At 58.4% G+C, this 115343-nt stretch carries 98 protein-coding genes and 5 pseudogenes (1 of these 103 running past the window's edge); 62 read left to right on the top strand and 41 right to left on the bottom strand.

From position 1 onward, the window contains the following. Together AC07UI_RS14810 and AC07UI_RS14805 are read right to left on the bottom strand one after the other, a co-directional pair. Positions 1–458 carry the 5' end (the start) of an NAD(P)/FAD-dependent oxidoreductase gene (locus AC07UI_RS14810; RefSeq protein WP_494993192.1) on the bottom strand. Its footprint begins 787 nt before the window's first position, so the window shows 458 of its 1245 coding nt (coding positions 1–458); its start codon is at positions 456–458; its stop codon lies beyond the left edge, outside the window. Positions 459–462: 4 nt separating this feature from the next. Continuing rightward, positions 463–1881, bottom strand: a complete 1419-nt coding sequence (locus tag AC07UI_RS14805) for an aminotransferase-like domain-containing protein (RefSeq protein WP_494993191.1) — start codon at positions 1879–1881, stop codon at positions 463–465. Positions 1882–2229: 348 nt separating this feature from the next. On the opposite strand from AC07UI_RS14805, the gene AC07UI_RS14800 reads away from it, so the two are divergent. From AC07UI_RS14800 to AC07UI_RS14780, 5 genes are all read left to right on the top strand, one after another. After that, positions 2230–3663 carry an amino acid permease gene (locus AC07UI_RS14800; protein ID WP_494993190.1) on the top strand — a complete coding sequence of 478 codons (1434 nt, stop codon included), beginning with the start codon at positions 2230–2232 and terminating at the stop codon, positions 3661–3663. Positions 3664–3747: 84 nt separating this feature from the next. After that, positions 3748–4713, top strand: a complete 966-nt coding sequence (locus AC07UI_RS14795; protein ID WP_494993189.1) for an ABC transporter substrate-binding protein — start codon at positions 3748–3750, stop codon at positions 4711–4713. Between the two features lie 48 nt (positions 4714–4761). Next, complete coding sequence (locus AC07UI_RS14790; RefSeq protein ID WP_493136926.1) at positions 4762–5538, top strand: amino acid ABC transporter ATP-binding protein; 777 nt, start codon at positions 4762–4764, stop codon at positions 5536–5538. A gap of 3 nt (positions 5539–5541) precedes the next feature. Then, complete coding sequence (locus tag AC07UI_RS14785) at positions 5542–6222, top strand: amino acid ABC transporter permease (protein WP_493136927.1); 681 nt, start codon at positions 5542–5544, stop codon at positions 6220–6222. Between the two features lies 1 nt (position 6223). Continuing rightward, positions 6224–6871, top strand: coding sequence for an amino acid ABC transporter permease (locus AC07UI_RS14780; protein WP_494993188.1), 648 nt, complete (start codon positions 6224–6226; stop codon positions 6869–6871). Between the two features lie 66 nt (positions 6872–6937). Here the strand turns inward: AC07UI_RS14780 and AC07UI_RS14775 are convergent, their stop codons facing one another. Next, positions 6938–7852, bottom strand: a complete 915-nt coding sequence (locus AC07UI_RS14775; RefSeq protein ID WP_494993187.1) for a LysR substrate-binding domain-containing protein — start codon at positions 7850–7852, stop codon at positions 6938–6940. Positions 7853–7961: 109 nt separating this feature from the next. Between AC07UI_RS14775 and AC07UI_RS14770 the strand changes: the two genes are divergently transcribed. The 3 genes and pseudogenes from AC07UI_RS14770 to AC07UI_RS14760 form a co-directional block, all read left to right on the top strand. Continuing rightward, positions 7962–8774 carry a phytanoyl-CoA dioxygenase family protein gene (locus AC07UI_RS14770; protein ID WP_494993186.1) on the top strand — a complete coding sequence of 271 codons (813 nt, stop codon included), beginning with the start codon at positions 7962–7964 and terminating at the stop codon, positions 8772–8774. Positions 8775–8861: 87 nt separating this feature from the next. After that, positions 8862–9830 carry an ABC transporter substrate-binding protein gene (locus AC07UI_RS14765; RefSeq protein WP_494993185.1) on the top strand — a complete coding sequence of 323 codons (969 nt, stop codon included), beginning with the start codon at positions 8862–8864 and terminating at the stop codon, positions 9828–9830. A gap of 138 nt (positions 9831–9968) precedes the next feature. After that, positions 9969–10382: pseudogene (locus tag AC07UI_RS14760) on the top strand (alcohol dehydrogenase catalytic domain-containing protein); the annotation flags it as partial. 1105 nt (positions 10383–11487) lie between these two features. Here the strand turns inward: AC07UI_RS14760 and AC07UI_RS14755 are convergent. After that, positions 11488–12225 carry a UTRA domain-containing protein gene (locus AC07UI_RS14755; protein WP_494993184.1) on the bottom strand — a complete coding sequence of 246 codons (738 nt, stop codon included), beginning with the start codon at positions 12223–12225 and terminating at the stop codon, positions 11488–11490. A 396-nt stretch (positions 12226–12621) separates the two neighbouring features. On the opposite strand from AC07UI_RS14755, the gene AC07UI_RS14750 reads away from it, so the two are divergent. The 6 genes from AC07UI_RS14750 to AC07UI_RS14725 all read left to right on the top strand — a co-directional run bounded on the left by AC07UI_RS14750 (position 12622) and on the right by AC07UI_RS14725 (position 18336). After that, complete coding sequence (locus AC07UI_RS14750) at positions 12622–13677, top strand: ABC transporter substrate-binding protein (RefSeq protein WP_494993183.1); 1056 nt, start codon at positions 12622–12624, stop codon at positions 13675–13677. Positions 13678–13879: 202 nt separating this feature from the next. Continuing rightward, positions 13880–14740: an ABC transporter permease gene (locus AC07UI_RS14745; RefSeq protein WP_494993364.1), complete on the top strand. Its 861-nt coding sequence runs from the start codon at positions 13880–13882 to the stop codon at positions 14738–14740. Continuing rightward, positions 14730–15500: an ABC transporter permease gene (locus AC07UI_RS14740; protein WP_494993182.1), complete on the top strand. Its 771-nt coding sequence runs from the start codon at positions 14730–14732 to the stop codon at positions 15498–15500. Before AC07UI_RS14745 ends, AC07UI_RS14740 begins: the two co-directional genes overlap by 11 nt. Before the next feature lie 9 nt (positions 15501–15509). Beyond that, positions 15510–16538 (top strand): ABC transporter ATP-binding protein, encoded by a 1029-nt coding sequence (locus tag AC07UI_RS14735; protein WP_494993181.1) that lies wholly within the window; start codon positions 15510–15512, stop codon positions 16536–16538. Beyond that, on the top strand, positions 16535–17242 hold the full coding sequence (locus AC07UI_RS14730; protein ID WP_494993180.1) for an HAD family hydrolase: 708 nt from the start codon (positions 16535–16537) through the stop codon (positions 17240–17242). Before AC07UI_RS14735 ends, AC07UI_RS14730 begins: the two co-directional genes overlap by 4 nt. After that, the gene (locus tag AC07UI_RS14725) at positions 17233–18336 is read left to right on the top strand and encodes a sugar phosphate isomerase/epimerase family protein (protein ID WP_494993179.1); all 1104 of its coding nucleotides are present in this window, start codon (positions 17233–17235) and stop codon (positions 18334–18336) included. The genes AC07UI_RS14730 and AC07UI_RS14725 overlap by 10 nt, the downstream gene beginning before the upstream one ends. A 110-nt stretch (positions 18337–18446) precedes the next feature. Here AC07UI_RS14725 and AC07UI_RS14720 read toward each other — a convergent pair whose 3' ends face one another. From AC07UI_RS14720 to AC07UI_RS14670, 11 genes are all read right to left on the bottom strand, one after another. Next, positions 18447–19340, bottom strand: coding sequence for a polysaccharide deacetylase family protein (locus AC07UI_RS14720; protein ID WP_494993178.1), 894 nt, complete (start codon positions 19338–19340; stop codon positions 18447–18449). 61 nt (positions 19341–19401) lie between these two features. Next, positions 19402–20310, bottom strand: coding sequence for an NAD-dependent epimerase/dehydratase family protein (locus AC07UI_RS14715; RefSeq protein ID WP_494993177.1), 909 nt, complete (start codon positions 20308–20310; stop codon positions 19402–19404). An 89-nt stretch (positions 20311–20399) separates the two neighbouring features. Then, a complete protein-coding gene (locus tag AC07UI_RS14710; protein WP_494993176.1) occupies positions 20400–21134 on the bottom strand; it encodes an SDR family NAD(P)-dependent oxidoreductase in 735 nt (244 codons plus the stop codon). A gap of 97 nt (positions 21135–21231) precedes the next feature. Continuing rightward, on the bottom strand, positions 21232–22662 hold the full coding sequence (locus tag AC07UI_RS14705) for an APC family permease (RefSeq protein WP_494993175.1): 1431 nt from the start codon (positions 22660–22662) through the stop codon (positions 21232–21234). Positions 22663–23285: 623 nt separating this feature from the next. Then, positions 23286–24263 (bottom strand): lipoyl synthase, encoded by a 978-nt coding sequence (gene lipA / locus AC07UI_RS14700; protein WP_494993174.1) that lies wholly within the window; start codon positions 24261–24263, stop codon positions 23286–23288. Positions 24264–24309: 46 nt separating this feature from the next. Beyond that, a complete protein-coding gene (gene gcvT, locus AC07UI_RS14695; RefSeq protein ID WP_494993173.1) occupies positions 24310–25431 on the bottom strand; it encodes a glycine cleavage system aminomethyltransferase GcvT in 1122 nt (373 codons plus the stop codon). Positions 25432–25510: 79 nt separating this feature from the next. Further along, positions 25511–26767 (bottom strand): serine hydroxymethyltransferase, encoded by a 1257-nt coding sequence (gene glyA / locus AC07UI_RS14690; RefSeq protein ID WP_494993172.1) that lies wholly within the window; start codon positions 26765–26767, stop codon positions 25511–25513. Between the two features lie 44 nt (positions 26768–26811). Beyond that, entirely contained in the window at positions 26812–29667 is a 2856-nt protein-coding gene (gene gcvP, locus AC07UI_RS14685; RefSeq protein ID WP_494993171.1) for an aminomethyl-transferring glycine dehydrogenase, read from the bottom strand. Positions 29668–29676: 9 nt separating this feature from the next. Then, positions 29677–30060, bottom strand: coding sequence for a glycine cleavage system protein GcvH (gene gcvH, locus AC07UI_RS14680; protein WP_494993170.1), 384 nt, complete (start codon positions 30058–30060; stop codon positions 29677–29679). 302 nt (positions 30061–30362) lie between these two features. Further along, a complete protein-coding gene (gcsR, locus tag AC07UI_RS14675) occupies positions 30363–31871 on the bottom strand; it encodes a transcriptional regulator GcsR (RefSeq protein WP_494993169.1) in 1509 nt (502 codons plus the stop codon). Between the two features lie 86 nt (positions 31872–31957). Continuing rightward, on the bottom strand, positions 31958–32872 hold the full coding sequence (locus AC07UI_RS14670) for a LysR family transcriptional regulator (RefSeq protein ID WP_494993168.1): 915 nt from the start codon (positions 32870–32872) through the stop codon (positions 31958–31960). A 152-nt stretch (positions 32873–33024) separates the two neighbouring features. Between AC07UI_RS14670 and speB the strand changes: the two genes are divergently transcribed. From speB to betA, 4 genes are all read left to right on the top strand, one after another. After that, the gene (gene speB, locus AC07UI_RS14665; RefSeq protein ID WP_494993167.1) at positions 33025–34023 is read left to right on the top strand and encodes an agmatinase; all 999 of its coding nucleotides are present in this window, start codon (positions 33025–33027) and stop codon (positions 34021–34023) included. A gap of 67 nt (positions 34024–34090) precedes the next feature. After that, positions 34091–35599: an aldehyde dehydrogenase family protein gene (locus tag AC07UI_RS14660; protein WP_494993166.1), complete on the top strand. Its 1509-nt coding sequence runs from the start codon at positions 34091–34093 to the stop codon at positions 35597–35599. 136 nt (positions 35600–35735) lie between these two features. After that, a complete protein-coding gene (locus tag AC07UI_RS14655; RefSeq protein WP_494993165.1) occupies positions 35736–37304 on the top strand; it encodes a purine-cytosine permease family protein in 1569 nt (522 codons plus the stop codon). A 2-nt stretch (positions 37305–37306) separates the two neighbouring features. Next, a complete protein-coding gene (betA, locus tag AC07UI_RS14650; RefSeq protein WP_494993164.1) occupies positions 37307–38995 on the top strand; it encodes a choline dehydrogenase in 1689 nt (562 codons plus the stop codon). 214 nt (positions 38996–39209) lie between these two features. On the opposite strand, the gene AC07UI_RS14645 is transcribed toward betA, so the two are convergent. Both AC07UI_RS14645 and AC07UI_RS14640 read right to left on the bottom strand, forming a co-directional pair. Beyond that, on the bottom strand, positions 39210–39587 hold the full coding sequence (locus AC07UI_RS14645; protein ID WP_494993163.1) for a universal stress protein: 378 nt from the start codon (positions 39585–39587) through the stop codon (positions 39210–39212). Between the two features lie 378 nt (positions 39588–39965). Then, on the bottom strand, positions 39966–40196 hold the full coding sequence (locus AC07UI_RS14640; RefSeq protein ID WP_494993162.1) for a hypothetical protein: 231 nt from the start codon (positions 40194–40196) through the stop codon (positions 39966–39968). A 163-nt stretch (positions 40197–40359) separates the two neighbouring features. On the opposite strand from AC07UI_RS14640, the gene AC07UI_RS14635 reads away from it, so the two are divergent. Continuing rightward, complete coding sequence (locus tag AC07UI_RS14635; RefSeq protein ID WP_494993161.1) at positions 40360–42018, top strand: SulP family inorganic anion transporter; 1659 nt, start codon at positions 40360–40362, stop codon at positions 42016–42018. A 61-nt stretch (positions 42019–42079) separates the two neighbouring features. On the opposite strand, the gene AC07UI_RS14630 is transcribed toward AC07UI_RS14635, so the two are convergent. The 8 genes from AC07UI_RS14630 to AC07UI_RS14595 all read right to left on the bottom strand — a co-directional run bounded on the left by AC07UI_RS14630 (position 42080) and on the right by AC07UI_RS14595 (position 49463). Beyond that, positions 42080–42265, bottom strand: a complete 186-nt coding sequence (locus tag AC07UI_RS14630) for a ribbon-helix-helix protein, CopG family (RefSeq protein ID WP_216742500.1) — start codon at positions 42263–42265, stop codon at positions 42080–42082. 233 nt (positions 42266–42498) lie between these two features. Beyond that, positions 42499–43752, bottom strand: coding sequence for an organoarsenical effux MFS transporter ArsJ (gene arsJ / locus AC07UI_RS14625; RefSeq protein WP_494993160.1), 1254 nt, complete (start codon positions 43750–43752; stop codon positions 42499–42501). Between the two features lie 9 nt (positions 43753–43761). Then, positions 43762–44766 (bottom strand): ArsJ-associated glyceraldehyde-3-phosphate dehydrogenase, encoded by a 1005-nt coding sequence (locus AC07UI_RS14620; RefSeq protein ID WP_494993159.1) that lies wholly within the window; start codon positions 44764–44766, stop codon positions 43762–43764. After that, complete coding sequence (locus AC07UI_RS14615) at positions 44763–44894, bottom strand: hypothetical protein (protein ID WP_494993158.1); 132 nt, start codon at positions 44892–44894, stop codon at positions 44763–44765. The genes AC07UI_RS14620 and AC07UI_RS14615 overlap by 4 nt, the downstream gene beginning before the upstream one ends. 558 nt (positions 44895–45452) lie before the next feature. Continuing rightward, positions 45453–45914, bottom strand: a complete 462-nt coding sequence (locus AC07UI_RS14610) for a DUF411 domain-containing protein (RefSeq protein ID WP_494993157.1) — start codon at positions 45912–45914, stop codon at positions 45453–45455. 145 nt (positions 45915–46059) lie between these two features. After that, the gene (locus AC07UI_RS14605) at positions 46060–47040 is read right to left on the bottom strand and encodes a copper resistance protein B (protein ID WP_494993363.1); all 981 of its coding nucleotides are present in this window, start codon (positions 47038–47040) and stop codon (positions 46060–46062) included. A 109-nt stretch (positions 47041–47149) separates the two neighbouring features. Then, complete coding sequence (locus tag AC07UI_RS14600; protein WP_494993156.1) at positions 47150–49036, bottom strand: copper resistance system multicopper oxidase; 1887 nt, start codon at positions 49034–49036, stop codon at positions 47150–47152. A 220-nt stretch (positions 49037–49256) separates the two neighbouring features. After that, positions 49257–49463, bottom strand: a complete 207-nt coding sequence (locus tag AC07UI_RS14595; RefSeq protein WP_494993155.1) for a co-regulatory protein PtrA N-terminal domain-containing protein — start codon at positions 49461–49463, stop codon at positions 49257–49259. A gap of 347 nt (positions 49464–49810) precedes the next feature. Between AC07UI_RS14595 and AC07UI_RS14590 the strand changes: the two genes are divergently transcribed. From AC07UI_RS14590 to dapF, 4 genes are all read left to right on the top strand, one after another. Beyond that, positions 49811–50515: a heavy metal response regulator transcription factor gene (locus AC07UI_RS14590; RefSeq protein WP_494993362.1), complete on the top strand. Its 705-nt coding sequence runs from the start codon at positions 49811–49813 to the stop codon at positions 50513–50515. Positions 50516–50883: 368 nt separating this feature from the next. Further along, positions 50884–51267 (top strand): copper homeostasis periplasmic binding protein CopC, encoded by a 384-nt coding sequence (gene copC, locus AC07UI_RS14585; RefSeq protein ID WP_494993154.1) that lies wholly within the window; start codon positions 50884–50886, stop codon positions 51265–51267. A 3-nt stretch (positions 51268–51270) separates the two neighbouring features. Then, entirely contained in the window at positions 51271–52209 is a 939-nt protein-coding gene (gene copD, locus AC07UI_RS14580) for a copper homeostasis membrane protein CopD (protein WP_494993153.1), read from the top strand. Between the two features lie 441 nt (positions 52210–52650). Then, positions 52651–53469, top strand: coding sequence for a diaminopimelate epimerase (gene dapF / locus AC07UI_RS14575; protein WP_494993152.1), 819 nt, complete (start codon positions 52651–52653; stop codon positions 53467–53469). A gap of 45 nt (positions 53470–53514) precedes the next feature. Here the strand turns inward: dapF and AC07UI_RS14570 are convergent. Then, a pseudogene (locus AC07UI_RS14570) lies at positions 53515–53673 on the bottom strand (transposase domain-containing protein); the annotation flags it as partial. On the opposite strand from AC07UI_RS14570, the gene AC07UI_RS14565 reads away from it, so the two are divergent. Beyond that, complete coding sequence (locus tag AC07UI_RS14565; protein ID WP_494993151.1) at positions 53608–53979, top strand: lactonase family protein; 372 nt, start codon at positions 53608–53610, stop codon at positions 53977–53979. The pseudogene AC07UI_RS14570 and the gene AC07UI_RS14565 overlap by 66 nt on opposite strands. Positions 53980–54029: 50 nt before the next feature. Next, positions 54030–54737 (top strand): TerC family protein, encoded by a 708-nt coding sequence (locus AC07UI_RS14560; protein ID WP_494993361.1) that lies wholly within the window; start codon positions 54030–54032, stop codon positions 54735–54737. A 106-nt stretch (positions 54738–54843) separates the two neighbouring features. On the opposite strand, the gene AC07UI_RS14555 is transcribed toward AC07UI_RS14560, so the two are convergent. From AC07UI_RS14555 to bcsE, 10 genes are all read right to left on the bottom strand, one after another. After that, positions 54844–55041: a hypothetical protein gene (locus AC07UI_RS14555; protein WP_494993150.1), complete on the bottom strand. Its 198-nt coding sequence runs from the start codon at positions 55039–55041 to the stop codon at positions 54844–54846. Between the two features lie 177 nt (positions 55042–55218). Continuing rightward, positions 55219–58713, bottom strand: coding sequence for a cellulose synthase complex outer membrane protein BcsC (gene bcsC, locus AC07UI_RS14550; protein WP_494993360.1), 3495 nt, complete (start codon positions 58711–58713; stop codon positions 55219–55221). A 5-nt stretch (positions 58714–58718) separates the two neighbouring features. Beyond that, on the bottom strand, positions 58719–59819 hold the full coding sequence (bcsZ, locus tag AC07UI_RS14545; RefSeq protein WP_494993149.1) for a cellulose synthase complex periplasmic endoglucanase BcsZ: 1101 nt from the start codon (positions 59817–59819) through the stop codon (positions 58719–58721). A gap of 3 nt (positions 59820–59822) precedes the next feature. Beyond that, positions 59823–62111 carry a cellulose biosynthesis cyclic di-GMP-binding regulatory protein BcsB gene (gene bcsB / locus AC07UI_RS14540; RefSeq protein WP_494993148.1) on the bottom strand — a complete coding sequence of 763 codons (2289 nt, stop codon included), beginning with the start codon at positions 62109–62111 and terminating at the stop codon, positions 59823–59825. Continuing rightward, entirely contained in the window at positions 62108–64702 is a 2595-nt protein-coding gene (bcsA, locus tag AC07UI_RS14535; protein WP_494993147.1) for a UDP-forming cellulose synthase catalytic subunit, read from the bottom strand. Before bcsA ends, bcsB begins: the two co-directional genes overlap by 4 nt. Further along, positions 64699–65421 carry a cellulose biosynthesis protein BcsQ gene (gene bcsQ / locus AC07UI_RS14530; RefSeq protein ID WP_494993146.1) on the bottom strand — a complete coding sequence of 241 codons (723 nt, stop codon included), beginning with the start codon at positions 65419–65421 and terminating at the stop codon, positions 64699–64701. The genes bcsA and bcsQ overlap by 4 nt, the downstream gene beginning before the upstream one ends. Then, entirely contained in the window at positions 65418–65654 is a 237-nt protein-coding gene (bcsR, locus tag AC07UI_RS14525; protein WP_494993145.1) for a cellulose biosynthesis protein BcsR, read from the bottom strand. Before bcsR ends, bcsQ begins: the two co-directional genes overlap by 4 nt. Next, the gene (gene bcsG / locus AC07UI_RS14520) at positions 65624–67255 is read right to left on the bottom strand and encodes a cellulose biosynthesis protein BcsG (RefSeq protein ID WP_494993144.1); all 1632 of its coding nucleotides are present in this window, start codon (positions 67253–67255) and stop codon (positions 65624–65626) included. The genes bcsR and bcsG overlap by 31 nt, the downstream gene beginning before the upstream one ends. Further along, positions 67242–67442, bottom strand: a complete 201-nt coding sequence (gene bcsF, locus AC07UI_RS14515; protein WP_494993143.1) for a cellulose biosynthesis protein BcsF — start codon at positions 67440–67442, stop codon at positions 67242–67244. The genes bcsG and bcsF overlap by 14 nt, the downstream gene beginning before the upstream one ends. Then, positions 67439–68980 carry a cellulose biosynthesis protein BcsE gene (gene bcsE, locus AC07UI_RS14510; RefSeq protein ID WP_494993142.1) on the bottom strand — a complete coding sequence of 514 codons (1542 nt, stop codon included), beginning with the start codon at positions 68978–68980 and terminating at the stop codon, positions 67439–67441. The genes bcsF and bcsE overlap by 4 nt, the downstream gene beginning before the upstream one ends. Positions 68981–69982: 1002 nt before the next feature. Here bcsE and pcaQ point away from each other — a divergent pair. From pcaQ to AC07UI_RS14490, 4 genes and pseudogenes are all read left to right on the top strand, one after another. Further along, positions 69983–70912 carry a pca operon transcription factor PcaQ gene (gene pcaQ / locus AC07UI_RS14505; protein WP_494993141.1) on the top strand — a complete coding sequence of 310 codons (930 nt, stop codon included), beginning with the start codon at positions 69983–69985 and terminating at the stop codon, positions 70910–70912. A gap of 103 nt (positions 70913–71015) precedes the next feature. Further along, entirely contained in the window at positions 71016–71735 is a 720-nt protein-coding gene (gene pcaH / locus AC07UI_RS14500; protein WP_494993140.1) for a protocatechuate 3,4-dioxygenase subunit beta, read from the top strand. A gap of 12 nt (positions 71736–71747) precedes the next feature. Beyond that, complete coding sequence (pcaG, locus tag AC07UI_RS14495) at positions 71748–72353, top strand: protocatechuate 3,4-dioxygenase subunit alpha (protein ID WP_494993139.1); 606 nt, start codon at positions 71748–71750, stop codon at positions 72351–72353. 778 nt (positions 72354–73131) lie between these two features. Further along, a pseudogene (locus AC07UI_RS14490) lies at positions 73132–73248 on the top strand (DUF3079 domain-containing protein); the annotation flags it as partial. A 210-nt stretch (positions 73249–73458) separates the two neighbouring features. Here AC07UI_RS14490 and AC07UI_RS14485 read toward each other — a convergent pair. Continuing rightward, positions 73459–74682 carry a DUF3422 domain-containing protein gene (locus AC07UI_RS14485; RefSeq protein ID WP_494993138.1) on the bottom strand — a complete coding sequence of 408 codons (1224 nt, stop codon included), beginning with the start codon at positions 74680–74682 and terminating at the stop codon, positions 73459–73461. 5 nt (positions 74683–74687) lie between these two features. After that, positions 74688–75302, bottom strand: a complete 615-nt coding sequence (locus AC07UI_RS14480) for a TetR/AcrR family transcriptional regulator (RefSeq protein ID WP_494993137.1) — start codon at positions 75300–75302, stop codon at positions 74688–74690. A gap of 117 nt (positions 75303–75419) precedes the next feature. Between AC07UI_RS14480 and AC07UI_RS14475 the strand changes: the two genes are divergently transcribed. The 9 genes from AC07UI_RS14475 (at position 75420) to gabD (ending at position 87368) form a co-directional block, all read left to right on the top strand. Next, complete coding sequence (locus AC07UI_RS14475) at positions 75420–76169, top strand: SDR family NAD(P)-dependent oxidoreductase (RefSeq protein ID WP_494993136.1); 750 nt, start codon at positions 75420–75422, stop codon at positions 76167–76169. After that, the gene (locus AC07UI_RS14470; protein ID WP_494993135.1) at positions 76162–76920 is read left to right on the top strand and encodes an SDR family oxidoreductase; all 759 of its coding nucleotides are present in this window, start codon (positions 76162–76164) and stop codon (positions 76918–76920) included. The genes AC07UI_RS14475 and AC07UI_RS14470 overlap by 8 nt, the downstream gene beginning before the upstream one ends. 160 nt (positions 76921–77080) lie before the next feature. Continuing rightward, on the top strand, positions 77081–79156 hold the full coding sequence (locus AC07UI_RS14465; RefSeq protein ID WP_494993134.1) for a hydantoinase/oxoprolinase family protein: 2076 nt from the start codon (positions 77081–77083) through the stop codon (positions 79154–79156). A gap of 29 nt (positions 79157–79185) precedes the next feature. After that, complete coding sequence (locus tag AC07UI_RS14460; RefSeq protein ID WP_494993133.1) at positions 79186–80850, top strand: hydantoinase B/oxoprolinase family protein; 1665 nt, start codon at positions 79186–79188, stop codon at positions 80848–80850. 3 nt (positions 80851–80853) lie between these two features. After that, positions 80854–82056, top strand: a complete 1203-nt coding sequence (locus AC07UI_RS14455; RefSeq protein WP_494993132.1) for a pyridoxal phosphate-dependent aminotransferase — start codon at positions 80854–80856, stop codon at positions 82054–82056. 34 nt (positions 82057–82090) lie between these two features. Then, the gene (locus AC07UI_RS14450) at positions 82091–82903 is read left to right on the top strand and encodes an NAD-dependent epimerase/dehydratase family protein (RefSeq protein ID WP_494993131.1); all 813 of its coding nucleotides are present in this window, start codon (positions 82091–82093) and stop codon (positions 82901–82903) included. 33 nt (positions 82904–82936) lie between these two features. Beyond that, complete coding sequence (locus AC07UI_RS14445) at positions 82937–84133, top strand: NAD(P)/FAD-dependent oxidoreductase (RefSeq protein ID WP_494993130.1); 1197 nt, start codon at positions 82937–82939, stop codon at positions 84131–84133. A 27-nt stretch (positions 84134–84160) separates the two neighbouring features. Beyond that, positions 84161–85846, top strand: coding sequence for a thiamine pyrophosphate-binding protein (locus tag AC07UI_RS14440; RefSeq protein WP_494993129.1), 1686 nt, complete (start codon positions 84161–84163; stop codon positions 85844–85846). Positions 85847–85916: 70 nt separating this feature from the next. Then, complete coding sequence (gene gabD, locus AC07UI_RS14435; RefSeq protein WP_494993128.1) at positions 85917–87368, top strand: NADP-dependent succinate-semialdehyde dehydrogenase; 1452 nt, start codon at positions 85917–85919, stop codon at positions 87366–87368. 19 nt (positions 87369–87387) lie between these two features. On the opposite strand, the gene AC07UI_RS14430 is transcribed toward gabD, so the two are convergent. Continuing rightward, positions 87388–88113 carry a FadR/GntR family transcriptional regulator gene (locus tag AC07UI_RS14430; RefSeq protein WP_494993127.1) on the bottom strand — a complete coding sequence of 242 codons (726 nt, stop codon included), beginning with the start codon at positions 88111–88113 and terminating at the stop codon, positions 87388–87390. A gap of 434 nt (positions 88114–88547) precedes the next feature. Between AC07UI_RS14430 and AC07UI_RS14425 the strand changes: the two genes are divergently transcribed. The 21 genes and pseudogenes from AC07UI_RS14425 to AC07UI_RS14325 all read left to right on the top strand — a co-directional run bounded on the left by AC07UI_RS14425 (position 88548) and on the right by AC07UI_RS14325 (position 110466). Next, complete coding sequence (locus AC07UI_RS14425) at positions 88548–89696, top strand: branched-chain amino acid ABC transporter substrate-binding protein (RefSeq protein ID WP_494993126.1); 1149 nt, start codon at positions 88548–88550, stop codon at positions 89694–89696. Positions 89697–89840: 144 nt separating this feature from the next. Next, positions 89841–90779 (top strand): branched-chain amino acid ABC transporter permease, encoded by a 939-nt coding sequence (locus AC07UI_RS14420; protein WP_494993125.1) that lies wholly within the window; start codon positions 89841–89843, stop codon positions 90777–90779. 12 nt (positions 90780–90791) lie between these two features. Next, entirely contained in the window at positions 90792–92036 is a 1245-nt protein-coding gene (locus AC07UI_RS14415; RefSeq protein ID WP_494993124.1) for an ABC transporter permease subunit, read from the top strand. Continuing rightward, positions 92033–92806 carry an ABC transporter ATP-binding protein gene (locus AC07UI_RS14410; RefSeq protein ID WP_494993123.1) on the top strand — a complete coding sequence of 258 codons (774 nt, stop codon included), beginning with the start codon at positions 92033–92035 and terminating at the stop codon, positions 92804–92806. Before AC07UI_RS14415 ends, AC07UI_RS14410 begins: the two co-directional genes overlap by 4 nt. A 2-nt stretch (positions 92807–92808) precedes the next feature. Then, the gene (locus tag AC07UI_RS14405; protein ID WP_494993122.1) at positions 92809–93525 is read left to right on the top strand and encodes an ABC transporter ATP-binding protein; all 717 of its coding nucleotides are present in this window, start codon (positions 92809–92811) and stop codon (positions 93523–93525) included. 6 nt (positions 93526–93531) lie between these two features. Further along, a complete protein-coding gene (gene ydiJ, locus AC07UI_RS14400; protein WP_494993121.1) occupies positions 93532–96576 on the top strand; it encodes a D-2-hydroxyglutarate dehydrogenase YdiJ in 3045 nt (1014 codons plus the stop codon). Between the two features lie 461 nt (positions 96577–97037). Further along, positions 97038–97172 carry a hypothetical protein gene (locus tag AC07UI_RS14395; protein ID WP_494993120.1) on the top strand — a complete coding sequence of 45 codons (135 nt, stop codon included), beginning with the start codon at positions 97038–97040 and terminating at the stop codon, positions 97170–97172. Positions 97173–97255: 83 nt separating this feature from the next. After that, positions 97256–98131: a DNA/RNA non-specific endonuclease gene (locus AC07UI_RS14390; protein WP_494993119.1), complete on the top strand. Its 876-nt coding sequence runs from the start codon at positions 97256–97258 to the stop codon at positions 98129–98131. Between the two features lie 155 nt (positions 98132–98286). Continuing rightward, positions 98287–98475: pseudogene (locus tag AC07UI_RS14385) on the top strand (IS110 family transposase); the annotation flags it as partial. A 170-nt stretch (positions 98476–98645) separates the two neighbouring features. Continuing rightward, a complete protein-coding gene (locus AC07UI_RS14380) occupies positions 98646–99530 on the top strand; it encodes a LysR family transcriptional regulator (protein WP_494993118.1) in 885 nt (294 codons plus the stop codon). A gap of 192 nt (positions 99531–99722) precedes the next feature. Further along, positions 99723–100712 carry a quinone oxidoreductase family protein gene (locus AC07UI_RS14375; protein ID WP_494993117.1) on the top strand — a complete coding sequence of 330 codons (990 nt, stop codon included), beginning with the start codon at positions 99723–99725 and terminating at the stop codon, positions 100710–100712. 103 nt (positions 100713–100815) lie between these two features. Continuing rightward, a complete protein-coding gene (locus AC07UI_RS14370; protein ID WP_494993116.1) occupies positions 100816–101298 on the top strand; it encodes a nuclear transport factor 2 family protein in 483 nt (160 codons plus the stop codon). Between the two features lie 326 nt (positions 101299–101624). After that, positions 101625–102054, top strand: a pseudogene (locus tag AC07UI_RS14365) (TetR/AcrR family transcriptional regulator C-terminal domain-containing protein). A gap of 132 nt (positions 102055–102186) precedes the next feature. Then, a complete protein-coding gene (locus AC07UI_RS14360) occupies positions 102187–102528 on the top strand; it encodes a hypothetical protein (RefSeq protein ID WP_494993115.1) in 342 nt (113 codons plus the stop codon). Between the two features lie 99 nt (positions 102529–102627). Further along, complete coding sequence (locus AC07UI_RS14355) at positions 102628–103884, top strand: TolC family protein (RefSeq protein ID WP_494993114.1); 1257 nt, start codon at positions 102628–102630, stop codon at positions 103882–103884. Further along, positions 103881–105365, top strand: coding sequence for an efflux RND transporter periplasmic adaptor subunit (locus AC07UI_RS14350; RefSeq protein WP_494993113.1), 1485 nt, complete (start codon positions 103881–103883; stop codon positions 105363–105365). Before AC07UI_RS14355 ends, AC07UI_RS14350 begins: the two co-directional genes overlap by 4 nt. After that, on the top strand, positions 105362–108520 hold the full coding sequence (locus tag AC07UI_RS14345) for an efflux RND transporter permease subunit (RefSeq protein WP_494993112.1): 3159 nt from the start codon (positions 105362–105364) through the stop codon (positions 108518–108520). Before AC07UI_RS14350 ends, AC07UI_RS14345 begins: the two co-directional genes overlap by 4 nt. Then, positions 108517–108654 carry a hypothetical protein gene (locus AC07UI_RS14340; protein ID WP_494993111.1) on the top strand — a complete coding sequence of 46 codons (138 nt, stop codon included), beginning with the start codon at positions 108517–108519 and terminating at the stop codon, positions 108652–108654. The genes AC07UI_RS14345 and AC07UI_RS14340 overlap by 4 nt, the downstream gene beginning before the upstream one ends. Before the next feature lie 255 nt (positions 108655–108909). Beyond that, a complete protein-coding gene (locus tag AC07UI_RS14335) occupies positions 108910–109215 on the top strand; it encodes a panthothenate synthetase (RefSeq protein ID WP_494993110.1) in 306 nt (101 codons plus the stop codon). Between the two features lie 541 nt (positions 109216–109756). Continuing rightward, a complete protein-coding gene (locus AC07UI_RS14330; protein ID WP_494993109.1) occupies positions 109757–110155 on the top strand; it encodes a DUF6124 family protein in 399 nt (132 codons plus the stop codon). A gap of 35 nt (positions 110156–110190) precedes the next feature. Beyond that, positions 110191–110466: a hypothetical protein gene (locus AC07UI_RS14325; protein WP_494993108.1), complete on the top strand. Its 276-nt coding sequence runs from the start codon at positions 110191–110193 to the stop codon at positions 110464–110466. Positions 110467–110745: 279 nt separating this feature from the next. Here the strand turns inward: AC07UI_RS14325 and AC07UI_RS14320 are convergent, their stop codons facing one another. Together AC07UI_RS14320 and AC07UI_RS14315 are read right to left on the bottom strand one after the other, a co-directional pair. Continuing rightward, positions 110746–111513, bottom strand: coding sequence for an anti-sigma factor family protein (locus tag AC07UI_RS14320; protein WP_494993107.1), 768 nt, complete (start codon positions 111511–111513; stop codon positions 110746–110748). Then, positions 111506–112018, bottom strand: a complete 513-nt coding sequence (locus AC07UI_RS14315; protein ID WP_494993106.1) for a sigma-70 family RNA polymerase sigma factor — start codon at positions 112016–112018, stop codon at positions 111506–111508. The genes AC07UI_RS14320 and AC07UI_RS14315 overlap by 8 nt, the downstream gene beginning before the upstream one ends. A gap of 151 nt (positions 112019–112169) precedes the next feature. On the opposite strand from AC07UI_RS14315, the gene AC07UI_RS14310 reads away from it, so the two are divergent. The 3 genes from AC07UI_RS14310 (at position 112170) to fabV (ending at position 114968) form a co-directional block, all read left to right on the top strand. After that, positions 112170–113141 (top strand): metallophosphoesterase family protein, encoded by a 972-nt coding sequence (locus AC07UI_RS14310; protein WP_494993105.1) that lies wholly within the window; start codon positions 112170–112172, stop codon positions 113139–113141. A 13-nt stretch (positions 113142–113154) separates the two neighbouring features. Next, on the top strand, positions 113155–113475 hold the full coding sequence (locus AC07UI_RS14305) for a cupredoxin domain-containing protein (RefSeq protein WP_494993104.1): 321 nt from the start codon (positions 113155–113157) through the stop codon (positions 113473–113475). A gap of 296 nt (positions 113476–113771) precedes the next feature. Continuing rightward, the gene (gene fabV / locus AC07UI_RS14300) at positions 113772–114968 is read left to right on the top strand and encodes an enoyl-ACP reductase FabV (RefSeq protein WP_494993103.1); all 1197 of its coding nucleotides are present in this window, start codon (positions 113772–113774) and stop codon (positions 114966–114968) included. The last annotated feature ends 375 nt before the right edge of the window (positions 114969–115343 follow it).

Raw genomic sequence — 115343 nt, 5'->3', positions numbered from 1 at the left:
AAACTTTGCTCGGTGCCGTAGGCATAAATGCAACCGTTGTGACGTAAATGCTGATCAGCCTGCGGGCAGTCGGCCAGCAACGGCGCATAACCGCTGTAGGTGTGCTGGAGTATTTTTGTCAGGGCCAGGGTATTGGCTTCGCAACGCGAAGCGCGACATTCATTGAGAAACCGTAACAGCCAGGGCATCAGCCGGGGCAGGCGTGCCCAGTTAATGACGAAGGGCGAGTCCGGTGAAAACAGCAGGGACGGAATCGCCTTCAGCAGCGATGGCTGGGCAATAGGCATCACGCCGTAAGGCGCGAGGGTACCGGCATTGCCGTAAGACGCGCCGCAGGCAATTGCGTCGCGCTCGAGCAACAGCACCTGATAACCCTGGCGGCGCAGCCAGAGTGCGGTGGCAACCCCGATAACGCCTGCGCCGATAACGGCAATTTCACAATGAACTGGCTGTGTCATGTCCTCAGATCCGGTTGTGCATATGGAGATGACCCTGGCGTGCCAGTTGGCTGATGACGCTCAAGGCTTTGATCAGCTGCTCGCGTGACAGGGCAGCTGAAATGTTGATCCGCACTGCTTGTGGCGAGAGCTCCGGGCGCAAGGTGAAGGCCCCACCAGCGAGCAGCACCACGCCGTGGTCCTGGCACAGGCGTGCGAAGCGCGAACCGGTCCAGGGTTCCGGCAGGACCAGCCAGGCATGGGTGCCGGTGGCGCTGTGCTGGAATTCCAGACCTTCAAGGTGAGTGGCGAGCAGCGCCTGGCGGATGCGCAGTTCTTCGCGTTGTTCCGAGACCAGGTGGTCGGCATGACCGTCCTCGATCAGCCGGGTGGCAATCAGCGCTGTCAGCGGCGAAGTACTCCAGCAGTCGATGCGCTGCATGGCGGCGATGTCTTGCACCAGCGGCTGAGGAGCCATGACGAAGCCCATGCGCAACCCCGGGGCGATGCATTTGGACAGTGCCGAAATGTAAATCGTCCGCTCCGGCATCAACGCCGCGAAGGCCGGGGGCGATTGATCCAGTAGCGGCCGATACACATCGTCTTCAATGACCAGCAGGTTGGTTTTCCGAATCACTGCTGCCAGTTCTTCGCGGCGCTCGGCGTCCAGAGTGATGGCGGTCGGGTTATGGATCGAGGGCACCAGAAACAACAGTCGTGGCTGATGTTCGGCGCAGGCCAGGCGCAAGGCTTCGGGTGAAATGCCGCGGGCATCGGCGTCGACCCCGATCAGGATCAGACCCAGCGAGCGACACAAAGCGTTGATGCCCTGATAGGTCACACTATCGGCCAGCACGGTATCGCCGCTATTGGTCAGGCTGCGCAGGGTATTGGCGATGCCATGCTGGGCGCCTTCGACGATCAGCATCTGCGAGGCTTCGGCCTGTACGCCGGTGTGGCGCAACCACTGCGCTGCGGCTTCACGAGCCCAAAGCGGACCTTCGGACGGGTGATAGTCCTTCATGTCACCAAAGCGCGGGTCACTGGAAAGACGCGGCAGCAACTGCGCCAGCACCCGATTAAAACCATCGGTGGCCGGACGATTGACGCTCAGGTCGACAGTGCCCGGGTCATTGCTCGGCGCCGACTGGAACTGCGCGGCTGGATGCCGAGGCAGGGCGACTTGCGTACCGCGACCCGGACGGCTTTCGACCAATCCTTTCTGCTGCAACACGGCCATGGCCTTGGTCACCGTGGTGATGTTCACCCCCAGTGCGCTGGCGAACTCGCGATGGGGCGGCAAACGCTCGCCCGGCTTGAGCTTGCCGTTGCCGATCGCCTCAGCCAGTGAGTCGGCCAATTGGGCGTAAAGGGTTTCGGCTTTGTCGCGCTGCAAAGCCGCATTGGCTTTCAGCTCGTCCAGCAGTTGTTCGAATTGACTCATGGTGCTTTATCCCTGCTTGTCATGCTTGCAGCAAGACAATAAGCAAATTTGTATTGCTTTTTATCTGATACAAAGCCCATTGACAAGCTAAAAAACCGTGATTAGTGTGTGAGTTGTAATGCTTGTAATGCAACACAATAAGAAAATGGCTGCCATGCTCAGCCCAATGGGTACGCACATGACTATCAAAACGTTCCAGCCGGGTTCGCCCTTGACGCTCCGGCACCACCTACTCTGCAGCCCGTCAGCGGGCGGCACAGAGTATCCGGTGTGTTGTCCCCCTCGCGCAAAGTCTTCGATGAATTTATCCGGTCGATCGACCTCACCCAACAACGCGGAGGTCATCCAATGAACAACGCCCGGCAATCCGTTAAAAAATCAGGCGAACAGCGGCTGAGCGGGGCTCTGCGCCAACGCCATATCACGATGATTTCGCTCGGCGGGATCATCGGCGCAGGCCTGTTTGTCGGCAGTAGCGCAACGATTCAGGCCATTGGCCCGGCGGCATTTCTCAGTTATCTCGCTGCCGGCATCGTGGTGATGCTGGTCATGCGCATGCTCGGTGAAATGGCCGTGGCCTTGCCCGGTGTCGGCTCCTTTACCGAATACGCCCGAATCGGCCTGGGCAATTGGGTCGGGTTCACCAGTGGCTGGTTGTACTGGTACTTCTGGGTGATCGTGGTGGCGGTTGAAGCGGTGGTCGGTGCCAATATCCTCCAGCAATGGATACCGCTGCCGGCGTGGATGATCGGTCTGAGTCTGTTGGCGATCATGACCGCCATCAACTGTCTGTCGGTGAAGTCCTATGGTGAATTCGAGTACTGGTTCGCTTCATTGAAGGTCTTCGCGATCATCGTCTTCATCTTTGTGGTTGGCGCTTACCTCTTCGGTTTCGCCCCAAGCACCAGCGCGCTGCTGGGCAATCTGGTGAATGACCGCGGCTTCATGCCTTACGGCGTGAGTGCGATTCTGGCCGGTGTACCCACAGTTATTTTCGCGGTAGGCGGCGCCGAGATCGCGACCATTGCCGCCGCTGAGTCGGACGATCCATCGAAGAACGTGGCGAACATGACCCGTTCGGTAATCTTCCGGGTCATCACCTTTTATGTCGGCTCGATCTTCCTGATTGTCTGCGTGGTGCCCTGGGGGCAGATCGTCGCCGGCCATTCGCCGTTCGTGGCGGCGCTGGAGGTCATGCGCATTCCCGGCGCCGCGATGATCATGCAAGCGGTGGTGCTGGTGGCCGTGCTCTCGGCGCTGAACTCCGGGTTGTACGTGTCTTCGCGGATTCTCTTCGGCCTCAGTCAGCGCGGTGATGCACCGGCGAAACTGTCGACCCTCACCGGTCGCAAAGTACCAAGAGCGGCGGTGCTGCTGAGCAGTGTGATCGGCTACATCGCAATCATGGCCGCGATCATTTCTCCAGAGGGTGTGTTCCTGTTTCTGGTCAACGCTTCCGGTGCGGTGATGTTGTTCGTTTATCTGGCAGTGGCGCTGGCGCAGATCAAGGTTCGACGCCAGGTAGAAGCCACGGCGCCCGCGCGACTGACCCTCAAGATGTGGCTGTTTCCGTGGTTGTCCTATGCTGTGGTGGCAGTGATTGCGGGTGTTTTGGTAGCCATGGCTTTTCAAGAATCCTTGCGTACGCAGTTCCTCGCCAGCCTGGTCAGTCTTGGCGTGGTATCCGCGGCTTACCTGCTGCTCAAGCGTCGCCGGCAGCAAGCTGGCAAGCCCCACGTCAATGCCATCGACATTCTGGCGGGCTTGCCGACACGATCATGAAACCCAGGGAGATCGAGCCACGGACGGCGGTTGAGTTGTATGGCTTGTAATGGTCCAAAACAATAATTTGCCAATAGGTGATCTATGTCCGATTTCAAGTTTGATACTCAAGGTTTCTCCCGACGCGGGCTCCTCAAAGCCGCTGGCTATGGTTCATTGGCGGCCCTGTTGGGTAGCGTGATAGGCCCGATGCCGCTCGCATTCGCTGCCGGGCAACCGATCAAAACCGTGCGCCCCGGCTATCTGACCGCGGCCTGCCTGGGCGACATGCCTCTGGGGGCGCTGCGCGAAGGTACACCCGTGGGCACCGATCTGGAACTTATCAAGCTCATCGCCGACCGCCTCGAACTCAAGCTCGATGTCCTGACCATGGGTTTTCCAGCGGTGGTGGAAGCGGTGAGGTCGGGACGCGCCGACTGGTTCGGCGGCAACTTCGCCTGGAACCCGATGCGTTCGAAGATCCTGCTGTTGACCGACCCGGTGTTCTACACCGGTGCCTACGTGATCATGCGCGACAGCGAGCCGTTCGAAACCTCGATCACCGTGAACGATGTGAAGGGTCGCACCATCGGCGCCATTACCGGCTATTTCACCATCCCGGACATGAAGAAAATCGAGGGCGTGAAGGAGGTCAAACTCTACGACAATACCGACTCCTGCCTGCGAGACGTGCGCGCCGGACGGCTGGATTTTGCGGTGCTGGATGCCCCGACCATCGACTACATGATCCTTCAGGACCCCAGCCTCAAGCTCAAACAAATCCCCATGTCCTACGATGAAAAATTCCCCAGCCTGACCGCCAAGTTCGAGGCGATCTGGGGCGTTCATCCGCAGAACCAGGACTTGTTCGATGGCGTGAACCAGGGCCTGCGCTGGCTCAAGAGTACCGATCAGATCAAACCGATCCTCGCCAAGTACGGGATCAAGAACCCCGACTACCTCGTGCCTCCAGCCAAGGACCCGCGCATCGGCGTGGATCGGGACGAGAAGGGCAACCTCATCGGGCCGTTCGAGCATACGCCGCGAGATTTCAGTCAGGCCTTCGCCTGAGTCGACGTCGCGATCATAGTTTGCGTCATCCACTTACGGACATTGCTCATGGCTGAATCAACTCCACTGGTGCGGATCGAGGGGCTCTACAAGTCCTTCGGTAGCCTGGACGTTCTCAAAGGCATCGACCTCAACGTACAGCAGGGCCAGAAGATCTCGCTCATCGGGCCCAGCGGGTCGGGCAAGACCACCTTGCTGCGCTGCGTCAACTACCTCGAAGAGCCGACCAAAGGTGACATTTACATCGATAACGAACTGATCGGCCAGCGTTTGGTGGGCACACGAAAAGTGCCCATGAGCGATAAGGAGCTGGCGCGGATGCGCACCGAGATCGGCATGGTGTTCCAGCGTTTCAACCTGTTTCCTCACCTCTCGGTACTGGAAAACATCATCCTCGGCCCGCTCAAGGTGCAACAACGCAGTCGCGCCGAAGCGGTGGAACTTGCCGAGGATCTGCTGAACAAGGTGGGCATGTTCGCCAAGCGTGACGTGTACCCGGAACAGCTCTCGGGTGGGCAACAGCAGCGCATCGCCATCGCCCGGGCGCTGGCGATGCGACCCAAGCTGATGTTGTTCGACGAGGCCACTTCGGCGCTGGATCCGGAACTGGTGGGCGAAGTGCTGACCGTCATGCGCAAGCTGGCGGAGGAGGGCATGACGATGATTATCGTGACCCATGAAATGCATTTCGCCGAAAGCGTCTCCGATCAGGTGATCTTTATGGCCGACGGCAACATTGTCGAGCAAGGCCCGCCCCGGCAGATTTTCCGTGAGAGCCAGATCGAACGTACCCGCTCCTTCATCCGCGCCGTGCAGGAGCACTGATTGATGTTCGATTCCACCGCACTGAACAAAGCCATCGAGATGCTGCCGTACTTTTTGAATGTGCTGGGCATCGGGGCGCTGACCACCGTCGGTCTGACCGCCGCTGCGTTCGTTGTGGCTGCGCTGTTGGGGTTTTGCCTGGCGCTGATGCGGCTCTCGCGCAGCCGGGTGCTGAGCTTGATCGCCAGCGTGTACCTGGAGGTGTTTCGCAACGTACCGATCCTGACCCAGCTGTTCATTCTGTACTTCGGGCTCACCTACATCGGAATCACGTTGCCGGCGATTGGTGCGGCGATCATTGGTTTTGGTCTCAACGGTGCGGCGATTCTTTCGGAAGTGTTCCGTTCGAGCATCCGCACCATCGATCGTGGGCAAAGCGAAGCGGCGTTTTCCATCGGCATGACCCGCTCCCTGGCGATGCGCATCATCGTGCTGCCCCAAGCGTTCAAGGTCGCCATTCCAGGGATGGCCAATTTCGCCATTGGTCTGCTCAAGGACACGTCTCTGGCGTCAGCGGCGGCGGTGCCGGAGCTGACCTTCAAGGCGCGGATGCTGGTCAGCGAAACCTACCAGACCAACCTGATCTACTTCCTGTTGGCGATCATCTACCTGGTGTTAAGCCTGGTACTTTCCCACTGGGCAGCGCGGACCGAACGGCGACTCAAAGTCGTCAAGGAGAATTGATATGGGCTATGGCGACCTGTGGGAAGCAACCCATGTCGAACTTCTTACAGCGGCCTGGGCCACTCTTCAATTGGCATTCGGTGCGCTGGTCATTGGCTTGATCGTCGGTCTGCTGGTGGCGCTGGCGCGACTCTCGAGCAATCGGGCATTGCGGCGCGCGGCGCTGATCTACATCGAAGTGTTTCGCGGTACTCCGGCTCTGGTGCAGTTGTTCATCGTCTATTTCAGCCTGACCGAAATCGGCGTTCAGTTCAGCTCGTTCCAGGCAGCGATGATCGGGTTGGGGCTGAATGCTGCCGCCTACCTGTCGGAGATTTACCGTTCGGGTCTGGAGGCGGTGCCCAAGGGGCAGGTGGAGGCGGCGAAAGCGATTGGTATGCCTCATCTCAAGGTGTTGCGCTGGGTTGTGTTGCCCCAAGCCATTCGTATTGTGCTGGCGCCGATTGGCAATGTGGCGATCTCGCTGTTGAAAGATACCTCGGTTGCCTCGCTGATCGCGGCGCCGGATTTGATGCTGCGGGCTCAGGACTTGAGTAGCGTGTACTTCATGCCGCTGGAGATCTACATTCTCGTGGGCGCGATCTACTTTGCGCTGTGTTATCCGCTGTCACTCGGCGTGCGTTTACTGGAGCGCAAGACGAGGCATTGAACCAATGGCTCGTCCGGTTTTCGTCCGGACGAGCAGTGCTGGATGCGGATGGCCCCTGCGGAATATTCAATTTGACGCAAACGGCAGTCGTTCCTTGAACCAGGTCACGGCTTGCATTTTGAACGCTTCAGCAGGTGGCGTTAAAGGGTAGCGCTGATCATAGGCTAAGACGATGCGCTGAGCGGGCAGCTCTTCCCGTATGGGACGACAGACCAGAGGCTGACCATCGTAGCTATGGTCGCCGAAGGGTCTGGTATAGGTCAGCGCCACACCGAATCCGTTTGCAACAAGGCTGCGTTGAAACTCGAAGCTGTGTGTGCGCTGGACGCTGTCGGGCGCGAGTCCATAGAAGTTGAACAGGTCCAGCACGTGCTGCCAGCTGTGGATTTGATCAGTCACCACCAGATTACATTCGCTTAGCGCTGCCAGACTGACACGGGGCTCGTTTGCCAGCGGGTGATCAGCAGACAGTAGGGCATGGGCGGTCAGCTGGCATAGCTCTATGCATTCCATATTTGCCGGCAACCCCAGATCGTACGTCAACGCCAGCTCCAAAGTGCCCTCAGCGAGACGCTTGCCCAGATATTCGAACCCGCCTTCGCGCATATCGACAGTGACCTGAGGATAGTCTTGTTGGAGGCGTCTCAGAATCTGCGGCAGGCAATATGGAGCCAGGTCCTCGTAGCACCCCAGTACCAGTTCCCCGGCAAACTCGCTGCTATTGCTCCCGATATCCGAAAAGGTCCGAGCCTCGGCCAAGACGCGTTTTGCCTGAGCCATCACCGTGCGGCCGAAGGGGGTCAGAGTCACGCCGAGCCCGCGTTGGCGAACAAAGAGTGGCTGGCCGAAAAGCAGTTCCAATTCGGTAATGGCGGTGGAGATCGATGGCTGGGAAACGTGCAACTCTTCGGCAGCCAGCGTGAGGTTGCTGTGTTTGGCTGCAGCGAGTGCGTAACGGAGTTGTCGCAGGCTGAACTTCATAAGATTTTCTTAGGTGATAAATCAATACATATTATTTTATCATTGTTGAGTGTCATGAAATATTTGTCCCGCGCCCACCTTTATTTTTTGCTTCTGGGAGTTTCAGGTCATGACACACAGCTCATACACCATTAATGAAAATGACATCGAGGCCTTTCAGCGCGATGGAGCGGTCTGCCTGCGCGGCATTTTCAGTGACTGGATCGAGACCATCGTCACCGGTATTGAACGCAACCTCGCCGAGCCGGGCGTTTACGCCAGCAGATACGTCGAGAAGGATGACAAACCGGGCGGCTTTTTCGATGACTATTGCAACTGGCAGCGGATTCCAGAGTTTCGCGCAATGGTGGAGCAGTCACCTGCCGCCTCCGTCGCTGCGGCGGTCATGCGTTCGAGTTCGGCGCAGTTCTTCCATGATCATGTGTTGGTTAAGGAGCCGGGTGCGCAGAAAGCCACGCCCTGGCATCAAGACATCCCCTACTACTTCGTCGAAGGCAACCAGAACGTCAGTTTCTGGATACCCGTGGACCCGGTACGAGAGTCGACGCTGCGACTTCTTGCAGGCTCACATCGGTGGGAGAAAGGGATAAAACCCGTCCACTGGGCCGATCAAAGCGATTTTTACAGGGACGCAGACGGATTCCGGGACGCTCCCAATCCCGACACGGAAGAGGGCATGCACGTACTGGAGTGGGAGATGCAACCTGGCGATGCGGTGCTGTTCGATTTTCGGACGGTACATGGCGCCAGAGGCAATGCGTCAGCGCAGCGTCGACGTGTGTTGTCGCTTCGCTGGCTGGGCGACGATATACGTTACATCGAGCGTCCAGGACGGACCTCTCCACCGTATCCAGGGCATGCGATGCAGACCGGTCAGAGACTGCGCGAAGATTGGTTCCCGACGATACATCAAGGAGCTTGAGTTTCACGTTGATGACAGATGTTCGCCACTGACGTGGCGAACACTTGCACTGCCATAACCCTGTTCACTGTGTTGGAGCGTGCGATTGTGAAAATCAAAAAAAGTCTGGTAGTCCCTTTGCTTTCCGTTGGTCTGTTGGCTGGTAGTGCTGCGAGCCAGGCCGCCAGTTGGTGCGAGTCGGGTAAACCGGTGAAATTCGCCGGGCTCAATTGGGAAAGCGGCATGTTGCTCACCGACGTGTTGCAGATAGTGCTCAAGGATGGCTATGGCTGTGATATCGATACGTTGCCGGGCAACTCCATCACCATGGAGAACGCCTTGAGCAGCAACGACATTCAAGTGTTAGCTGAAGAGTGGGTCGGTCGAAGTGAGGTCTGGAACAAGGCAGCCAATACCGGAAAGGTAGTGGGTGTCGGCGCACCGATTATCGGTGCAGCCGAAGGCTGGTATGTGCCGCGTTATGTGGTCGAGGGTGATGTTAAACGCAACCTCAAGCCCAAGGCACCCGACCTGAAAAAAATCGCCGATTTGACCCAATACGCTGGACTCTTCAAGGATCAGGAAGAGCCGAACAAGGGCCGTTTTTACAACTGCCCGGCCGGCTGGACCTGCGAACTGGAAAACAGCGAAATGCTTAAAAGTTACGGCCTCGAAGCGAGCTACACCAACTTCCGCCCAGGTACCGGCCCGGCCCTGGATGCCGCAGTCCTGTCGAGCTACAAGCGTGGCGAGCCTATTCTGTTCTACTACTGGTCGCCGACGCCGCTGATGGGGCAAGTTGATCTGGTCAAGCTGGAAGAGAAGCCAGGCATCGACAAAAAGATCAGCATCAAAGTGGGTCTGTCCAGCGTCTTCCATCAGCAGGCGCCAGAACTGGTTACGGTGCTGGAGAAGGTCAATCTGCCGATCGACCTGTTAAATCAGAACTTGGCTCGGATGACCAAGGAGCACATTGATTCTCCCAAGCTGGCCAAAATTTTCTTCAAAGAGCACCCGGAAATCTGGCACACCTGGGTAAGTGAAGCTGCTGCGAAAAAAATCGACGCAACGCTCTAGCTCGCTATAGGGGCATGGATGCCCTGTCTCTTACCATCGTTGCAGCATCACTTTGCGTGATCCCCGTCAGCACAATCCCATTCATGTTCTTTCTTCGCCCAATTGCGAAGTGCCCCTTGGCACCCAGGAATAAAGATAATAATCAAATCGCGAGCCGCCGTAGCCTTCGCGGCCAACCAGCCTCTGCAAATCGTTGAAGTCAATTTGGCGCCTCCGCAAGCCGGTGAGGTGCTGGTCCGCATTATCGCAACCGGTGTCTGCCATACCGACGCCTTTACCCTGTCCGGCGCCGATCCGGAAGGTATCTTTCCGGCTATCCTCGGTCACGAGGGCGGCGGTGTCGTCGAGGCCATTGGCGAGGGTGTTACCTCCGTAGCGGTGGGCGATCACGTGATCCCGCTCTACACCCCGGAATGCGGCAAGTGCAAATCCTGCATGTCCGGGAAGACCAATCTCTGCCAGAAAATTCGTGCGACTCAGGGCAAAGGGCTGATGCCTGACGGCACCAGCCGCTTTTCCTACAAGGGCCAACCCATATTCCACGATGAAGGGCAGGATCACCGCCAGCAGCGTGCAAGTACCGAGGATCCACAGTTCGAAGCGACGGACCGAGAGCGTAATGGCAAACCACGCCGAAAATGGCATGGCAATCAATTCCCCGGCGCTGTACACCGTGGTCAGCCAGGAGGCGTCGTCGAGGCCAAAACCGAGTGCACCGCGCACATCTGCCAGCGCTAATGCGCCGACGCGGCTGTTCAACCCCGCCATCATGGCCGCGAGGAAAATGCCAGCGAGACCTGCCATGGGGCGTTTCGAGGGCTTGGCCAAGGGCGCTCCGGTAGCAGGGAGGTCCGCAGGCGACAATGTGGCGCTACTCATTACCGGAAGTTTGCTTGTCAGCCGGACCGAATGCTTTGCCGACGCCTAGGGTTTCTATTGAGTTTTGTTTGGATATTTGTCCAGGAGCCCGTGTCGTTATCGTGTTTTAAATGACGTAAGACCCTTGCGGTGGACGTGAAATGTATTTTTGGTGAGGACTCATCTCCTGTTGATTCTGTGCAATTGACACCGCCAGGTTGATAATCGGGCGTCCGGGTGGCTATGAGTAGAATCCAATAGCGTGGCTTGGGATCACTCCTTTTTTGTTCTTGATACACCCAAAAAACAAGTCCAGAATTGAGTCTTTTCCTACTTCAGGAATAAAAGAAACCCGTTAGATTTCAATGGGTCGGACGCCAGATGCGAGTCTCGTTTCCCACTCCAGGATTTACAAAAACGCCACTCAATAGAGTGGCGTTTTTGTGTGCGCCCAGCATGGGCGCAATCTTGTGGGTGAAAGTCCCGCCGTAAGCTGACCACAGCGAACGAAGTGAAGCGCAACTGCATGAGGGCGACCGAGTGTGGGGAGGAAGCGTGAATCGAAGCCATGAGCCGATGTACAAGAACCGGATACAAGGCGAAGCCGACCAGGGCGAGCGGGCACAAAATCGCGAAGCTCTTGTGGTCAAGGGTCAGGCGGCGTAAATCCGGCGGTTGTGTGGTGAAGGATTGCGTTCTTACCTGGGGAGATCTCGCCTTGTGCCTGAAAGGGCGACGGCGCTAGCCGGAGCGAGAAGTCAGCAGAGGCCGTGTATCATCCGCTCAACCATGAGGATGGTTAAGCTATCTTGTCAGAATGCAGTGTTTGGCTATCCATAGAAATTCGGACTGCGTCATGACGCCAAAACTCGCGATCGCAATCAAGAATTTGTCCATGTTGGTCATAGTTGACGCGAATGATCATTAACAGCGGGCTACCTTCTGGCAGGTTGAGATAATTCGCCACGCTAGCCTGCGCCGCAGTGGGGTAAATATCAAAAGTGGCGCGGCCGCATTGGATGTCATAATGCTTTCGGTAAATGGATGTCAGCGACTGAGTCAAATCAAGCTTCAATATATCCGGGACAAATTCTGGTTTCAGATAATGTTCTACAAACATGACGACGCGCCCATCGACATAACGTAGGCGACGTATGCAGTGCAGCATGCTTGACGGTGGCACCGCCAACTTCAGGCATAACTCCGGGCTCGCCAATTCCGTACTGGTCGAAATGACCTGTGTGAGCGCCTTGCGCCCCTGACTTTCGACCATCTGGTGGAACAGCGAATTTGTGAAGGGGTTGTACACCAGTCGAGGTGGGGTAACAAACCAGCCGCGCCGGCTTTCCCGATAGATCGATCCTTCCGCCTCCATTCTTTGCAGGGCTTCTCTGAGCGTGATGCGGGTTGTGGAAAACAGGTCGCTCAGCTCTCGCTCGGAAGGGAGCTTGCTACCGGACGCCAGCGTGCCATTGATGATTTGCGTTGCCAATGCGTGATAGATGGTGGCAGCTTGGGTAGTGATTTTTTCTGTCACGGTGTTGGTCTGGATGATTTTAGAGCGCTGATATTATCCCAGTTCATGATTTCATTACCTTTACGACATTCAACTGACTCTCTTCGGGCACACCTCGCCCACTACCCCTCTGACGTTTGATCACCCGAAGCGGGTGCTCGACCTTCGTCCGCGTTTGCGCTCAGGTGCATCTTGGGATCGCGTTTACCTTCCTTGTTCCTGGTCGAGCCGGGCACGTGAATGTGCTGCAACGACAGCCCTCAGTGCGCCTCGATCAACGCCAGCAGGTCGCTCCAGGGCAGCACCTGTTCCATCTCGATCAGGTGCTTAACGCGTCCCAAGTGTCACATTTCGGTCATTTTTTATGGGTAGCATCCAGTTTCCGCCTCAATCTGGTCTATACCACACGGCTATCCCATGAAAAAAATGCTGATTACGAGTTTGCTTGCAAGTGCCTTGTCGATTGCAGTTTCTAGTGCGTACGCGCAGCCGGACCTGGATGTTTTAGTCGCCGCCGCCAAAAAAGAAGGCGCGGTCAATAGCTTGGGCATGCCGGATAACTGGGCGAACTGGAAAGATACGTGGGCCCAGATCACGCAAAAATACGGCCTGGTACATCAGGACACCGACATGAGTTCGGGACAGGAAGTCGCAAAATTCGAAGCTGAAAAATCAAACGCGTCAGGCGATATCGGCGACGTTGGCCAATCTTTCGGCCCGATTGCAGTCAGAAAGGGCGTTACCCAAGCCTACAAACCGACCACCTGGGACGATATTCCGGCTTGGGCCAAGGACGCAGACGGTCATTGGATGGTGGCCTACAGCGGGACCATTTCCTTCATCAGCAACAACAAGCTGGTCAAGGATCCGCCTAAGTCCTGGGGCGATTTGCTCAAAGGCAACTATAAGGTCACCGTAGGCGAAGTGGGCGTCTCGGCGCAGGCCAATAGCGCTCTGCTGGCAGCGGCGATTGCCAATGGCGGCAATGAAAAGAATCTGCAACCTGCGTATAAGTTATTTGCCGAGCTGGCTAAACAAGGGCGGCTTTCCATGACCGATGCGAATATCGCCAACATGGAAAAAGGTGAGGTGGAAGTTGCGCTGTTATGGGACTTCACATCATTAAGCTACCGCGACAAGATCGATCCATCGCAGTTCACGGTATCCATTCCCGTGGACGGTAGCGTGAGTGCCGGTTATTCAACCCTCATCAACAAATACGCACAGCATCCGAACGCCGCCAAACTGGCGCGTGAATACATCTTCAGCGATGCCGGCCAGATTAACCTGGCGCGTGGTTATGCGCGCCCGATTCGCAGCAACGTCGTCCTGCCGCAGGACGTAACAGACAAGATGCTGTCGGCTGAGCAATATCGTAACGCCAAACCGATCCAGGATTTTGCAGCTTGGGAGACGACCACCAAGGCCATACCACGACAGTGGCAAGAACAAGTCATGATTTATAACAAGTAATTCCACCCGCGTTAGTTCGCTTCTAAAAACCTACTGCGCGACTTGGGTCGTTCGCTATGGTTTTTAGAGGTGAGCATTGGAACAGAGAACAGGGCAATGGTCGCACTAAGGTTTTGCTGCGGCCGTATCTCGCGCTCACTTATCAAAAACCATGTAATACGGAATTGCTAGCTGTATGACATCTGCATCGAATCCGCTGGCAATGCCAGCGACTATCGACACCCCGCATTACCCGCGCTTTCGCCACTGGCGGGCGGCGTTGGTCCTGCTGCCCTTGTTATGTGTATTGGTGCTGTTTTCACTGGCACCGACAGCATGGCTGCTGATCAACAGCGTGCAGGTTGATGGCGCATGGTCGCTGGCCAATTTCAGCGAGATCCTGCATTCGCCGTTTTACCGGCAGGCCTTTGGCAACAGCCTTTGGGTTTGCGTCTGCTCCAGCCTGATTGGATTAGCCATCGCGCTGGTGGCCGCCGCTTCGTTGAAACGGGTGGATTGCGTTGTCCGCGACATGACGGTGGCATTCACCAATATGGCCAGCAATCTGAGTGGCGTGTCATTGGCATTCGCCTTCATTATCGTGATGGGAACCAATGGCGCCGTGACATTGCTCTTGCGGCGATGGGGTTGGCTGGCTGACTTTAATCTATACACGCAGACTGGGCTGACGCTGATTTACAGCTATTTCCAGATACCACTCGCGGTACTGTTGCTCTATCCAGCCTTTGATGCGCTGCAAGACGATTGGCAAGAGGCCGCCTCCTTGCTGGGTGCCAGCCGTGCCAGTTACTGGCGCCTGGTTGCGTTACCGGTGCTGCTGCCAGCGATATTCGGCACTTTCATTTTGTTGTTGGCTAATGCCATGGGGGCGTATGCCAGTGCATACGCACTGATGACCTCTAACTACAACCTGGTCACCATCCGCATTTCCAGCCTGGTAGCTGGGGACATTTCTCTGGAACCGAATCTGGCGGCAGCACTGTCCGTGCTTCTGGTGGCGATGCTGGTGTTCGTGGCGATGGTCAACCAGTTCTTAATGAAGAGAAGCTACCATGCACACTAACCGTTATCACCAGTTGGTGCTGTTTGGCTTGATGGCTCTACTCAGTATCCCTGTTCTGGCGACCCTGATTTATTCATTTTCCCAGCACTGGAGTGCAACGATATTACCCGAGGGGCTGACGTTCGACTGGTATCTAAAGTTGTGGCAAGAGCCGCGCTTCTTGACCGCATTTAGCCACTCCCTGTTGATTGCACTGGGCACATTGGTTTTCAGCACAGTGGTCATCGTGCCTGCCGCATTTGTTGTGTTCTATTATTTTCCGCACTTGGATCGTTGGATGAACATCCTGATTTTGATCCAGTTCGCGGTGCCGCCTGTGGTCTCGTCAGTGGGCTTGTTGCAGATTTATGCCGACGGCCCGTTACCGCTGATCGGTACGCCGTGGGTACTGATAGGGTGCTATTTCACGATTGTCCTGCCGTTCATGTACCGGGCACTCGCCAACGGTCTGCAAGGGCTGAACGTGCGTGACCTGATGGATGCGGCGCATCTGCTAGGGGCAAGCACTTCCGCGGCTTTTTTGCGGGTGATCTTGCCGAATATCCGCAAGGGCCTGATGGCATCGTTGTTTCTCTCGTTCTCCTTCCTGCTGGGCGAGTTTGTATTTGCCAACATACTGGTTGGCAGCCGTTACGAAACCTTGAACGTCTATCTCTATTCCGTGCGCTCCACCAGCGGCCATTTTATGAGTGCCGTGGTGATGAGCTATTTCATATTTACGCTGGGCGTGACCTGGATTGCCACCCGCTTGAGTCGATAGGACTGTGCGATGAATTATCTTGAAGTATCCAACTTGTCGAAATACTTCGGCAAAGGCTCGGGCAAGACCCGCGTGTTTGACGACATCAATTTCAATATCAAGGAAGGCGAACTGGTGACCCTGCTCGGTCCCAGTGGCTGCGGCAAGTCGACCTTATTGCGCTGCGTCGCCGGTTTAACTGAAGTCGATAGCGGCCAGATTCATGTGGCGGGAAATAACATTACCCATGTTGCTCCGCAAAAACGCGGCATAGGCATGGTATTCCAGAGTTATGCGTTGTTTCCGAATCTGACGGTGATGGGCAATATTGCCTTCGGCCTGAAAATGCAGGGCGTCTGTGTCGATGAAACCTTCCAACGAGTGACCGACGCGGTACGTCTGGTTGAATTGCAGGGGCACGAGAATAAATTCGTGAGTCAGCTCTCCGGCGGCCAGCGTCAGCGTGTCGCCCTGGCGCGGGCATTGGTGGTGCGGCCGCGCATCCTGTTGCTGGATGAACCACTGTCGGCACTGGATGCGCGCATCCGCAAGAACTTGCAGGAAGAGATCAGACGGATCCAGTCGCAGCTGAAACTGACGACCATTTTCGTGACCCACGATCAGGAAGAAGCGCTGATGCTGTCCGACCGCATCATTGTCATGGATGGCGGTCGCATCGTACAGGAAGGGAGCGCGGAGACCATCTACACCCGTCCAGCCAATGGTTTTGTAGCGCGCTTCATGGGCAGCTACAACCTGCTGGATGCCAGCCAGGCGGAACAACTGCTTGGCCTGCACATACAAGGGCAACTGGCAATCCGGCCAGAAGCGATCCATGTGGCGCAAGCTGGCCGCAGCTATGGCCCACATCTGGGCGCGCCGTGCCGCGCCACGGTACGTCACCATCAACTGCTTGGTAATGTCATTCGTTACCACGTCGATGCGCAAGGCTGCTCGTTGATGGTCGATATGCTCAATCGCAGTTCGCAATCCTTGCTGCCGGCAGGCGCGCGGCTCGACCTGCTGTTCAATCGTGAAGAACTGCAGGAGGTCGCATGACGATTTTGGCTATTTTTGACATGGACGACACCATTATCGATTGCGATAGTTCCAGTCTCTGGCTGCGCTATCTGGTGCAGCGCGGTGTGGCAGCAGCCGACATGCTGGTCACCGAGCAGGCGATGATGCAAGCCTATCATCTGGGCGAACTATCCATGGCTCAGTACATGGACTTTACGCTCCAACCGTTGTCTGGAGTGGCCGTCAGCGAAGTGGAACGATGGGCTGATGACTTTGTCTCCAGCATGATTTCCACCCGTATATTTCCAGCCGCGCGTCGGCAAATTGAGTGGCATCGCCAACAGGGAAACACGCTATTAATCATCTCGGCTACGGCTGACTTTATCGTCCGCCGTATCGCGGCCATGCTGGGCGTGAGCGAGGTGATCGCCATCGAGCTTGAACAGGTAGCGGGCAACTTTACCGGTGCGACTAAAGGGGTGCTCAGTTTTCGGGAAGGCAAGGTAGAGCGCTTGCAGGCGTGGCTGCAGGACCATGGCAACAGTTTGCAGGGCAGCTATGGCTACAGTGACTCGGTGAATGATTTGCCGCTATTGCACGCGGTCCAGCACGCGTGCGTCGTCAACCCCGCGCCAGCGCTCAAACAGGTATCCGACCAGCATCAATGGCGACAGTATGACTGGCAGTTGGCGCAACATGAGCCCAGCGTTACGGGTCAGACCCAAGGGGTAGCATGCCGTTGATCCAGTTGCGTTTCGATGCATTATTGCGCCACAAAGCAGCGGGCCTGCCGGTACCTCAGCTAACCCCGGCGCTGGCGACCAAGCTGCTTGAACGACTCGATGGCATGCGCTTGTTCGCCCATGCTTACCCCCAGCTGATGAAGCTGACCTATGGAACATACCGGCCGATTGACCTGCTGGATTTCGCCTATCGTCATGCACTCGACGGCATCAGCATTCATCTACTGGATGGCGAAGAGCGCAGTCTTCAGCGGATGAGCGACGATCAACTGCGCATTGTCAGCCAAAGGGCCGAGGCGCTGGGGTTGGACATCCACCTGGAAATCAGTAGTACCCAAAAGGCGGACGTGGATCGGGTGGTTGAGGTGGCGCATGTTATGGGGGTGCAGAACATCCGCGTCTATTCGCGCTATGGAGGACGGCTTTCCGAGGTTTTAAACACCATCGAATCGGACTTGCACTACCTCGCCAGACAAGCCGAACGGTATGACCTCTACATTGACTTTGAACAGCATGAAGAGCTGAAAAGTAGCGAGATTGTCACACTGCTTGAGCGCATCAATCATCCACGCCTGCACGCGCTGTTCGATTTCGGCAATATGATCAATGCCGCCGAACAACCGTTAGCGGCGCTGAAAACCCTGGCTTCGCATATCCGGCAAGTGCACATGAAAGGTGTGCGTGTCGTTCCCGAGGAAAATGGAGTCGGTCACTATGGCGTACTACAGGGCAGTGCCGAGGATGACCTGCCCAATGCCCGTATGTTGTTCGAGCTGTTGATGCTCGGAGAGAATGGATCCCAGGTCATCGCTTTTATCCTGGAGCAGGAAAACCACTATATCGCCCCCGCATTCCGTCAAGTGGACGAGGGCGAAGACCCCATTATTCCTTACCGAGAGATGAGTCAAACCTCATTGCCCGAAGGTTTTACGCTGGAGCAGATGATGGCCGAGGAGGAGCGTTGGGCAATCAACCAGATTGCTTATGTCCGCGGTCTGCTGCAAGAGTTCAGATTGCTGGCAGAACTTGCGCTTCAGCGGGAGGGGGCCCTGCCAGGAGGAAAGAGTTCATCCATCATTCCTTCAAAATCGTAAAACTCATACTTGGGTCGCGGTCCATATTCAATACCGTTTGATGACTACAAGCAGTAAAAAAGCGGCCATCCACAGATGGCCGCTCTCAATCAGCCTTCCACCAGAGCAGACTATTTATTGGCTTTCACTGGCCCTTGATAGTAAGGCAGGTTATCAATCCGTGGCGTGTAGGCGCCACTCGCCACGCTGTTCTGAACATGCGCCGCGATCTCGTCCATACGAGCGAACCAAACATCGCCTTTAGACATCATATAGTCGATCAGTTTGGTGACCTCATGCCACCGCGCCAGACGACCAGAAAGGAACGGGTGCCAAACCGGTATAAACAGACCTCCGTATTCCCACGCGGCATCAAACTCGGCCTTGAACACCTCAACTGCTCTTTGAGGCGATTGAATCGGCATCTGAAAATCAAGGTCGATACTGTGCATATACTGAGGCCAGTCATCCAGGGCCCAGCTTGAAGGCAGCTCCACCAGTTCGCCAGCAGAGGTCCGTAACAGATAAGGAATATCATCTCCCATCAATGATGCGTCATAACTGAAGCCGCGCTCGATCAACAAGTCAGCAGAGTGCTCTGACATATTGTAGAGCGGTGCCCGCCATCCGCGCGGTGCCTGGCCGGTAAAGCGCTTGATAGTGTCGCAGCCGCGATCGAGCCAGTAAGCTTCCTCGTCTCGACTCAGCTCGTTTGGATGCTCATGTATGTAGCCATGATGGGCAATCTCGTGACCACCTTCGACAATCGCCTCAATGGCTTTGGGATAGTGCTCGATGCACCAGGCCGGGATAAAAAATGTCTGTTTGATCTGGAAACGTCGATACGTCTCCAGAATCCTTGGCACCGCCACATCAGGACCGTATTGCAGCATTGAAATACTGGCAACCCGTGTCGCTGAGTCTTTGGGGTGTGCCACATGCAGAATGCTGTCTGCATCCATATCAAAGGTAAAGGCTACGGCACAGCGTGCGCCATTTGGCCAAATAATAGGGTTGTTAATCATGCTTGCTCCTGACTGCAATAATTACCAAAAATACGTCTGTAACAGCTACCGAGAACTGATATCAATATTCGTGATCAATTAGCCAGTCAGAATAATGTGCTATGCCTTGTTCAAGGCTCCACTGCGCTCGATACCCCAATTCCCGCTCCGCAGCACTAAGATCCCACTCTCCCTGTCGATCCAGATGCCAGTAACCACCACCGATTTCGATCTGGGCAGCAGGCATCAGCTTCCTGATGATATCGACGGCCTCATGCAGCCTCCAGGGACGATCGCCCGCAATATTAAACACACTGCCTTTGATGTCTTTAGCTTCCGTCGCTATCAGTACCGCACGGACAACGTCTTGCACATGAATATAATGGAATCGATGGTCGCCACCGGAAGGCAGTGTGAACTTTTCACCACGATGAACGGCTTTAAGTATATCCCTGAGAATTTGTGGCATTTTATTTTCAGGGCCATAGACTTCCGCAATTCTCAGCGAGATGACTTCCATGCCATAGAGTTCGTTATAGACCCGACCAAAGTGTTCAGTGGCCAGCTTGGTTACACCGTAAGGCGTGGTTGGGTTGACCGGCGCTTGTTCATTAACCACGCCCTCGACATGCCCATAGACCGCCTCGGAAGAGAAATTGACGAGCTTTTTAACGCCTGCCAAGCGCATGGCTTCAAGTAAATGAATGGTGCCATCGATATTGGCCGCCACCGTGGTAATCGGGAGCTCTATGGACAAGTCAGGGTGCGACATGGCCGCTGTATGAATGACGCGATCAACCCCAAACTCCTGGAGGGTCCTGACAATTTTCGGAATATCGAACAACTCACCCTGTACGGCAGTCATGAATTCGGACTTGGCCTCTGAGTAGTCACGATTGTAACTCACCACGTGAACACCTTGCTCACTGAGCTTCTTGGTTAGGTATCGACCCACATAACCCAGACCACCGGTAATCATTACAGCGCTCATTTTGTATTCCTCTTATTATAATTACGCTCGAGCCACTTATTTAATATGGAGAAATCCGGGCTCACTGAAATTCAAGTTCAACCAGTCAATCAGATTGCGGTTCCGCCATTAGGGCTGATCACCTGTCCAACCATGTAATCTCCCGCGGGGCCGGCCAGGGCTTCGACCATGGCCGCAATCTCATCCGGCTTGCCGAAGCGCTTCAATGGAATCGTCTCGCGCGTCTCATCGTTGTATTCGATGGTGTCCTTGATCAGCATGTCCGTCTCGATCGGGCCCGGTGCCACCGTGTTCACCAGGACACCTGACGAGGCAACCTCCTTTGCAACCGCTTTTGTCAGCGCGATCACCCCACCCTTGGAGGCGCAGTACGCCGCGTAGGTCGCAAATCCAATCAGCCCCAACTCGGAGCTGATATTGATGATCCGCCCTTGACCGCGAGCCAGCATGCCCGGCAATACGGCCTGCATACAGGCCCACGTCCCCCCGAGATTGGTGCTGATCATCTGCTCCCACTGAGCCCAGGTCGTCTGTGCAACGGTGGCAGAAACCAGCCGTCCGGCATTATTGACAAGGATGTCGACCCGCCCATAGCGACGCTCTGCCTCCCGGATGATTCCGGCTGCCGCTTCAGGATCACTGACATCCGCTTGAACTGTGATGCCATCGCCACCGTTTTCTTCGGCGAGACCTATCACCGCTTCCAGTTCATCGCTGCAGTCGAAGTAGTTCAGTACCAAATGATCGCCATTGGCAGCAAAGCGCTTGGCGGTCGCCAGCCCAATACCCTTTCCAGCCCCAGTGATAACGACAACGCGCTTCATACGTTCACCTATAGTTTTAATTAGAGTGATATTCAGGCTCGGCAATAGATTCGGCTAAAGCAGGCCTTCATCGTAAAGTTCTGTCTTACCCTCGGCATCATGATTGAACGGATACTTTAGAAAGCACAGTTCGCTTGGAGGTATACGAGCGCCATACCAGGATCATTACCCCGGACACTATTGTCAGCACTCCCAAGTACCAGGCGGTGTACATGTCTTCCGGAGAAACCGGATTTGCCCCAGCGGTATAGCCGATGTATCCCAGCACAAGGATTGCCAGAGACGCCGGGATCGACAGTGCCGACCACATCCAGAAACTGTGACGGCGCCAGCTCATCGCAATGAACGCTGCGATAGCGGCCATGTAGGACATGACCAGCGTGATGGTCACTACGTCGTAGTACCACGAGATCTTATCCAGCGGTTTCCACCAGAGCAGCGCGATGGCGACGGCCGAAACGAGGACGCTGGCCAGCCAGGGGGACTTCGTTTTGTTGACTGAGCGCAACGCTACTGGCAGATGCCCTTCTTCACTCATCCGGTAGAGCGTACGAGCCGCCGCGCTAGAGGAAATTTGCAGTCCGGCGCAGGCTGATGTAATCACCACGAACAATGCGATCCAGGCCATGGCGGGTGGCAAGTAGACGTTAGCGACAGCAGCGATAGGTCCACCATTACCGTCTTCAATGATTGCCGCCAATTTCTCTACCGGCACCGCGAACTGCCAGCCGATAGCCGCGAGGCTGTAAATGAGAAAGGCTGAAGTCAGCACGAGCAGCATTGAGCGTTGAACCGTCCGAACCGGAATTCGCGACTCTTCTATATAGTTGATCGCTGAGTCGAAGTTGGCGAGCATCCAGACGCCGAACAGCACACCCGGTCCAATCGCGGACCAACCACCAGCGCCCTGCAATGAATACATGGAGGTGATCGACAAGTCTTTGACCTGAGGATTGATCAGCCCCAGCAACCCGAGTCCAGCGACAACGCTGATTTCGAAAATCAGAAAGACGCTGGCGACTTTGGCTGTGGCATTGACTCCGTTGCAGGAAATGACCAGGAAGATCAGGATCAGGCTCGTCCCGATCACTTTAGCGCTCAGCAGTCCAGCCACTGCCGGGATCAGCGCCTGTATGTATTCAGTACCGATGATTGCGCACATGGCCATCACCGCAGTGCATGCAACCGCATACGCCCAGCCGAGTACCGTCCCTATACTGGGATGCAGAAATCTCGTAGTGAATGTGAAAATTCCACCTGCTGACGGCGCCTGTCGAGTGAGCGAGATCATGCAGAACGCCATCACCAACATCGGAAAGAAGTACGCAATCAAAATGGCCAGCGGCGCATGGTGGCCTGATATTGAGTAAAGTATCGACATCGAAGAGGCAGCGATCCAGCCTGGCGCATTGAAGCCAAGCGCCGAAAAAGTGACATCCCTGGTATTGAGCGTTGCTTTGTTAAGCGCCGTATCCAGCTCACGGACAGTGCCGTTACGGTCATACCCGATTATTTCATAGAGGTTCATTTTTCAGGCTCTGATTAATAGCTATAGAAGGTGTTATAACGCCAAGTAGTGGTTAGTTACTTGGGCGTCGCTTTTATTATCCAGCTAAGCAGAATGCAGATATTGAAAGTCCGAACAGGTCAAATTATGGCGGTTTACCCCGACTTGGTTTGTGTTGTTTTTTGTGTTCGTTTATCTCGTTGTCCCGAAAAAATCTTCGGCCAGGAATAAATTTTATTCAGGTTTACTTTCAGTTGCCCACATCAATGCGCGCAACGTGCGCCATGTCTGCAAACAGTTGAATTTTGGACTGAGCAAGTAAAATGACAATCGTTCATTCTGGATCGGGGGAGCTGGACACCTGGGACAGCCGGGGTCGCGTTCACAGAGTTATTCATGGTCTACCTATCGATACTGGCTACATTATTCTTGTTTTTGCCTGCTCCCTGGCAACCACCCGAATGTGCTGGCGTCGTCTAGACGCTGAGCGGGATTGGGGCATTATAAGAACGGGCCAAAAATACCTAACATCCACAATCACAGATGCTTGTATCTGAGTTGCCGAAGTAAGCAAATGAGCAAATCGACAACCCAATGACTGGCCAGCGCCCGCTGAAGACATTCAGATTCGAGCCCACTCAAGGTCAGCGACTGCGGCTGTCGTGTACTTGCTGATCGGCACGGTAGGACGATCTTACCAATGGCCCGGAGGCGACGTTCTTGAACCCCATCTCCAACCCCATTTCGGCGAACCAGGCGAAGGTGTCCGGATGCACGAAACGCTGCACCGGCAAGTGGCTGCGAGAGGGTTGCAGGTACTGACCGAGTGTCAGCATGTCGACCTGATGTTCGCGCATACGCTGCATCACCTCGATCACCTCGTCGTCCGTTTCACCCAACCCGAGCATCAGGCCGGACTTGGTCGGCACCTTGGGTACGCGCTCTTTGAAGTTCTGTAGCAACGCCAGCGACCACTGGAAATCCGAGCCCGGGCGCGCAGCCTTGTACAGGCGCGGCACCGTTTCCAGGTTATGGTTGAACACATCGGGTGGCTCCTGCCCGGTGATCGCCAGAGCCACATCCATGCGCCCGCGATAATCCGGTACCAGGGTTTCCAGCATGACGTCCGGCGACAACTTGCGAATCTCACGTAGACAGTCAGCAAAGTGCTGGGCACCGCCGTCGCGCAGGTCATCGCGGTCTACCGAAGTGATCACCACATAGTTCAGACGCAGATCGGCAATGGCGGTCGCCAGATTGCCGGGCTCCTCTGCGTCCAATGGCTTGGGTCGACCGTGACCGACGTCGCAAAAAGGGCAACGGCGAGTGCAGATATCGCCCATGATCATGAAGGTCGCGGTGCCGCCGGAAAAGCACTCACCCAGGTTTGGACAGGAAGCTTCCTCGCAGACACTGTGCAGCTTGTGCTTGCGCAGCAACGCCTTGATCCGCGCCACTTCGGGTGACGTCGATAGCGGTACGCGTATCCAATCGGGTTTGCGCGGGACCTCTTCAGTGGGGAGAATTTTTACCGGAATGCGTGCCACTTTATCGGCACCGCGCAGTTTTACGCCGGGCTGTAGTGGTTGGGGGCGCCTGTCGCTTATCTGCATTTGTGTCATATCCCTGCTCCAAAAGGTCGCGCTCTGCTATGGAGCGCGCACCTGTTCAACCACGGTAGTAACGCTGCTCAATGAATGGTGTTCTGACCACTTGCATAGGCACGACCTTGCCTCGCACCAGGGCGTACACCTCAGTCTCCTGCTGGCTGTATGCATTCTCCACATACCCCATGGCGAGAGGCCCGCCGAGACTGGGACCGAAGCCGCCGCTGGTGACCCGACCGATCACTTGCCGGTCCGCATTGACGATCTGCGTGCCTTCACGCACCGGCGTACGCTCCTTGGGTAGCAGGCCGACGCGCTTGCTGACGACTCCATCACGCTGCTGAGCCAGGATTTGCTCGGCGCCCGGGAAGCCACCGGCACGTACACCGTCTGCCCGGCGAGACTTGGAAATGGCCCAGGCCAGGCTGGCTTCAATCGGCGTAGTACGCTGTTCCATATCGTGCCCGTACAGGCAAAGACCGGCTTCCAGGCGCAACGAGTCGCGCGCTCCCAGGCCGATGGCCTTGACCTCTGGCTCGGCCAACAGCGAGCGAGCCAGGACCATCGCCTGCTCCACAGGAACAGAAATTTCGTAACCATCCTCGCCGGTGTAGCCGGAACGGCTGACATAACAATCGACCCCGAGCAAGCGCACGCGAGCGAACTGCATGAACGTCATGGCCTTCACCTCGGGTGCCAGACGACCCAAGACCTCGGCCGCATGCGGCCCCTGGAGAGCGAGCAAGGCGCGGCTGTCGAATAGCGATTCAACCTCGCAGTGCCCTCCCAGGTGCTGGGTCAAATGAGCCAGATCCTGGTCCTTGCAGGCGGCGTTGACCACCAGAAACAAATGATCCCCGGCATTGGCCACCATCAGGTCATCGAGGATGCCACCATCTTCATTGGTGAACAGCGCATACCGTTGCATGCCTACTGGTAGATCGATGATATCCACTGGCACCAGCGCCTCCAGTGCCTTGGCCGCACCGGCACCGTGAAGTCGGATCTGGCCCATGTGTGAAACATCGAACAGGCCAGCCTGTTCGCGGGTGTGCTGATGTTCTTTCATAACGCCCAAGGGGTATTGCACCGGCATTTGGTAGCCTGCGAACGGCACCATGCGGGCGCCAAGTTCAAGGTGCAGTGCGTGCAAGGATGTTTTCGCGAGGGTTTCGGTGGTCATGCAACAAACTCCAAACTGAAAAGTACGATCCGCAAGAGCGAGCAAGCTCGCTCCTGATCACCTTGTAGCGCGAGGCGAATCAGTCGCGGTAAACAGGGAAATCACTGCACATGGCGGCGGCCTGTCTGGCGATATGGGCCTCGACATCGGCATCGCCGAGATGATCGAGGATGTCGCAAATCCAGCCAGCCAGCTCAATGCTCTGAGCTTCCTTGAAACCACGGCTGGTGATCGCTGGCGTGCCAATGCGCAGGCCTGAGGTCACGAACGGCGATTGTGGGTCGTTCGGTACGGCATTCTTGTTGACGGTGATACCGGCACGACCGAGGGCGGCGTCGGCGTCTTTGCCGGTCAGGCCCTGACGAATCAGGCTGACCAGGAACAGGTGGTTGTCGGTGCCGCCGGACACTACATCGTAGCCACGCTGGATAAAGACTTCAGCCATCGCCTGGGCGTTGCGGATCACTTGTGCCTGATAGGTCTTGAAGCCTGGCTCCAGCGCTTCCTTGAAGCACACGGCCTTGGCGGCGATCACATGCATCAGCGGGCCGCCCTGACCACCAGGGAATACGGCAGCGTTGAGTTTCTTTTCCAGCTCTTCGTTGGCACGGGCCAGGATCAGTCCGCCACGTGGACCACGCAGGGTTTTGTGAGTGGTGGTGGTGACCACGTCAGCGTACGGCAGCGGGTTCGGGTACAGACCGGCAGCGACCAGACCGGCGACGTGAGCCATGTCGACGAACAGATAAGCGCCGACTTTGTCGACGATCTGACGGAAGCGTGGGAAATCCAGGGTTTTCGAGTAGGCGGAGAAACCGGCGATGATCATTTTTGGCTTGTGCTCGACGGCCAGGCGCTCGACTTCGTCGTAGTCGATCAGCCCGGTCGTGGTGTCGATGCCGTACTGCACCGCGTTATACAGTTTTCCGGAAAAGCTGACTTTGGCGCCGTGGGTCAGGTGGCCGCCGTGGGCCAGGCTCATGCCCAGCACGGTGTCACCGGCCTGCAGCAGGGCCAGATAGACCGCTGCGTTGGCCTGGCTACCGGAGTGCGGCTGGACGTTGGCGTAATCGGCGCCGAACAACTGTTTGGCTCGATCAATGGCCAGTTGCTCGACCACGTCGACGTGTTCGCAGCCGCCGTAATAGCGCTTGCCTGGATAGCCTTCGGCGTACTTGTTGGTCAGGCCACTGCCTTGCGCCTCCATCACCCGTTGGCTGGTGTAGTTTTCCGAGGCGATCAACTCGATGTGGTGCTCTTGCCGTGCATCTTCGGCATTCATCGCTGCCAGCAGTTCGTCGTCGTAGCCTTTGATCTGGTCGTGCTTGCTGAACATAGTGAAATCCTCTGTTGTTCTTGATGAGTGTTGGGGGCTGACGATCAGGCGTCTTGATAATCCGCAATCGACGGACAGGCGCAGATCAGGTTGCGATCGCCGAACACGTTGTCGACCCGACCGACCGGTGGCCAGTACTTGCCTTCGATCAACGATGCAACCGGGTACACCGCCTGTTCACGGCTGTACGGATGCGTCCACTCACCGACGATTTCCGCCGCGGTGTGCGGGGCGTTTTTCAACGGGTTGTCGTCCTGGTCCAGGGTGCCGTTTTCCACCGCGCGGATTTCTTCGCGGATGCGGATCATGGCGTCGCAGAAGCGGTCCAGTTCTTCCTTGGATTCGCTTTCGGTCGGCTCGATCATCAAGGTGCCGGCCACCGGGAAGGACATGGTCGGGGCGTGGAAGCCGAAGTCGATCAGGCGTTTGGCGACGTCATCGACGCTGATGCCGCTGCTGTCTTTCAATGGGCGCAGGTCGAGGATGCATTCGTGGGCCACCAGGCCGTTGCTGCCGGTGTACAGCACCGGGTAGTGCTCTTCGAGGCGCCGGGAAATGTAGTTGGCGTTGAGGATCGCCAGCTGCGAGGCACGCTTGAGGCCCGCGCCACCCATCATCCGAATGTACATCCAGGTGATCGGCAGAATGCTCGCGCTGCCGAACGGTGCCGCGCAGACCGCGCCTTCCTTGCGCTCCATGGCCGCGTGACCCGGCAGGAACGGCGTCAGATGGGATTTCACGCCAATCGGGCCGACGCCCGGGCCGCCACCGCCGTGGGGGATGCAGAAAGTCTTGTGCAGGTTCAGGTGGGACACGTCGCCGCCGAACTTGCCCGGTGCGCAGAGGCCGACCATGGCGTTCATGTTGGCGCCGTCGATGTACACCTGGCCGCCGTGGTCATGGATGATCCCGCAGATTTCGCGGATGCCTTCTTCGAACACGCCGTGGGTCGAGGGGTAGGTGATCATCAGCGCGGCGAGGTGTTCGCGGTGCTCGATGGCCTTGGCGCGCAGGTCTTCGAGGTCGACGTTGCCGCGGGCATCGCACGCGGTCACCACCACGCGCATGCCGGCCATGTTGGCGGTGGCCGGGTTGGTGCCGTGGGCGGACGAGGGGATCAGGCAGATGTCGCGACGGTCTTCGCCACGGCTCTGGTGATACGCGCGGATCGCCAGCAGACCGGCGTATTCACCCTGGGAACCGGCGTTTGGTTGCAGGGAGATGGCGTCGTAACCGGTGGCGGCGCAGAGCATCGCTTCCAGTTCATCGGTCAGCTGCTGATAGCCGGCGCTTTGCTCGGCCGGGGCGAACGGGTGCAGGGCACCGAATTCGGCCCAGGTCACCGGGATCATTTCGCTGGCGGCGTTGAGTTTCATGGTGCAGGAGCCCAGCGGGATCATGCTGCGATCCAGGGCCAGGTCCTTGTCGGCGAGTTTGCGCAGGTAGCGCATCAGCTCGGTTTCCGAGTGATAACGGTTGAACACCGGGTGGCTGAGGATCGGCGATTGGCGCACCAGTGCAGCCGGGATGCGGCTTTCGACCGAGGCGGCGAGGGCGGCGAAGTCCGGCAGGGCCTTGCCGTCGGCCAGCACGCTCCACAGGGTTTCAACGTCCGCCTGGCTGGTGGTTTCGTCCAGCGACAGACCCAGACGCTCGCCATCCACCACCCGCAGGTTGATGCGCTGGGCGCGGGCCTGGTCGTGCAGGGCGGCGGTGTTGGCGCCGGTGGCCAGGGTCAGGGTGTCGAAGAAGTGTTCCTGCTCGACGTTCAGTCCCAGTGCGCTCAAGCCTTGGGCGAGGATCGCGGTCAGCTGATGGATGCGCTGGGCGATCTGGATCAGGCCTTTGGGGCCATGGTAGACGGCGTACATGCTGGCGATGTTGGCCAGCAGCACCTGCGCGGTGCAGATGTTGCTGGTGGCTTTCTCGCGGCGGATGTGTTGCTCGCGGGTCTGCATGGCCAGGCGCAGGGCCGGCTTGCCGAAACGGTCTACGGACACGCCGACCAGACGGCCGGGCATGTCGCGTTTGAACGCATCGTGGGTGGAGAAGTACGCCGCGTGCGGGCCGCCGAAGCCCAGCGGCACGCCGAAGCGTTGGGCGCTGCCGATGGCCACGTCGGCGCCGAATTCGCCTGGCGGCGTCAGGACGGTCAGGGCCAGCAGGTCAGCGGCCACCGCGACCAGGGCGTTGGCGGCGTGGAAGCGTTCGGTCAGTTCGCGGTAGTCGAACAGGTCGCCGTTGCTGGCCGGGTATTGCAGCAGGGCGCCAAAGAACGCACTGACGTCGGTCAGCTCGCGTTCGTCGCCGACCACCACCTCGATGCCCAGTGGCTCGGCGCGGGTGCGCAAGACGTCGAGGGTCTGCGGGTGGCAGTGGCGGGAGGCGAAGAAGGCGTGGCTGCCCTTGTTCTTGCTCAAGCGTTTGCAGAAGGTCATGGCTTCGGCAGCGGCGGTGGCTTCATCGAGCAGCGAGGCGTTGGCGATCGGCAGGCCGGTCAGGTCGCTGATCAGCGTCTGGAAGTTCAGCAGGGCTTCCAGACGACCCTGGGAAATCTCCGGTTGATACGGGGTGTAGGCGGTGTACCAGGCCGGGTTTTCCAGCAGATTGCGCAGGATCGGCGATGGCGTATGGCAGTTGTAGTAGCCCTGGCCGATGTAGGTCTTGAACAGCTGGTTTTTGGCGGCGATGGCCTTGATCGAGGCCAGGGCGTCGGCTTCGCTAAGGCCGGCGCCCAGGTCCAGCACGCTGGTGCCCTTGATGCTGTCGGGGATGACGCTGGCGCTCAGGGCTTCCAGGGAGTCGAAGCCCAGGCTGTTGAGCATGGCTTGCTCGTCGTCCTGACGCGGGCCGATGTGGCGCGCGATGAATTCGTTGTGGGTGTCGAGGAGGGTAGTCATACATGTTCCTCAAGCGTCGGCGTGGTCTTTGATCAGCAGGTCGTAAGCGTTCTGGTCGAGCAGGTTGTCCATTGCACCGGTGTCGCTGGGGCGCAAGCGGAAGAACCAACCCGTACCCAGTGGGTCTTCGTTGACCCGCTCAGGGGAGTCTTCCAGCGTCGAATTCACGTCGACTATTTCACCGTCCAGCGGCATGCTGATGTTGCTGGCCGCTTTCACCGATTCCAGAACTGCCACTTCATCGCCGGCGCGGTAGGTACGCAACTCGGGCACCTGAACGAAGACCACGTCACCCAGCGCCGCCTGGGCATAAGGGGTGATGCCAACGGTGACCAGGCCATTACTCTCAAGACGTAGCCATTCGTGATCGACGGTAAAACGCAATTCGCTCATATCAACTCCTCAAAGGTCAGGCGTACCCGCTGCTATGGCGGATGACGATGTTTGCAGGCTCGTGACGGGCAGCGAGCGTTGCCTGAGGGTTGAGAGCAAGTGTGGTGCCAATATTATTTATTCTTTATAAATCAATTGCTTAAGGTGTTTTTGGTGTTCTGCGAAGGGCCCTTTCGTATTGAAATCAATACAGGTGGCGGGGGGTGAGTGGACGAAGGGGAGGCCTGGCGGGGGAAACGCGGGAGTTGCGGCGTTATGTCTTGTATTCGATACGCTGTATCGATTTTCAGACAACGGTGGGTTCAGGCCTTGCCCGCAATACCGTATTTGCGCAGACGGATGGCGATGGCGCTGTGCGAAGATTGCAAGCGTGCGGCCAGTAAACGGCTGGAGGGATAACTGCTGTAGAGCTGTTCCAGCAGGTTTTTTTCAAAACCTTCGACGGCATCCTCCAGACTTCCAACCTCGCCATCGTTCTGCCGCGCCACGGCCGTCCTGGCGATATCCAGGTCTTCGATGTCCACCAACGGGCTCTCGCAAATGGCGGCGGCGCGAAAGATCACGTTCTGCAGTTGCCGCACATTGCCCGGCCAGCGATTGCCGAGCAGCGCCGGATAGGTGCCGGGCGCCAGGCGGCAGACCGGGCGCTGAATCTGTGCGCAGGCTTGTTGCATGAAGTGTTTAGCCATCAACAGGATGTCATGGCCGCGTTCACGCAATGGTGGCACTTGCAGATTGAGCACATTCAGGCGGTAGAACAGGTCTTCGCGAAAACTGCCTTCGCTGACCATCTTTTCCAGATCGCGATGGGTCGCGCTGAGGACCCGTACATTGACCTTGACCTCACGATCGCCACCGACCCGGCGGAAGCAGCCATCGCTTAAAAAACGCAGCAGTTTGGCCTGAAGGTAGGGCGACATTTCACCGACTTCGTCGAGGAACACCGTGCCCTGGTCGGCCAGTTCAAGGAGGCCGAGTTTGCCGCCACGCTGGGCACCGGTGAAGGCACCAGAGGCGTAACCGAACAGCTCGCTTTCGGCGAGGCTCTCGGGCAGCGCTGCGCAGTTCAGGGCCAGAAATGGCGAGTTATGTCTTGCGCTGATCGCGTGGCAGGCGCGGGCCACCAGTTCTTTACCAGTCCCGGTTTCACCCTGAATCAGCAGCGGTGCGTCGAGCGCCGCCACCCGTTGTGCACGGGCCTTGAGGGTGCGAATCGCCGGGGACTCGCCGAGCAGTGCATCGAAACCTTCGGCGTGGTCGTGGTGCAAGGCCGACAGTCGTTCGCCGATACGGTTCGGTTGATACAGGGTCAGCAGGGCGCCAGCGTCGGTGATCGGCAGGGCATCGAGCAGCAGGGTCTGGCCGCCGAGCGTGACCTCACGCATGGACAGGCGGTAACCGTGCTCGATCAATGTGAGTTGCAAGCTGGGGTCATCGAATAGCGCGGTCAGCGGCTCACCCGCCGGTTCACGGCCACACAGTGCGATCAGCGCCGGGTTGGCCAGCAGCACATGGCCGCGACCATCCACCGCCAGGACCGGGTCGGTGCTGGCCGCCAGCAAGGCATCCAGTTGCAGGCGTCGGCGTTGTCCCGGGAGGATGTCGACCATCGTCACCGATTGCACGCCTTGCACACCGAGAAAGGCTTCGCGCAGCTCCTCCAGGACATCGGCTTCAAGGGTCGGGGCATCGATGTAGACGTTTGGGGGCGCCATCTCGACGGCATCCAGATTGAAACTGCGTCGACCCAGCAGCGCAAGCACTTCCTGGGTGATGCCGACGCGGTCGATGAATGTGACGTGGATACGCATAGGTGGCCTGCAAGGGTTGCGAACGGGATCGCTGCGTCAATGAGTATGCCGGGCTCCGTTCGTTTGTGGCGAGCGTGACGCTCGTATCAGGTGCTGCGTGCCTTGCTCGAACAGGCTGCCAGATCCTCGAGGAAGGCCTGAAGTATCGGCGGCGGGGCAATGCCACGCCGGGTGATCACATCGAAGGGTGACATCAGCTGCAAGGTGGTGGGTGCCAGTTGGTGCATTTCGCCGGTCTTGATCCACTGGGCGGCAAAGTGCATGGGCAGAAAGCCCAGGTAGGCTCCGGAGATCAGCAAAATGGCCAGGGCTTCGATGTTATCCACGGTAGCCGCAGCCTTGTTGACGCCCAGATGCTCCAGGTCGTATTGCTGCATGTAGCCCCTGGCGACAATTCGGCTGGCGCCAATTTCTTCGAGCAGTTCGCTACCCTCGGCCTTGCTGCCATAGAGCGGGTGACGCCGCCCGCAATACAGCCCCAATGCTTCCTGATACAGCGGTGAGTGCAGCAGGCCTGGAACGTGGATCGGGAAGTGCCCGATGGCCAGGTGCAGTCGGCCGTCCAGTACGCGTTCCTCCAGTTCTGCGGGGGTGCCCACATACACGTTCAGATGCACATCATGCCCCCTGGACACGAAGCGCTGGGTGGTTCGCGGTATCGGTGAACCGGGGTCGGTAATGGTCGTGTCGATGATCCCCAGGTTGAGCTTGCCACTGATGTGCTGCTTGAGCACGTCGGCGTCCATGCAGAAATTTTCCACCGCCGAGAGCAGGCGCTGAGTGGCCTCATGGATTGCCACTCCTTGCTCGGTCAGGCGAAAGCCGCTGCGACCGCGTTGGCAGAGTTTGACCCCAAGTCGGGTTTCCAGATGGGTCATCTGTTCGCTGATGGTCGACTGGCCGGCATTCAACGCCGCCTGCGCGGCAGAAAAACCCCCGCACCTGACAATCGCGGCAAACACCCTGAGCAGCTTTAGATCGACATCGTGCAGCTGAATCACCTTGGACCTCCCATCTGTGGATGCATCGGAAATACCGATATGAGTATCTGATGTTTAGCATTTTTACCACGAAAACCTGCGCTCATAGTCATTCCAACGGCGGTCGTCCAGCAAGCCCGCTTAGCCAATAACAAGAATTGGAGATACCTGAAATGTCGAAGAATGGTTATGAATCCGGTCGCCTGAACTTACCGTTCGTGGGGCACTGCACCTTTGCAAAATCCGCGGTGTGCACCGATTGGGATGCGCTCGATGCCGACGTGGCGGTCCTTGGCGTCCCTAACGATATGGGGACTCAGTGGCGTTCCGGCGCACGCTTCGGACCACGCGGGATTCGCGAGGCATCGACGCTGTTCTCCTTCGGCCACGCCGGTGCCTATGACCACGAAGATGACGTCATGTACCTGACCGCATCGGACGTGCGCATGGTGGATGTGGGGGACGCCGATATCGTGCATACCGACATGGTTACGAGCAACGAGAACACCGAGTATGCCGTCCGCAAAATTCTTGATGCCGGTGTCATGCCCGTTGTGCTCGGTGGCGATCATTCAGTTCACGCTCCGGTGATCAAGGCGTTCGAGGGCCGCGGTCCGATCCACATCATCCATTTCGATGCGCACCTGGACTTCGTCGACGAGCGCCATGGCGTGCGCTATGGACATGGCAACCCGCTGCGTCGTGCTTCGGAAATGAACCACATCGTCGGCATGACCCAGATGGGCATCCGTAACGTGTCTTCTTCCAATCGCGATGACTACGAAGCGGCTCATAGCGCCGGCTCGAAGATCCTTTCGGTCCGCGATGTGCGCCGCCTCGGCACTGAGGGCGTGCTGGAGTTGATCCCGCAAAACATCAACTACTACATCACCATCGACATCGACGGTTTCGACCCGTCCATCGCCCCCGGTACAGGCACGCCCAGCCATGGCGGCTTCCTGTATTACGAAGTGCTGGAAATCATCCAGGCCTTGGCCAAGCGCAGTAAAGGCAACATCGTTGGTATGGATCTGGTCGAGGTGGCACCCGTCTATGACCCTTCCGGCATTACCTCGATTCTGGCTGCGCAACTGTTGCTCAACAGCATCGGCTTCATCTTCCACGAGCGGGCTCAAGCGCGGCACTTAATGAGCGAAACCACCCCGGCCTGATTGTCCGGATCGATCATCGAACCACAGTGACCCGGCGTGACCTGGCCGCCGAGCAGAGAGAATAAAAATGGACACGATCGTCAAGCACTACCTGCAAAAATTCGGAGTATCCGAAGCCACCCAAACCTTCCTCGGCAAGGCTCAGAAGATGTTCATCGGTGGCGCCTGGGTCGAGGCCAGCGACGGGCAGACTAGCGATGTCATCGAGCCGTCGACCGAGGGGCTGATCACCCGTATTCCGATGGGTACCACGCAGGATCTGGATCGCGCCGTGCAAGCCGCCCGTGCACAGTTTGATGGTGGCGCCTGGCGTCAGGCCAAGCCGGCGGAACGCGAGCGGATGATGCACCGCTTGGCTGACCTGATTGAAAACAACGCCGCTGAACTGGCCGAAATCGAATCGATCGACATGGGTAAGTCCGCTGCACAGGCACGGGATGTCGATATCCAGGGTACGGTCGATACCCTGCGTTATTTCGCCGGCTGGGCGACGAAACTCCACGGGCGTACCGTCGAGCCGTCGTTACCCGGCAACTATCTGGCTTATACGCGTAAGGAACCAGTGGGTGTCGTCGGTGCCATCGTGCCCTGGAACTTCCCGTTGCAGACCATGGCCTGGAAGCTCGGTGCTGCCTTGGCAACCGGTTGCACCCTGGTGGTCAAACCCGCCGAGCTGACCTCGCTGTCGGCCTTGCGCTTCGCCGAACTGGTTCAGGAAGCCGGGATACCAGATGGGGTGATCAACATCGTGACCGGACGCGGTAGCGTGGTCGGTGCGGCCATGGCCACGCACCCAGGCATCGACAAGCTCACCTTTACCGGCTCGACGCCAGTAGGCCGCACCGTCGGACGCGCTGCGCTGGACGAAATGAAGCGACTCACCCTCGAACTCGGAGGAAAATCACCGGTAATCGTGCTGGCCGATGCGGACCTGAAGGCCGCCGCCCAAGCCATCGCCAACGGGGTGTTCTTCAACTCGGGGCAGGTGTGCGATGCCGGCACACGCGCTTATATTCATCGCAGCATCTACGACGAATTCCTGCGCGAGCTGATCGCCTACACACGGACGTTGAAGATTGCACCGGGTCTGGATCCAGACTGCTTCATCAGCCCGTTGGTATCGGCGTTGCAAAAGGAGCGCGTGACCGATTACATCGAAACCGGCAAGCGCGAGGGCGCCGAACTGGTCTACGGCGGTCAGCCTGTCGACGGCCCGGGGTTTTTCGTCGAGCCGACGATTTTTGCCCATTGCCGCAATGATATGCGCATCGTCCAGGAGGAGATTTTTGGTCCGGTTCTGGTGACCGCGCCTTTCGACGATGAAGAGGAGGCGTTGGCGCTGGCCAATGATTCACCTTACGGGTTGGCGGCCGCACTCTATTCCAATGACCTTGGACGTGTGCACAGTCTGATTCCACGGTTGCGGGCGGGTTCGGTCTACGTCAATGCCCACAGCACCATCGACCCGTCTATGCCGTTCGGTGGTTACAAGCAATCTGGATTCGGCAAGGATCTGGGGTCGGAACAGCTCGATTACTTGCTGGAGACCAAGGCGGTCTGGATCACGCTGCCCTGAGTCTCGGCTGAGGCTCATCTTTACCCGGCGCCAGTGGCGCCTTCAGAAATTGGGAACGGCAAGGACGCGCCCGGGCTTCGTTCACCCGAAAGAATGCGGTTATCTCGTCATGATCTTCCAACAATAAGAGTACGTCATGAACACTAACGCCAAGTCCGCCCCGAGCGTGTCCAGCCTTGACGACAAGTCCGTCGTCGAGGGGCATTCGATTGACTTCATCCCCGAGAACGAGCGCACCGACAAACTGTCGAGTCAGGGTCCGTTCTGGTTCCTCGGCAACTTCACGTTCTTTACCATGACCATCGGCTTCGTCGGTCCCAGTGTCGGACTGACCGCCTTATGGACCACGCTGGCCGGTACGCTGGGCATCATGTTCGGCACGCTGTTCATGGCCTTTCATGGCTCGCAGGGGCCGCACCTGGGGCTGCCACAGATGATCCAGTCGCGTGCGCAGTTCGGCTATCGTGGCGTTATTCTCGTGCTGCTGGCGACGCTGTTTGTGTTTGCCGGTTTCAACATCGTCAATCTCGTGTTGATGATGCAAGGCCTGCACACGCTATTCGGCTTCAACCCCGCGGTGGTGGCGGTGGCCGTGACGGTGCCGGCCGCCATATTGGCCATCCTCGGCCATGACTGGATGCACCGCAGTTTCAAATGGGCGTTGTATCTGTCGATTCCACTTTACGGTCTGGTGACGCTGGCAGTGCTGATGGGCTGGGTTCCCGATGCGCCGATACCGGTGCTTGCAGCCGGTGAAATTGCTCCGCCACCGTTGGGCTTCAACTGGACCGGTTTCATCGCCCAGTTCGCGGCGGCGGCGAGTTACAACATCGCTTACGCGCCTTATGTTTCCGACTATTCACGCTACCTGCCCAAGAACACTTCGAGCGGGAAACTGATCGCGGTGGTGTTTCTCGGGGCCTCGTTGTCCGGCGCGTGGATGATTTCCGTGGGTGGCTGGCTGGCCGATCACCTGCATTCCACTGACGTGCTGGTAGCCCTCGGGCAAGTGGGCAACACGGTGTCGCCGCTCATCGGTACCGCAGTGGTGGTCGTCACGATCCTGGCCTTCCTGCCGGTCATCGCGATGAACATTTACAGCGCGAAGCTGACCACACTGACCTGTGTCGATTCGATCAAGCACATCGAGCCGACACGCAAGGCGCGTGTTCTGGCCATCGGTTTCGTGATCCTGCTGCAACTGGGCGTCGCCCTGAGCATCCAGAGTTCGGGTAAAGGACTGTCGGTGCTGGGTATCTACCTGGTGGTGATGCTGTACTTCCTGGTGCCGTGGACCTCGGTCAACCTCACCGACTATTTCTTCGTCCGCAAGGGCCGCTACGCCATTCCGCACTTCTTCATGCCGCACGGCAACATCTACGGCAGTTGGGGCCTGCGCGGCATCGCCGCGTACGCGATCGGCTTCATATCCATGATCCCGTTCTTTTACATCTTCGACGGCGTTGAACAGCGTGAGGTCTATGTCGGCCCACTCGCAAAAGCACTCGGCAGCATCGATATCGCCTGGCTCGTCGGGTTGATCGTGTCGGGTTTGGCGTACTACTGGCTCAGCCGCTCGATTGACCTTGCGCGTGAAGAAGCCGTCATCCAGCGCATCGAAAAAACATCTCCGCAATACACCACTGGCGACAAGCTGACCAAGCAGGCATTGCCGGTTTTCAACGGATCGACAGTCGGGAGATAACCATGACTATCCAAAAATACGATTACATCATCATCGGTGCAGGCTCGGCAGGTTGTGTACTGGCCAACCGTCTGAGCGAAGACCCCGACACCTCAGTGCTGGTGCTGGAGTTCGGCGGCAGTGACCGCAGTGTGGTGATCCAGATGCCAAGCGCGTTTTCGATCCCGATGAACACCAAGAAGTACAATTGGCGCTACGAGACCGAGCCGGAGCCTTACCTCAATGGACGTCGCATCCACTGTCCGAGAGGCAAGGTTCTGGGCGGTTCATCGTCGATCAATGGCCTGGTCTACATCCGTGGCCACGCTTATGACTTTGACGAATGGGCATCGCTTGGAGCTCAGGGCTGGGGTTACCGCAATTGCCTGCCTTACTTCAAGCGGGCAGAAAGCTACGAGGCAGGTGGCGACAGCTACCGTGGGCAAACCGGGCCGTTGCACACCACCAACGGCAATAACATGAAAAACCCGCTGTACGGCGCCTGGGTTGAAGCCGGTGCCGAAGCGGGCTACATCAAGACCGACGACTGCAACGGCTTCATGCAGGAAGGTTTCGGTGCCATGCACATGACAGTGAAAAATGGTGTGCGCTGTTCCACGGCCAACGCTTATCTGCGGCCGGCCATGGGGCGCCCGAACCTGACCGTGGTCACTCACGCGATGACGCGGCAGATCATCCTTGAAGGCAAAAAAGCCGTCGGGATCAGCTATGACCACCAAGGCCAGACCCACCAGGTCTATTGCAATCGGGAAATCCTCGTGTCGGCAGGTCCCATCGGTTCGCCGCACCTGCTGCAACGTTCCGGTATCGGTCCGGCTGAAGTTCTGCGCAAAGCCGGGGTCGAGGTCCGGCATGACCTGCCGGGGGTAGGGGAGAATCTGCAGGATCACGCAGAGGTCTACATCCAGTTCGGGTGCAAGGAACCGGTGACGCTCAATAGCAAAATGGATCCCCTGAGCAAGCTGTTGATCGGCCTGCGCTGGCTGTTGTTCAAGGACGGGCTTGGCGCCACCAATCATTTCGAGGCCGGTGGTTTCATCCGCTCCGAGAAGGGCCTGCGCTGGCCGGACATCCAGTTTCACTTTCTGCCCGCGGCAATGCGTTACGACGGCAATAAACCGATCAAGGGCCATGGCTTCATGGTGCTCACCGGGCCGAACAAACCCAAAAGCCGCGGCTATGTGCGAGTCCGTTCCGCTGACCCTTACGAGCATCCGCAGATTCAATTCAACTACCTGCAAAGCGAGCAGGACCGGGAAGGTTTCCGCCGCTGCATACGCCTGACTCGGGAGATCATCGGTCAGCCTGCGATGGACCGTTTCCGCGATGTTGAGATCGCGCCTGGGCCGCAGGTGAACAGTGATGAAGAGATCGACGCCTTCGTGCGCGAGAATCTGGAGAGCACCTACCACCCTTGCGGTTCGTGTCGCATGGGTGAGGACGACATGGCGGTGGTCGATTCCGAACTCCGTGTGCGGGGTATCGCGGGATTGCGTGTGATCGACTCATCGGTGTTTCCAACGGAGCCCAATGGCAACCTCAATGCGCCGACCATCATGCTTGCCGAGCGGGCATCTGATCTGGTTCGCGGGCGCAAGATGCTGCCTGCGTCCGATGCAGCCGTCGGTCTCGCCAAAGATTGGGAAACCAGCCAACGAACATCGCTGCCGGGACGCAACGTCAGGGTTTGATCCAGCCGAGCGTATCGCCTGCGCCAGGTTAACGGGAAGTTGGCCTGGCTCAGCCACGAAGGCGTCTTGTGTGGGGTTTCATAAGGCACTGAGTCTGAAGACGCGCTGGAGGTGGTGCGCTGACGACGGCGGGGAAGTGCCGAGCCTGTCGTGCTCGGCTTGATAAGCCTGTAAGGCGAGTTCCACTTTTCCGCCGCGGATAGCGGTCCGGACATCACACCCGGTCATCTCCAGAATGGCTCCCGCCGCATCGAGTCGCCCCAGGTTCTTGGGTGTTCCGGTATCGACCCAACAGTTCTCCGTTTCTTTGACGGAGTTCTGGTTTCATCACGCCATCAGCGATCGCTCGTTCCCGAGCGTTTTGAAGCATCAGGTAGCCTTGTTTCAGGGCTCTCTCGTGACGCTGTTCGTCCAGCGTCATAGCCTCTAACACGTGCGCCAGGCTACCGGGTCGAGTCTCCACGCAAGGGGGACGATCTACAACATTCAGGAGGGTCAACGGAAGGACGAAGTTGAGGCTGGCCCACGCGGCGTAGTCGCAGACGGCCGGAGAAGTATTTGAGCTATCGATACAGGCCAATATGTGAGTCATCTATACCCTCTTCTCGGCGGCCTTGAAGAGCCTATCAAGAGGTCGCTGCCCACCCGACTCGTTACGTAGCGTCAATACCATCCTGGCGGCACGTGTCGAAGCCGCGGGACTGTTGTATGTTTCAGAGATGAGTAACCACAGCCTGCGCCGAGGCGTGGCCACCAGCGCTTACCGTACCGGAGCGGATTTCTCGAGATTTCGCGGGAAGACATGTGGCGCTTCGATTCTTTCTTTGAGTGTGGCCGCATAATCCCTGGCCCCCCGCTCATTGCAAAACTCAACACTCCGGTCACCGAAGCAAACAGACCAAAGCTCTTCGCCTTGGTTAGACAGACGCTCAACCTTTACTGACATGATCAAACTCCAGGAGAGGAACAATCAGAAGTGAACTTCGGCGGACTTGATGCCAATGTCCCGAAGCTCATGGATCAGGTCATCCAGGTGCCCGAATGACTCGATTTCTTCGTTGTCATTGACCAGAAAGTAACTTCTTCCCGCCTCTTTCTTGAAAAGGATGATCCACTCGTTCGTGTTGGCCGGGTTGGCTATCACATGCGTGTCGAAGTGCATGCCTTCCCCGTGTTTGGTTTTGACGTCTTCGCGTTTCATGCGGATCTCCGAGTGTGGACTCATTGTGTCCACGAGCATGATTTTGGACCTTTCAGCACTGTATTTTCAGTGCGCTCGGGTGCTGTGCCAAGGGTAGCTCAACGGCTTTACTATTATCACTGCATGTGAATATTATGCACATGCCAACAGAGAGAGGCTAGTCATGATTGCGATACGAGAAGCTTGGAAAGCAGGCCTGTTAAGGCCTGAGCACTGGCTTCGAAATATCGTCTCTGGGGTCATCGTCGGCGTCGTGGCGCTGCCCTTGGCCATGGCGTTTGCCATCGCCTCAGGCGTCAAGCCTGAGCAAGGGATTTACACGGCCATTATCGGTGGCATCCTGGTTTCTCTCTTCGGAGGGAGCCGTCTTCAGATCGCTGGCCCGACAGGGGCATTTATCGTCATTCTGGCTGGCGTGACCGCTAAGTACGGCGTTGACGGCCTGCAGGTAGCAACGATGATGGCCGGGGTGATTTTGTTATTGCTTGGTATCACCAAGCTTGGGGTCATCATCAAGTTCATTCCCGACCCTGTGATTGTCGGATTCACTGCCGGCATTGGTGTGATCATTTGGGTGGGGCAATGGAAAGACTTTTTCGGCTTGCCGAAAATCGGCGGTGAGCATTTCCATGATCGGTTCTGGCATCTGCTCCAGGTGCTGCCCAACCTTCATGTGGCCACGACACTGTTAGCGCTTTTGAGTCTGGTGCTGGTAATTACAGCTCCCAAAATACCTGGCATAAGACGTGTACCGGGTCCCTTGGTCGCCATGGTTGTTGTGACGGTAATACAGTCTTATTTTCAGTTTGCAGGTGTTGCAACGATTGGCAGTGCTTTTGGGGGAATTCCCCAAGGACTGCCTGCGATTGGCCTGCCTGATATAACCATAACGCAGGTGATTGAGTTGATCGGCCCGGCGTTCGCGATCGCGATGCTGGGGGCCATCGAGTCATTACTGTCTGCTGTTGTCGCCGACGGTATGGCGGGTACCAAGCATGACTCCAATCAGGAGTTAATCGGCCAAGGCATCGCTAACCTGGTCACTCCCTTGTTTGGTGGCTTTGCTGCGACAGGCGCGATCGCTCGAACAGCTACCAACATCCGCAATGGCGGGACCAGTCCAATTGCGGGTTTTACCCACGCTCTCACATTGGTTTTATTGATCTCTTTCCTGGCGCCTCTGGCCTCGGATATTCCGCTGTGTACCTTGGCTGCGATCTTATTTATCGTTGCTTACAACATGAGTGAGTTGAAGCACTTCAAACGTATGGTCGAGCGTGCCCCAAAAGCCGACGTCGCTATACTTCTCATAACCTTCAGTCTGACCGTCTTCAGTGACTTGACGATCGCCGTGAACATCGGTGTCATTCTCGCCATGCTGCAATTCATGCGTCGGATGGCGTCTTCAGTCAAGGTGCAGCAAATGGTCGAAAAAGAGCTTGAGGTTGAGTTACGGATCAATGGCCATGTTCATCTTCCGCCTGGCGTTTTGGTTTATACCATTGAGGGACCGCTTTTCTTTGGCGCAGCAGAAACCTTTGAGCGCGTTCTGGCTCAAACGCACACGGATCCAGGGACATTGATTATTCGTCTAAAGCGAGTGCCATTCATGGATATAACGGGCTTACAAACGCTGCTCGAAGTCATTGAGCACTTACGTAAGCGCAGCATTGTCGTAAAACTGTGCGAAGCCAACGAGAAAGTCCTTGGCAAGCTGGACAGGGCAGGGATACTCCAAGCGCTTGGCTCAGAGCATTATCATGCTGACTTCAATGGTGCATTGGGCCGTTTCGAGATTGACAAGTTGCCAGGTTACAGCTGAGTGGGCGTTACGGGCAGAGCGATGATCTGGCTCCCATCGTGCCAGCCCATTGGCGAGTGAATCACTTACCATTAGCCGCAATTTTGCTTTTGGTCGAGTAGGACACGCCATGTGTCTCCAGGTAGTCTCGAATAAGCTGACGGACGACCTGTGAAGGGGTCAGATCCTGAGATGCACAGAGCTCCTCAAGGGCTTTTTTCTTGACGGGATCAATGAGCACAGTCAGTCGTGCGGTCTTGTTTTCCATGGAGTTGCCAGTACCCTAAAACGGTCGATGATAATCAAATTGTAATGGTCGAGGCATTATTTGTCACCGTTTAGGTGCGGATTCCACGCCATCCGGACACTCAGCCCACCAACATCCGGACACCCGTTCCACGCTCATCTTCACGTTCGGTCAGCTCGCGGTCGACCACGTCTTTCCATGAAAGCCATCTGCAGTTTGAGATCTCATTTGCGGGGAAGGTTTTTCCGATGCGGTCATGCGCATGGGCCTTTCTTCCCGACGTCGTTAAGTAGCGACGCAGAATGCCTGGGCAGGCCTATGGAAATTAAGGCTGCGAGCAGCACGAATGCGCTCGATATCCATAAGCACGCACCCAGTCCATGCACCTGATAAACCCAGCCGGAGAGCACAGTGCCTATCAGCCGTCCCATGGCGTTCGACATGTAATAAAAACCCACATCCAGCGACACGCCGTCTTCCTTGGCATAGGACACGATCAGGTAGCTGTGAAGTGAGGAGTTCACCGCGAACAGCGCACCAAAGACCATCAATCCCCCTAACAGCACCACCTGTTGCGACAGCCCGGTGTTCAACCCGAGGGCGATTGCCACAGGAAGCCCCGCCAGAGCCAGCGCCCAAAGGAATGCGGCGCGGCCATCAGGGACATGTCCACGTTTCTTGCCAGTGATGCGCGGGGCGAACGATTGCACGATGCCGTAGCCAATCACCCAGGCCGCGAGGAATCCGCCGACCTTCCAGAAATCCCAACCAAAGACGCTGCTCAGGTAAACCGGCAAGGCCACCACGAACCAGACATCACGAGCACCGAATAGAAACATCCGCGCTGCTGAGAGAATGTTGATCGCCCGGCTCTTGGAAAGGATTTCACGAAACCTGGGCTTGGCCTTGGCTTTGCCCAGGTCCTTCTTCAGCAGAATCAGGCTGCTGATCCAGATCAGCGCCAGGACGCTCGCCATGGCCAACAACGCACCCTTGAAACCCATCAGGGCGAGCAATGCCCCACCGAGAAAGAAGCCGACACCCTTGAGTGCATTCTTCGAGCCGGTGAGGATGGCTATCCATTGGTAAAGCTTGCCCTGTTGCCCATCGGGCACCAGAAGTTTGATGGAGCTTTTGGCACTCATCTTGTTCAGGTCTTTGGCGATCCCGGACAACGCCTGAGCGCCCATCACCCAGGGGATGGTCAACAAGGCTAAGGGCACCGTCAGCATCAACAGCGCCGCGACCTGGATGCCCAGCCCGATGTTCATGGTCCGGTTCAGACCCAGCCGGGCGCCGAGATAGCCGCCCACAAGGTTGGTGATCACACCAAAGAATTCGTAGAAAAGAAACAACGCCGCGATTTGCAGCGGGCTGTAGCCCAACGCGTGAAAGTGCAGCACCACCAACATGCGCAAGGCACCGTCGGTGAGGGTGAAGGCCCAGTAATTACCGGTGACGAGCAGGTACTGCCGCACTTCTGGAGCGAGGGCTGACAACGCTTTCATGACCGCTCCTTAGACTGCCAGCCCGACCATTCTGGCCAGTTCGACGGTGCGGTTGGCATAGCCCCATTCATTGTCGTACCAAGCATAGAGTTTGACCTGGGTGCCATTGATGACCATGGTCGACAGTGCATCAATGATCGACGAACGCGGGTCGGTGCGGTAGTCGATGGACACCAGCGGGCGTTCCTCGAAACCGAGGATGTCCTTCAGCTCGTTTTCCGAAGCATCCTTGAGGAACTGGTTCACTTCCTCGATGGTCGTGGCGCGCTCGACTTCGAAGACACAGTCGGTCAGCGAAGCGTTGGCCAGCGGCACACGTACCGCGTGACCATTCAGACGTCCGCGCAGCTCCGGGAAAATCTCTGCGATGGCGGTTGCCGAGCCGGTGCTGGTCGGGATCAGGCTCATGCCCGAAGCACGTGCCCGACGCAGATCCTTGTGGGGTTGGTCGAGGATGCTTTGGGTGTTGGTCAGGTCGTGGATGGTGGTGATCGAACCGTGGCGAATGCCCAGTTTCTCGTGGATCACTTTGACCACAGGAGCCAGGCAGTTGGTGGTGCATGAGGCCGCCGTGACGATGCGATGTTCGGCGGCATTGAACAGCTGATGATTGACGCCCATGACGATGTTCAACGCACCTTTTTCCTTCACTGGGGCGCTGACCACCACGCGCTTCACACCTTGCTCGAGGTAAGCCTGAAGCACAGCGACGGTCTTCATCTTGCCGCTGGCTTCAATCACCAGGTCGCAGCCAGACCAATCGGTGTCGGCAATCGCCTTGTTGGCAGTTACCTTGATTCGTTTGCCATCGATGACAATGTTGTCGCCCTCGGAGTCGGCCTGGTAATTCCAGCGGCCATGCACCGAGTCGAAGTTCAGCAGGTGCGCGTGAGTCGCCGCGTCACCTGCTGGATCGTTGATCTGCACGAACTCAAACTCTGGCCAGCTCCAGGCTGCTCGCAGAGCGAGGCGACCGATCCGGCCAAATCCATTGATGCCAACTTTGATAGTCATGTTGTTGTGCTCTGTATCTGTTGTTCGTGGGAGTTCGACTGGGTGTCGAACTGGCCGATGTGTTCGATATGGGCTGGATGCTGAATGGCGTGGCAGCTATTAGCGGTGCAGAGAAACAGGATTTTCATCGAGCGATCTCGTGGTCGAGGGCGCAATCAGGCGATTTTGCTTTCGCAGCAAGCGGCTGCCCGTTCAGGACGGTCACCCATTTGATGCGCTCATGAATTTCGTGAAGGGTGTGACGGAACGCGTCGGGTTTGGTGTTGGTGGCCGGATTCTCAAAGCTCCGGGCCAATGCCTCGCTGGCACCAGGTAGAGACAGGCATTGCGCTGCGGGTTATCGAATATATGATTTCCCGTATGAGAGGTAAAGCGTCAGCAGCAGATGAACTCGATAAGACCGTTGAACTCTGCTGAGCATCATTATTGCCCCCTGAATCTAGAGAGAGAGCGGGAGATCCAACCGGGGACGGCCAGAGGCGACCTGTGGGCGGAGGAGTGCTGGATGACTGGCTACGCTCACTCTGCTACTGGACATCTATACGCTTGGCTACTCCTGCGTGTAGCCAGCAGTATTGGATCTCGAATTCCAATCGAACAGGGGCGGATAAATCGCCCCTGGTTTTGCTGACGGATGAGACCGACCGCATCGAACCGGTTGCAGCTCCCCAGTACCTGAATCCAGATCAGGTTCCAGGATATTGCGCGATGATCTGATCGGTGCCTGCTTTAGTCAGGCCGACAATCTGATAAGCGTCGTGCTTTCCATCGACTTCCATCCCTGGCGAGCCTGCCGGCATACCGGGCGCAGCGATCCCGACCAGGTCATCGCGTTCGCTCATCGCAATTATTTGCTCAGCGGGTACGTGGCCCTCAACGAACTTCCCGTTGATCACCGCGGTGTGGCACGACGAGAGTCGTGGAACGACACCAAGGTCCTGTTTAACCGCACTCATGTTGGTTTCTACATGGTCAATTACGGTGAAGCCGTTGGCTTCAAGGTGCTGAATCCACTTCTTGCAGCACCCGCAGTTTGCATCTCGATGAACATCGATTGTCAGGGCCTGTGCCGCGTGAGCAGTTGAACCAATGAACAGTGCCGCGAATGTCGCGATGCGTAATGCTCGCAGACGAAAGTTATTGTGCATGGGTAATATCCTTGCCTTGGCAGCGGCGTGAACCTTTGAAGTTTCGACACCCGCTGCATGGGTGTGCTTGATGTTTCTACCTTGAGCGGGGGAGAAGTCTCCCCGATCACTCAAAGTGCTTGATGGTGTTGCTCAGGCAAATGACTCAGAACCACATCCGAATACCAGCCACAAATCGAGCCTCGTTGGTCTTTTGTCCTTCGTCTTCGGCCAGGTCGGCGGTTTTGCCGTAGGAGCGATTCCAGGTCACCCCGATATAGGGCGCAAATTCGCGGACAATCTCATAGCGCAAACGCAAGCCCACTTCGGTATTTGCCAAGCCCGAGCCAATGCCGCGCTGAGGATCGTTTTTCCCGTAAAGGTTCATCTCGGCGGTGGGCTGCAAGATCAGGCGATTGGTGAGCAGAATGTCGTAGTCACCCTCGAACCGAGCGGCGCTCTGGCCGTTCTCGCCGATGTAAGCAGTCGCTTCGGTTTCGAAGTTGTAGAGGGCCATCCCCTGAATACCAAGAGCCCCCCAAGTCTGTGGTGAGCCGGGTTTGAAGTCTTGGCGTACACCGGTGACGACATCCCACCACGGACCGATCGAATGCCCCCAAAGCGCCTGGAGTTCGGCGCTCTCGGTTACGCCGTTGGTACGTTCACCTTCCGAGCGCAACCACAGGCGATCAATGTCTCCACCAATCCATCCCTTTGCATCCCAGCTCAGTGCGCTGCCGTTGTCAGCATCCTGGTACTCGAACTTATCAAGCAGGATGAAGGCGTTGAGTTTTTTGTCGTGCACGCCATGACCAGCCACGGATGGAAAGGCGGCGGCACGATCAGCGTCGGTCAGTACCGGAATGGGGGTACGACTGGTGGTGGTCGCTCCTGAATCCATACTCATATTGCTGTGGTCCATGCTCTCCATGCCGTCCATTTGGCCTTGGTCCATGTTCATCTTGCCGTGATCCATGGCCCCCATCTTGCTATGGTCCATGGTTCCCATCGAACCGTGATCCATCTCTTCAGCGGCGTTGGCCAAGGCAGAGAAAGCAGGACTGACGGAGACTGCCAGTGCAATCAAGGCTGGGCGTAAAAGCATACTGGTCATGATCTCAATCTGCCTGTTTGGTTTTTGGGTCATGATCCATCGACTCATGGCTCATCGTGTTGTGGTCCACTGCCCCGTGTTCAGGTTTGGACTCGCCCATCAGCGATTGACGATTTAGGTAAGTGCTCATAACCCGTCTCATTTACTCATCAACCCGTACTTCACGGAACATGCCCATTTCCATATGGAACAGCAGGTGACAGTGATAGGCCCAGCGACCCAGAGCATCGGCGGTGACTCTATAGCTGCGTTTGGTTCCGGGCGGCATGTCAATCGTGTGTTTGCGCACCATGAATTTGCCGTTCTCATCTTCAAGGTCGCTCCACATGCCGTGGAGGTGGATGGGGTGGGTCATCATGGTGTCGTTCACCAGCGTGATGCGCAGGCGCTCGCCATATTTGAGGCGCAACGGTTCGGCGTCAGAGAACTTGATGCCGTTGAACGACCACGAGAACTTCTCCATGTGACCGGTCAGGTGCAGCTCGATGGTGCGATTGGGTTCGCGGCCATCAGGATCCTGGAAAGTACTTTTCAGGTCAGAGTAGGTGAGCACGCGACGACCATTGTTTCGTAAGCCAATGCCGGGATCGTTTAGCTTTGGCGTTGGGCTCATGGCCTGCATGTCAACCAAGGGGTTGTTGGTTTCGGAAGCGGGGTGAGTCTGCATTTCTCCCCCCATACCACTCATGCCAGCCATTCCCGACATATCGCCATGGTCCATCCCAGCCATCTTGCTGTGATCCATGCCGGCCATGTTGGACATGTCGCCTTGGTCCATGCCGGTCATATCGCCTTGATCCATGCCAGTCATCTTGCTGTGATCCATCCCGGCCATCCCGGACATGTCACCTTGCTTCATATCGCCGCCGCCCATGCCCGCCATGCTGCCATGGTCCATCCCGGTCATACCGCCCATCCCCATGTCATCCATGGTCAAAAGAGGGCGGGGATCAATCGCCGGTACCGGCGCCTTCAACCCTTCGCGTACCGCCAGGGTTCCGCGTGCATAACCGGTGCGATCCATGGATTGGGCGAAGATGGTGTAAGCCTCTTCGCTGACAGGCTCCACGATCACGTCATAGGTTTCTGCTACGGCGATTCGGAATTCGTCGACGCTGACCGGGTTGACGTGCTGGCCATCGGCGGCCACAACAGTCATTTTCAAACCAGGGATACGGACGTCGAAATAGCTCATGGCCGAGCCGTTGATAAAGCGCAGGCGCAGCTTCTCACCCGGTTTGAAAATGCCGGTCCAGTTGCCATTGGGGGCCTGGCCATTCATGAGGTAGGTGTAGGTATCGCCACTGACGTCTGCGAGATCGGTGGGGTTCATTTTCATTTCGGCCCACATCTTCCGATCGGCCACGGCTGCGGACCAGCCTTGCTTGCTGACATCGTCGATGAAGTCGCCAACAGTACGTTTGTGGTGGTTGTAGTAGTCCGATTGTTTCTTCAGCTTGGCCATGACGCGACCAGGATCTTCATCGGTCCAGTCGGTCAGCATCACCACGTAATCGCGGTTGTATTGAAAAGGTTCAGGCTCTTTTGAGTCGATCACGATTGGACCGTAGACGCCTACCTGTTCCTGTAAACCAGAGTGGCTGTGGTACCAGTACGTACCGTTCTGGTGAACTTTGAACTTGTACTCGTACATGCCATCGGGTGCGATGCCATGGAAACTCAAACCAGGTACACCGTCCATATTGGCCGGCAGAATGATCCCGTGCCAATGGATCGAGGTGTCCTGGTCCAGACGGTTTTTCACACGCAGTGTGACCGTTTCTCCTTCGCGCCAGCGCAGCAGAGGCCCCGGCAGAGTGCCATTGATGGTCATGGCTGTGCGCGGCGAACCGGTGATGTTTACCGGGGTTTCACCAATAAACAGATCAAACTCGTTGCCAGTCAGTACGCTCGGCAGACCAGCACTGGTCACTGCCCATACAGGGGTGCGCCACAGACCAAGGCCGCCAAGAATGCCACCCGCTGTCAGGCCTTTGACGAAGGTCCGCCTGGAGGTTTTGGAATGCATGCCGTATATGTCCAATCAATCAAAAGGGGAGCTGTGCGAAACAACCAGTGAGTTGCCCATACAGGTTGAAGGCACTCTCTCGGGAGTTCGTATTGGTCCCGGATGAGCTTCGCCCGCCGTCACTAAAGACGAATTGATACGGCAAGCGAGTTCAGAAATTGCCACATTTGAACCACCACAGTGATTACATTTCTGTCAGCTTGAGAGTGCGCTCAGCTATTCAGCAATCAGTGTGCTCGAGTGCTTTGGTTTTACTTTCTGCGACGGGAGGTTGAGTGCCTTGGGTTTGGGCTACTCGGTACGATTCCATTGAATCCTTCCTGGCCGCGTCCATCCGTGCGAATGTCCGGTCACCACCACCTTCGGCCATAGCGAGAGAAGAGACGGTCAAGGCAGCGATGACAAGCAGGGTTTTGACGGATTTCATTTGGGTATCCTCGGATGAGTTTTGTTTTCCCCTTTGAATCCACATCAGGATGATGATTCTTGGGGCTGAGCTTCAGGCTCGATACAACTTTAAAACCCGTTCCCTGTCAGAAGCCTTAAGTGAGCATTACCGTTGTGTCAGGTTGCGACTTCCTTCTTGAACAGATGCGTAAGCGCAGCGCAGGTTCAAGACATGATGCCCATCCCCATAATGAGTGCGCACATGGCCATATTTGAGTAGCGCTTGCTGACATCTATCTGAGGCCAGGATTACTTTTCTGTCAGTTTCTGCTTGGCTGGACCTATTCATTGCAAACTCAGTCCGTCATCACTTTGAGATCCACCCTCATGAGACTTCTGGTTGCTGAAGACGAACCAAAAACAGGTATCTATTTGCAGCAGGGCCTCACAGAGTCGGGGTTCAATGTCGATCGCTTTACCAATGGTACGCAGGCGCTTCAGCACGCCTTGAGCGAGGCGTATGACCTGCTGATTCTCGATGTCATGATGCCCGGCCTGGATGGCTGGGAAGTACTTCAGAAGGTGCGTGCATCCGGGAACGATGTTCCCGTCCTCTTCCTGACTGCGCGAGACCGCGTTGAAGATCGAGTAAAGGGGCTTGAGCTTGGAGCCGATGATTACCTGATCAAACCCTTCGCGTTTTCTGAATTGTTGGCCCGCGTTCGAACGCTACTGCGTCGGGGTAACAGTGCGCCTTCGCAAACCCATATGAAACTGGCCGATCTGGAGGTGGACCTGCTCAAGCGCAGAGCCATTCGTGGAGGCAAACGCATAGACCTCACGGCGAAGGAATTTGCGTTGCTCGAGCTGTTGCTGCGCCGCCGGGGCGAGGTGCTGCCAAAGTCACTTATCGCCTCCCAGGTCTGGGACATGAACTTCGACAGCGATACCAATGTTATCGAGGTCGCGGTGAGGAGGCTGAGAGCGAAGATCGACGACGACTTTGAGGTCAAGCTGATCCATACCTCTCGGGGCATGGGTTACATGCTCGACGCACCAGACTCGGAGTCGCAATTCGCTCCTCATGAGTGATCAAACACCGAATTGATAACCATGGTTTGCGACCTTGCTCTCAGATGGACTGAGCGCTTTGAAGTGTCCAGAAAGTCTTGAAGTCGGGGCGGATGGGACAGCGCGTTATGCCCCGTGAGGCCCCTTATTCTGGGCATAGAGCCAGTCCCAAGCTGACTGAAATGTAATCGAACGGTCCGCGTTCATGTGGCATCGTGTATCTGCACTGTGACGCTGGAGTCTTGGCCAACGCCCCTATGTTCAGCATGTACCAGGACGCGGAATACGCTGGGTATTCGTCTGTGGTTATAACAAGAATCGGAAAGTAAAAACCAGATCTCCCCCCAATCAAACCTCGAATCAACAGCTCATGCTGTGAGGAGTCTTGCATGTCATTCTTTAAAACTACCACCGTAGCCGTTGCGCTTACCGCTGGTTTGCTGATTAGTGCAGTCGCTCAAGCACATCCCAAACTCCTTTCTTCCACGCCTGTTGAAGGTTCGGACTCTGCGGCACCTTCAAAAATTGAACTGCACTTTTCTGAGAATCTCACGACTCAGTTCTCTGGTGCAAAACTGATCATGACCGATATGCCAGGCATGCCGAACTCTCCAATGGGTGTTAAAGCTGGTGTTTCCGGCGGCGCCGATCCAAAAATGATGGTTATCACGCCTGCTTCTCCACTGACCACTGGTACCTACAAGGTTGAATGGCGTGCTGTCTCTTCGGACACTCATCCCATCACCGGCAACTTCTCTTTCAAAGTGAAATGATTCATGAGCGACTCAATTAATATCGTGATTCGCTTTGCTCTTTATTTGGACCTGATGCTGCTGTTCGGATTGGCAATTTTTGGTGTGTACAGCCTCAGGGGAAAAGAGCGAATATCTGGCACGATCTTGAACTTTGAGTCGCTCCTTTTCGGTACATCCACTATCGGCGTACTTCTATCCCTTGCTGCTATGTTGCTGCTGGCAAAAGCAATGAGCGGCGTTTCAGGGTTTATGGAGCTTCATCACCATATCTTTCAAATGGTCCTTATGGGGACTGATGTCGGTTTGACCTGGATGGTCCGAATAGCTGCTCTGCTATGGGCAATTATCGCCGTCACATTGAATAAGCGCTTTCCGACACTCAGTCTCTGGATGGTCACCGCATGTGGAGCCATTGCACTGGCCACCCTGGCATGGACAGGACACGGTGCTATGGATGAAGGTAGCCGTCGCTATTGGCATTTCATTAGCGATATCTTCCATCTTTTAGCCGCAGGTGGCTGGTTGGGGGCTCTCGCGGCGTTCGCTCTGCTGCTGCGTTTGAAATCACTGAAGGGCGAGCAAGAGGCACGAATTCTTGCTCGGGTACTGACGGGATTTGAATCGGCTGGCGCGGTGATCGTAGTGATCCTAAGCATCACCGGTGTAGTGAATTACCTTTTTATCGTAGGTCCAGCCCTCGATGAGGTGATGCTGACCACTTATGGCATATTGCTGTTTTTGAAAATTCTACTATTTTCCGGAATGATCGTACTGGCCATTCTCAACCGTTTTCATCTAAGTCCGCTATTAGAACGATCAGTTAGAAATGGAGAGTATTCAGTCGCGGTCAACGCTTTGCGGCGTAGCATGACCTTTGAATTTTCAATGGCTGTGGTCATAGTGTGCCTTGTTGCATGGCTGGGGACTTTGAGCCCGGAGATGGAAATGAGCTCTGCATAGACGTTTGAATCGCCCCTGGTTTTGTAGGCACCTCCAAGCCTTGAAGTGAGGCCCACCAGGAGATGCCATGAGCACCAGCGTTACGATTCAGTGGGTGCATACTGGTAATCAATGGTTCTTGATCGACATCAACTTCATTGGCGTGCTGGCTCTGTAGGTAGAGGAACACCCATACGTTGCAAGGGGATCGGGCATGGCCAAAACTATTCCTTACATCCGAAGCACTCCTGGCGTGTCTGTTGGGGGGCGACAGGTACTGTTCGGCGAACTCCTTCGGTATGCGTCCGGCCAACACACCTTCTTGACACCGCCGCTTAAGGTAAGTGTCTGCCAAACACATCGGCCTCTCGAGCTTTCACACGGCTTGCAAATGTTATGCGAATGGGGCTAGATCGCCTTTAAACGTCAATTCACCACATGCCTCGTCGCCAGGATCTATTTATGTCGCTGAGTTTTCATAAAATGCACGCAAATGGCGATGACTTCGTTATTGTAGACTCGCGAAACTCGGCCAATCCGATGACAAGTACCATGGCTCGGCGAATGGGTGATCGGAACCGAGGAGTCGGATTCAATCAACTCGCGGTGGTGCTCGATTGCGATGATGCAGTTGCGCGCTTGATGTTTTGGAATGCCGATGGCTCCACGCTGGATGCTTGTGGCAGCGCAACGCGGGGTGCCGCGGATATGCTGATGCGCGAATCAAATATTACTTCGGTAGCGCTCCGAACCAACCGTGGTCTACTAACTTGCGAACGAACCTCAACCGGCGCAATTTCTGTCAACATGGGGGAGCCGCTTTTCGGCTGGTCGGATATTCCCCTGGCTCTGGAACTGGATACTGCTGTTTTGCCACTTGCTGGTGGCCCAACAGCGTGCAGCATGGGAAATCCGCACTGCACCTATTTTGTGGATGATCTAACAGCCGTTGATATAGCGACAATCGGACCGACAATTGAAACCAACCCACTATTTCCCCTCAGGACGAACGTGCATTTCGTCCAGATCATTAACCGAAAGCACATTCGGTTGCGCATTTGGGAGCGCTGGGGTGGTATTCCGCTCGGTTCAGGTTCCTGCTCTTGTGGCGCCGCTGTTAGCGGAATTCGTCGTGGCTTGTTAGACAATTCCGTTGAGGTTGAATGTGATGGCGGAACCGTAACGGTTCAATGGGATGGCGTAGGACCTGTCTTTCTCATCGGACCGGTAGAGACAACTTTTTCGGGAAATATCACGGATAGCTTATTACAAGTTTTATAGCTGCTATATCGTGATAAACAGAGGAACTAATCATTCCTTACATAATTAAGCCAGTTGCCATCTATGCGGCAGCAGTTCGGCAATCGCACGCTGCGTTGGCAGGCGCGTGAGGACGTCCTTCAAATAAGCATACGGATCATGCCCGTTGAGCCGTGCCGATTGGATCAAACTCATGATCGCGGCTGCACGTTTGCCGCTGCGCAGTTCACTGGTAACAGCCGCGCAGCAGCTATTGTGATGGCCCCCTCGGGTAGGCATTTGTACGCGTCCAACCGGGGGCACGACAGGGTCGCCACCTTCAGCCTTGAGCAATGCGGTTCCTTCAAAGCAGTAGGACATACGTCGACACAAGGCCGCACACCTCGCTTCATGAACATCACACCCGATGGCAGACGCCTCTTTGTGGCTAACGAGGAGAGCGACAACATCGTGCGTTCGATGTGGATCAGCAGTCGGGTGTACTCACTCCCAATGGGCAGTCGATCAAGACCGCCAGTCCAGTGTGCATGATCTTCAAAACCACCAGACCATCAGCTAACATTATCTCGGGAGCCTCCATTTTGTTAGAACTTCTTAACTCGCCAGGCATATGGCTTGCCATCGCTCAGATCATCGCAATCGACATCCTTTTGGGCGGCGACAATGCGGTTGTCATCGCTTTGGCTTGTCGAAAGCTACCTGAAGCGCAGCGCAATCGGGCCATCATTGGCGGTGCCTTGGGTGCGATTTTGCTGCGCATGGCAATGATCTTCTTTGCACTGCAACTGCTTGAGCTGCCTTATCTCAAACTGGTTGGAGCAGCACTGCTGGTATGGATTGGTATCAAGCTCCTGGTTCCCGAAGAGCAAGATGCTCACAGTAAATTTACGGCCAGTGCGCAGCTGCTCGGCGCCATAAAGACAATCGTTGTGGCGGATGCCGTCATGAGTCTGGATAACGTGGTGGCGGTGGCGGGAGCTTCGGGTGGGAAGCTTGAGCTTGTCATCTTTGGGATCGTGATCAGCATTCCAATCATCATCTGGGGCAGCAAGCTTGTCCTGCATTTCATGGATCGATTCCCGATAGTCATCAAGCTTGGCGCCGCATTAGTGGGATGGATTGCCGGTACCATGGCCATCACCGATATCGGCTTACCCTCGTCATCTTCCGCGCTGTATTACGCAGCCGGGTTGACGGGCGCGGTCCTGGTTCTGATTGCAGGAAGGCTGGTGGCCAAGCGCAATACATCGCACTCAGTAGAGTCTTCCGAATCCGGAAGGAGTGAGTAGCAATGGGACAGGATATTTTCTCTGTACGGGGCGAGTCAGCACCAAACGGTTGTCTGCGGGTTGCAATCAATCCGGGCAACCCTGTATTGGCGCAGGGAGACGAACTCTACGTCCAATGGTGCAATGAGCCCGGCAAGCTCTTTGAGATGCACTGCGACTTCTTCAGGCAGACCTCCAAATTGATGCGCAGCCCGCGCACGCCCAGCTTATGCATTTCTTTCAATCGCTCGGGTGAGACAGGTAAATCGAGCGCAGCGACCGCCCGCGCCCGGTCACTGTCCAATTGCTTGAGCGCATCGATCATGCAGCGATTGTCCCCTGCATAGGGGCTTGGCTGCACGAGCACTATTGGGGCTGGATAATCTCATAGCGATGTCCGCAAGGGCCGCTGCGGCGTTTTCGAACCCAGGAACCAGGGGCTCGAAAATCTGCAACGGCCTCGGACCTTCCGTTATCGGTTCGCCACCCATCGGCCTGACCCTCAGCGCCTGTCGGCGTAAGGCGCTATGGGTTCGACCGGCAACGGCAGGTTGCCTTGCCACGGGTCGAAGGTGTAACGCAGGTAGAGCAAGGCCCGGCTCGGCGCGTAGCCCTCGCTGTGCTGCCAGGTGATGCCGGAGCCCAGGACCAGGTTATCCGATAGCCTGCGTTCGAACAGGCCTTGCAGGCGGACGTTGACCCCGCTGCTACTGCTGCCGGCGTTGACCTGGCTGGCATCCTCGGCGAATACATCGCCGGCTTGCTCGATCAGCTCGCGCAACTTGTCCGCCCCGTGAACGGGGTAAAGATCGCTATCGCGGGTCTTGGCATAGGACCAGCCCACCGAGCTTTCCAGCAGCACTGACCAGTCGGCATTTCGCCAGGCATAGTTGAGCGGTACGCCGATGGAATAGTACTGCTGCGGGCTGTAGTAACCGCCCTGGCCCAGGCTGTACTCGCTCAGGTCCTTGTCGTAGCCCCAGTACATGAGGGTCAGACCGGTGCGAAGACGCTCGTCGGCGCGGTCGATCAGGCGGTAGTAATAGCCGGCCATGGCCGACCGGCGCTGGTTGTCGGCGACGTTCTTGCCCCGCAACCAGTGGGCGCCGAGGCTGGCCCAGACGCCGTCGACACCCCCTTCGTCATGACTGAGTCCCAGGGTGACGCCATTGGCGGTGACGCCCCCCCAGGTAATTCCGGTGATCGGGTCAACCGCGCCGGCATAGGACACCAGAGAGTTGCTCAGCGGCCGTCGCGAGGCCGTAAGGGACCAGCCGAGGGACCGCCAGTCACTGCTGTAGGTGACCCCGCCGAGCCAGTTCGGCACCTTGAAGCCTTCTGGCGAGTGCCCCAGATCCAGCGCCCAGCGCTCATTTTTCCAGCCCATCGCCAGGCCTGTGCCGCTGGTGCTTTCGGAGGTATCCGGGCAACCGCTGGTGACCAGTGCGCAGGTACCGAACTGCTGGCGGTGCAGGCCGTTCGCCTCGGTGGCGAAACTGCCGACATCCAGCTCGACCTGTTCTGCCTGTAGAAAACCCAGGCCTTCGGCAATCGGCGCATCCAGGCGCAGGATGGTGGTCTGTGTGGTCAGGTCGGAAATCCCCGACGACGAGTTGTCCGTACGCCAGGCGAAGTCATGGTAGAGGTGCACCGTCGGGTTCTGCGCCTGGTACAGGGTGTCCACGTCACTGCGCAGGCTGCGCGGCAGCCACTCGTCGGCGTCCTTCGCCCGGCTGGCCAGGGTCATGGCGCGATCGTCGCGTGGGGTGGCCTGTGCGGGATCGATCAAGCCGGCGGCGGCCATGCTGCGGGCATAGTTGTCCAGCGCCTGCTGGGGCTGCTGGCGGGACATCAGCCGCGCCGCGTCTCGATACAGCAGCGGATCGCTCTGTGGCGTCTCGAGCAGGCGGGCGTACAGCGCGCGCGCCTTGTCCGGCTGGTTCACCCCGGTCCAGGCATTGGCCAGGCGTCGCTGGTAGGCCGCCGGCGCATTCGCTGGCACCGCCAGTTCTTCCAGGGCGCGCTGCGCCGGCGCAGGCTGGCCGCGGGCAATCAGGGTTTCGATCAGGCCCAGCTGCGCCTCGGCGTTGCTCGGCTCGCGCTGCAGGACTTGCCGATAGTAGGTCTCGGCTTGCAGCTGATCGCCGCGCTGGTAGGCCCAGTCCGCCAGGGTCGCCAGATCGTCGGTGCTCGGCGCGCGCAGCAGCAGGGCGATCGCCTGCGGCTCGTGACCGGCATCACGCAGGGCCCGGGCCCGGGCCAACAGTTGGCGGCGTTCGACTCGGCTGGACAGGTCGCGCATATTGTCGTCCCACTGCGCCGCGGGAATGGCGGCCAGGGTGGCGAGAGTCTCGCTGTCGCGCCCGATCGAGGCCAGGTACAAACCGTGGGCGTAACGGGCCGGGGCATTGCTGCCCTGGCGCTGGATCAACTGGCGGAAGCTGTCTTCGGCCGCGCTGTTTTGCCCCTGTGCGTGCTGGGCATTGGCCAGGCGATAGGTCAGCCAGGGATCGTCCGGCGCCAGTGGCCGGGCCTTGAGCAGCACCCGCGAAACCGTCGGCCAGTCGGCGCGCCGGGTCGCGGCATCGGCCTGGAGGTTAAGACGGTCGAGCTCCAGGCTCCGGCGCAAGGCCGCAAATTCGCGCTGGGTGGCCGCCGGCAAGGTGTCGAGGTAGGCCTGGGCTTTTTCCGGCGCTTGCGCCTGGTACAGACGCACCAGGGCGCGCACCGCCTTGCCGTTGTCGGGCTGCAGCTTGCGCGCCTGCAACAGCAGGGCCTCGGCCTGAATGTCTTCGCCTTCGGCCAGGGCGATATTGGCCAGGCCCACCAGCCAGTCGGCTTCGTCGGGTTTGACCTGGCGCGCCTGTTGATAGGCCTTGCGGGCCGCTGCCAGGTCCTTGCGCTCCAGGGCTTCGTCGCCCTGTTGCAGCAACATCCAGTTGCGGTTGGCCAGTTGCAGGTCTTTCCACTTGCTGATCCAGGAAGTGTCCTGTTCCTTGCCCAAGGCCTCGGTGAACGCCGCATAGGCCTGGTCATGCTTGTTCTGGTGCATCAATGCGGTGCCCAGGAAGCCGATCAGGCTGGCATCGTCCGGGTAGCTGCGCGAAGCGCGGCGCAGGAGCTTTTCGGCGCCGACATTGTCGTTGGCCTCCAGCAGCTCCTTGCCTTTGACGCCGGCCTGCCAGGCCGGATCGCCGAGCAACTGGCGCTGGTGCTGCAGCTGCTTGTTTGCCTGGTTCTTGAAGGTCGAATAGGGGTAATACCGCTGGAAGTCTTCCCAGGCGCGAGCGGTTTCGCCGCTGACCGGCAGCTTGCTCAGGTAGTTGTATTCGCGCTCGGAGGCGAGGTTGCTGGTCTGGGGATCGCCAGCCAGCTGGTGCAGAATCGCCAGGGCTTCGGCATCGCGCTGTTCGGCGAACAGCAGGCCGGCGAGCATCTGGCGCAGCCCCGCGTTACCCGGGTACTGGCTGTCGAGGCTCTGCAACTGCTGGATCACCGCGGGGCGCTGGCCGCTGATGCCACTGCGCACGCCCCAGTATTCCAGTGCGCTGGAGAAGTCCGGCGGCTCGCTGCCGAACAGCTCCTGGTACTGTGCCACTGCTTCTTCGGCCCGTCCGGCAGCTGTCAGCAGCCGGGCTTGTTGCAACAGATGCTGACCGTCCTTGCTCTGCAGCTTGATCAGGGCCTGGGCCTGGCGCAGTGCCGGCGAACCCGGGGCCTGGCGGCGCAATTGCTCCAGGCGTTGCTCGACCAGCGGCTGGTTATGTTGCAGCAGGGCCTGGCGAATCCCGCCGACCAAGACCTGCGGATGTTGCGGAGCAATCGACTCCAGGCGCGCCAGCGAGTCGCGCACCAGGTCCTCGCGATACATCGCTTCGCCCAGGCGTACCTGTTCGAGCAGCCACTGTTGCTGTTCCTGGGGTGTAACCGGCTGAGCCAGCGCGGTGCCCGACAAGCAGCTCAACACCAACGTCCATTGCGACACGACTTTGCGCATGAGCACTACTTGCATGATGAAGTCCACGCCGGCAGCAGCCGGCCGTCCTTGTCGAAACGATAACGCTGTTGGTCCCAGCCTTGGCCGAACATCAGCAGTGATTGGTTGTAATAGGCGTCCGCCGGGGGCGGGTTCTGGCGTAGGCGTTCGCGTTGGGCCGCCAACGCCGCACCGCCTTCGGCTGTGCTGGCCAGCAGCGGCAACAGCGCCGCCGAGAAGCCAACCGGGCCGACGCCCTCTGCAGTGCCCTGGGCGACATCCACACGCTCCGGCGGATGGCCGAGCCGCGCCGTCAGCGCCACCATGGGTTGCACCTGCGCGAGCAACTCGGCCCTGCCCGGGACTTGAGGATCGAGCATGCCCAGCCAGAGGTAGACGCGGATCGCGTCATAGCTGCCGAGCGCGCCCTTGGCGTCCGCTGCCCAGCCTTGCCCGGTTTTCCAGACCACCCAGTCGGCGGGCTGGCCCTTGGGCGAGCTTTCCAGCAGCAGGCGCCGGGTACTGTTCGCCACGTCGTGCCACACGGGTGCGACCAGGGCAAAACGCGCCAGCAGTTGTGGCGGCAGGTAGCTGGGGTTGAGCCGCCAGCCGTCGGCGGATTCGAAGCCGGCATCCCCCGGCAACAGCATCAGGCCCAGCCCGGGCAGCGGGCGCAGGGTTTGCGCGGCGCTGCGCCAGAGCATGTTGCGGCCAAGGGTTTCATAATCCGGCCGCTTCCAGAGGCGGCCGGCCTCCAGCAGGCTGTAGGCCATCCACAAGTCGGCATCGCTGGCGTTGTTCGGATCCAGCACCTGCCAGCGACCCTCCTTGCTCAGGCCCCACTGCCAGGCGGGCAGTTGGCGGTTCAGGTCGCCGCCGGCGAGGTTGTCCCGGGTCCATTTCAGCAGCTTGGCGAAGCTGTCACGGTCGTTGCCCAGCAAGGCAAAGAACATTCCGTAGCTCTGGCCTTCCGAGGTGGTGATCTGCTGCATCGAGTGATCGATCACCCGTCCATCGGGGCTCACCATCGCCTTCTTGTAGCTCTCCCAGGCCGGCCAGGTGCACTCGGCGGCAGCCGCCAGACCCGGCAGGCTCAGGGCCAACGCCCATGCGATGGCGGCTTTCATCCCTTACTCCTCGTTCGCCAGTCGACGACGCGCGGCCCAGCGCAAGGCGCGCCACAGCAGGAAGGCGGCCAGCAGTACACTCAGGACCGCCATGCCAGCCAGCAGTACCGGATGTTCCGAGAGCTGGAACCAGAGCATCAGCCACCATGGCAAGTAGCCGACAAAGTACTGCTCGCCGACCAGCTGGCTGTTCACGCCGCTGCTCCGGATCATGGCCACGGAACCGGACACGGCGTCGATTTTCCCGTTATCGCTGAGGGTTTCGCGCAGCATCTGGTAGTCGGGGGTATTGGTGGCCAGCAGCGCGACAATGCTGCGCTGGCTATGGAAGGGCGACTGCATACCGACGATCGCCGCCATCGGGGCCTTGGCCGACACTTCGACCCGGTTGGCTCCCAGGTTGCGCTCATCGTTGATCTGCCCGGCCCGGGCCGAAGCCTGACCGGCGGCGGCATTCGATGCCTGTATCAGGGAGTCGAGGGTGTGGTCGAGCCACAGGTTGAGGTCCGGCTGATTGCGCAGGTCCGCGGGCAGGGCGCCCAGCACCAGCAGGTCGACGTCGGCTTTCCTGGCGTCATCCCAGTTGTCGCTCAGGTTCAGCGCCAGCGCCGGGAAGCCGGTTTGCGAGGAGATCTTGGCAACCGCCTCGAACAAGGTGCTGAGCTGGGTGGCGGTCGGATTGGCCGGCACCACCACCAGGGTCTCCGACAGGTCGGCCATGCGGCTGAACGGGAAGCCGCTGCGGGCGAAAGCGCGCAGGTCCGGCATGGCGATGTAATGGTGATAGCCCGACAGGTCGATGGTCGACTCATCGTCGATCAGAGCCCGGGTGTCCACCGGCAGGGAGGTCTGGCAACGGTCGCGCTGGGAGCTACCGAAGGTGCTGGCGAAACTGAAGTCGAAGCGGATGCTGTTGCGATCGCCGATTTTCAGCGCCGGTACCAAGAGGTGGTCGCTGGTGTTCGCCGACTCGTTGGACAGCACCGCCAGGCGCAGTTCTTCCAGACGGCTGTTGGTGTTACGCAGCAGCGGCAGGCTGGTGATGAACTGGTTGTTGAGGCTGATGTTCAGGCGCGACTCGTCGTTGGTCGACGGCGGCGTGTAGCGGTACTTGGTCTGCAGCGGGATGCCCTGGTTACGCCAGACGAACAGGTCGGGCGGCAGGTTGATGTCGAGGATGATCGGCCGCGGCAGAAGGCCGCTGACTTGCAACTGCTCAGGGTACTTGAGCAGTTCGGCGAAGCGCACCGGGCGATCGGTACGCATCCAGTTGGGGGCGTCGTAGGGTTTGCGCGGCTGCAACTGCTGGACGTTTTCCACCGTCACCCGCGAGCTGCGGAACAGGTCGCCGCCCAGGGCCAGGGCTCGGGCGGCCACCGCCAGGTCGGCGTCATTGCGCCCCATCACCAGCAGCACTTTGCTGTAGCGGTCGTTGGGGTTGTCGATCAGCTGCACCACCGGCGCTTGCACCAGCGGGAACTTCTCCAGGTCCGCGAGGAACTGTGGCCGATGATCGTTGGTGGCGAACACCACCGAAGGATTGAGGTTGTCCTGGTCCTGGCTCGCCGGCAGCTGATCGAACAGCACCGGGAACTGAGCGCCGCGCCAACCCGCCAGGCTGCCGAAGTAAGAGGCCAGGATGCCGGCGGCGCGCTGTTCGCCTATGGTCGGGGAGGCGGCAAACAGCAGGTTGATGACCGGCTTGCCATCGCCCAGTGCGTCGAAGAATGGCCTCGGGAAGTACGCCAGATCGTTCCTGGTCGCCAGTGCCTGTTCCTGCAGGGAAACCTGGCTGGCGCGGCTGACGTTGACCCACAAGGCGCTGTTGGCCGGGTCTTCGCACATGTCGGTGTAATGGCCAATGAATTCCAGACGCACGCGGTTGAAATCGGTGACCAGCCGGGGATCCAGGGCGATCTGCTGCGTGGTCTTGCGCCCCAGTTGTTCTTTCTCGATGGGCACCACGCTCATCAGGGTGTCATTGAGGTAGACCCGCATATGCGAGAGCGTCGGCAGCAGCGCCGGAGACGGGGTGTATTCCAGCTTAAGCCTGGCATCGCTGGCGATACGGTCGCGCCGCAGGGTGAACTCGATTTGATCGCTGTTGTGGATCCCCAGCAACAGGCTGTCGGCCGAACGCCCCAGCTGTTCGAAGGTGCGCGCGGTGGCCCAGCTCGGGGCTTTCTGCTCCTGCGCCAGAGGGGGAGTGACAGGCGCCGGGGCGGCCTGTGCGCAGGCAACGGCCAGGAGCGCCAGGCTGGCAAATAGAGATTTGCTGAAATAGCGGCTCATGATGCGTTCACCGTTATAGAAGAAGAGGAGGGGGAAGACGCCAGGGGCATACGCGGCAGGTAACTGCCCAGCCAGGCCAGCAGGCGCAGGAACGGACCGATCACCACTTGGGTCCAGGCCGGCAGGTATTCGTAGAGCCGGTAGTAACCCTTGGCGCCCAGCTTGAGAATGTCCAGGAAGCTGTGCAGCGGCCGGTCCTGGGCGAAGTCTTCGCCCCAGTTAATCCAGGCGTCGGCCCGGGCGAAGGTGCACTGCACGAAATCGATCTTTTGTTGCTCCGTGAGCCTGGTGAAGCTGATGCCCACGAAGTTCTTGTGGCTACGGCAGACCTCGCCGGGAAACAGGAACTCGCGCTGCCCACGCTGCATCAGCAGAGAAACGCGACCGCCCACCGGCAGCGACAGCGGCACATCCACCTGGAACCCGGCGCCGCCGTCGGAGTAGTCCACCAGCATGCCGGAGTAGAAGCGACCGTTATCCAGACGCACGGCCGCTGGCAGCTTGGACTGCACCCTGTGGGTCTGGCGCACCTGTCGCACTTCAGCGGCAATCGCCACCGCCGCACCGGTGATCAGCAGGTTGTAGATCACCCAGAGAGTGCTGACCAGCACCGTGCCGATCTCGGTCGCCGGGCCAGTGAGCAAGCGCCAGAAGGCGAATCCCAGGCCCGCCAGGTTCAGGGCCGAGAGCACCAGATAGGGCTGGGCGATCTTCCAGTCGAACTGGTTGTGCTCCATCAGGCCGCCTTTGGCGGTGACGTTGAACTTGCCTTTCTTGGGGTTGAACAGCGCCACGGTGGTGGGTCGGGCGATGTACCAGGCCAGTACCGTTTCGTAGACCTCACCCCAGAACGTCTGGCGATAATTGCCCTGCATCCGCGAGTTGGTCAGGCTGGCATGGATCATGTGCGGCAGCACGTACAACAGGATCATCAACGCCGGGGCGTAGATGATGTAGGCGTGCAGAAACAGGAAGGCCAGCGGCGCGGTGAGAAACAACAACCGTGGCAGCCCGGCCAGGAAGTGCAGCATCGCGTTGGCATAACAGATTCGCTGGAAGATCGTCAGGCCCTTGCCCAGCAAGGGGTTGTCGGTGCGGAAAATCTGCGCCATGCCGCGGGCCCAGCGAATCCGCTGGCCGATATGCGCCGACAGGCTTTCGGTCGCCAGCCCGGCAGCCTGGGGAATGCGCACGTAGGACGAGTTCCAGCCGCGCCGGTGCAGGCGCAGCGCGGTATGGGCGTCCTCTGTCACGGTTTCGACCGCGAAGCCGCCGATGTCCTCCAGCGCGGCGCGGCGCAATACCGCACAGGAACCGCAGAAGAACGCCGCGTTCCACATATCGTTGCCGTCCTGCACCAGGCCGTAGAACAGCTCGCCCTCGTTGGGCCGGCGACGGAACATGTTCAGGTTGCGCTCAAACGGGTCGGGAGACAGGAAGTGGTGCGGGGTCTGCACCAGGGCCAGCTTCGGATCGCGCAGGAACCAGCCCACAGTGAGCTGCAAGAAGGAGCGCACAGGGATGTGGTCGCAGTCGAAAATCGCCACCAGCTCGCCATCGATACGGCCCAACGCATGGTTGAGGTTGCCGGCCTTGGCATGCCGGTTATCGGTGCGAGTGATGTAGCCGACGCCGACTTCGGCAGCGAACTGGCGGAAGTTCTCGCGCTTGCCGTCATCGAGAATGTAGATGCGTAGCTTGTCCTGCGGCCAGTCGATGCCCAGGGCGGCGTAGACCGTACCGCGGACCACCGAGAGGTCCTCGTTGTAGGTCGGTATCAGCAGATCGACGGTGGGCCACAGCCGGGTATCGCGAGGCATCTGCGCCGGCTGGCGCCCCAGCGGCCAGCAGGTCTGGATATAGCCCAGGATCAACACCACCCAGGCATAGGTTTCGGCCGCCAGCAGCAACAGGCCGACGGTCAGGTCCAGCGGGTTGTTCCAGTTCAGGGTCGAGGTATAGCGCCACCACAGGTAGCGGCAGGACACGATGGTCGACAGGACGATCATCAACAGCGTCGGGACGCGCCCCGGGATGCGCCGCACCAGCATGGCCAGCGCCCAGAGCAGAATCACGAACACCAGTTGGGCGATGTAGCCGAAGGGTTCGGTGATGCACATCAGCATCAGCACCACCGCTACCACGCCCACACCGATGTTCAGCCAGCGCTGACGGCGAGGCTCAAGGCCTTTCCACCAGATCTGGCTCTGCCGCACTCGCCGGCTTTGCTGGACATGGCGCGGCAAGGCTTCAAGCAAGTGGCCCAAGCGCACGCCGAGCAGGCGTTGCCGCAGTCGCGCGGGGCGCGTCCAGCGCCGCCAGCTCAGCGGGCGGCGTGGCCGCAGCGGCTGCACCAGCAGCAACCAGATGCTTTGCACCAGCAAACGCAGCGGATCACCCAGGCTCGGCGGCTTGTTCGCCAACTGCGGATACCAGCGCTGGCGCTGCTCGCGCAACTGCTGCCAGCCCGGCGCCTCCAGGCGCAGGAACAGCCAGGCCAGAGCATTGAGCGAGGCCAGCCAAAGCCCGGTCAGAGGGGGGGTATCGTACTCGCGACGCAGGTAGGTGTAGGGAAACCAGCGGGCAATCATGCCACCTCCAGGCGACGGGCCAGGCACCAGGTCGCCAGGCTCAGCACGTCCTGGGCCGCCAGACTGCCCGGCGCATACAGCCCGACCGGGGTCTTGAACGCGAGCGACTCGCGCATCGCCTCATCGTTGTGCACGGTCAGGGACAGCAACCGATCGGCGTGGTTCTTGCGCCAGATCAGCATCAGATCGCGCTGCAACTGGCTACCGGGATCGAAACGATTGACCAGCAGCGGACCGCTCACCGTCTCTTGCTGTTGCAGCAGCACATGGCAGGCCGCGTCTGCTTCGGCGACCTGGATAGGGAAATGACAGGGGCCGGTGTTGCCGTGCCCGACCAGGCGCTGCGGCACATCGAACAGGACCCAGTCGTAGTGCTCGGCCAGGCTGGCCTGACGTCTGGCCCACAGGGTGTGGTCCTTCGCCAGGCGGCGTTCCATTTCAAGTTGTTCTTCACGGTCGAGGCGGCCATAGGGCAGCAAACTCAAATTTGGCGCCAGGCTCCAGGCCTGGTTGTACCAATTCTCGCCATTGAGCATGCCGCGGGCCCAGCCGCAACTTTCCACGGTCGCCAGGTTGAAGTACAGGCGCAGCAGGTTTTCCGGGCACATGTCGACCATCAGCACCCGCTCGCCCAGGCTGTGCAGGGCGTAGCCTATCCCCGCCAGCAGGGAACTGCTGCCGACGCCTCCACGCAACCCGCGCAGACTCAGCGATCTCACGTCCTCACCTCCTGTGGGGCCTTCAGTTGTGTTTCCAGCGGCAGTGCCTCTTCGAGCTCGGCCAATAGCGGCCAGCGCTGCAAGGCGCGGCGCAGTTCCAGTTCGGCGGAAATGTCCACGTACTCGAGGTCCGGCAGCTTCAGCTCAAGCTTCAGTCGGGCGATGTCATCGGCGCGCCCGTTACGGGCATGCGCCAAGGCACTCATTTGAAGCGCTGAGGGTAAGGTAGCCATGCACCTTTCTCCTTGATCCGGACATAGGGCTTGCCGGCGTAGTCGAGCACCACGGTGCCGGAGTTCTCGGACACCGCAGGGGTCTGCGGCAGATCGCTCAACAGCGCCTGCCAGTCCAGCCCCCGGCCCTCGGCCTGGGGAGCGGCGGCATACAAGCGGGCGATGATTTCGGACAAGGCCAGGTAACTGCTGGGTGCGCTGACATGCAGCGGCGCTGAATTCGCCGCGGAACCCATGCCGATCAGCTTGATGCCCACTGGCACGTGAGTGATCGAGGCGCTCGGAATCTCGCGCATGCCGGAGATCTGCATGCGGTCGCCATGCAGCGCCGCGCCGTGCTCGGGCACTATCACCACGGCCACGCGCCGACCGCTGCGCTCGAGTTCCTTGATAAAGGCCGTCAGGTCGTCGATCAGGGCCTGGGCGCGAGGCTTGTACTCGGCGCTCTTGGTGCCGCCGTCGGCGGTCAGCGCTCGGTTGCCGTCGTGCAGCGTGGTGGTGTTGTAGAACAGCGCCACGCGTGAATCCTGGTTGTTCTCGCGGTGCTGCCACCACTTGTCCAGGACTTCCCGGTCGCGCCAGATCGGCGAGCCGTCGAAGCCCACCAGCGCCCGCGACAGGTTTGAGGCGTTCACCGCCGGATTGGGCAGAGCCCCCTGGCTGCGGACTTCATCGAGGAAACCTTCGAACTGACCGGTGTGGTTGAGCATCACTTCGCTGGCAAACCCGAGCTTGCGCAGATCGTCCATCAGCAGGCATTGCTCCGGCGCCACGCCGTAGAGCTTGTTGTGCGGTTGCTGGCCACAGCTTGCGCGCAATAGGCGTATCGCCGCCGGGCCGCTGTAGGCGGTGGCCGAGTTGAAGTTGTCGAACACCACATCCATCTGCTGCAACAGCGGGTTGTCCCGCAGGCCCACGGCGTCCAGGTCGTCCCAGGCCATGGAGCAGATGTTGATCAACAGCAGATCGAACGGCTGGGCTGCCGAGGTCGAGGGTTTGAACTCGACGCGCCGGCCGGCCTCGGTTTCATAGAACTTCTGCAGGTAGTCGTCCAGCGTCGCGCTGTCGGGCTCGGCGTTGCTGACCACGGCGCTGGCAGAAGCCGTGCCGGGGTTCGCAGCCTGTTGCGCGGGCGCTTGCAACGCCAGCAGGTTGGCGCTGCCCAGCAACGCCAGCCAGCCCAGGGTCAGGGTGGTCAGGCGCAGCCACTGGCTGACGAACAGGTAGGCCACCACCACGATCAGCAGCAGCCCGCAAAGGTTCCAGTCGATGAAGCGACCGGCCAGCTCCAGTAGGTATGCACCGGTGAAGTTCAGTACGCCGGGTTGGTCCAGCAGGCGGCTGAACGGCGGCAGCCAGGAGTCCTGATAGAACAGCGCCACCCCCAGCGGCACGGCGATCAGCCAACGCAGAAGGCTCGCATAGCGATTGCGCAACGGCACCAGCAAGACGGCAGCGAACACCAGATTGGGCAGGATCTGCAGATTGAGGTAACCGCCCCAGAACAACAGCAACTTGATCAGAAAGTACAGGTTCCACAGGCCCAGACCCGGCCAGATCCACGCAGGTTGCGCGATGACGGGGATTTCAGGACGGCTCATGGGGCTTACTCTGGGTAGGTTGCGGGGGCGTACGCCGACGTACGCCACGGGATTTCAGGTAACGCGGGCGCAAGTAACGCTCAAGCCCGTGCCTGATACGCTGACTGAAACGGCTCAGCAGCATCGCCAGCGCCAGCGTCAGCAGGCTGCTGGCGGCAATCACCTGCAGCAACTCGGAATACATCATGCGCAAGGTTCCGTGAGCGAAAGGGTGATGCGGTGTGGCGTAAAGCCGGTCAAACCGACGGACTGCGACAGATTGTCGATGACCCGCTCATCCGCCAGCCGGAAGGTCTCGGGTAATTCGGTCGCCTCGATAAAGGCCTTGCGCGGCAAGTGATCCACCGACGGCAACGACTCGCAGGCGCTGAAAATATCGGCCCATGGCAGGCGGCATATATTGCCCAGGGCCGGCTCCAGGCCATCGGCGCGGCAGGCGAACAGAAACAGATAGAAGGTGCCGTCCAGCACACAAGCGATGTCGCCATAGCGGCGCAGGCTGATCTGACTCAGGTATTGCTCGATCTCGAGTCCGCCACGTGACTGCAGTTTCAGCAACTGGTGGCTGATCTCGCCCGAGGCGCCGCGGTACACCTGGTCCAGGGTTGCGATGAACGTGCTCGGCGTCAGCAGCCCGCGAACATGAGGGGGGCGCATGCGGTCGTACAGAGTCTGGAAATCAATGTCGCTGCGGTAATGCCAGAGTTGCCCCTGCACGCTATCGGTCAGGCTTAGAAAGTGCGCCAGCGAGGCCTTCAGCGGTACGATCAGATTGGCGCCGCAGGCCAGCAGTAGACGCTCGTCGCGGTAGCGCAGGCAGGGCTCCATTTCGCGAACGATGATTTTCAGTGCCGTTCCGCACTGATTGCGCAATTTGTGCAACTGACGGGCAAGGTCTTCGACCTGGTCGTTGCCTTCGATGGCCACGATCACGCTAGCGGCTCGCGCCTTGAGGGCGTGCAGCAGCAGCTCGTCGCGCCCCTCGAACAGTCGCCATTGCTGGGACAGCGGCGGTGCGCCTTCGAGTACGCTGCGCTGGGTCAGGTAGACGCGCTGGTCATCGGTGCGGATGGCTTGCGGGCTGCCACGTTGCGCCTGGCTCAGGCCAAGAACGCCGTCGGCCTGCTCCAGTTCGAACTCTCGGGCGGTGCACACGCCCAGCTCGTTGTGCCAGAAGTGCTGCTGATAGCGGATGCTGCCATCACGCCGATACAACTGCGCCAACCCCGACAACTCTTCGTTGAGGCCCACCAGTTCGGCATGCAGCGCCGGTTCCTGGCCGTGGCACAGGACCACCAGGGTACAGCGACGCTGGCGCAACCACTGGCGTACTTCTTCACACCATTGCTGCAGATGCCGGGCGTCAAAGCGCCGCCAGGCCAGGGCCGGTAATAGCAGGAGGATTTGACTGCCTGGGGTCCTGACGCCGCGATGCAACTCGGACGCCAAGGATTTCAGGGCCATCCCGAGATCATCGTCGGCTACTTCGAAGAGCCGCAGACGCTCCGGGCCAGACTCGCCGTCGAGGTTTTCCAGCAGGGCCCGGGGATCGCATCCGCCGCACACCAGTGTGGTTGGCTGGGCTTGCGGCAAGGCGCTCAGGAACTGAAGCGCAAGCGTCTGGGCATCGCTGTTCAGGTCGACGGAGACCCAGTACAGGCCTCCTTGACGCAATAACACTTGCTCATCCTGCAAATGCCGGATGCCTAAGCTGACATGACTCAAACTGACCTCTCCGTACCCGAAAAATGCCTTAAACCAACCGGGCCGAGAGCCCTATGCAACAATCGATCCTCTACCGCCTTCTTACCGTGAACCGGGTGTGCAACGGCCGCTGCAAAGGAGCTGTCATCTGGCCGGAAACCTCGAAAAAACCACGGACGTCCAGGGATGAACCCGGCGCCTGACATGACCTGAATCATCCTTGCTGCTGGACGGGCAGACCCGTTCATGTGCCTGTTGCCATATCGGATGCGACAACCATCCTCGGCGCTCGCCGGCACTCGGTGTCTGGCTCGTGTGACTTCTTGAACCATCCACGGCAGAGCCTCGGGGTCCCGTAAAGCCGGGACTCGCGGCGTGCAATCATCAAGTGTTTGTTTCGAGTAATGAATAACGTCCTTGTCATCTTTCAGCGAATTCTTCCTTGGCTATCAAGGCTTTACGGCAGTTATCGGTGAACTTCGCGGCTCAGGGCCGAGGGCGCTGTCAACGCGGCGCCTCGCTGGTGGGGCGCAAGTCCCATGCAACTCGAACCAGCCCTGTCGTCTCCAATCACTCAGTCGAGTGTCTTGTCTGAATACTTCTGTGTTCAACCGGGTGCACGGCAAATCAAGCTGCTGGTCCGTGCATTTTGATCCGGGTCCGGTACGCAATGATTGCCGCAAGTAGCGCAACGTACAGGCAGGTGCAACCAAGGTTTCGAAGCTTATCCGCTGCTTGTCGTGTCGGCTAAGCAAGTCGACAGCAGAGTTGATATCAAAATGATACCGCCAATTTTTTGAATTGTCCAAGCGTTACTTCGAGAATTGTCATTAAAAACAACCAAATGGCGCCATAAAAATGACGGTACACGCTCAGCTGGTCAACGCAACGTACTCTTTTCGCTCGTTGATTGGGGCACGGTAAGACTGGCGACTTGCAGTCCGGTCGTCAGGCAGTTGAGGGCACTGTAATATCGCCTGCAAACGTTTCGACGCAGTCGAGGCAACTTCACAGGGCTCTGTAGTGAACATCGACACCCGCGTCAAATTCCGTCACCTCGTATGCTTTCTTGAAATGGCTCGTCAGGGCAGCCTGGCGCGGGCGGCGGATGTGTTGGCAGTGAGTCAGCCGGCGATGTCGAAGACGCTCAAGGAGCTGGAGGAACTGCTGGCGACAAGCCTGTTTATGCGCAGTAAAAGTGGCGTGAGCCTGACCGAGGCCGGGGTCGCCTTTTTGCGTTATGCCGGACCTTCGGTGCAGGCGCTGCGTGATGGGGTGAATACCTTGCGCGGTGGCGAATATGCGGCGGGCAGGGTGCGACTTGGGGTGTTGTCGACGGTGGAAAGCTTGCTGGTGCCTGAGGTTGTGCGGCGTTTGCACGAGCGCCATTCGGCGCTGGTGGTCAGTGTGGTGACCGGGCCGAGCGCGTATTTGTTGTCGCAGTTGCGAGTGGGTGATGTCGACCTGGTGGTCGGTCGTATGACCGACAGTCCGGAGATTCAGGGGCTGACTTTCGAGCATCTGTACAGCGAATCCATGACCCTGGTGGTGCGCCCTGATCATCCCTTGCTGGCCGGGCCACTGGAGCGTGGCGCCCTGGAAGATTTCCCGCTGGTGCTGCCACTGGCAGGGACGACGATTCGCAAGTTTGCCGACAGCCTGTTCGTGCAATGCGGCATCAGCCAGTCGCGGCAGCGTCTGGAAACCTTATCCGTGACCCTGAGCCGTCGTTATGTGTTGTCCAGCGAGGCGATCTGGATCGCGCCGCTGGATGCAGTGCGCCTGGATCTGGCAAGCGGCGACCTGGTCGAGATCAATCCGGGGCAGCGCGAACCGGGTGGTTCAGTGGGGATTTCCAGTAATGCCAGCCTGCCGTTATCACTGGCGGGCCAGTGGTGTGTCGAGGTGCTGCGCGAGGTAGGGCAGGCGTATCGCGAAGGGTTTTATCCATAACCGTATGGTTATGTTTAAGTGGCTGTTTTTCAATATTCACGGTGGGTCTGTTGTTTGAAACTGCGAGGCACCCCCTCCGTCAATCAAACAACAGGAGATCGACATGTCTGATGCAGACAGCAGTCGCTTCGTCATCCGTGACCGAAACTGGCACCCCAAAGCCCTGACCCCTGATTACAAAACCTCTGTCGCCCGTTCTCCACGCCAAGCTTTGGTGAGCATTCCCCAGTCGACCAGCGAAACCAGCGGCCCGGATTTCTCCCACCTGAAAATGGGTCGGTTCGATAACGATCTGCTGCTCAACTTCAACAACGGTGGTTTGCCGGTGGGGGAGCGGATCATCGTTTCCGGCCGGGTCTGTGATCAATATGGCAAGCCAATCCCGCATACCCTGGTGGAGATGTGGCAGGCCAACGCCGGCGGTCGCTACCGGCACAAGAATGATCGCTATCTGGCGCCTCTGGACCCGAATTTCGGCGGTGTCGGCCGGGCCCTGACCGACCGCGATGGCTATTACAGTTTCCGCACCGTGAAGCCCGGCCCGTATCCATGGCGCAATGGCCCGAATGACTGGCGACCGGCGCATATTCACTTTTCCATCAGCGGGCCATCGATTGCCACGCGGCTGATCACTCAGCTGTATTTCGAGGGCGATCCGTTGATCCCGATGTGCCCGATCGTCAAGTCGATCGCCAACCCAGAGGCGGTACAGAGCCTGATCGCCCGGCTCGATATGGGCAGCGCCAATCCAATGGATTGCCTGGCTTATCGCTTCGACATCGTGTTGCGCGGCCAGCGCAAGACCCACTTCGAAAACTGCTGAGGAGTGACGCTCATGCCTATCGAACTGCTACCCGAAACCCCTTCGCAAACGGCCGGCCCTTACGTGCATATCGGCCTGGCTCTGGAAGCTGCCGGCAACCCGACCCGGCCTGAGGAAATCTGGAACCAGATGGCCAGGCCCGGCGCGCCAGGTGAACAGATTCTGCTGATCGGTCATGTCTATGACGGCAATGGCCACCTGGTGCGCGACTCGTTCCTGGAGTTCTGGCAGGCCAACCATGAAGGGGTTTATGACCCGGTCTTTGACTCGGAAAAAGCCTTCAACAGCTTCGGTCGGACCGCCACCACCTTCGATGCCGGTGAGTGGACGCTGAACACTATCAAACCCGGGGTGGTGAAGAACGCCGCCGGTGTGCCGATGGCGCCGCACATCAATGTGTCGCTGTTTGCTCGCGGGATCAATATTCACCTGCAGACCCGGCTGTATTTCGCCGATGAGCCACACGCCAACGCGACGTGCCCGGTGCTGAATCTGATCGAGCAACCGCAGCGTCGGGAAACGCTGATAGCGCAGCGTTGCGAGGTGGACGGCAAGGTGGCTTATCGTTTCGATATACGCATTCAGGGGGAGGGTGAAACGGTGTTCTTCGATTTTTGAGCCTGCATTGCGCCGAGCCAACGAAATTAACGAGCGATGCCGACTACCACACGGTAGACCTCGTTGTTTACAACGTTTCGAGTCGTCATGGTTTGCTTCGGATCAGGACAAACAGGAATGTTCGATCATTGGCATATTGTGCCATTGCACTTGCACAAGCATGATTTTTGCTTTGTGGATGATGGCAAATTGACGCTTTATCACCTCAAGGAATCCGTTGATGTTGATCCGCGTCAAGGTCGATCAGAGGGACGAGGCGTAACAATGCCGTGTGCATTGCCGTCCGTTGCACGTTCGTCGGGCAGACCAGCGTCGAAATGCGTAAGCAGGGGCGTGCCGCATTGGTGGCATTGGGATTCATGCGAGGGGTTTGCGTGTTGGCAATACAGACAGATGGGCATGTCACTCACTCGAACTGTTCCAGGCGCAGACGATCAACCATAAAAAATCGTCCTGATGGCTGGGGAGGGAGATGGCTAGCAAGTCAAACGAGACTTAGAGAGACACCGCTGGCCAAAGCCACGATTGAGGTCAGCACGACAAACCATGCCAGTGGCTGGATGACTTTTCTCATGACGACTCCGGGTAATCGAGGAGGGATCAAAGGTTTCTGTGGGTGTGCTCAGACTTGAGCAAAACCCGGGCCAGGCCCGGAGGTCCTTATTTATTGGGGCTGTCAGAGTGTGAGGTGAAAAAGACCATGAGGTTTAGGGTGAAAACACCCACTTAATGGTTATTTTTACCCCGGATGGGTGACCCCCTTGTGGGGAGGGTGCTTGCCGATCGGACGATGCATCCCGCCGAGATGATCGGCGACGATTGGTATCTGCATGGTGACTGGGGCATCGAGCCGCTCATCACTGCGGACAAGACTGTGGACGATGGGCATTGCTGAGTGAGTTGAAGGCCAGCATCTAGTGGCCTGTGTGGTTGGTTCTGTTAGTCAACTTCGGCGCCACAAGCCCCTATCCTGCGTTGCTGTTCCTCGCCATAGCGGGCTATGACTCGTCACAGCGCCTTGGCCAGGGGCTTCTGGCATCCGAATTTGAACTGACGAACTAACCGTACAGGCCACTAGCGTTCAGATCCTGTGGACCCTGTCGTATCAATGCTCTTTGGCTTTTTTGATCCTGATCAAAACCAGCGCAAGCATGCTGATGGCGAGCGGAGTCATGGCCAGCATGGCGTCTTTTGCGGAAACGTCCGCTCCCAGCAGGTTCAATCCCGAATAGAGCAGCTTGAGCAGGTTCAGCAGGTAGTAAGTGATGGCGATAATCGACAAGCCTTCTACTGCGCGCTGGATTTTGATTTGGGTGTCTGCGCGAGTGTTCAGGCTATTCAGAATTTCCGAGTTCTGTTCCTCCATCTCGACCTGAACGCGTGCCTGCAGAAGATCCCCAAGGTTAGCGACGCTTTTGGCTAGCTGCTCCAGGCGCTGTTCGGTCACGGAGCAATACCTGACTGTGGGTTTGAAGCGCCTTTCAATAAAAATACCGAGCCGCTGACAATCACCCACGTGACTTTCCCGTAGTTCGCCCAGGCGTTCGAACACCAGCTGAGCGTAGGCTTGGGTCGCGCTGAAGCGGTGTCGGGTTTTCGCGGTGATGCTGACCACTTGCGCCGAAAGGTTGGCAATGTCAGTCAGCAACACTTTCGCATTTTCAGTATCGGACCCGGCGTTGCGCTCCGAGAGATTGACCAGTGTCTTGTCGAAGGCATTGAGTTGAGCGCTCAACGCTTTCGCGGTGGGCAGTGAAAGCGAAGCCATCATTCGGTAGGTTTCGATCTCCAGCAGGCGACGGATCATCCGTCCCTGGCGATAGGCATTCAGGCGCTTGTTAACGAATAGAAAGTGGTTGGTGCCGTCCTCGCTCAGACGAAAATCGCTCCAGGCCACCGCATCGCCCCCACCTATGCAAGAGCCACAAGGGTCTTTGAATCCGTAAGTCGCTAGATCGCCGGTAAAGGATGCGTCGGTACGTACCATAATCTGCACGGCATTGATCATGTGCTTCAAATAGGGTTCGACCCTGTCCATCAATGTCTTGGGTGGCGGACTCCAGCAAGGCTCCTGGTTGGAGGAGGTCATTACCAGCGTCAGGGTCAGGAACTCCGCGTGCCGCTCCCACTTCAAGGCGTGGCCGTCCAGTTCGGTGATGCCCTGGACCGCTTGTGGGTCGACGGGGTCGGGGCAGCATCGACTCAGCAAGGTGTCGCATAGCGCTTCGTCAGCGATAAACGCCATATGAAAGACGTCAGCGGGTTCGTCGAAATACAGGGAAGGGCGCGCGTGCAGCTCGTTGTGCAGTGCCAGTCGTTGTGGGTGCATGCTATTCAGGCCATGTTTGAATTGTTCTTGGCGCTTTCGATAATGCCCATGACGAAGGTGATCAACGCTTGTGTCAGGCGCTGTTCGGTGACCTCGACTCCGTGCCATTGCACGTGCCCGTACAGCATGCCGATGACGGCATGGGTTGCCAGGCTGATCTGACTTTCTTGCCGGCTTTGGTTTGCACATTCGGCGGCAATGATGCTACTCAGAATCGAGGCATAATTATTTTTCAGGGCATTGATCTGCTGCTGTTGTTCTTGGGACAGGTTGACGAACTCTCGAGTCACCAGTTGCAAGCGATGTGTTTGCGCCAGGCTGAAGCTGACGAAGGCCTGCACGAAGCGGCGCACGCGATCATCGGGATTTTTTGCGCCTTTCATGCGGCGTTTTGTGTCGAACAATAGATCGGCCAGGGTGGATTCGATCAGCTCGAACAACAGGCACTGCTTGTTTTCGATGTGGTGATACAGCGAGCCAGCATGCAAGCCCAGGTGGCCGGCCAGATCACGCAGGCCAATGGCCTGGTAGCCGCGGGTGGCAAACAGCTGGGTCGCGGCGTCGAGCAGGCGATCACGTATGGCGGAATGAGGGCTGGAGGGGAAAGTGGCCGCAGGCATGCTGGTGTCCTGTGTGCGTGTGGCGAGGCGATGGCCGGGCCGTTTTCGCACAATTTTGGTTTGACCAAATGTAAGACAACAGGCATCTTACGTAAAGACTAAATCGCGGAGGTGCTTATGGATGGTCAGACGGTCGTAATCGTAGGTGGGGCATCGGGTTTGGGGCTGGAAACAGCCAAGTTGATGCGCAGGCGCGGAGCGCAGAAAATCGGTCTGATAGACCGCAATGAGCAACTGATGGCCGAGGCCGCAAGTATTCTGCGTGCAGAGGGTTGCGAAGTCGCCACGGCGGCGGGTGATATATCCCGCAAGGAAAGCGCTCACGGCGCTTTCCAGCAGATCGTTAATGCGCTCGGTCGTGTGGATTGCCTGGTCAACAGCGCTGCGATTTATCCACGCCAGGATATTTTCGAGATCAGCGATGACGAATGGGATCTGGAGAACGCAGTCAATATCAAGGGCACCTATCACATGATGGTTGCAGCGGTTCGCCATATGCAGGCTTATGTCGCGGCACCGGCGGTGACCGGTCGCATCGTCAACGTGACCTCTGTGGATGCCTTCAAGGCGCACCCGCAAAATGCCCATTACGCAGCGACCAAGGCCGCGGTGGTCAGCCTGACCAAGTCTTTTGCCCAGGCCTGCGCCAAGGATCAGATCCTGGTCAACTCGGTGGCGCCCGCCGGTTTCGCGACCGAGCGTGCCCGGCAACTGGGCTTTTTGGGCGAGTTGGCGGCGGCGAACCCGCTGGGGCGCGCTGCTGAGCCCGCTGAAATCGCCGAGTGGATTGTGATGATGGGCAGCAGTCGCAACAGCTATGCCACAGGCGAAAACGTGATCGTCAGCGGAGGCTACATCTATGCCTGACTCAGCAGCGTTGCCGGCGGCCTATCGTTGTGCGTTGGTCACCGGTGCCACCAGCGGCATCGGCAAGGCGATTGTCCTGGCGTTGCGTGATGCGGGTATGCAAGTGATTGCAGTGGGGCGCAGTCGCGAAGCGCTTGATGAACTGCGGGCCGAGGAGGGGGTTGTGGCGTTGCAGGCGGACGTGCGTCAAGCCGATGCTTTCGTTGAAATCCTGAAGCAGTACCCCGTGGATGTGCTGGTGAACAACGCCGGTATCTTGTCCACGCGGGCGGCGTTCCAGGAAATTGATCCGGCAGAAATCGACAATATGCTCGATATCAACCTCAAGGCGCCCCTGCACCTGACTCGTCAAGTGTTGCCAGGCATGATCGAACGTGGCCATGGGCATCTGTTCTTTCTCGGCTCCAGCGCTGGCCGTGCGCCTCATCCAGGGGCGGCTGTCTATGGTGCGTCCAAGGCGGGTATCAGTCTGTTCTGTGACGCCTTGCGTTGCGATTTGCTGGGCAGTGGCGTACGGGTGACCGAGATTGCACCGGGGCGGGTACAGACTCAGCTGTATCGCACGGCCATGGGTATGCAGGCGGCGGGTAGTGAGCTGTATGAGGGGTATGAATCGATCATGCCGCAAGACATTGCTCAGCTGCTGTTGGCGGCCCTGCGCCTGCCTGAACAGGTGGATGTGACGCGCCTTGAGGTATTTCCCACGGCGCAGGCCGTGGGCGGTTCGCGGATGGTCAAGACGCTCGACTGATCTGGCCGGGATTGGAAAGGCGCTGGTCTTTTCGATCTTTGTCGGAGATGGCGTAAACCAGGGCGTTAGTCCTTGACTGCCTGTAAGACAACATATAACTTACATTTAAGCGGCTTGATTGCCTCTTGCCATGAGCTCAAGAACTTCAGGGGATACGACGATGACTGCTACTTCATGCCGGGTCGGCGTGGACATAGGTGGAACCTTTACCGATATCGCGTTGGATGTCGGTGGTGTGCTGCATTCAACCAAAATTCTGACTGACTATGAGCTCCCGGAGCGGGCGATCCTGAGCGGTGTTCACGCCGTCATTGAAGCTGCGGGCCTGAAGCTTTCCGATATCGATCAGCTGATCCACGGTACGACGCTGGCGACCAACGCGCTGATCGAGCGGCGGGGCGCCAAGACCGCGTTCATCACCACCGAGGGTTTTCGCGACACGCTGGAAATGCGTACCGAAAACCGCTTCGAGCAATACGACATCAATATCGCCTTGCCGCCGCCGTTGATTGAACGTGAGCATCGCTACACCTTGCGCGAACGCCTTGACGTGCATGGGCAGGTGCTGATTGCGCCGACCCGGGAAGACATTGATTGCCTGGTTGAGCGAATCGCAGAAGGCGATTACGAGAGCGTGGCGATTGGCTTGATTCACAGCTATGTCAACGACGCCCATGAGCGGTTGTTGCGCGATGCCCTGCAGGTCCGCTTACCTAAGGTGTTGATCTCGATTTCCAGCGAAGTTTCGCCGCAGATGCGTGAGTTCGAGCGCTTCAACACGGTCTGTGCCAATGCCTATGTCAAGCCGCTGATCAAATCCTATCTTGATCGCCTGGTGGTCACGCTCAAGCAGGCGGGTGCCGATTGCCCTGTGTTCATGATCCACTCCGGTGGCGGCATCATTTCCGTGCAGAGCGCCGCCGAGTTTCCAGTGCGACTGGTGGAGTCGGGACCGGCGGGTGGCGCGATCTTTGCCGCCGATATTGCCCGCAAATACTCGCTGAACTCGGTTGTTTCCTTCGATATGGGCGGCACCACTGCAAAGATCTGCCTGATCGAAAACCAGGTCCCGAAAACCGCCAAGACCTTCGAAGTGGCGCGCACGTACCGCTTCAAAAAGGGCAGTGGCATGCCCATTTCAATTCCGGTGGTGGAAATGGTTGAAATCGGTGCCGGCGGCGGTTCGATTGCCAGCATCGACAGCATGCGCCAGATTCGCGTTGGCCCGCACAGCGCGGCATCCGAGCCAGGGCCTGCGTGTTATGGGCGAGGCGGCCTGGAGCCGACCATTACCGATGCCAACCTGCTGCTGGGTCGGCTGGATGCGGATAATTTTGCCGGCGGTGCGTTGCGCCTGTCGACCAAGAATGCCGCATCGGCTGTCGATCGGGTTATTGGTGCTCCGCTGAATATGGATGCCTTCACTGCCGCTTACGGCATCTGTGAAGTGGTCGATGAAAACATGGCAAACGCCGGGCGTGTGCATGCAGTGGAAAGCGGCAAGGACATTGCCGACTACACCATGATCACGTTTGGTGGCGGTGGCCCGCTGCATGCGGCGCGGCTCTGCGAAAAAATGGGGGTGTCGCGATTCCTGGTACCGGCGGGTGCCGGTGTGGGGTCGGCCATCGGCTTCCTGCGCGCGCCGTTCGGCTATGAAGCGGTTCGCAGCGCCTTTGTGCGGTTGTCGGAGTTCGATGCGGCCCAGGTCAATGGGCTGATCGACGACATGAAAGCCGAGTCCATCGGTTTCTTGCGCCAGGGCATGCCCGAGGGTGAGCCCGAATTGGAATGCACTGCCTTCATGCGTTACGTCGGTCAGGGCTGGGAGATTCCGGTGAGCCTGCCATTCAAGGCATTCAGTAAAGAGGACACGGCACAGTTCAAAGTCCTTTTCGAAGCGGCCTACACCATGTTCTTCGGTCGCCCGATCGAGGGGCCAGACGTGGAAATAGTCAGCTGGTCGGTCAAGGCCAGCTCGCCACTGATGGATGTCTTGCCGGTGGAGCAGATCAAAGCCTCTCATCGTGCCCATGAAGTGTCCCGGCGCGAGGTGTTCGATGTGCTTGGCGGCGGCTTTGTCGATGCGGGTATTTACCAGCGCGAAGAGTTGCAGCCGGGTGCGCGGATCGACGGTCCGGCCATCATCGCAGAACGCGAAACCTCGACTTTCGTGTCGTCCTCGTTCACCGCCACGGTCCAGCCTGACGGCTGTCTGCTGGTCGTTCGACGCTAAGCGTCACTTGCATAAGAAGGCGATTTCCCATGAGCGAAACATTGATCGATATTCAGATGCAGGTGATGTGGAATCGCCTGATCTCCGTGGTCGAGGAGCAGGCACTGACCCTGATCCGCACGGCATTCTCTACCAGCGTGCGTGAGGCTGGCGACTTGTCCGCCGGTGTGTTCGACCGCGCCGGCAACATGCTGGCCCAGGCAGTGACGGGCACCCCCGGTCACGTCAACACCATGGCTGAGGCAGTGGTGCATTTCATTAACGACATCGGCCCGGAGAACATCTTCGAGGGTGATGTGTACGTGACCAACGATCCCTGGAAGGGCACCGGGCACCTGCACGACATCACCATTGTCACGCCATCGTTCTACAAAGGTCAGTTGATTGGCTACTTCGCCAGCACCGCCCACGTGGTCGATATCGGTGGCCGTGGCTTTGGTCCCGATGCCCGTGAAGTCTATGAAGAAGGCCTGTTCATTCCGGTGCTGAAGTTGTTCGAGCGCGGCCAGGTCAATCGCGACTTCATCAATATCCTGCGTAACAACGTGCGTGAGAACGACCGTGTCGTTGGTGACTTCTACGCCTTGTCGGCCTGCAACGAGACCGGTCACAAGCGGCTGTTGAGCATGCTTGAGGAGTTCAAACTCGATAACCTCGAGCATATCGGCGGCTTTATCCTTGAGCACAGCCGCCGCGCCACTCTGGAATGCTTCAAGTCGTTACCCCATGGCACCTACCAGAACAGCATGACGCTGGATGGCTACGATGTGCCGGTGACCCTGGCGGTGACGCTGACGGTGGGGCCGGACGGCATCCTTACGGACTTCACCGGAACCTCCGGTATGAGCCAGTTCGGTATCAACGTGCCTTTGGGTTATGCCAAGGCCTACGCCTGCTACGGCCTCAAGTGCATCGTGGCTCCGGAAATTCCCAACAACAGCGCCTCCCTGGCACCGTTCGATGTGGTCGCTCCTGAGGGCTGCATTCTCAATGCCAAGCACCCGGCTCCGGTGTCGGTGCGTCACGTTCTAGGGCATTTCGTGCCCGACCTGGTGCTGGGTGCGCTGCATAAATGCCTGCCAGGCCAGGTACCTGCCGAGGGTGCCAGCGCCCTGTGGAACCTGCACTTGAGCGTGCGCCCTCTGGAAAGCAACCCGGATGGCCGCAACGCCGAAATGCTGATGTTCAACAGCGGAGGCATGGGCGCTCGGGCCGCGAAAGATGGGCTGAGTGCCACGGCGTTCCCCAGTGGTGTGCATACCATGCCGGTGGAAGCGACTGAGCATGCGGGGCCGGTGATTGTCTGGCGCAAGGAGCTGCGTAACGGATCGGGCGGTGCAGGTTTGCTGCGAGGTGGGCTTGGTCAGGAAATCGAAGTCTCGGCAGCCGAGGGTTATGCCTTCCGGTTCAGCGCCATGTTCGACCGTATCCAGTATCCGGCCCGCGGTCTTGAGGGGGGCAAGGAGGGCGCCAAAGGTTATGTCGGGTTGGACGATGGCACTCTGCTGCGAGGCAAAGGCCAGCAATTTGTGCCGTCTGAACGCCGATTGCTGCTGAGCTTGCCGGGTGGCGGGGGGTACGGCGATCCGCGCCAGCGTCCTCGTGAAGAGGTCGCGCGCGATTTGCGGTTCGGTTACATCAGCGCCGAGCAGGCGCGCGAAGATTATGGCTACGAGCCAGGGCAGGGGAACTGAGGCATGGAATTTCAGAGTTCACGGGTCAGGACAGTCAAAAGTTCGCCCAGTATGGCGGTGTCGGTCCTTGCCAAGAAAATGCTTGCCCAAGGCGAGCCGGTGATCAACCTCAGTCTCGGAGAACCGGATTTCAACACCCCGGCCCACGTGATTGAAGCCGCTCACCAGGCCATGCTCAGCGGGCACAACCATTACACCGCGCCGAATGGCTTTGACGAGCTGCGCCAGGCCATCGTAGGCAAGTTCGCCCGGGAAAACGACCTGATTTATGGTCTGGACGAGATCTGCGTGGCCAATGGCGCCAAGCAGCTACTGTTCAATGCCTTTCTCGCGACACTGGAGCCCGGCGACGAAGTGATTACGCCAGCGCCGTATTGGGTGTCTTACACCGATATGGTGTTGCTCAACGGCGGCGTGCCCAAAGTTATTCCTTGCGGTTCCGAGTACGGTTTCAAGCTGGATGCGGCGCGCCTCGAAGCGGCCATTACCCCTAAAACCCGCTGGCTGATGCTTAACTCGCCGAACAATCCGTGCGGCGCGATCTATACCCGGGAAGAATTCGCGGCCCTGGGCGCGGTACTGGAAAAGCACCCGCGGGTGCTGGTCATTTCCGACGAAATTTATGAGCACATTATTCTCGGCGACAAGCCTTTCGTGCCCTTTGTTATCGCCTGTCCCGGCCTGCGTGAGCGCACGCTGCTGATCAATGGGGTATCCAAGGCCTATGCCATGACCGGCTACCGCCTGGGTTACGCGGCAGGTCCCAAGGAACTGATCGTGGCCATGAACAAGACCCAGTCGCAGACCACGACCTGTCCGTCGGCGATCTCGCAACTGGCGGCGGCCGCTGCGTTGGACGGGCCTCAGGATTTTGTGCGTGATGCCAACCGTGAGTACCAGGCGCGGGGTGCGCTGGTAGTCAAAGGGCTGTCCGCGATCGAAGGTCTTGAGCTGCAGATGCCGGAAGGGGCGTTCTACGCGTTCCCCAAATGTGCCGCCTTTATCGGCAAGCGTACACCGCAGGGGCAAGTGATCGAAACAGATACCGACCTGGCCAGCTACCTGCTACGGGTGGGCAAGGTGGCGACCGTGCCGGGCTCGGCCTTTGGTTTGGAGCCCTATATCCGTCTGTCTTTCGCTACATCACGTGAACAACTTGAGCAGGCCATTGTGCAGTTGCGCGAGGCACTGGCGGCGCTGAAGTAAGCGCCGCTCCCTTTACTCATTTGAGACTTTCATCATGAGCAAGCCCTTCAAACGACTGTTGATTACCGGCGCCGCCGGCCGCCTGGGGCGCGTCTTGCGTGCTCATCTGGGCGAGTACGCCGATGTCCTGCGCCTGACCGATATTGCCGATATGGGTGAGGCCGCAGCTCACGAAGAACTGGTGCGTTGCGATCTGGCTAACTTCTGCGATGTCCTGCCGCTGGCCGAAGGCGTGGACGCCATCATTCATGCCGGTGGCGTGCCGCTGGAGAACACCTTCGAGTCGATCCTCAACGGCAACATCGTCGGCACCTACAACATTTATGAGGCCGCGCGTCAGCATGGCGTGAAGCGGGTGATCTACACCAGCTCCAATCACGCCATCGGTTTCTACGACCGCACCGAAACCATTGATGCCAGCGTTCCCCATCGTCCGGACAGCCTGTATGGAGTCAGCAAGTGTTTTGCCGAGGATCTGGGGCGCTATTACTGGGACAAGTTTGGCGTGGAGTCGGTGAACCTGCGTATCGGTTCCTCCTTCGAGGAGCCACTGGACCGCCGCATGCTGGCGACCTGGTTGTCCTTTGGCGACTTCGCCCAACTGGTCGAGCGTTCGCTGAATGCGCCGCGAGTCGGCCACATGATCGTGTACGGCATGTCCGCCAACCGTGAGTGTCTGTGGGACAACCGTATGGCGTCGTCCCTGGGTTATGTGGCGAAGGACAGCGCCGACGACTTCCGCGAGAAGGTCCTGGCCAACCATCCGCCATTGGACTCCAATGAACCGGCTGCTCGCTATCACGGCGGCAACTTCGCCGGTGCCGGTCATTTTGAAGATCCGAAATAACGCTTACTTACCGCCTTTTCAGAGGTCCGAGCCATGGCTTCGACAGCAACCCAGCAACACTACGATGTGGTTATCGTGGGCGGCGCCGTCAACGGCAGCGCCACCGCGTATTTTCTCGCTACTAACCCGGATTTCACCGGTTCTGTATTGGTGATCGAGCGTGACTGGACCTACGCCCAATCGGCGACGGCGTTGTCCAGCAGCTCGATTCGGCAGCAGTTTTCCAACCCGATCAACATTCAGATTTCCAAATTCGGTGCCGAGTTTGTGCGGGCCTTCCCCGAGACCATGGAGGTCAATGGCGACAAGCCGGACCTGGCATTCCGGGAAAACGGCTACCTGTTCCTGGCGGACCAGCGCGGCTACGAAGTGCTGGAGCGCTTGCACGGTACGCAGGTGGAGCATGGCGCCGATGTGCTCATGCTTGATCCGCCGCAATTGATTGAGCGCTTTCCCTGGATCAACCCGGACAGTCTGGCCGGCGCCAGTTTCGGTCAGACCGGCGAAGGCTGGTTCGACAGCTACGGCATGCTCAACGGCTTTCGCAAGAAGGCGCGCTCCCTGGGGATCGAGTACATCGAGAACGAAGTGGTCGAAGTGTTGCGTACGGGCGATCTGATTACCGGCGTGCGTCTGGCCAGTGGTGAGCGCATCGGTTGCCAGACGCTGGTCAACACGGCGGGCACCCGTGGGCCCAAGGTTGCGCGTATGGCCGGTCTGCAAATTCCGGTGGAGGCTCGCCGCCGTTCGCTGTTCGTCTTCGACTGCCATACACCGCTGGCCGGTGTGGTGCCGCTGACTATCGACCCGACGGGCGTGTTCTTTCGCCCCGAAGGGCATCTTTATCTGGGGGGTACCTATCCGAAAGTCGACCCGGAAGTGGACGTCAACGACTTCGACGTGCTGCACGACGAGTTCGACGAAGAAGTGTGGCCGATTCTCGCCGAGCGGGTACCGGCGTTCGAGGCGATCAAGGTCGTCAACTCCTGGGCCGGGCATTACGACTTCTGCGTGCTGGACCACAACGCCATCGTCGGCCCCCACAGCGAGGTGCGCAACTTTCTGTTCTGCAACGGCTTCAGCGGTCACGGCTTGCAACAGGCGCCCGCCATCGGGCGTGGCCTCAGTGAGCTGATCACCTACGGTGCCTACCGCAGCCTTGACCTGAGCGCCTTGTCCTACGAACGCGTCGTGGAAAACCGGCCCTTTTTGGAAGACTCGGTCATCTGACCGAACAGCCTGATGGAGAATAAGATCATGAACAAAACATCCACGGCGCTGCGCAGTGGTGGGCAAGTGTTGGTCGATGCCTTGCGGATCAATGGTGTCGAGCGTGCTTTTTGTGTCCCCGGTGAAAGTTATCTGGCAGTGCTCGATGCGTTGCATGACGCCAAGGACGATATCGAGCTGATCGTGTGTCGCCAGGAAGGTGGCGCGGCCTATATGGCCGAAGCCTATGGCAAGCTGACCGGCAAGCCGGGTATCTGCTTCGTGACTCGTGGGCCTGGAGCGACCAACGCTTCGGTTGGCGTGCACACCGCGTTCCAGGACTCGACGCCGATGATCCTTTTTATCGGTCAGGTGGCTCGCGATCAGGTCGAACGCGAGGCGTTCCAGGAAATCGACTACCGGCGCATGTTCGGTCAAATGGCCAAGTGGGTCGTGGAAGTGGATGACGCGGCGCGCCTGCCGGAGCTGCTCAGCCAGGCATTCCATCGCGCCACCAACGGCCGGCCGGGGCCGGTGGTGGTGGCCTTGCCCGAAGATATGCTAACCGATCTGGTTGACGTGGCGGATGCCGGGCCTGCCCAGTCTATCGAACCTGCGGCATCGCCCGCAGCGCTGACGCAACTGCAAAGCCTGATCGGCGAAGCTCAGCGTCCACTGGTGGTGCTGGGTGGCGGGGGGTGGAGTGCCGAAGCTGTGGAGGATATCCGCAGCTTTATCGAGACGCAGAATCTGCCGGTGGCGGCGTCGTTCCGTTGCCAGGATCTGTTCAACAACACCTTGCCTAACTACGCCGGTGATCTGGGCCTGGCCGCTGGGCCAGAACTGGTGGAGGCGGTAAAGAACGCCGACCTGTTGCTGGTGGTGGGAGCGCGTCTGGGCGAGATGAGCACCGGCGGCTACTCCTTGGTGGATATTCCGGTTCCGAAGCAGAAGCTGGTGCATATACATGCGGGTATCGAGGAGCTGGGGCGGGTTTATCAGCCGGTGCTGGCGATCAATGCCGGGATGAAAATCTTCGCCGCCCAAGCCGCCGGCCTCTCGGCAGTCAAACCCCAGGCTTTCAGTGATTGGGTGGCCAGGCTCAATCGCGGTTATCGTGCCAATTTCGACTGTCCGCCGTCGCCGGGGCCCGTGCAGATGAGCGAGGTTATCGCCTGGCTGAACAAGCGTCTGCCTCATGACAGCGTGCTTACCTGTGGTGCCGGCAACTACACCGGATGGCTGCATCGTGGCTATCAACACCGCACCTTCCGCACTCTGCTGGGGCCTACCAACGGTTCTATGGGCTATGGGGTGCCGGCTGCGGTGGCAGCGAAAATCACTGCGCCGGATCGTATGGTGGTGGCCTTCGCGGGTGACGGCTGCTTCTTGATGAACGGGCAGGAGTTGGCGACAGCGGCGAACTACGATGCCCGGCTGATCGTGATTGTGGTCAATAACGGTATGTACGGCACCATCCGCATGCACCAGGAGCGCAGTTACCCGGGTCGCGTCAGTGGTACTGAGCTGCACAACCCGGATTTCGCCGCTCTGGCCCGTTCCTATGGGTTTCATGGCGAGACGGTGGTGGCGACCGAAGAGTTCGCCGCAGCCTTCGAGCGCTGCGTGGCCTCGGGCAAACCTGCACTGATCGAGGTGCAGGTGGACCCCGAAGCCCTGACGCCGCGCATGACCTTGAGCCAGATCCGCGAAAAGGCCCTCGCTTCTCTCTGATTTCCCTCGGGCGGGGTGGACAGCCGTCCCCCCGTCTTTTTTCGCCCCTGATTTATGTGAGTCCATCAGCATGAAACTTGCCGACCCTCAACTGTTGCGTGAACGTTGCTATATCGATGGAAGCTGGATTGCGGCCGATAGCGGCCAGACAATCGATGTCACCAATCCTGCGACGGGTGAGCGCTTGGGCAGTATTCCGCGCATGGGCGTGAATGAAACCCGCCGCGCCATCGCTGCCGCCGAGGCGGCCCTGCCTGCCTGGCGTGCACTGACGGCGAAAGAGCGGGCGGCACGCCTGCAGGCCTGGTTTCGCGAAATCATGCTGCACCAGGAGGACCTGGCGCAGATCATGACCGCCGAACAAGGCAAACCCTTGGCAGAATCGCGCGGCGAAGTCACGTTTGCCGCGGCCTACGTGGAGTGGTACGCCGAAGAGGGAAAGCGCATTTACGGAGACATCATTCCTTCGCCCAATGCCGATCGCCGATTGCTGGTGACCAAGGAGCCGATTGGTGTATGCGCAGCCATTACGCCTTGGAACTTCCCGGCGGCCATGATCACGCGTAAGGCCGCGCCGGCCTTGGCGGCTGGTTGCACGCTGGTGCTCAAGCCCGCGTCGCAAACGCCTTACAGTGCCCTGGCGTTGTGCGTGCTGGCCGAGCGGGCGGGGATTCCCCGTGGTGTGCTGAGCGTGGTGACCGGCGATTCAGCCGCCATCGGCGGCGAGCTGACGTCCAGTGCGGTGGTGCGCAAGCTGTCCTTCACCGGGTCCACTCCCATAGGTATTCAGCTGCTGGAGCAATGCGCAGCCACGGTCAAGAAAGTCACTTTGGAATTGGGTGGCAATGCACCGTTCATTGTGTTCGATGATGCCGACCTGGACGCAGCCGTCGAAGGTGCATTGATCGCCAAGTTCCGTAACTCGGGACAGACCTGCGTGTGTGCCAACCGCTTTTACATCCAGGAGGGTGTCTACGATCGCTTTGTGGAGAAGTTCGCGGCCAAGGTCGCCGGGCTGGTGGTGGGCGAGGGGACGCAAGCGGAAACGACCGTTGGCCCGATGATCGATGGCAAGGCTGTTGCGGGTGTTGAGGCCATGGTGGCCCAGGCTCGGGAGTCCGGAGCGCGTGTGGTGGCGGGCGGCAAGCGCCATGCCTTGGGTGGCTCCTTCTTCGAGCCGACCTTGTTGGCGGATGTGACGGCGGACATGCGTGTGGCACAGGAAGAGATTTTTGGCCCGGTGGCGCCGCTTTTCCGCTTCAGCACCGAGGAGGAGGTAATCGCCCTGGCCAATGCCACCGAATTTGGCCTGGCGTGCTATCTCTATGCTCGCGATCTGGGGCGGGTCTGGCGTGTGTCCGAGGCACTGGAGTACGGCATGGTCGGCGTCAATGTCGGCGTGCTGGCGACCGAGGTCGCTCCGTTCGGTGGTGTGAAGTCCTCGGGTCTGGGGCGCGAAGGGTCGCGTTACGGGATCGAGGACTATCTGGAGATCAAATACGTCTGCCTGGGCCTGGGCTAATGCAGGAAGGAAGCGGAGATTACTCTCCGCTGTCGACCAATCGCTGGTAGCGAGACAGGCTTTCTTCGAGGTGCTTGCGCAGTGCCGAGCGCGCGCCGCTGACATCACCCATGGTAATGGCCGAGAGAATCGCGCCGTGTTCGCGGCCGATTTTCTTGATGTGGGCCAGGCGGCTCTTGCCGGTGGATTGGCCGTGCTTGAGGTGCAAATCGAAAATGATGTCCGGCCCCAGGGCTTCGAGCAGTTGCGAGAAGTGCGGGTTGTTGGTGGCTCGGGCAATCGCCAGGTGAAACTCGAAGTCAGCCTTGGCTTCCTCTTCCAGGTCGCTTCCGTCCAGCGCGTTGAAACGGTCAAATGCTTCGGTGATCTGCGCCATGCTGGTCGGACTGCGGCGTTCGGCTGCGCGAGCCACCGATTCGGTTTCGACGCCCAGGCGCAGTTCCAGCACGTGGGCGGCTGCGCGCACATCATCGACAGCGCTGCTCAAGGCATAGCCGATGCGCTTCACATCCTGCTCGACCACGAACACTCCGACACCCTGGCGGGCGAGCAGGCGTCCGCCCAAGCGGAGGGAGGCTACTGCTTCGCGGATTACCGGGCGGCTGACGTTGAATTCCTTGCACAGCTCCTGTTCGGACGGCAGCTTCTGGCCCGGTCCATAGGTGCCTACATCAATGCGGTTGGACAGTTCCTTGATCACTGTCTCCGCCAGATTGGCCCTTCGCGTACCGAGGGTCGCGTTCATATGTGTTGCTCCTGAAAACGGGGGGTGTTCACCCAAGCGTAGATGGTTGAACAGGTCACGGGGTTCAGTCAAACACGGCCGTGGCCGTTTTGAATACGCCTTGATTCAGGCAAAGACTGACTTCTTATAGGTTATCAAATAACTGACCTGTGATGGTGCGAATGGTCAGGAATTCGGGCCGAGTCGGCATCGCATCAGTGGGTTGTTCAACGCTGTTTGCGCCGTCATCGCCATTTTCACTCGACCCAAGCATACACCTATTGACAGTTGCCTGCTGACTGTTATCTTACAAGTGCGCCGGCGAATGGCCTACGCACTTGCAGTGAGATGTCCCGAATAAGGTCTGGTTGCCGTGAAAGGGCCCGGATGTGGAAAAGAAGACTTGCACGCCAACGTGCTTAATTCGTTTGTCCGATGATTTCTGGGAGGGGAATATGCGTAAACATAACCTGGGCTTTACAGCGCTCACCGTAGCTATGGCTGCCATCCTGAGTGTTGGGTCCGCCGCGGCTGCCGATACTGAACAGGTCAAGATCGGCTTCGCCGGTCCGTTGACAGGTCCGTCCGGTCACCAGGGTCTTGATGTCGAGCATGGCGTCAGCATCGCCATAGAAGAGGCCAATCAGCAAAAGCTGAATATTGGCGACAAGGTGGTGGAGTTCAAGCTGGTGTCGGAAGATGATGTGGCCGACCCCCGTACCGGCACGGCTGTCGCTCAGCGTCTGGTAGACGCGAAAGTGGCAGTGGTCATCGGTCACTACAACTCCGGCACCAGTATTCCGGCTTCGAAAATCTATGGTGATGCCGGTATCCCGCAAATCTCGCCGTCAGCCACCAACCCGGCTTTGACCCGTCAGGGCATCAAGTCGGTTTTCCGCGTGGTCAACGACGACGCCACTCTGGGCCGCTACGCCGGCAACTACCTGGTCAATCAGCTAGGTGCCAAGCGCATTGCGATCTTCGACGATCGCACGGCCTATGGTCAGGGTCTGGCCGATGAAGTGAACAAGGCCGTCAAGGCTGCCGGCGGTAATGTGGTGGTGCGTGAATACACCAATGACAAAGCTACGGATTTCAACGCCATCCTCACCACCGCCAAAGCCCAGCAGGCCGATGCGGTGTTCTTCGCGGCGCTGGACTATCAAGCGGCGCCCATGGCCAAGCAGATGAAGAACCTGGGCCTGAAAGCCAAATTCATGAACATCGGCAATCTGCCTAACGACGAGTTCAAGAAAATGGCCGGCAGCGCCGCCGAAGGCACCTACGCCTGGAACTACGGCATGCCGTTGCAGGAAATGCCCAAGGGCGCGGCGTTCGAGCAAAAACTCAAGGACAAGTTCGGTATGGGCGTCGTGCAGTCTTCGCCGGCCGCTTACGACGCTACCTGGGCGGCGATCAGCGCCATGGTCAAGGCCCAGTCCGTCGAACCGGCGGTGTACCTGCCGGTACTCAAGAGTTCCAGCTATGACGGTGTGACCGGCACCATCGCCTTCGACGATTACGGCAACCTGAAGAACGCCGCTGCGACCATCTTCCAGTTTACCGGCGGTCAGTGGAAAACCCTTTCTGTTGCACGCGACTAAGCCACTGCGTCAGCCAAAACAATAAGCGGGCCGCCAAGGCCCGCGACTACAAAAAGAAGCTCTTTCTGATCTGCCATGAATGTCACCGCGTCGCTGTTCCCGGCGCGCGCTGGTGGATACGACGCAGCTTTGAGGATTCAGCAAGTGGAAGCCAATCTCAATATTTTGTTGCAGCAGATCCTCAACGGTCTGGTGCTGGGCAGTATCTACGCCTTGGTCGCCCTGGGCTACACCATGGTCTACGGCATTATCGGCCTGATCAACTTCGCCCATGGCGAGGTCGTGATGGTGGGTGCCATGGTGACCATCTCGGTGTTGACCATGCTCGCGGGTTTCGGCTTCGCACCGGGAGTGCTGACGCTGTTGTTCGCCATCATGATCGCGGCGCTGGTGTGCATGCTCATGGCCCAGGGTATGGAAAAGTTTGCCTATCGCCCGCTGCGCAAGGCACCCCGTTTGACGCCGCTGATCCTGGCCATCGGTATTTCGATTTTCCTGCAGAACCTGGCAATGATGATCTGGGGGCGCGGCTACAAGACCTTTCCCGAGGTAGTCGAAACCCGGCCCATCGAAGTGTTCGGCGCCACCATCACCAACGTGCAAATGAGCATCATGATTATCTCGGTGGTGATCATGCTTGCGCTCTGGTTGCTGGTGGACAAGACCAGGCTGGGCAAGGCGATGCGCGCCACGGCCCAGAATCAGGAAGTCGCCGGGCTGATGGGGATCAACATCAACCGGGTTATTTCCGCGACATTCGTGATCGGTGCGTCCCTGGGAGCTGTCGCCGGTGTCATGCGTGCGGTCAACTATGGTCAGGCAGATGCCTACATGGGCTTGTTGCTGGGGCTCAAGGCTTTTTCCGCTGCGGTGCTGGGAGGTATCGGAAACCTGTTCGGCGCCATGGCCGGTGGCATCCTGCTGGGACTGATCGAATCCCTTGCGGCGGGCTACACCGGGCAAATGACTGGCGGTTTTCTCGGTGCCAACTATCAAGACATCTTCGCCTTCATGGTGCTCATCCTGGTGCTGCTGTTCCGTCCCAACGGGTTAATGGGCGAGCGTCAGGCCGACCGCGCCTAGGAGGCTGCCAACATGAAAAACAACTACGCACAATATGCCTTGCTGATTCTGGCTTTCATCGCCTTGCCCTTTCTGGTGGATGCGGTGCCGTTCCTGGGACCCACCTGGGTACGCATCCTGGGTTTTGCCATGCTCTATGTGCTGCTGGCACTTGGGCTCAATATCGTGATCGGGTATGCCGGCCTGCTGGATATGGGCTACATCGGTTTCTATGCCATAGGCGCCTATTTGTACGCGTTGCTGTCCTCGCCGCACCTGAACCTGGTGGGCTTGACCGAGGGCGTGCTCAACTGGCCGATCTGGATCATCATTCCGTTGGCCGCGGTGCTCGCGGCCATCTGCGGGGTGTTGATCGGCGCGCCGGTGCTCAAGCTGCGCGGAGACTACCTGGCGATCGTGACCCTGGGGTTCGGCGAGATCATCCGCATCTTCATGAACAACCTGGATCAACCGGTGAATATCACCAACGGCCCCCAGGGCATCAGTGGGATCGCGCCGCTGCATATCGACGGCGCTACCTGGTCCCACGCAGTAGGTGAAACGCCACAAACGCTGCTGTCGCTGCAAACCAAATGGAGCGTCTTTGGCCTGCAAGTCTCGCCGGTGATCAGCTATTACCTGTTCTTCCTGGCGGTAGTGATCCTGTCCATCATTTTGTCCAAGCGTCTCGAAGTTTCGCGGATTGGCCGAGCCTGGATGGCACTGCGCGAAGACGAAGTGGCCGCCGAGGCCATGGGACTGAACAAGCGTAACCTCAAGTTGCTCGCATTTGCCATGGGCGCCACGTTCGGCGGCGTTTCCGGCGCGTTGTTTTCCGCCTACCAGGGGTTTGTCAGTCCCGAATCCTTCACGTTGATGGAATCGATCATGGTGTTGGCCATGGTGGTTTTGGGCGGAATGGGCTCGATTCGAGGGGTGGTGCTGGGGGCTTTGATCCTGTCGATCATGCCCGAGGTCTTCCGCGACCTGGTCAACTGGGTTCAGCCGTTCGTCCTGGACAACGTTACCTTCATCAGCCGTGACGTGTTGCGCAACATTCTCGATGCCTCGACCCTGCGCATGTTGGTGTTCGGCCTGGCGCTGATTCTGGTGATGCGCTTCCGTCCCGAGGGGCTGTGGCCTTCACAGCGTCGTCGTGCCGAGCTGCATGATGCCGACCCTGAGCCGCAGGCGATGGACACCGCGCTGGACAGCACGGCGACGCACCTGACAACAGCCCCGCAGGATTTCAAGTTAAAAGAGGCGAACAAGGTATGAGCGACGTATTGCTGGAGTTGCGTTCGGTCAGCAAATTCTTCGGCGGCCTGCAGGCCCTGCACAACATTGACTTGAGTATCAGACGCGGCGAAATCCGTGGCCTGCTCGGGCCCAACGGTGCTGGCAAGACCACCTTGTTCAACGTGCTCACCGGCTTGTATCGAGCTGAAGAGGGCAAGGTGGAGTTCAACGGCAAGCCTTTGCGTATCAGCAAGCCCCACAAAGTGGTGGAGGCGGGGATCTCGCGAACCTTCCAGAACATTCGCTTGTTCCACAATATGACGGCGTTGGAGAACGTCATGATCGGCCGTCATGTACGTACCCGCAGTGGCGTGTTTGGTGCGATTTTGCGCACCTCTCGCTGTGTTCAGGAAGAACGCGAGATACACGAGGCGGCCCGCTACTGGTTGAACTATGTGGGCATAGGCCGGTTTGCCGGTGAGCTGGCGAAGAACCTGTCCTACGGCGATCAGCGCCGTTTGGAAATCGCCCGTGCATTGGCGACCGAACCTTTGTTGGTGGCACTCGACGAGCCGGCTGCCGGTATGAACGCTTCGGAGACCGAAGGGCTGCGACAGCTGATGTGCAAGATGAAGGCGGACGGCAAAACCGTGCTGTTGATCGAGCACGATGTGAAGCTGGTCATGGGTTTGTGTGACCACGTTACAGTCCTGGAGTTTGGCAAAAAAATTGCCGATGGCTTGCCGGCGCAAGTGCAGAAAGACCCTCGAGTGATCGAGGCCTATTTGGGTACGGAGACGGTGGCTTGAGCATGAAACGTATTCTTGAAGTGAGCGACCTGAAGGTTTCCTATGGTGCCATTCAGGCGATCAAGGGCCTGGATTTTCATGTAAATGAAGGGGAGATGGTTGCCTTGATCGGTGCCAACGGCGCAGGCAAGACCACCACCCTGAAGACCCTGGCGGGACTGCTCACCCCGGTGGGCGGTCAGATCACTTTCGATGGCAAGGCTCACGGGAAGATCAAAAGCTACGACCTGATTCGCGAAGGCCTGGCGCTGGTGCCGGAAGGGCGGGGTATTTTTCCCAAGTTGACGGTCTATGAAAACCTTGAGATGGGGGCGTTCTCGCGCAACGACGGTAAAACGGCGATCCATGCCGACATCGAACGCATGTTCGGCATTTTTCCGCGACTCAAGGAGCGGGCGTTCCAGTTGGCCGGGACCATGTCCGGCGGTGAGCAGCAAATGCTGGCCATCTCGCGCGCGCTGATGGGCAAGCCCAAGCTGCTGCTGCTCGATGAGCCGTCCATGGGGCTGGCCCCGATCATCGTGCAGAAAATCTTCGAGACCATCCGCGAGGTGGTCAAGGGCGGCGTGACCCTGTTGTTGGTAGAGCAGAACGCCAGGCTGGCCTTGCAGACCTGCCAGCGTGCCTATGTGATCGACGGCGGGCGTATTGCTCTGGAAGGCCAGGCACAAGAGTTGCTGCACAACGAACAAGTCCAGAAAGCTTACCTGGGAGAGTGACCCGCCATGATCGCCCCGCTGCAACCGGCTCAGGCCCAGAACGACTATCGGGACTTTCTCACAGCACTCAAGGGCTACGGTTTCAAGGGCGAAATCAGTGCGGACTATGCCAGTCGCATGGTACTGGCCACGGACAACTCGATTTATCAGCGATTGCCCCAAGCCGTGGTGTTTCCCAAAGATGCCGATGACGTGGTCCGTGTTGCCCGGCTGATCGCCGAGCCGCGTTATCGGCAGATCAAACTCACCGCCCGTGGCGGTGGCACGGGCACCAATGGCCAATCGCTGACTGACGGCATCGTGGTTGACCTTTCGCGGCACATGAACACGATCCTGGAGATCGATGTTCAGGGACGCTGGGTTCGCGTCCAGGCCGGGGTGGTCAAGGATCAGCTCAACGCTGCTCTCAAACCGTATGGGCTGTTTTTTGCCCCGGAGCTTTCCACCTCCAATCGCGCCACCATTGGCGGGATGATCAACACCGACGCCAGCGGTCAGGGCAGTTGTACCTACGGCAAGACCCGCGATCATGTGCTGGAGCTGGACAGCATTCTTCTAGGGGGTGAGCGCTTGCGCACGCATCCGATGACGCAAGAGGACTTGCAGCGCCACTGTTCACGCCAGGATCGCGTGGGAGAGGTTTACCGCGTGGCTCGGGACATCAGTGTGCAAAAGGCCGAACTGATTAAGGCAGTGTTCCCCAAACTCAATCGGTGTTTGACGGGCTATGACCTGGCTCATTTGCGCGAGCCTGACGGCCGCTTCAACCTCAACAGTGTCCTGTGCGGCGCCGAAGGCTCGTTAGGATTTGTGGTCGAGGCGCGGCTCAATGTGCTGCCTGTCCCGAAGTACTCGGTGCTGGTCAATGTGCGTTACGCCAGTTTCATGCAGGCGCTGCGCGATGCTCGTGCCTTGCTCGCACTCAAGCCTTTGTCCATCGAAACGGTCGACTCCAGGGTGTTGATGCTGGCGATGAAGGACATCGTCTGGCACAACGTAGCTGAGTACTTTCCCGAGAGTCCCGGGCGCCCGACCCTGGGAATCAACCTGGTGGAGTTCAGCGGTGACAGCGTTGAGGATGTGGAGAATCGTGTTGCGGGCTTCGTCGAGCATATGCGCGCCGACAAGAGTGTCGAACGCTTGGGGCATACGCTGGCGGCGGGACGTGAAGCCGTCACGCGGGTATACACCATGCGCAAGCGCGCGGTGGGTTTGCTTGGCAATGTGCAAGGTGAAGTGCGACCACAACCGTTCGTGGAAGATACGGCGGTGCCGCCGGAACACTTGGCCGACTATATCGCTGAGTTCCGTGCGCTGCTGGACGGTTATGGGTTGCAATACGGGATGTTCGGTCATGTCGACGCAGGGGTCCTGCATGTACGCCCGGCTCTGGACATGAAGGATCCGGTCCAGGCTGCGCTGGTACGACCGATATCCGATGGTGTAGCGAAACTGACTCAACGTTACGGCGGCTTGCTCTGGGGCGAGCATGGCAAGGGCGTTCGATCCGAGTATGCGCCGGCGTTTTTCGGCGAGTTGTATCCCTCGTTACAGGCCTTGAAATCGGCGTTCGATCCTCACAATCAGCTTAACCCCGGCAAGATTGCTACGCCGCTGGATAGCACAGAGTCGTTGCTGCGCATCGACGAAGTCACGTTACGCGGTGAGCTGGATCGGCAGATTGATGAGCGCGTGTGGCAGAGCTACGGCACCGCGGTGCATTGCAATGGCAACGGTGCCTGTTACAACTACGACCCGGACGACGCCATGTGTCCGTCATGGAAGGCGACCCGTCAGCGCGAGCATTCGCCCAAGGGGCGCGCATCGTTGATCCGCGAGTGGTTGCGCCTGCAGGGCGCCGCTGGGGTGGACTTGCTATCGCCCCAGCTGCGTCGGCCCAACTTCTTTACCCGGTTGCCACAGCGCTGGCGCAACAGTCGCGCGCAGCGCCGGGGAACCTCGGATTTTTCCCACGAAGTCTACGAGGCCATGGCCGGTTGTCTGGCGTGCAAGTCCTGTGCGGGGCAATGCCCCGTCAAGGTCAATGTGCCGGAGTTCCGCTCGCGGTTTCTCGAGCTATATCACGGGCGCTATCTTCGGCCGCTGCGTGATTACCTGATCGGTTCGCTCGAGTTCACCATTCCTTATTTTGCGCGGGTTCCCGGGCTCTATAACGCTCTGATGCAGGCTTCGTTGGTCCGCAGCTGGTTGGCTCACTCCATCGGCATGGTCGACAGTCCCTTGATCAGTCGTTTCGGTTTTCACCAGATGCTCACACGCTTTAATGTGCGACTGGCAACACCGGGGCGTTTGGCCGCCTTAAGCGCCGATCAGCGCCGTCTTAGCGTGGTGTTAGTGCAGGATGCTTTCACTCGCTATTTTGAAACACCTTTGCTGGCCAGCTTTATCGAGCTGGCATCCACCCTTGGCTACCAGGTGTTCCTCGCGCCTTTCAGCGCCAATGGCAAACCCTTGCATGTTCAGGGCTTTCTCGGGGCCTTCAACAAGGCTGCGTTGCGTAACGCCTCAACGCTGCGGGCCCTCAGCGAGTGTGGTGTGCAACTGGTGGGTCTGGATCCTGCAATGACGCTGGTTTACCGTCAGGAGTACCTGAAAGTCCCAGGCATGGGGCAATGCCCGGATGTAGCGTTACCACAGGAGTGGTTACTCGACGCGCTCAGTTCGAGAGACAAGCCCGCAATCCGGGGTAAGCCTTATCGATTGTTGGCGCATTGCACCGAGAAGACCAATGTGCCCGCCAGTAGTCAACAATGGGAGCAGGTTTTTCAGCGCGCCGGCCTGACGTTGATCACCGAGGCCAGCGGATGTTGCGGGATGTCCGGTACTTACGGCCATGAATCACGCAACCAGCAGACTTCACGGATGATCTTTGATCAATCATGGGCGCAACAGCTGGCTGTTCTGGGGGAAGGCGAACCGCTGGCTACCGGTTACTCGTGTCGCAGTCAGAGCAAGCGTCTGGCTGATCGAACCTTGAGGCACCCCCTTGAGGCGCTATTGGATGTGTATCGACGTGACAAATCCTCGTAAAGTTGATGAATCGATATAGATAAGCCTGGATCCTGACCCGCGCGGCCTTCCAGTAATCTCACTTCGCAGGTTATGAATCTCGTGATCTCATGCCGTTCGTCGTTGGCTGACGTGATTCGTTCAAGTGGCGTATTTGTGTTTGGTTCGGCATTGGGCCGTTTTCTGCCAATCGCCTCTTCGACATGCATTGGTCAAGTCGGACGCAATCGATGGTCAGCACTAATGCAATTGGCTAGTCAGCGCGAATGCAAACAGGTGGTCAGATGGGATGTAATAACGCAGTTAGCTGACCCGCTGCTGGCGATGATGGAGTGGCTGGCCAGGTTTGGTCGCGTCTGGAGGCGGAGGCGGGGGAACCTTGATTCAGTGTAGCGGTCAACAAACTCCGGATACGGCAATAGGTCGTTCTTCTGCCATTATCCATTCGCAGACGGTAGAAACCCGCTCATGCCATCATCAGCATGATTAAAGTTGAAACCCTGGCGCGGATTTTTAGAATGGTCGGGATCAACGTACAGCGCTTCGTGTTCAGGGCTGACCGAGCCCGCATCGGTGGTGTGATCAAGGATATTGAAAACATGTTCGCCGCAGCATAACCAGAAACCGCTCCAACTAAAGCCCTGTGATACGGGGCTTTACCGTAAGAATCCCCCCTCAATCCAATTCAAAGATTTTAAGCATGAACCTACGCAAAATTGCAGTGGGGCTGTCGGCCCTTGTTTTGTTCTCGACGGGTGCGGCTGAAGCTCGCAACCTGCTGGACTTCATCAAACCGTCCAGCCAGCATGAGGAGCAAGGGTACCGCTCTGGCTCAATCAGCCAGAACGCGGCGATTGACCTCTATTCAAGTAAACAGAAACAGGCATCGTTTGATGGGTGTGCAGACCTGTTCCCGGCAGCCAGGCCGATCAACATGGCTAGCGTGCCTGCAACGATGAAGCCCTTGGCCCTGTGTTCCGACGACTTTGCGGTGCTGTACTCGCAAACCAGCAAGACTCCGCTGGTTGTGGTGGAGCGCCTCAATTCAGCCCAGCTAAAGGATGCCAAGGGTGAGGAACGCACCAATCAGTTCTATCCGGACCCACGCATTCCCAAGAGCGGGCGGGCAGAGTTGAGCGACTACCGTGGCCAACATCCGGCAGTGGATCGTGGCCATCAGTCCCCGGCGGCAGATGCACCGAATCCGCATGCAATGGCCCAGACCTTTGCGCTTTCGAACATGGTGCCGCAAGACCCAACCAATAACCGGAAGATCTGGAGCAAGGTCGAGTCTGATGTCAGAAAGTTCGCGATGCGAGCCGATGGCGATGTCTATGTCTTTACCGGCCCGCTCTTTGACGCTGGCCATACCACTGTTGGTGACAACAAGGTCTGGGTACCTACCCGCCTGTTCAAGCTGGTCTACGACGTTTCGTCCAAGCGGGCTTGGGCCTATGTGCTACCGAACGCGGAAACCCGCATTGAGAAGCCGATGGACTATGAGACGTTCGTGAAGACCACGGGACTCAAGCTGCTGGAAAATCTACCGGTCTCCGGTTCAGTGGTTCGCTCTTGATCTTCGAGCGTCCACTTCCCTGGCGGGAGTGTTGAATCCCCATGCCCACATAAAACCCGGCACCGTCCGGGTTTAATGAGATGATCAGCCTGACCGAGAAGCCCTGCAGGTTTACGCTTGCAGGGCTTTTCTCGTTTTCGGACGGAGGATCTCCCATGAACGCGGTGACGCTTCTCGGTATCGACATCGGCAAACACAGTTTCCACCTGCATGGCCAGGACGCTAAAGACCACCAGGTATTGCGCAAGAAAACCAGCCGCGGCCAATTGCTCTGCACATTGGCTCAATTACCGGCTTGCACGGTGGTGATGGAGTATTGCGGCGGCGCCCGCAAGTTGGCGAGCCGCGATGAGTCTTTCTGATTCATCGTTTTTATCCCTGAATGAAGGTTCATCCACGGCGTGCACAGCCGAGAGTGATCGCGTTCGCGATGCCACGTGTGATGAAATACTTTTCGACCCCGGCGAAACAGAGCGAACCGCTCCGGCCACCCATTATTCTGGATTCGCGAAATATGGACACGATCGACGCGCTGCGAATCTTTGTCAGTATCGATGAAGCCGGCAGTCTGAGTGGTGCAGCACGCCAATATTCGCTGGCAACCTCGACAGTCAGTGTTGCCTTGCAGCAGTTGGAGCAGAGCGCGGGGGTGCGGCTGATCACGAGGTCCACTCGGCGACTGAGCTTCACTCACGAGGGCCGACAATTCCTGTCTGAGGCAAGAAAGATATTGGCCGTGTGGGACTCCACACTTGAGGGCGTCAAAGAGGGGCCGTTGACAGGACTCATCCGCTTCACGACCACTCAGGATTTTGGCAGTGAAGTGGTTGCTCCCTTGATCGACAGGTTTTTGGAGTTGCATCCCGGCATTCGTTTCGACCTGCTATTGGCCGAAGGCGTGCTTGATCTGGTTCAGAACCATCTGGACTTTGCGCTACGTCACGGCCCATTGTCCGATTCTTCGCTCAGGGCCCGACTACTGGTTTCAGGACGTCGAGTGATTTCTGCGGCTCCGGCCTATTGGGCCGCTCATGGCAAACCGACTTGCCCTCAGGATTTGGCGCATCACAACTGCTTGGTGATCTCGTGGCCAGACCGCTCATTTTCAACCTGGTCATTTACCGAGGGCGGTAAACGGCTCAGGGTGAAGGTGTCGGGGAATCGGATGGCCAACAATGGCGGAGTGCTCCGACAGTGGGCCATCAAAGGCTACGGCATTGTCATTAGTCCGTTATGGACTATCCGCAAAGACCTGCAAGCCGGTGTGCTGTCGACTGCCCTGGAGGGGTTTCTTCCCGATGAGGCTAACCTGTATGCCGTTACCGCTGAAGGTGTGGCGAGTCGTCGGGTCACCGCGTTCCTCGACTTTCTCGCGCGGGAATTGGCAGGGTTTGCGTAGCCCGGCTCATTCCAGTCCGTGGATTCCATTTCCATTTGCTCGGTACTTTTTCTCGCCATCAAAACTGGTTTTATTTCTCGTAAATCGCGAAAGGTGATATCGATTTTCACCGGCTTATCGCCCCTCCAAAAACAGCTGAAACTGTACCTCTTTAAATCGGGTTAGCTCGTAACCCTACTGAGGAACATGATCATGCCAGTTACCGCCAAAGCCGCCGTTATCCACGGATACGGTGCCCCGGAAGCCCTGAAGTTTGAAGAGATCGAGATTGCCGAACCGGGCGACGATCAAGTACTGGTGCGCAACACCGTAATCGGCGTGAATTTCGTTGACGTCTACTTCCGTCGTGGCACGCTGCCTGTACCGCAGTTCCCTATGATTGTCGGTGACGAGGCCGCTGGGATCGTCGAAGCCGTTGGCCGCAATGTCACCTCGGTCAAGGTCGGAGACCGAGTCATTTATGGCGATAGCCATGTCAACTTCGGCGCCTATGCCAGCAAAAAGCTGCACCTGGCCGATCGGGTGATGGTCATCCCCGAAGGCGTCACCGACGAGCAGGCTGCAGCCAGTTTTCTCAAGGGCCTGACCGCGCGTTATCTGGTGAAAGAAGTCGTGGCACTCAAGCCGGGCGACACCATTCTTTACCACGCGGCCGCTGGCGGCGTTGGGCAGATCTTCGTGCAGTGGGCCAAGTCATTGGGGCTGCGCGTGTTCGGCACGGTGTCCACTGACAGCAAGGCTCAAGTCGCGCGCGATGCGGGTTGCGATGAGGTCATCAACTACACCACGGAAGACTTCGTTGCCCGTATTCTCGAGCTGACTGGCGGCGTAGGTGTGAACGCGGTATTCGATTCCGTGGGCAAGGACACCTTTCTCGGCTCACTGGCCGTACTCAAACCACGCGGTACGCTGGTGCAGTTTGGCAAGGCGTCTGGTTTCCCGGAACCGTTCGACCCTTTCTTGCTGATGCCAAAAGCACTGTACCTGACGTGGGCGATCCTGCCGCACTACACCTCGTCAGTGGAGGATTTCAAAATGGCTGCCGCCGACCTGCTGGGGGCCATTCAATCGGGCATCCTCAAAGTCGATCCGAGCCACGTCTATGCGTTCGAACAGGTCGTGCAAGCGCACCAGGATCTTGAAGAACGACGCACGACCGGTGCTGTGGTGATGCGCGTTTAGCCGATTACGGATCACCCGCCAGTAAAGATGTGCAAACGACGCGGCAGCGCCTACTCAATCATGAAGCTGGCGCTACACCTTGAGTTATCTCCCAGAGGCGCCCATGAACACCGAACTGAACCAACTGATTTCGCTGGAAGCCATCAGAAATCTACGAGTCCTCTACTGCCACCATTTGGACAGTGGCCGGATCGACTCGCTCACCAGGCTGTTCACCGAAGATGGCATTCTCCAAGTGGATCGAGGCTGCTGGAGAGGTCGTGAAGAGATCCACGCCGGCCTGTCCATAGCCTTCGCCGAGTACGACGTCGAACAGCGCGGCGCCTACCCGTTCGTTCACCTGGTTTCCAACCAGTGGGTTGAACTACTGGACGAAAACCACGCCGAGGGACGCTGCCACATGCAGTTCTTGGCGACCGAACGAGCCGTCGAGGTAAACCCACTGATACTCATGGGCATCTATGCCGACGAGTACCGCCGGGTCGATGGTCAATGGCTGATCAGCCGCACACGCCTGGACGTCATCTGGCCAAAGCCCGACATCGCTGGTGGTGAACCGGGCAACGGCCTCGTGCTGCCGTCCTGACCCCTCCACGCTGTCTTTGTTATTTGGTGATTGACATGTCTGCACTCTTTTCACCCGTTCACACCTGAGCTAAAGAACCTCGAATAAGGTTGACTGAGGGAGGTTCTTGAAATAAATCCCCGACACTGACTACTCCGCACAATCCGTACTCCGTGAGAGGGCCCAACGGGGGGGGGGGGCGTAACCAGGGTGTGATAGAAGAGTTGTTTGTAGAAGTCGTTCGATCAGTCGCCACAGTGCATTCATCAGAGGCGGTGGCGCAACTGTCCGCCCATGACCGGGATAACGTCACGCTCGAGCAGGCGCTGACACGCTTTGGCGAGTGCATGTTATGGGTGTTGACCAACGAGAGCAGCGCACTGGCGGTTTACCGGATGGTCATGGCCGAGGCAGGGCGCTCCATTATCGGCATGCTGTTCTACGAGGCCGGGCCAAGCGATTGTAATGCGGTATTGTCGAGCTGGATGCGCCCGTGGTGAGCTACGCCGGTCTGCCCCTGAGGTAAAAGCAGCACAGGTCCTGGCGCTGCTGACGGCTGAGGTACAAGTACGGCTTTATCAACCCGCCTCGCAGCCTCTGGAAATCGAGCAGATCAGGGAATGGGTCAATCGAGCGGTAGAGATGTTCCTGCTGGGTGCCGCTGCTCACCGACCGCCGCATGTTCGCGTTTTGCGTGACGCTTTGAACCCTAAGCCAGGTTCCGCCGAAACCAGTCCAGCGTCCTGCTCCACACAAAACAAGCCTCCATCGCTATGAACTTCTACTTCGTACTGATAATGCTGGCTTAATTCAGGTTCGGTGTTATCGCCCGGGTCAGGGGCTTGCGGCAGGCTGCTGATGACACGTGTCCAATTGTAAGAGCCATTCTCAACGACTACACTCCAGCCCATGAAACGCTACCTGCGGTTTTGCCTCATATTCCTGATTAGCCTGGCGCTTCCCCTCAGCGGGATGGCGGGCGTTCAGGCACCGACAGAACCTTGCCCAATGAAGACGATGGGCATGGCGATGATGGACGATATGGGGATGGACTGCTGTCACGACATGAAAAGCCCCACCGATCACGGCAAACCCTGCAAGCCGGGCCAGGAGTGCAAGACTGGCGGCATGTTGCAAGTCTCGATCATCAAGCCCCCGGTCACATTAACCAGCCCTGTCGTACTTTCCTTCTCCAGCGATTTCCTGCCAGTGCAAACCCCTTCAGGGGTATGGCGACCGCCCCGCGCTTGATTCCTGTACCTCACTGAGCCTCATTCCGCTTTAGCGGGATGGCATATCTGTGCGCATCTCTCATGACGCGCGCAGTGGATCATCACAGGAATCGTGAACATGAACTCCAAGTGCTATTGCACAGGTTGGTCCCTCGTGGCCGGCCTGGCGGCAAGCGTACTGGCATTGCCGAGCCTCGCAGCCCCACTGACACTCGATGAAGCATTGCGGCTGGCCGAAAACAATGCGCCGTCGCTGACGGCCCAAGCCGCCAAACTGCAAGCTGCCAGCAGTGCTGCCATTCCAGCTGGCGAACTGCCTGACCCGAAGTTAAAGCTCGGCGTGCAGAACTATCCCATTGGCGGCCCCGACCGCTGGAGCATTGACCAGGACTCCATGACCATGCAGATGGTTGGGGTCATGCAGGAAGTGCCCAACCGCGACAAACGCAAAGCACGTATTGAGGTGGCCGATGCGGCCGTTGACCGAGCCGCGGCCGAAGGTCGAGTCGAGCGTCTGAATGTCCGACAGGCCACGGCATTGGCCTGGATCAGCAGCTATTCCGTCGAGCGTAAAGAGGCGCTGTTCCAGGACTTTTACAAAGAAAATCGTCTGTTGACCGATACCGTTCGGGCACAGATTGCCGGTGGTCGGGCTCAGCCTGCGGATGCGGTCACGCCGAAACAGGAGGCTGCGCAGTTAGCGGATCAACAGGACGACCTGATCCGTATGCGTGCGCAAGCTCGAGCTGCACTCAAGCGCTGGATTGGCCCGGCGGCCAACGACCCGCCAACCGGCAGTTTGCCGCAATGGCCCGTCGAGACCACAGGCTACTCTCATAAGCTGCAACATCACCCCGCACTGGCGGCCTTCGAACCGATGACCCGCGAGGCGCAAGCCAAAGTCCGTGAAGCCGAGGCGGAAAAACAATCCGACTGGAGTTGGGAACTCGATTACCAACACCGTGACCGTCAGTTCGGGGACATGGTCAGCGTGCAGTTCTCGTTCGACCTGCCACTGTTTCCCGGCTCCCGACAAAATCCCAAAATCGCCGCCAAACACGCTGAATTGAACCAATTGGAGGCTGAGCGTGAAGCCATGGTGCGTGAGCATACCCAACAACTGGAGGAGGATCTGGCCGAATACGAACGCCTGAATCGTGCCGTGCGCCGCAGTCAGGAAAGTCTGGTGCCCCTGGCCAAGGAAAAGGTGGGGCTGACCATGGCCAGCTACCGCGCCGGCAAAGGTGATCTGGCGCCGGTCATCGCTGCCCGACGTGAACTCATAGAGGCCCGCCTCAAACAGATCGATGTCGAAGAACAGCGAGCCCTGACCAACGCACGTTTGTATTTCAATTACGAGGAAACCAGCCAATGAGCGCTCGAATCTGGAAAGGGGCTTTGTTGACTGGCTTGTCGATCGCCCTGGGTGTTGCCGGCGGTTACTGGTTTGCTCAGCAGCGCATGAGCACAATGCCCGGGGCAGCAGCCGAACAAGGTTCCACAATGCAAGGCGAACGCAAGGTGCTGTATTGGTACGACCCGATGTACCCGCAGCAGAAGTTCGACAAACCGGGCAAGTCGCCCTTCATGGATATGCAGCTGGTGCCGCAATACGCCGACGCGGCAACAAACAGCGCGGCCATCAGCATTGACCCCAGTCTGACCCAGAACCTCGGCCTGCGTCTGGCCACAGTCACTCGTGGAGCCCTCGCTTCCAGCCTGGATGTTGTCGGCGTGCTGACGTTCAACGAGCGGGATGTCGCCGTGATCCAGGCGCGTACTGCCGGTTTTGTCGAGCGGGTTTATGCCCGTGCTCCCGGCGATGTGCTCAAAGCCAATGCACCATTGGCGGATATCCTGGTACCGGAATGGGCCGCAGCCCAGGAAGAATTCCTCGCACTTAAACGTAATGGCGATGCCGACTTGATCGCAGCGGCCCGCCAACGGCTGCGCCTGACGGGGATGCCGGCAGCGCTGATTACCCAGGTAGAACGCAGCGGCAAGATTCAGCCGAACATGACCCTCACCAACCCCATCAGTGGAGTGCTGCAAGAGTTGGATGTCCGTACGGGCATGACCGTGTCGGCCGGCGAGACGCTGGCTCGCGTCAATGGCTTGAGCAGTGTCTGGCTAGCGGTGGCCGTTCCAGAGTCGGAGACCGGATCGATCGTCGTCGGCCAGACGGTAGAAGCACGCCTTCCAGCCTTCCCGGGGACAGTACTCAACGGCACCGTCAGTGCGATTCTGCCCGAAACGAATATGGACAGCCGCACCGTTCGCGTACGCGTCGAACTGCCCAACCCTGATGGGCGTCTCAGACCCGGATTGTCGGCGCAGGTGCGCCTGAACCAGAAGACCGGGCAAAGTGTGTTATGGGTGCCGAGCGAAGCGGTCATCCGCACTGGCCGGCGCACGCTGGTAATGCTCGCCGAAGACGCGGGTCGCTACCGTCCGGTGGAGGTGCAACTCGGGCAGGAAAACGACGGCAAGACGGCGGTATTGAAAGGCTTGCAAGAAGGTCAACAGGTGGTCAGCTCAGGTCAGTTCCTGCTCGACTCCGAGGCCAGCCTCAAGGGCATCGTCGCAAGCGCGCTGGAAATGCCAGCACTTCCAGGCACCGCCTCCGCCCTTCATGAGTCGCAGGGACAAGTCCTGCAGATCAATAGCAAAGATGTGACGCTTGCCCACGGTCCCTTCAAAACATTGGGCATGCCTGGCATGACCATGACCTTCCCATTGGCGGCCCCTGCGCTCATGCAGGGACTCAAGGCGGGCGACAAGGTTCGTATCTCCGTCAGTCAAACCGATGATGGTTTGCGCGTAGAGCGCCTGGAAAAACTAGGGGACCAGCCATGATCGCGTCCCTGATTCGCTGGTCAGTGGCCAACCGATTCCTGGTATTGCTGGCCACACTGTTCGTCACCGGCTGGGGCGTCTGGTCGGTGCAGAGCACGCCCATCGACGCGCTGCCAGACCTCTCTGATGTGCAGGTGATCATCCGCACGCCGTATCCAGGTCAAGCGCCGCAAATCGTCGAGAACCAGGTGACCTATCCGTTGGCGACCACCATGCTGTCGGTGCCTGGCGCCAAGACCGTGCGCGGTTATTCTTTCTTCGGCGACAGTTTCGTGTACGTGCTGTTCGAAAACGGTACCGATATGTATTGGGCTCGCTCGCGGGTGTTGGAATACCTGAGCCAGATACAAAGCCGCCTGCCCGCGGGCGCCAAACCGGCCTTGGGGCCGGATGCCACCGGGGTGGGCTGGATCTATCAGTACGCCCTGGTGGATCGCACCGGTGGGCATGATCTGGCGCAATTGCGCGCTCTTCAGGACTGGTTTCTCAAGTTTGAACTCAAGACTCTGCCCAATGTGGCGGAAGTGGCCACCGTGGGCGGCATGGTCAAGCAGTATCAGGTGCAGCTCGACCCACTCAAACTGGCCAGCCTGGGGATCACTCAGGCGCAGGTGACCGAGGCGATTGGCAAGGCCAATCAGGAAACCGGTGGCGCGGTGTTGGAGATGGCGGAGACCGAGTTCATGGTGCGCGCTTCCGGTTACCTGAAGACCCTGAATGACTTTCGCGCGATTCCACTCAGGCTCGGTGCGGGTGGCGTGCCGGTCACCCTGGGAGATGTGGCCACGATCCAACTGGGGCCGCAGATGCGTCGTGGCATCAGCGAACTCGACGGTGAGGGTGAAACCGTTGGCGGCGTGGTGATTCTGCGCAGCGGCAAAAACGCCCGCGAGACCATCGCAGCGGTCAAAACCAAGCTCGACGAGTTGAAGAAAAGCCTGCCGGCCGGGGTGGAAATCGTCACCACCTACGATCGCAGCAAGCTGATCGACCGTGCCGTGGAAAACCTCAGCCACAAGCTGCTCGAAGAGTTCATCGTCGTCGCCCTGGTCTGCGGGATATTTCTTTGGCATCTGCGCTCCTCCCTGGTGGCCATTATCTCGCTACCGGTCGGGGTGCTGATGGCCTTCATCGTCATGCGCTACCAGGGAATCAACGCCAACATCATGTCCTTGGGCGGGATTGCCATTGCCATCGGTGCCATGGTCGACGCCGCGGTGGTGATGATCGAGAACGCTCACAAGAAGATCGAGGCCTGGCACGCAGCCCATCCAGGGGAGGAGCTCAAGGGTGAACATCACTGGCACGTGATGACCGAAGCCGCAGCCGAGGTAGGTCCGGCACTGTTCTTCTGCCTGTTGATCATCACCCTGTCGTTCATCCCGGTGTTCACTCTGGAGGCGCAAGAGGGCCGGCTGTTCGGCCCGCTGGCGTTCACCAAGACCTATGCCATGGCGGCGGCGGCCGGACTGTCGGTGACCCTGGTGCCGGTATTGATGGGTTACTGGATTCGTGGGCGGATTCCCAATGAGGAACAGAATCCGCTGAACCGTTGGTTGATCAGGCTCTACCAGCCAGCCTTGGACGCGGTGCTGCGTCGGCCAAAAATCACCATGCTGGTCGCACTGCTGGTGTTTCTCAGCGCGGTATGGCCGATGTCACAGTTGGGTGGTGAGTTTCTTCCCCCACTGGATGAAGGGGACCTGCTCTATATGCCATCAGCTTTGCCGGGTTTATCGGCGCAGAAGGCCGCGCAACTTCTGCAACAGACCGACCGGCTGATCAAGACAGTGCCAGAGGTCGAACATGTCTTTGGTAAAGCCGGCCGCGCTGAAACTGCTACTGACCCGGCACCACTGGAGATGTTCGAAACCACCATTCAGTTCAAACCGCACGAGCAATGGCGACCCGGCCTGACCCAGGAGAAGTTGGTGGAGGAACTGGATCGGGTGGTCCGTGTACCAGGACTGACCAATATCTGGATCCCGCCGATCCGCAATCGCATCGACATGCTTGCCACTGGCATCAAGAGCCCGATCGGGGTGAAAATTGCCGGTAACAATCTGACAGAGATCGATGCCGCCACTCAGGCCGTCGAGCGTGTAGCCAAGGACGTGCCTGGGGTCAGTTCGGCCCTGGCCGAGCGCCTGACCGGTGGCCGCTATATCGACGTCGATATCGACCGCAAGGCCGCTGCTCGCTATGGGTTGAATATCACCGATGTGCAGTCGATTGTCGCCGGTGCTATCGGCGGTGAAAACATCGGGGAGACCATTGAAGGGCTCGCCCGCTTCCCAATCAATGTGCGATATCCGCGTGAGTGGCGTGATTCGCTCGGCGCCCTGGAGCAATTACCGATCTACACCCCACCAGGGAGTCAGATCACCCTCGGCATGGTGGCGAAGGTCAAGGTCAGTGACGGTCCGCCGATGCTCAAGAGCGAGAACGCCCGGCCTTCCGGGTGGGTGTATATCGACGTGCGTGGCCGGGATATTGCCTCGGTGGTCGCCGACCTGCGCCGGGTCGTCAGTGAGCAGGTCAAGTTGCAGCCAGGCATGAGTTTGAGCTACTCGGGGCAGTTCGAATTTCTCGAACGGGCCAACGCCCGGCTCAAACTGGTGGTACCGGCCACGTTGCTGATCATCTTCGTGCTGCTCTACCTGACCTTCGCCCGTTTCGATGAGGCCTTGCTGATCATGGCCACGCTGCCATTCGCTCTCACCGGTGGCGCATGGTTTCTGTATCTGTTGGGCTACAACTTGTCGGTGGCCACCGGGGTCGGCTTTATCGCGCTGGCCGGTGTATCGGCCGAATTCGGCGTGATCATGCTGCTCTACCTGAAGAACGCCTGGGCCGAGCGCGAAGACACCGGTGACAGCACCGAGCGCGGGCTGGTCGCCGCGATTCGTGAAGGTGCAGTGCAGCGGATTCGGCCCAAGGCCATGACCGTGGCGGTGATCATCGCTGGTCTGTTGCCGATTCTCTTGGGCAGCGGCACCGGTAGCGAAGTGATGAGTCGCATCGCCGCGCCCATGGTCGGCGGCATGGTCACCGCCCCCTTGTTGTCCCTGTTTGTCATTCCGGCAGCCTACCGCTTGATGCGCCGTCGGCACCTGTGCGTTGTACCCTCCAACCCTCAAGGAAAAGTCGTATGAAACTGGCCCTGATCGCCGTTGCAAGCACCGTTGTTGTACTGTCTCTTTCCGCCCAGGCAGGGGACAAAGTAGCGTTTGAATTTCGTGCTGAGGGCATGGCGGCCACCATCGTGTCGATCAAGCCCCTGAAGTAACAATGGCATGGGTGGCTGGTTCGACCTTCACAAACTGATACCGCTTTCCACTTGGTGTTCCCCGCGTTATGAGTGCATTCGAGGCAATGCCACTCTGGTGGACCCCATGACCGCTCGTAACCCTGCATAAGCGTTAGCTCACGCTTCGCTACGCTTAAGGATACGGACCGCCAGGGCTGTTGAAGGCTTGGGCGGCATGGGAGCCAGAGGCAAAGTTCTGGCTACAGGGCAGCAAGCTGGAAGGAGGATTGAATTATGAAGATGCTACTGACGGTCGAGTTCCCTCATGAACCCTTCAATTCCCTCGTCAGATCCGCAAAGGTGGGCGAGATTATTGAGCGTATCCTGGACAGCATCAAACCGGAGGCGGTGTACTTTACTGAGAACGACGGAATGCGTGGCGGGATCCTTGTGATCGACGTGCAAAATTCATCCGACATTCCCGCTTTTGCGGAACCCTTTTTTCTCAACTTCAATGCCAACTGCAAGTTTCGCCTCACGATGAGCCCGCAGGATCTGAAAAAGGCTGGTCTGGAGGAGCTCGGGAAGAAATGGGGGTGATGAAAACCTCGATATCTTGATAAGACCTCAAGCCCCGATAGGTGGGCTCGTAGCTGCTTGCGTTTAATTGCTAAGCACAATCTGAATGTGATCAGGTTGCAGACAGGCCTGGCCCTGAGTACCTGGCTTACGAGCACATTGGCATCAACGGGGCTTGGCTTTGGGGGCGATTGCTTTTATTGAGGGCGGGGTAAATCGCGGTCCGTCCTGTCGTCTCTGCACACAAGCTTCGGATATTTCCTGCAATCCGTACCGTCTCAGGCCGACTTGTATGTCATGAACTGCGGAAGTAAATTCCATCCGTCGCTGCAAAATCAGCGACCGGGTTTAGCAGCTCGGTTAATATCAAGGCACGCAGGTGCCGCTATTCGATCAGTTGGCACTTTTTTGTGTCCGCTGTTCTGTGTTATGGCGGCTGTGCGGGGGGCACCTTCGGGTGCGCCGGGTTCCTTGATTCCTGGTCTGCTAACCCGCGTACAGTCGCCACCCTTTTCGTTTAGCAGCGATGTCTGGTGACTCCACCAATCAAGGAGTTGCACTCATGAAAAAGATCACCCCCGATCCCCCCGAAAACCCAAGCCTTTCAGCTGACGCTTCCCTCGATTCCGCCAAACTCCGCGAAGCCGCCGAGCGCGCTCTCGATTTCCATCCGGCGTCGCCCCTCGATAAAACGAAGCTCAACACGAGTCCGAGCACTATCTTCGTCATAGCTCCCCACGTCGACACGGAGACCCTATTGGTCCACGCTTCCGAAACGTTCGCCTCTCTCAGTGCGATGACCACTGACCTGGCCTTCGAGCTCGAAGGCTCGCGCCGTAACAAGGCACTGGCGATTCAGCAACTGATCGTTCTGGGCGAGTTATTGGTGAACAGAGCGCTGGATAACCTCGACACGTCCGATTCGACGGCGCCTGCGGTCACTCCGGTATCCGGCCACTAAGTGGTCACGTTCTTTCATCAAATGGAGTTTTCCCCATGGACAGATACATGCCTGTCACCGGCATCGACAACGATTTCCACTCGCTGCTGATCGACACCGAAGCCCCCCTCGACGTGCTGCACGATACCGCCGCTTACCGCATCAGCGCCGTGACCCAATTGCTGGAGAACCTCGCCATGCGCGAGGAGATCAGCAGCGACGCGGTCATCCTGCATGACTTCGCACGGGTGTTGGCTATCCCGTTGCGCGACGGCTGTGATTTGCTGGACGTCATCGGGCGACGTTTGCAGGCGCAGGTTCTGGCGTCGTAATGAAGATGGGCGACCTCACGGGTCGCCCATTTCTCGTTATGAGAAGAGATGACAGACCACCCTCAAGCCCAATGCCGGTCAGTTAAGGAATTTCAGGTTCAGCACTGTCCCCCGTAGCAGCTGCCGAAGGCTGCGTCCGGCGGCGAAGCCGTCGCAAATCCTGCTTCCACGATTTGTCTGGAATACCGCAGTGACTGTTTTACGACTGCTGCGCAGCCGGACGCAGGCTTCGCCAGCTGCTACGGTTCGCGTAATGTCTTAACTGACTGGTATTGACCCTCAAGCCCCTTTTTCAACCAGCTGGCTAAAGGCTTCGAGCTCACTTTTTTCGAGGTCGGATACGACGATAAAGCGCATGTGATTCTGTTGCCAGGCGACGATGTTATAGCCGCGGATGGACAGACTCTGTCGGGGTTTATCCGTTTCGGTGGTTGGCAGGATGAACACGTTGATGATGTGTTTTGCGTGGCCATAGGACAGGGCCGCGGTGGTCTGGTGTTGCAGGTAGTCCAGTCGCCCGCCGAGCAGCGGGTAGCCTTGTGCCGAGTAGTCATACACCGGCGGTGAGAAGTCGAGCTTGCCGGTAAACCATGGCTTGACGGTGTGTCTGTCGGAGGAGGCCACATCATTCAAGTGCTCGGCCATCAGCGACCGAACATGGCTGGACACCGCCTCATCCATCCAGGGTTGCTCGCTTGAAGGGGTTGCCACAAACAGCACCAGTGCCATGGCCAGCGCTATGGCTGAAAAAGCAGGTGCGAGCCACCTCCGCGATGCGTTTCGCAATACTTCCCAAACGCTCCTGGCCGAAGAGGTCTGTGATTGAATGTTGGCAAATACACTGTGAGTCAGGGAGTCAGGCGCAACGTAATACGGCGCCTGTGCCTTCACGCTGGCGATCAGTAATTTCGTTTGGTCATGCAGGCGCTGGCAATCGGCGCAACTCGATAGGTGTTCGGCAACATTCGCTGCTGTTTCGGTATCCAGCTCGTTGTCCAGGTAGCCATGAATCAATTCGTGGCAGTGGGTGCAGTTCAGGTCATTCATGGTTTTGCAACTTCAGTAGTTCCAGCTTGAGCATCGCGCGCGCCCGGGCCAGTCTCGACATGACGGTTCCTAAAGGTATGTCGACCACCTTTGCTATGTCCTTGTAGGGCATGTCTTCCAACTCCTTCAGGACGATCACCTCACGAAAAGCCGGGGCCAGGGCTCGCAGCGCTTGCTGAACCAGCTCGGCATCCTCGGCATGCATGGCAAACAGCTCCGGGGTCTGGGTGTGGCCCAACGCGAGATCGTCTGCTGATATCTCATCACCTATGGCGACCCATCGATTGCCGGCCGATGCCTTGAGCCAGTTATAACTCTCGTTGCGCACAATCGTCAGGAACCAGGCTTTGGCATTTCCGTCTGCATAGCGGTGCATAAATTTAAATGCCCTGAATGCACTTTCCTGCACGACATCCTGGGCGGCGCTCTCATTGCCGGTGAGCCAGCGCGCGAGGTTATAAGCCGCATCCATATGCGGGGCAAACAGCTCCTCAAATCGCTTCATAGTGGCTCCAGCCCCTTCCAACCCCTATAACGGGGATACGTCCTGTTTTATTCCCGAAAGAAAACGTATTTTTGCCTGGAATAAAACTCCACCCCGGTCGGTTTTACATCGTGTCAGCTCATCAATGTAAACCGCTACCGAGGGAGTTCCCATGGACATTCACTCAACAACACACGATAAGCGTACCGACGGCCCGCTGGACCCTGACCGCAGAAACCTGCTCCTGTGCTCGGCATGGGCCGGAGCCGGCGTCATATGGGCGCTGAGCGGCGGTATTCCACGGGCTTTTGCGCTGGATGACACCGGTAAGTTATCGGACCCGACAGCACTGGCCAGCAATTTCCACTTCGTGCAAATCAGCGACTCGCACATCGGCTTCAACAAGGAGGCCAACCCTGATACGCGCAAGACATTGCAGGTGGCCATCGATAAGGTCATAGCGCTGCCTAAAAAACCGTCACTCATTCTCCACACAGGTGACATCACCCACCTCTCCAAACCGGAAGAGTTCGATACCGCCGCGCAGCTCCTCAAAGGTCTGCCATCAACCGTGCACTATGTGCCGGGCGAGCACGACACCCTCGATGAAGGCGGCGGAAAACTCTATCTGGAGCGTTACGGCAAAGGCACGAAAGGCAATGGCTGGTACAGCTTCGACGATCATGGCGTGCATTTCATTGCGCTGGTGAATGTCTTCAACTGGCAGGCGGGCCACGAGGCCACCCTCGGTGCCGACCAACTCACGTGGCTGGCCGATGATTTGCGCGCAGTGTCTACGAGCACGCCTGTCGTCGTCTTCACTCATATTCCCTTGTGGACGATCTATCAGCCGTGGGGCTGGGGTACGGAGGACGGCGATCAGGCCATCGCCATGCTTCGCAACTATGGCTCGGTGACGATCTTGAACGGCCACATCCATCAGGTCATCCAAAAGGTCGAGGGCAATATCACCTTTCACACCGCTCGCGGCACCGCCTACCCGCAACCGGCTCCTGGAGCCGCGCCTGCACCGGGTCCGATGACGGTGGCCGCCGATCAACTGCGCAACTTTCTGGGGATTACCGACGTCAAGGCGACACAAGGCGATCACCCACTGGCGCTGATCGACTCAACACTCACTTAAGGGAGGCGCTCACATGAAAAAGCTCTTGCAGGTGCTGACCCTGGGCTGTCTGTTGGTCTCGATACCCGTTTGGGCACAAGATGTAAAAATCGACATCAAAGAGTTCATGTATGGACCCAAGGATTTGACGATAGCCGTTGGCACAAAAGTGACATGGGTCAACGACGATCAAGTACCGCACACGGTCGTGGAAACCAATAAGGTGTTTCGCTCGGGCGCGCTCGACACCAATGACAGCTTTTCCTATGTGTTCAATACGCCTGGGGCGTTTGAGTATTTTTGTGCTCTGCACCCTCAAATGATTGGAAAGATCACCGTCAGTGCTACTCAATAAAATGAGTTTTTAGCGCTGCGACGTAGACGATCGTTCGGCTTGTCACCTCGCGATTCGCCCTGATCCCGGGTGGTACTCCAGTGTCTGCCGCTGGCTACCACCCTTTTTTGTGTGGTTCGACCTTTAATCCGGGGGAGGGGGGCAGATCTATTGAATTGCTGGCGGATATCACGGGGGCGGTGTGAAATTCAGGGCGGCTCGGTGACGCTTCAGGTTTGCGGGCGTCTATGACTTGGACGGCTGACAGAACTACAGCCAATGTCGGTTCTCGGCATATTGGAAGAGGGGGATCTTTTATGATTATCAAACCGCGCGTTCGTGGCTTTATTTGCGTGACGACCCACCCAGTTGGCTGCGAAGCCAACGTCAAGCAGCAGATCGACTATGTCACCGACAAAGGACCGATCAGCGCAGGGCCAAAGAACGTACTGGTGATCGGTGCATCGACCGGATACGGGCTTGCTGCACGGATTACTGCGGCTTTTGGTTGCGGCGCCAATACGCTGGGTGTGTTTTTCGAACGTGAGAGTGTCGATGGCAAACTCGGCACGCCCGGCTGGTACAACACCGCTGCCTTTCACAAGTTTGCCGAGTCGGATGGTCTCTACGCGAAGAGCATCAACGGCGACGCTTTCTCTGACGAGATCAAACAAAAGACCATCGAAACCATCAAGCGGGATCTCGGCAAGGTCGACCTGGTTGTCTATAGCCTCGCTGCGCCGAGACGGACCCACCCTAAAACCGGCGAGGTTTTCAGCTCGACACTCAAACCTCTCGACAAGCCGGTCAGCCTGCGAGGCCTTGATACCGACAAGGAGGTTGTCAAAGACACCACCCTGCAGCCGGCCACACAAAGCGAGATCGACGGCACAGTGGCCGTGATGGGCGGCGAAGACTGGCAGATGTGGATGGACGCCTTGCACGAGGCGGGTGTCCTGTCCGAGGGTGCCAAAACGACTGCGTTCACCTATCTGGGCGAAAAACTGACCCATGACATCTACTGGAATGGTTCCATTGGTGCGGCCAAGAAAGACCTGGATCAGAAGGTTCTCGGTATTCGCGAGCGGTTGGCTGACCTGGGAGGCGATGCGCGGGTTTCAGTGTTGAAAGCGGTCGTCACTCAGGCTAGCTCCGCCATCCCGATCATGCCGCTGTACCTGTCCCTGTTGTTCAAGGTCATGAAGGAGCAGGGCACCCACGAGGGTTGCATCGAGCAGGTCCACGGGCTCTACAAAGACAGCCTTTACGGCCAGTCTCCTTGCATGGATCCAGAGGGCCGTCTGCGCGCCGATTACAAGGAGCTGGCTCCTGAAGTCCAGGATCGCGTCAAGCAGCTCTGGGATCAGGTCACCAACGACAATCTATACGAGCTCACCGACTTTGCCGGCTACAAGGCGGAGTTCTTGCGTCTCTTCGGATTCGAGATCGACGGGGTGGACTATGAGGCTGACGTTGATCCGGACGTGAAGATTTCCAACCTGATTCAAGGTTAGGTCGCGCGTGTGGAAAGCTGTCGACGCGGTAAAGTGCGTTTAAGTTCATGTCAGGTTTCCCGCACTCTGTAGGAGCGAGGCTTGCCCGCGATGGCGGCCTGCCTCTTGCTGGTGTACATATCCGTTCCTGCGGTTAGGGCTGCTGGCGGTTTCGCTCTTACAGCGGTCTTGCACGGTCCCTGTAGGAGCGAGGCTTGCCCGCGATGGCGGCCTGACAGCCGGCCTGTCTCTTGCTGGTGTACATATCCGTTCCTGCGGTAATGGCTGCTGGCGGTTTCGCTCTTACAGCGGTCTTGTACGGTCCCTGTAGGAGCGAGGCTTGCCCGCGATGGCGGCCTGACAGCCGGCCTGTCTCTTGCTGGTGTACATATCCGT

The sequence above is a fragment of the Pseudomonas sp. GW821-FHT04C07 genome (assembly GCF_059420325.1).
Note: the sequence above shows the minus strand (reverse complement) of the source record. Positions and strands in the feature narration are given on the sequence as shown.

What these genes read in the sequence shown, in the direction of transcription:
- AC07UI_RS14445 (WP_494993130.1), top strand. Translation starts at nt 82,937, where the DNA reads ATGGCTTCGACAGCAACCCAGCAACACTACGATGTGGTTATCGTGGGC.
- AC07UI_RS14375 (WP_494993117.1), top strand. Translation starts at nt 99,723, where the DNA reads ATGCCAGTTACCGCCAAAGCCGCCGTTATCCACGGATACGGTGCCCCG.
- AC07UI_RS14355 (WP_494993114.1), top strand. Translation starts at nt 102,628, where the DNA reads ATGAACTCCAAGTGCTATTGCACAGGTTGGTCCCTCGTGGCCGGCCTG.
- AC07UI_RS14605 (WP_494993363.1), bottom strand. Translation starts at nt 47,040, where the DNA reads ATGACCCAAAAACCAAACAGGCAGATTGAGATCATGACCAGTATGCTT.
- AC07UI_RS14405 (WP_494993122.1), top strand. Translation starts at nt 92,809, where the DNA reads ATGAAACGTATTCTTGAAGTGAGCGACCTGAAGGTTTCCTATGGTGCC.
- AC07UI_RS14590 (WP_494993362.1), top strand. Translation starts at nt 49,811, where the DNA reads ATGAGACTTCTGGTTGCTGAAGACGAACCAAAAACAGGTATCTATTTG.
- AC07UI_RS14645 (WP_494993163.1), bottom strand. Translation starts at nt 39,587, where the DNA reads ATGACTCACATATTGGCCTGTATCGATAGCTCAAATACTTCTCCGGCC.
- AC07UI_RS14350 (WP_494993113.1), top strand. Translation starts at nt 103,881, where the DNA reads ATGAGCGCTCGAATCTGGAAAGGGGCTTTGTTGACTGGCTTGTCGATC.
- AC07UI_RS14730 (WP_494993180.1), top strand. Translation starts at nt 16,535, where the DNA reads ATGACGATTTTGGCTATTTTTGACATGGACGACACCATTATCGATTGC.
- AC07UI_RS14620 (WP_494993159.1), bottom strand. Translation starts at nt 44,766, where the DNA reads ATGACTATCAAAGTTGGCATCAATGGATTTGGCCGGATCGGTCGCCTC.
- pcaH (WP_494993140.1), top strand. Translation starts at nt 71,016, where the DNA reads ATGTCTGATGCAGACAGCAGTCGCTTCGTCATCCGTGACCGAAACTGG.
- dapF (WP_494993152.1), top strand. Translation starts at nt 52,651, where the DNA reads ATGTCGCTGAGTTTTCATAAAATGCACGCAAATGGCGATGACTTCGTT.
- AC07UI_RS14725 (WP_494993179.1), top strand. Translation starts at nt 17,233, where the DNA reads ATGCCGTTGATCCAGTTGCGTTTCGATGCATTATTGCGCCACAAAGCA.
- AC07UI_RS14745 (WP_494993364.1), top strand. Translation starts at nt 13,880, where the DNA reads ATGCCAGCGACTATCGACACCCCGCATTACCCGCGCTTTCGCCACTGG.
- AC07UI_RS14440 (WP_494993129.1), top strand. Translation starts at nt 84,161, where the DNA reads ATGAACAAAACATCCACGGCGCTGCGCAGTGGTGGGCAAGTGTTGGTC.
- AC07UI_RS14370 (WP_494993116.1), top strand. Translation starts at nt 100,816, where the DNA reads ATGAACACCGAACTGAACCAACTGATTTCGCTGGAAGCCATCAGAAAT.
- AC07UI_RS14635 (WP_494993161.1), top strand. Translation starts at nt 40,360, where the DNA reads ATGATTGCGATACGAGAAGCTTGGAAAGCAGGCCTGTTAAGGCCTGAG.
- AC07UI_RS14770 (WP_494993186.1), top strand. Translation starts at nt 7,962, where the DNA reads ATGACACACAGCTCATACACCATTAATGAAAATGACATCGAGGCCTTT.
- AC07UI_RS14315 (WP_494993106.1), bottom strand. Translation starts at nt 112,018, where the DNA reads ATGAAGCGATTTGAGGAGCTGTTTGCCCCGCATATGGATGCGGCTTAT.
- copC (WP_494993154.1), top strand. Translation starts at nt 50,884, where the DNA reads ATGTCATTCTTTAAAACTACCACCGTAGCCGTTGCGCTTACCGCTGGT.
- AC07UI_RS14735 (WP_494993181.1), top strand. Translation starts at nt 15,510, where the DNA reads ATGAATTATCTTGAAGTATCCAACTTGTCGAAATACTTCGGCAAAGGC.
- AC07UI_RS14640 (WP_494993162.1), bottom strand. Translation starts at nt 40,196, where the DNA reads ATGAAACGCGAAGACGTCAAAACCAAACACGGGGAAGGCATGCACTTC.
- AC07UI_RS14305 (WP_494993104.1), top strand. Translation starts at nt 113,155, where the DNA reads ATGAAAAAGCTCTTGCAGGTGCTGACCCTGGGCTGTCTGTTGGTCTCG.
- AC07UI_RS14785 (WP_493136927.1), top strand. Translation starts at nt 5,542, where the DNA reads ATGTTCGATTCCACCGCACTGAACAAAGCCATCGAGATGCTGCCGTAC.
- AC07UI_RS14595 (WP_494993155.1), bottom strand. Translation starts at nt 49,463, where the DNA reads ATGAAATCCGTCAAAACCCTGCTTGTCATCGCTGCCTTGACCGTCTCT.
- AC07UI_RS14360 (WP_494993115.1), top strand. Translation starts at nt 102,187, where the DNA reads ATGAAACGCTACCTGCGGTTTTGCCTCATATTCCTGATTAGCCTGGCG.
- gcsR (WP_494993169.1), bottom strand. Translation starts at nt 31,871, where the DNA reads ATGCGTATCCACGTCACATTCATCGACCGCGTCGGCATCACCCAGGAA.
- bcsZ (WP_494993149.1), bottom strand. Translation starts at nt 59,819, where the DNA reads ATGAAAGCCGCCATCGCATGGGCGTTGGCCCTGAGCCTGCCGGGTCTG.
- AC07UI_RS14790 (WP_493136926.1), top strand. Translation starts at nt 4,762, where the DNA reads ATGGCTGAATCAACTCCACTGGTGCGGATCGAGGGGCTCTACAAGTCC.
- AC07UI_RS14465 (WP_494993134.1), top strand. Translation starts at nt 77,081, where the DNA reads ATGACTGCTACTTCATGCCGGGTCGGCGTGGACATAGGTGGAACCTTT.
- glyA (WP_494993172.1), bottom strand. Translation starts at nt 26,767, where the DNA reads ATGTTCAGCAAGCACGACCAGATCAAAGGCTACGACGACGAACTGCTG.
- AC07UI_RS14460 (WP_494993133.1), top strand. Translation starts at nt 79,186, where the DNA reads ATGAGCGAAACATTGATCGATATTCAGATGCAGGTGATGTGGAATCGC.
- AC07UI_RS14380 (WP_494993118.1), top strand. Translation starts at nt 98,646, where the DNA reads ATGGACACGATCGACGCGCTGCGAATCTTTGTCAGTATCGATGAAGCC.
- AC07UI_RS14470 (WP_494993135.1), top strand. Translation starts at nt 76,162, where the DNA reads ATGCCTGACTCAGCAGCGTTGCCGGCGGCCTATCGTTGTGCGTTGGTC.
- bcsG (WP_494993144.1), bottom strand. Translation starts at nt 67,255, where the DNA reads ATGAGCCGTCCTGAAATCCCCGTCATCGCGCAACCTGCGTGGATCTGG.
- AC07UI_RS14660 (WP_494993166.1), top strand. Translation starts at nt 34,091, where the DNA reads ATGGACACGATCGTCAAGCACTACCTGCAAAAATTCGGAGTATCCGAA.
- AC07UI_RS14345 (WP_494993112.1), top strand. Translation starts at nt 105,362, where the DNA reads ATGATCGCGTCCCTGATTCGCTGGTCAGTGGCCAACCGATTCCTGGTA.
- AC07UI_RS14740 (WP_494993182.1), top strand. Translation starts at nt 14,730, where the DNA reads ATGCACACTAACCGTTATCACCAGTTGGTGCTGTTTGGCTTGATGGCT.
- AC07UI_RS14410 (WP_494993123.1), top strand. Translation starts at nt 92,033, where the DNA reads ATGAGCGACGTATTGCTGGAGTTGCGTTCGGTCAGCAAATTCTTCGGC.
- AC07UI_RS14310 (WP_494993105.1), top strand. Translation starts at nt 112,170, where the DNA reads ATGGACATTCACTCAACAACACACGATAAGCGTACCGACGGCCCGCTG.
- AC07UI_RS14610 (WP_494993157.1), bottom strand. Translation starts at nt 45,914, where the DNA reads ATGCACAATAACTTTCGTCTGCGAGCATTACGCATCGCGACATTCGCG.
- copD (WP_494993153.1), top strand. Translation starts at nt 51,271, where the DNA reads ATGAGCGACTCAATTAATATCGTGATTCGCTTTGCTCTTTATTTGGAC.
- bcsF (WP_494993143.1), bottom strand. Translation starts at nt 67,442, where the DNA reads ATGATGTATTCCGAGTTGCTGCAGGTGATTGCCGCCAGCAGCCTGCTG.
- AC07UI_RS14325 (WP_494993108.1), top strand. Translation starts at nt 110,191, where the DNA reads ATGGACAGATACATGCCTGTCACCGGCATCGACAACGATTTCCACTCG.
- ydiJ (WP_494993121.1), top strand. Translation starts at nt 93,532, where the DNA reads ATGATCGCCCCGCTGCAACCGGCTCAGGCCCAGAACGACTATCGGGAC.
- AC07UI_RS14775 (WP_494993187.1), bottom strand. Translation starts at nt 7,852, where the DNA reads ATGAAGTTCAGCCTGCGACAACTCCGTTACGCACTCGCTGCAGCCAAA.
- AC07UI_RS14425 (WP_494993126.1), top strand. Translation starts at nt 88,548, where the DNA reads ATGCGTAAACATAACCTGGGCTTTACAGCGCTCACCGTAGCTATGGCT.
- AC07UI_RS14395 (WP_494993120.1), top strand. Translation starts at nt 97,038, where the DNA reads ATGATTAAAGTTGAAACCCTGGCGCGGATTTTTAGAATGGTCGGGATC.
- AC07UI_RS14600 (WP_494993156.1), bottom strand. Translation starts at nt 49,036, where the DNA reads ATGCATTCCAAAACCTCCAGGCGGACCTTCGTCAAAGGCCTGACAGCG.
- AC07UI_RS14720 (WP_494993178.1), bottom strand. Translation starts at nt 19,340, where the DNA reads ATGATTAACAACCCTATTATTTGGCCAAATGGCGCACGCTGTGCCGTA.
- AC07UI_RS14630 (WP_216742500.1), bottom strand. Translation starts at nt 42,265, where the DNA reads ATGGAAAACAAGACCGCACGACTGACTGTGCTCATTGATCCCGTCAAG.
- AC07UI_RS14780 (WP_494993188.1), top strand. Translation starts at nt 6,224, where the DNA reads ATGGGCTATGGCGACCTGTGGGAAGCAACCCATGTCGAACTTCTTACA.
- AC07UI_RS14750 (WP_494993183.1), top strand. Translation starts at nt 12,622, where the DNA reads ATGAAAAAAATGCTGATTACGAGTTTGCTTGCAAGTGCCTTGTCGATT.
- gcvT (WP_494993173.1), bottom strand. Translation starts at nt 25,431, where the DNA reads ATGACCACCGAAACCCTCGCGAAAACATCCTTGCACGCACTGCACCTT.
- fabV (WP_494993103.1), top strand. Translation starts at nt 113,772, where the DNA reads ATGATTATCAAACCGCGCGTTCGTGGCTTTATTTGCGTGACGACCCAC.
- AC07UI_RS14655 (WP_494993165.1), top strand. Translation starts at nt 35,736, where the DNA reads ATGAACACTAACGCCAAGTCCGCCCCGAGCGTGTCCAGCCTTGACGAC.
- AC07UI_RS14335 (WP_494993110.1), top strand. Translation starts at nt 108,910, where the DNA reads ATGAAGATGCTACTGACGGTCGAGTTCCCTCATGAACCCTTCAATTCC.
- AC07UI_RS14415 (WP_494993124.1), top strand. Translation starts at nt 90,792, where the DNA reads ATGAAAAACAACTACGCACAATATGCCTTGCTGATTCTGGCTTTCATC.
- AC07UI_RS14565 (WP_494993151.1), top strand. Translation starts at nt 53,608, where the DNA reads ATGCCCGTTGAGCCGTGCCGATTGGATCAAACTCATGATCGCGGCTGC.
- AC07UI_RS14715 (WP_494993177.1), bottom strand. Translation starts at nt 20,310, where the DNA reads ATGAGCGCTGTAATGATTACCGGTGGTCTGGGTTATGTGGGTCGATAC.
- gabD (WP_494993128.1), top strand. Translation starts at nt 85,917, where the DNA reads ATGAAACTTGCCGACCCTCAACTGTTGCGTGAACGTTGCTATATCGAT.
- arsJ (WP_494993160.1), bottom strand. Translation starts at nt 43,752, where the DNA reads ATGAAAGCGTTGTCAGCCCTCGCTCCAGAAGTGCGGCAGTACCTGCTC.
- betA (WP_494993164.1), top strand. Translation starts at nt 37,307, where the DNA reads ATGACTATCCAAAAATACGATTACATCATCATCGGTGCAGGCTCGGCA.
- bcsR (WP_494993145.1), bottom strand. Translation starts at nt 65,654, where the DNA reads ATGGCTACCTTACCCTCAGCGCTTCAAATGAGTGCCTTGGCGCATGCC.
- lipA (WP_494993174.1), bottom strand. Translation starts at nt 24,263, where the DNA reads ATGACACAAATGCAGATAAGCGACAGGCGCCCCCAACCACTACAGCCC.
- AC07UI_RS14480 (WP_494993137.1), bottom strand. Translation starts at nt 75,302, where the DNA reads ATGCCTGCGGCCACTTTCCCCTCCAGCCCTCATTCCGCCATACGTGAT.
- speB (WP_494993167.1), top strand. Translation starts at nt 33,025, where the DNA reads ATGTCGAAGAATGGTTATGAATCCGGTCGCCTGAACTTACCGTTCGTG.
- AC07UI_RS14795 (WP_494993189.1), top strand. Translation starts at nt 3,748, where the DNA reads ATGTCCGATTTCAAGTTTGATACTCAAGGTTTCTCCCGACGCGGGCTC.
- AC07UI_RS14555 (WP_494993150.1), bottom strand. Translation starts at nt 55,041, where the DNA reads ATGATCGATGCGCTCAAGCAATTGGACAGTGACCGGGCGCGGGCGGTC.
- AC07UI_RS14705 (WP_494993175.1), bottom strand. Translation starts at nt 22,662, where the DNA reads ATGAACCTCTATGAAATAATCGGGTATGACCGTAACGGCACTGTCCGT.
- AC07UI_RS14430 (WP_494993127.1), bottom strand. Translation starts at nt 88,113, where the DNA reads ATGAACGCGACCCTCGGTACGCGAAGGGCCAATCTGGCGGAGACAGTG.
- AC07UI_RS14800 (WP_494993190.1), top strand. Translation starts at nt 2,230, where the DNA reads ATGAACAACGCCCGGCAATCCGTTAAAAAATCAGGCGAACAGCGGCTG.
- AC07UI_RS14805 (WP_494993191.1), bottom strand. Translation starts at nt 1,881, where the DNA reads ATGAGTCAATTCGAACAACTGCTGGACGAGCTGAAAGCCAATGCGGCT.
- bcsC (WP_494993360.1), bottom strand. Translation starts at nt 58,713, where the DNA reads ATGCGCAAAGTCGTGTCGCAATGGACGTTGGTGTTGAGCTGCTTGTCG.
- bcsA (WP_494993147.1), bottom strand. Translation starts at nt 64,702, where the DNA reads ATGATTGCCCGCTGGTTTCCCTACACCTACCTGCGTCGCGAGTACGAT.
- AC07UI_RS14455 (WP_494993132.1), top strand. Translation starts at nt 80,854, where the DNA reads ATGGAATTTCAGAGTTCACGGGTCAGGACAGTCAAAAGTTCGCCCAGT.
- AC07UI_RS14390 (WP_494993119.1), top strand. Translation starts at nt 97,256, where the DNA reads ATGAACCTACGCAAAATTGCAGTGGGGCTGTCGGCCCTTGTTTTGTTC.
- AC07UI_RS14485 (WP_494993138.1), bottom strand. Translation starts at nt 74,682, where the DNA reads ATGCACCCACAACGACTGGCACTGCACAACGAGCTGCACGCGCGCCCT.
- AC07UI_RS14615 (WP_494993158.1), bottom strand. Translation starts at nt 44,894, where the DNA reads ATGAAAATCCTGTTTCTCTGCACCGCTAATAGCTGCCACGCCATTCAG.
- AC07UI_RS14710 (WP_494993176.1), bottom strand. Translation starts at nt 21,134, where the DNA reads ATGAAGCGCGTTGTCGTTATCACTGGGGCTGGAAAGGGTATTGGGCTG.
- gcvP (WP_494993171.1), bottom strand. Translation starts at nt 29,667, where the DNA reads ATGACTACCCTCCTCGACACCCACAACGAATTCATCGCGCGCCACATC.
- AC07UI_RS14320 (WP_494993107.1), bottom strand. Translation starts at nt 111,513, where the DNA reads ATGAATGACCTGAACTGCACCCACTGCCACGAATTGATTCATGGCTAC.
- AC07UI_RS14340 (WP_494993111.1), top strand. Translation starts at nt 108,517, where the DNA reads ATGAAACTGGCCCTGATCGCCGTTGCAAGCACCGTTGTTGTACTGTCT.
- AC07UI_RS14330 (WP_494993109.1), top strand. Translation starts at nt 109,757, where the DNA reads ATGAAAAAGATCACCCCCGATCCCCCCGAAAACCCAAGCCTTTCAGCT.
- pcaG (WP_494993139.1), top strand. Translation starts at nt 71,748, where the DNA reads ATGCCTATCGAACTGCTACCCGAAACCCCTTCGCAAACGGCCGGCCCT.
- AC07UI_RS14450 (WP_494993131.1), top strand. Translation starts at nt 82,091, where the DNA reads ATGAGCAAGCCCTTCAAACGACTGTTGATTACCGGCGCCGCCGGCCGC.
- AC07UI_RS14475 (WP_494993136.1), top strand. Translation starts at nt 75,420, where the DNA reads ATGGATGGTCAGACGGTCGTAATCGTAGGTGGGGCATCGGGTTTGGGG.
- bcsB (WP_494993148.1), bottom strand. Translation starts at nt 62,111, where the DNA reads ATGAGCCGCTATTTCAGCAAATCTCTATTTGCCAGCCTGGCGCTCCTG.
- gcvH (WP_494993170.1), bottom strand. Translation starts at nt 30,060, where the DNA reads ATGAGCGAATTGCGTTTTACCGTCGATCACGAATGGCTACGTCTTGAG.